The sequence below is a fragment of the Stenotrophomonas sp. YJH_SMC_105-26 genome, from assembly GCF_059368915.1.
Genome location: NZ_JCAFSD010000012.1, coordinates 1 through 115,343 on the forward strand (window position 1 = coordinate 1; position 115,343 = coordinate 115,343).

At 63.6% G+C, this 115,343-nt stretch carries 89 protein-coding genes, 1 tRNA gene, 2 pseudogenes and 1 riboswitch; of the genes and pseudogenes, 72 read left to right on the forward strand and 20 right to left on the reverse strand.

All coding sequences use genetic code 11. The annotated features are described in order from the left end of the window. Positions 1-225: 225 nt before the first annotated feature. Both AC5P7F_RS19300 and AC5P7F_RS19305 read left to right on the forward strand, forming a co-directional pair. The gene (locus AC5P7F_RS19300; RefSeq protein ID WP_014035592.1) at positions 226-744 is read left to right on the forward strand and encodes a c-type cytochrome; all 519 of its coding nucleotides are present in this window, start codon (positions 226-228) and stop codon (positions 742-744) included. Between the two features lie 208 nt (positions 745-952). Then, positions 953-2,395, forward strand: a complete 1,443-nt coding sequence (locus AC5P7F_RS19305) for an ExeM/NucH family extracellular endonuclease (RefSeq protein ID WP_032956206.1) — start codon at positions 953-955, stop codon at positions 2,393-2,395. A gap of 122 nt (positions 2,396-2,517) precedes the next feature. Here the strand turns inward: AC5P7F_RS19305 and AC5P7F_RS19310 are convergent, their stop codons facing one another. Next, the gene (locus AC5P7F_RS19310; protein WP_164077539.1) at positions 2,518-3,375 is read right to left on the reverse strand and encodes an EamA/RhaT family transporter; all 858 of its coding nucleotides are present in this window, start codon (positions 3,373-3,375) and stop codon (positions 2,518-2,520) included. Between the two features lie 43 nt (positions 3,376-3,418). Here AC5P7F_RS19310 and AC5P7F_RS19315 point away from each other — a divergent pair, with 43 nt between their 5' ends. Beyond that, positions 3,419-4,090, forward strand: a complete 672-nt coding sequence (locus tag AC5P7F_RS19315) for an alpha/beta hydrolase (protein WP_134808409.1) — start codon at positions 3,419-3,421, stop codon at positions 4,088-4,090. Further along, on the forward strand, positions 4,087-5,187 hold the full coding sequence (gene zapE / locus AC5P7F_RS19320; RefSeq protein ID WP_134808410.1) for a cell division protein ZapE: 1,101 nt from the start codon (positions 4,087-4,089) through the stop codon (positions 5,185-5,187). The genes AC5P7F_RS19315 and zapE overlap by 4 nt, the downstream gene beginning before the upstream one ends. A gap of 100 nt (positions 5,188-5,287) precedes the next feature. Here zapE and AC5P7F_RS19325 read toward each other — a convergent pair whose 3' ends face one another. Then, a complete protein-coding gene (locus tag AC5P7F_RS19325) occupies positions 5,288-6,124 on the reverse strand; it encodes a DUF2884 family protein (RefSeq protein ID WP_164077538.1) in 837 nt (278 codons plus the stop codon). A 554-nt stretch (positions 6,125-6,678) separates the two neighbouring features. Here AC5P7F_RS19325 and AC5P7F_RS19330 point away from each other — a divergent pair. Together AC5P7F_RS19330 and AC5P7F_RS19335 are read left to right on the forward strand one after the other, a co-directional pair. Beyond that, entirely contained in the window at positions 6,679-9,081 is a 2,403-nt protein-coding gene (locus AC5P7F_RS19330) for a ribonucleoside-diphosphate reductase subunit alpha (protein ID WP_014645579.1), read from the forward strand. Positions 9,082-9,225: 144 nt separating this feature from the next. After that, a complete protein-coding gene (locus AC5P7F_RS19335; RefSeq protein WP_005420683.1) occupies positions 9,226-10,245 on the forward strand; it encodes a ribonucleotide-diphosphate reductase subunit beta in 1,020 nt (339 codons plus the stop codon). Positions 10,246-10,368: 123 nt separating this feature from the next. Here the strand turns inward: AC5P7F_RS19335 and AC5P7F_RS19340 are convergent, their stop codons facing one another. Beyond that, the gene (locus tag AC5P7F_RS19340) at positions 10,369-11,004 is read right to left on the reverse strand and encodes a LysE family translocator (protein WP_032956621.1); all 636 of its coding nucleotides are present in this window, start codon (positions 11,002-11,004) and stop codon (positions 10,369-10,371) included. A gap of 152 nt (positions 11,005-11,156) precedes the next feature. Here AC5P7F_RS19340 and AC5P7F_RS19345 point away from each other — a divergent pair, with 152 nt between their 5' ends. The 3 genes from AC5P7F_RS19345 (at position 11,157) to AC5P7F_RS19355 (ending at position 13,663) form a co-directional block, all read left to right on the forward strand. Beyond that, the gene (locus AC5P7F_RS19345) at positions 11,157-11,558 is read left to right on the forward strand and encodes an acyl-CoA thioesterase (protein ID WP_004153688.1); all 402 of its coding nucleotides are present in this window, start codon (positions 11,157-11,159) and stop codon (positions 11,556-11,558) included. Between the two features lie 56 nt (positions 11,559-11,614). Next, positions 11,615-12,421, forward strand: a complete 807-nt coding sequence (locus AC5P7F_RS19350; protein ID WP_014645581.1) for an NAD-dependent protein deacetylase — start codon at positions 11,615-11,617, stop codon at positions 12,419-12,421. 141 nt (positions 12,422-12,562) lie between these two features. Further along, positions 12,563-13,663, forward strand: coding sequence for an NADH:flavin oxidoreductase/NADH oxidase (locus AC5P7F_RS19355; protein WP_014645582.1), 1,101 nt, complete (start codon positions 12,563-12,565; stop codon positions 13,661-13,663). Between the two features lie 3 nt (positions 13,664-13,666). On the opposite strand, the gene AC5P7F_RS19360 is transcribed toward AC5P7F_RS19355, so the two are convergent. Next, positions 13,667-14,578, reverse strand: coding sequence for a LysR family transcriptional regulator (locus AC5P7F_RS19360; RefSeq protein ID WP_049441881.1), 912 nt, complete (start codon positions 14,576-14,578; stop codon positions 13,667-13,669). 114 nt (positions 14,579-14,692) lie between these two features. Here AC5P7F_RS19360 and purU point away from each other — a divergent pair, with 114 nt between their 5' ends. After that, a complete protein-coding gene (purU, locus tag AC5P7F_RS19365) occupies positions 14,693-15,544 on the forward strand; it encodes a formyltetrahydrofolate deformylase (protein ID WP_005411937.1) in 852 nt (283 codons plus the stop codon). A gap of 133 nt (positions 15,545-15,677) precedes the next feature. On the opposite strand, the gene pncA is transcribed toward purU, so the two are convergent. The 4 genes from pncA to AC5P7F_RS19385 form a co-directional block, all read right to left on the reverse strand. Continuing rightward, complete coding sequence (pncA, locus tag AC5P7F_RS19370) at positions 15,678-16,304, reverse strand: bifunctional nicotinamidase/pyrazinamidase (protein ID WP_164077537.1); 627 nt, start codon at positions 16,302-16,304, stop codon at positions 15,678-15,680. Between the two features lie 55 nt (positions 16,305-16,359). Further along, positions 16,360-17,046, reverse strand: a complete 687-nt coding sequence (locus tag AC5P7F_RS19375) for an epoxyqueuosine reductase QueH (RefSeq protein ID WP_080281917.1) — start codon at positions 17,044-17,046, stop codon at positions 16,360-16,362. A 161-nt stretch (positions 17,047-17,207) separates the two neighbouring features. Then, positions 17,208-17,437: riboswitch (cobalamin riboswitch) on the reverse strand. A 133-nt stretch (positions 17,438-17,570) separates the two neighbouring features. Next, positions 17,571-18,980, reverse strand: a complete 1,410-nt coding sequence (locus AC5P7F_RS19380; protein WP_049441805.1) for a nicotinate phosphoribosyltransferase — start codon at positions 18,978-18,980, stop codon at positions 17,571-17,573. A gap of 64 nt (positions 18,981-19,044) precedes the next feature. After that, positions 19,045-20,094, reverse strand: coding sequence for a bifunctional nicotinamide-nucleotide adenylyltransferase/Nudix hydroxylase (locus tag AC5P7F_RS19385; RefSeq protein ID WP_014645588.1), 1,050 nt, complete (start codon positions 20,092-20,094; stop codon positions 19,045-19,047). Between the two features lie 193 nt (positions 20,095-20,287). Between AC5P7F_RS19385 and AC5P7F_RS19390 the strand changes: the two genes are divergently transcribed. Then, positions 20,288-22,180, forward strand: coding sequence for a patatin-like phospholipase family protein (locus AC5P7F_RS19390; RefSeq protein WP_164077536.1), 1,893 nt, complete (start codon positions 20,288-20,290; stop codon positions 22,178-22,180). 134 nt (positions 22,181-22,314) lie between these two features. Here the strand turns inward: AC5P7F_RS19390 and AC5P7F_RS19395 are convergent, their stop codons facing one another. Beyond that, complete coding sequence (locus tag AC5P7F_RS19395; RefSeq protein WP_014645590.1) at positions 22,315-23,682, reverse strand: helix-turn-helix domain-containing protein; 1,368 nt, start codon at positions 23,680-23,682, stop codon at positions 22,315-22,317. 115 nt (positions 23,683-23,797) lie between these two features. On the opposite strand from AC5P7F_RS19395, the gene AC5P7F_RS19400 reads away from it, so the two are divergent. Genes AC5P7F_RS19400 through mmsB form a run of 5 tightly spaced genes read left to right on the forward strand, consistent with a single transcriptional unit; the run spans position 23,798 to position 29,337 of the window. Continuing rightward, positions 23,798-25,303 carry a CoA-acylating methylmalonate-semialdehyde dehydrogenase gene (locus AC5P7F_RS19400; RefSeq protein ID WP_014645591.1) on the forward strand — a complete coding sequence of 502 codons (1,506 nt, stop codon included), beginning with the start codon at positions 23,798-23,800 and terminating at the stop codon, positions 25,301-25,303. A 14-nt stretch (positions 25,304-25,317) separates the two neighbouring features. After that, entirely contained in the window at positions 25,318-26,484 is a 1,167-nt protein-coding gene (locus AC5P7F_RS19405; RefSeq protein WP_164077535.1) for an acyl-CoA dehydrogenase family protein, read from the forward strand. Further along, entirely contained in the window at positions 26,481-27,278 is a 798-nt protein-coding gene (locus AC5P7F_RS19410) for an enoyl-CoA hydratase (protein ID WP_164077534.1), read from the forward strand. The genes AC5P7F_RS19405 and AC5P7F_RS19410 overlap by 4 nt, the downstream gene beginning before the upstream one ends. Beyond that, positions 27,275-28,450 (forward strand): enoyl-CoA hydratase/isomerase family protein, encoded by a 1,176-nt coding sequence (locus AC5P7F_RS19415; protein ID WP_164077533.1) that lies wholly within the window; start codon positions 27,275-27,277, stop codon positions 28,448-28,450. Before AC5P7F_RS19410 ends, AC5P7F_RS19415 begins: the two co-directional genes overlap by 4 nt. Further along, entirely contained in the window at positions 28,447-29,337 is an 891-nt protein-coding gene (gene mmsB, locus AC5P7F_RS19420) for a 3-hydroxyisobutyrate dehydrogenase (protein ID WP_164077532.1), read from the forward strand. Before AC5P7F_RS19415 ends, mmsB begins: the two co-directional genes overlap by 4 nt. A 219-nt stretch (positions 29,338-29,556) precedes the next feature. On the opposite strand, the gene AC5P7F_RS19425 is transcribed toward mmsB, so the two are convergent. Beyond that, the gene (locus AC5P7F_RS19425; protein WP_004153735.1) at positions 29,557-29,982 is read right to left on the reverse strand and encodes an organic hydroperoxide resistance protein; all 426 of its coding nucleotides are present in this window, start codon (positions 29,980-29,982) and stop codon (positions 29,557-29,559) included. A 111-nt stretch (positions 29,983-30,093) separates the two neighbouring features. Further along, positions 30,094-31,050 (reverse strand): cation diffusion facilitator family transporter, encoded by a 957-nt coding sequence (locus AC5P7F_RS19430; RefSeq protein WP_014645594.1) that lies wholly within the window; start codon positions 31,048-31,050, stop codon positions 30,094-30,096. A 378-nt stretch (positions 31,051-31,428) separates the two neighbouring features. Here AC5P7F_RS19430 and AC5P7F_RS19435 point away from each other — a divergent pair, with 378 nt between their 5' ends. The 28 genes and pseudogenes from AC5P7F_RS19435 (at position 31,429) to AC5P7F_RS19570 (ending at position 58,171) form a co-directional block, all read left to right on the forward strand. Then, positions 31,429-31,941 (forward strand): head-tail connector protein, encoded by a 513-nt coding sequence (locus AC5P7F_RS19435; RefSeq protein WP_164077531.1) that lies wholly within the window; start codon positions 31,429-31,431, stop codon positions 31,939-31,941. Then, entirely contained in the window at positions 31,938-32,288 is a 351-nt protein-coding gene (locus AC5P7F_RS19440) for a head-tail adaptor protein (protein ID WP_126411611.1), read from the forward strand. The genes AC5P7F_RS19435 and AC5P7F_RS19440 overlap by 4 nt, the downstream gene beginning before the upstream one ends. A 23-nt stretch (positions 32,289-32,311) precedes the next feature. Next, positions 32,312-32,668: a tail completion protein gp17 gene (gene gp17, locus AC5P7F_RS19445; RefSeq protein WP_014645597.1), complete on the forward strand. Its 357-nt coding sequence runs from the start codon at positions 32,312-32,314 to the stop codon at positions 32,666-32,668. 71 nt (positions 32,669-32,739) lie between these two features. Next, positions 32,740-33,399, forward strand: coding sequence for a phage tail protein (locus tag AC5P7F_RS19450; protein WP_014645598.1), 660 nt, complete (start codon positions 32,740-32,742; stop codon positions 33,397-33,399). Beyond that, complete coding sequence (locus AC5P7F_RS19455; RefSeq protein WP_014645599.1) at positions 33,399-33,707, forward strand: phage tail assembly chaperone; 309 nt, start codon at positions 33,399-33,401, stop codon at positions 33,705-33,707. Before AC5P7F_RS19450 ends, AC5P7F_RS19455 begins: the two co-directional genes overlap by 1 nt. A gap of 50 nt (positions 33,708-33,757) precedes the next feature. Then, the gene (locus AC5P7F_RS19460) at positions 33,758-34,015 is read left to right on the forward strand and encodes a DUF1799 domain-containing protein (protein ID WP_014645600.1); all 258 of its coding nucleotides are present in this window, start codon (positions 33,758-33,760) and stop codon (positions 34,013-34,015) included. 75 nt (positions 34,016-34,090) lie between these two features. Next, positions 34,091-35,455, forward strand: coding sequence for a phage tail tape measure C-terminal domain-containing protein (locus AC5P7F_RS19465; RefSeq protein WP_164077530.1), 1,365 nt, complete (start codon positions 34,091-34,093; stop codon positions 35,453-35,455). Further along, a complete protein-coding gene (locus AC5P7F_RS19470; protein WP_049441818.1) occupies positions 35,452-35,781 on the forward strand; it encodes a phage tail protein in 330 nt (109 codons plus the stop codon). Before AC5P7F_RS19465 ends, AC5P7F_RS19470 begins: the two co-directional genes overlap by 4 nt. Positions 35,782-35,783: 2 nt before the next feature. After that, positions 35,784-36,956 carry a hypothetical protein gene (locus tag AC5P7F_RS19475; RefSeq protein WP_164077529.1) on the forward strand — a complete coding sequence of 391 codons (1,173 nt, stop codon included), beginning with the start codon at positions 35,784-35,786 and terminating at the stop codon, positions 36,954-36,956. Positions 36,957-37,073: 117 nt separating this feature from the next. Beyond that, on the forward strand, positions 37,074-38,225 hold the full coding sequence (locus AC5P7F_RS19480) for a hypothetical protein (RefSeq protein ID WP_481462457.1): 1,152 nt from the start codon (positions 37,074-37,076) through the stop codon (positions 38,223-38,225). 31 nt (positions 38,226-38,256) lie between these two features. Then, positions 38,257-39,378, forward strand: coding sequence for a hypothetical protein (locus AC5P7F_RS19485; protein ID WP_146257713.1), 1,122 nt, complete (start codon positions 38,257-38,259; stop codon positions 39,376-39,378). A 1-nt stretch (position 39,379) separates the two neighbouring features. Further along, a complete protein-coding gene (locus AC5P7F_RS19490) occupies positions 39,380-39,832 on the forward strand; it encodes a hypothetical protein (protein WP_075076396.1) in 453 nt (150 codons plus the stop codon). A gap of 12 nt (positions 39,833-39,844) precedes the next feature. Beyond that, positions 39,845-40,984 (forward strand): hypothetical protein, encoded by a 1,140-nt coding sequence (locus AC5P7F_RS19495; protein WP_053494634.1) that lies wholly within the window; start codon positions 39,845-39,847, stop codon positions 40,982-40,984. Then, positions 40,938-42,161: a hypothetical protein gene (locus tag AC5P7F_RS19500; protein WP_414616462.1), complete on the forward strand. Its 1,224-nt coding sequence runs from the start codon at positions 40,938-40,940 to the stop codon at positions 42,159-42,161. Before AC5P7F_RS19495 ends, AC5P7F_RS19500 begins: the two co-directional genes overlap by 47 nt. Positions 42,162-42,313: 152 nt before the next feature. Continuing rightward, positions 42,314-43,009 carry a phage minor tail protein L gene (locus tag AC5P7F_RS19505; protein WP_014645608.1) on the forward strand — a complete coding sequence of 232 codons (696 nt, stop codon included), beginning with the start codon at positions 42,314-42,316 and terminating at the stop codon, positions 43,007-43,009. Between the two features lie 62 nt (positions 43,010-43,071). Continuing rightward, positions 43,072-43,812 (forward strand): C40 family peptidase, encoded by a 741-nt coding sequence (locus tag AC5P7F_RS19510; RefSeq protein ID WP_032956266.1) that lies wholly within the window; start codon positions 43,072-43,074, stop codon positions 43,810-43,812. Further along, positions 43,805-44,410 (forward strand): tail assembly protein, encoded by a 606-nt coding sequence (locus tag AC5P7F_RS19515; protein ID WP_481462458.1) that lies wholly within the window; start codon positions 43,805-43,807, stop codon positions 44,408-44,410. The genes AC5P7F_RS19510 and AC5P7F_RS19515 overlap by 8 nt, the downstream gene beginning before the upstream one ends. Next, complete coding sequence (locus AC5P7F_RS19520; protein WP_495204194.1) at positions 44,407-47,895, forward strand: TipJ family phage tail tip protein; 3,489 nt, start codon at positions 44,407-44,409, stop codon at positions 47,893-47,895. The genes AC5P7F_RS19515 and AC5P7F_RS19520 overlap by 4 nt, the downstream gene beginning before the upstream one ends. 38 nt (positions 47,896-47,933) lie before the next feature. Further along, positions 47,934-48,212, forward strand: a complete 279-nt coding sequence (locus tag AC5P7F_RS19525; protein WP_227863853.1) for a hypothetical protein — start codon at positions 47,934-47,936, stop codon at positions 48,210-48,212. Continuing rightward, positions 48,212-48,922, forward strand: a complete 711-nt coding sequence (locus AC5P7F_RS19530; protein ID WP_041862971.1) for a hypothetical protein — start codon at positions 48,212-48,214, stop codon at positions 48,920-48,922. The genes AC5P7F_RS19525 and AC5P7F_RS19530 overlap by 1 nt, the downstream gene beginning before the upstream one ends. Before the next feature lie 129 nt (positions 48,923-49,051). Continuing rightward, positions 49,052-49,830 (forward strand): annotated as a pseudogene (locus AC5P7F_RS19535) (SulP family inorganic anion transporter); the annotation flags it as partial. Positions 49,831-49,985: 155 nt separating this feature from the next. Then, a complete protein-coding gene (locus tag AC5P7F_RS19540) occupies positions 49,986-50,861 on the forward strand; it encodes a lysozyme inhibitor LprI family protein (RefSeq protein ID WP_014645615.1) in 876 nt (291 codons plus the stop codon). 586 nt (positions 50,862-51,447) lie between these two features. Next, the gene (locus tag AC5P7F_RS19545) at positions 51,448-51,804 is read left to right on the forward strand and encodes a lysozyme inhibitor LprI family protein (protein ID WP_065428057.1); all 357 of its coding nucleotides are present in this window, start codon (positions 51,448-51,450) and stop codon (positions 51,802-51,804) included. A 25-nt stretch (positions 51,805-51,829) separates the two neighbouring features. Further along, positions 51,830-54,250 (forward strand): VgrG-related protein, encoded by a 2,421-nt coding sequence (locus tag AC5P7F_RS19550; RefSeq protein ID WP_495204195.1) that lies wholly within the window; start codon positions 51,830-51,832, stop codon positions 54,248-54,250. Between the two features lie 94 nt (positions 54,251-54,344). Continuing rightward, positions 54,345-55,376: a tRNA dihydrouridine(20/20a) synthase DusA gene (gene dusA, locus AC5P7F_RS19555; protein WP_164077524.1), complete on the forward strand. Its 1,032-nt coding sequence runs from the start codon at positions 54,345-54,347 to the stop codon at positions 55,374-55,376. A 213-nt stretch (positions 55,377-55,589) separates the two neighbouring features. After that, positions 55,590-55,964 (forward strand): hypothetical protein, encoded by a 375-nt coding sequence (locus AC5P7F_RS19560; protein WP_014645619.1) that lies wholly within the window; start codon positions 55,590-55,592, stop codon positions 55,962-55,964. A gap of 73 nt (positions 55,965-56,037) precedes the next feature. After that, positions 56,038-56,721 (forward strand): response regulator transcription factor, encoded by a 684-nt coding sequence (locus tag AC5P7F_RS19565; RefSeq protein WP_004136763.1) that lies wholly within the window; start codon positions 56,038-56,040, stop codon positions 56,719-56,721. 25 nt (positions 56,722-56,746) lie between these two features. Beyond that, positions 56,747-58,171, forward strand: coding sequence for an ATP-binding protein (locus AC5P7F_RS19570; protein ID WP_014645620.1), 1,425 nt, complete (start codon positions 56,747-56,749; stop codon positions 58,169-58,171). An 85-nt stretch (positions 58,172-58,256) separates the two neighbouring features. Here AC5P7F_RS19570 and AC5P7F_RS19575 read toward each other — a convergent pair whose 3' ends face one another. Together AC5P7F_RS19575 and AC5P7F_RS19580 are read right to left on the reverse strand one after the other, a co-directional pair. Continuing rightward, on the reverse strand, positions 58,257-59,048 hold the full coding sequence (locus AC5P7F_RS19575) for a M90 family metallopeptidase (protein WP_481462460.1): 792 nt from the start codon (positions 59,046-59,048) through the stop codon (positions 58,257-58,259). Then, positions 59,015-59,299, reverse strand: coding sequence for a hypothetical protein (locus AC5P7F_RS19580; protein ID WP_046428091.1), 285 nt, complete (start codon positions 59,297-59,299; stop codon positions 59,015-59,017). Before AC5P7F_RS19580 ends, AC5P7F_RS19575 begins: the two co-directional genes overlap by 34 nt. A gap of 144 nt (positions 59,300-59,443) precedes the next feature. On the opposite strand from AC5P7F_RS19580, the gene birA reads away from it, so the two are divergent. From birA to AC5P7F_RS19620, 8 genes are all read left to right on the forward strand, one after another. Further along, positions 59,444-60,412: a bifunctional biotin--[acetyl-CoA-carboxylase] ligase/biotin operon repressor BirA gene (birA, locus tag AC5P7F_RS19585; protein ID WP_046428093.1), complete on the forward strand. Its 969-nt coding sequence runs from the start codon at positions 59,444-59,446 to the stop codon at positions 60,410-60,412. After that, on the forward strand, positions 60,409-61,140 hold the full coding sequence (locus AC5P7F_RS19590) for a type III pantothenate kinase (RefSeq protein WP_164077825.1): 732 nt from the start codon (positions 60,409-60,411) through the stop codon (positions 61,138-61,140). Before birA ends, AC5P7F_RS19590 begins: the two co-directional genes overlap by 4 nt. 9 nt (positions 61,141-61,149) lie before the next feature. After that, on the forward strand, positions 61,150-62,004 hold the full coding sequence (locus AC5P7F_RS19595; RefSeq protein WP_164077826.1) for an SPOR domain-containing protein: 855 nt from the start codon (positions 61,150-61,152) through the stop codon (positions 62,002-62,004). 40 nt (positions 62,005-62,044) lie between these two features. Beyond that, positions 62,045-62,120 (forward strand) — tRNA-Thr (locus AC5P7F_RS19600). 172 nt (positions 62,121-62,292) lie between these two features. Continuing rightward, positions 62,293-63,495 (forward strand): tyrosine-type recombinase/integrase, encoded by a 1,203-nt coding sequence (locus tag AC5P7F_RS19605; protein ID WP_099497404.1) that lies wholly within the window; start codon positions 62,293-62,295, stop codon positions 63,493-63,495. 283 nt (positions 63,496-63,778) lie between these two features. Beyond that, on the forward strand, positions 63,779-64,351 hold the full coding sequence (locus AC5P7F_RS19610; protein ID WP_099497403.1) for a lysozyme inhibitor LprI family protein: 573 nt from the start codon (positions 63,779-63,781) through the stop codon (positions 64,349-64,351). A 226-nt stretch (positions 64,352-64,577) separates the two neighbouring features. Further along, positions 64,578-65,006 carry a hypothetical protein gene (locus AC5P7F_RS19615; RefSeq protein WP_143568526.1) on the forward strand — a complete coding sequence of 143 codons (429 nt, stop codon included), beginning with the start codon at positions 64,578-64,580 and terminating at the stop codon, positions 65,004-65,006. Between the two features lie 234 nt (positions 65,007-65,240). Then, a protein-coding gene (locus AC5P7F_RS19620) for an IS3 family transposase (RefSeq protein ID WP_099497401.1) occupies positions 65,241-66,364 on the forward strand; the annotation gives its coding sequence in 2 pieces (ribosomal slippage) (positions 65,241-65,517 and positions 65,517-66,364; 1,125 coding nt in all). Between the two features lie 89 nt (positions 66,365-66,453). On the opposite strand, the gene AC5P7F_RS19625 is transcribed toward AC5P7F_RS19620, so the two are convergent. Further along, positions 66,454-67,608: a hypothetical protein gene (locus AC5P7F_RS19625; protein ID WP_099497400.1), complete on the reverse strand. Its 1,155-nt coding sequence runs from the start codon at positions 67,606-67,608 to the stop codon at positions 66,454-66,456. A gap of 1,254 nt (positions 67,609-68,862) precedes the next feature. On the opposite strand from AC5P7F_RS19625, the pseudogene AC5P7F_RS19630 reads away from it, so the two are divergent. From AC5P7F_RS19630 to AC5P7F_RS19720, 19 genes and pseudogenes are all read left to right on the forward strand, one after another. Then, a pseudogene (locus tag AC5P7F_RS19630) lies at positions 68,863-69,066 on the forward strand (ArsR/SmtB family transcription factor); the annotation flags it as partial. Positions 69,067-69,451: 385 nt separating this feature from the next. Continuing rightward, complete coding sequence (locus AC5P7F_RS19635; RefSeq protein WP_099475911.1) at positions 69,452-69,667, forward strand: helix-turn-helix domain-containing protein; 216 nt, start codon at positions 69,452-69,454, stop codon at positions 69,665-69,667. After that, positions 69,668-72,949: a helicase-related protein gene (locus AC5P7F_RS19640; protein WP_099497398.1), complete on the forward strand. Its 3,282-nt coding sequence runs from the start codon at positions 69,668-69,670 to the stop codon at positions 72,947-72,949. Then, positions 72,946-75,108: a DUF4391 domain-containing protein gene (locus AC5P7F_RS19645; RefSeq protein WP_099497397.1), complete on the forward strand. Its 2,163-nt coding sequence runs from the start codon at positions 72,946-72,948 to the stop codon at positions 75,106-75,108. Before AC5P7F_RS19640 ends, AC5P7F_RS19645 begins: the two co-directional genes overlap by 4 nt. A 2-nt stretch (positions 75,109-75,110) precedes the next feature. Then, positions 75,111-76,859, forward strand: coding sequence for an acetate and sugar kinases/Hsc70/actin family protein (locus AC5P7F_RS19650; protein ID WP_099497396.1), 1,749 nt, complete (start codon positions 75,111-75,113; stop codon positions 76,857-76,859). Between the two features lie 94 nt (positions 76,860-76,953). Further along, positions 76,954-78,342: an SIR2 family protein gene (locus tag AC5P7F_RS19655; RefSeq protein WP_495204196.1), complete on the forward strand. Its 1,389-nt coding sequence runs from the start codon at positions 76,954-76,956 to the stop codon at positions 78,340-78,342. Further along, positions 78,339-80,477 (forward strand): ATP-binding protein, encoded by a 2,139-nt coding sequence (locus AC5P7F_RS19660; RefSeq protein WP_099497394.1) that lies wholly within the window; start codon positions 78,339-78,341, stop codon positions 80,475-80,477. The genes AC5P7F_RS19655 and AC5P7F_RS19660 overlap by 4 nt, the downstream gene beginning before the upstream one ends. Before the next feature lie 144 nt (positions 80,478-80,621). After that, entirely contained in the window at positions 80,622-81,932 is a 1,311-nt protein-coding gene (locus AC5P7F_RS19665; protein ID WP_099497393.1) for a site-specific integrase, read from the forward strand. Continuing rightward, positions 81,929-83,497: a site-specific integrase gene (locus tag AC5P7F_RS19670; protein WP_099497392.1), complete on the forward strand. Its 1,569-nt coding sequence runs from the start codon at positions 81,929-81,931 to the stop codon at positions 83,495-83,497. Before AC5P7F_RS19665 ends, AC5P7F_RS19670 begins: the two co-directional genes overlap by 4 nt. After that, on the forward strand, positions 83,490-85,490 hold the full coding sequence (locus AC5P7F_RS19675; protein WP_241899290.1) for a hypothetical protein: 2,001 nt from the start codon (positions 83,490-83,492) through the stop codon (positions 85,488-85,490). The genes AC5P7F_RS19670 and AC5P7F_RS19675 overlap by 8 nt, the downstream gene beginning before the upstream one ends. A gap of 6 nt (positions 85,491-85,496) precedes the next feature. Further along, positions 85,497-85,955 (forward strand): hypothetical protein, encoded by a 459-nt coding sequence (locus AC5P7F_RS19680; protein ID WP_099497391.1) that lies wholly within the window; start codon positions 85,497-85,499, stop codon positions 85,953-85,955. Positions 85,956-86,048: 93 nt separating this feature from the next. After that, positions 86,049-87,071, forward strand: a complete 1,023-nt coding sequence (locus AC5P7F_RS19685) for a type I restriction-modification system subunit M N-terminal domain-containing protein (protein WP_099497390.1) — start codon at positions 86,049-86,051, stop codon at positions 87,069-87,071. Positions 87,072-87,473: 402 nt separating this feature from the next. Beyond that, a complete protein-coding gene (locus tag AC5P7F_RS19690) occupies positions 87,474-96,926 on the forward strand; it encodes an SdrD B-like domain-containing protein (RefSeq protein WP_495204197.1) in 9,453 nt (3,150 codons plus the stop codon). After that, positions 96,923-100,333: a TonB-dependent receptor gene (locus AC5P7F_RS19695; RefSeq protein ID WP_143569491.1), complete on the forward strand. Its 3,411-nt coding sequence runs from the start codon at positions 96,923-96,925 to the stop codon at positions 100,331-100,333. Before AC5P7F_RS19690 ends, AC5P7F_RS19695 begins: the two co-directional genes overlap by 4 nt. Positions 100,334-100,344: 11 nt before the next feature. Next, entirely contained in the window at positions 100,345-101,337 is a 993-nt protein-coding gene (locus AC5P7F_RS19700) for an OmpA family protein (protein WP_099497387.1), read from the forward strand. Between the two features lie 1,127 nt (positions 101,338-102,464). Beyond that, the gene (locus AC5P7F_RS19705) at positions 102,465-103,103 is read left to right on the forward strand and encodes a LuxR C-terminal-related transcriptional regulator (protein WP_099497898.1); all 639 of its coding nucleotides are present in this window, start codon (positions 102,465-102,467) and stop codon (positions 103,101-103,103) included. 126 nt (positions 103,104-103,229) lie between these two features. After that, a complete protein-coding gene (locus tag AC5P7F_RS19710; RefSeq protein WP_158230108.1) occupies positions 103,230-104,651 on the forward strand; it encodes an acyl-CoA thioesterase/bile acid-CoA:amino acid N-acyltransferase family protein in 1,422 nt (473 codons plus the stop codon). Positions 104,652-104,850: 199 nt separating this feature from the next. Next, complete coding sequence (locus tag AC5P7F_RS19715) at positions 104,851-105,381, forward strand: SRPBCC family protein (RefSeq protein ID WP_099497900.1); 531 nt, start codon at positions 104,851-104,853, stop codon at positions 105,379-105,381. Next, a complete protein-coding gene (locus AC5P7F_RS19720; RefSeq protein WP_099497901.1) occupies positions 105,371-105,973 on the forward strand; it encodes a hypothetical protein in 603 nt (200 codons plus the stop codon). The genes AC5P7F_RS19715 and AC5P7F_RS19720 overlap by 11 nt, the downstream gene beginning before the upstream one ends. A 60-nt stretch (positions 105,974-106,033) precedes the next feature. Here the strand turns inward: AC5P7F_RS19720 and AC5P7F_RS19725 are convergent, their stop codons facing one another. The 3 genes from AC5P7F_RS19725 to AC5P7F_RS19735 all read right to left on the reverse strand — a co-directional run bounded on the left by AC5P7F_RS19725 (position 106,034) and on the right by AC5P7F_RS19735 (position 107,657). Continuing rightward, complete coding sequence (locus AC5P7F_RS19725; RefSeq protein ID WP_242877927.1) at positions 106,034-106,432, reverse strand: hypothetical protein; 399 nt, start codon at positions 106,430-106,432, stop codon at positions 106,034-106,036. Further along, positions 106,429-106,860 (reverse strand): DUF4199 family protein, encoded by a 432-nt coding sequence (locus AC5P7F_RS19730; protein WP_099497903.1) that lies wholly within the window; start codon positions 106,858-106,860, stop codon positions 106,429-106,431. Before AC5P7F_RS19730 ends, AC5P7F_RS19725 begins: the two co-directional genes overlap by 4 nt. A gap of 68 nt (positions 106,861-106,928) precedes the next feature. Beyond that, entirely contained in the window at positions 106,929-107,657 is a 729-nt protein-coding gene (locus AC5P7F_RS19735) for an ankyrin repeat domain-containing protein (RefSeq protein ID WP_158230107.1), read from the reverse strand. Between the two features lie 373 nt (positions 107,658-108,030). Here AC5P7F_RS19735 and AC5P7F_RS19740 point away from each other — a divergent pair. Continuing rightward, positions 108,031-109,181, forward strand: a protein-coding gene (locus AC5P7F_RS19740) for an IS3 family transposase (protein ID WP_495204198.1) whose coding sequence is annotated in 2 segments (ribosomal slippage) — positions 108,031-108,277 and positions 108,277-109,181 — 1,152 coding nt in all. Because the reading frame shifts where the segments join, the coding sequence is not laid out codon by codon here. 470 nt (positions 109,182-109,651) lie between these two features. Here the strand turns inward: AC5P7F_RS19740 and AC5P7F_RS19745 are convergent. The 3 genes from AC5P7F_RS19745 to AC5P7F_RS19755 all read right to left on the reverse strand — a co-directional run bounded on the left by AC5P7F_RS19745 (position 109,652) and on the right by AC5P7F_RS19755 (position 115,192). After that, positions 109,652-111,727 (reverse strand): putative bifunctional diguanylate cyclase/phosphodiesterase, encoded by a 2,076-nt coding sequence (locus tag AC5P7F_RS19745; RefSeq protein WP_481528798.1) that lies wholly within the window; start codon positions 111,725-111,727, stop codon positions 109,652-109,654. Positions 111,728-111,797: 70 nt separating this feature from the next. Then, positions 111,798-113,672: a methyl-accepting chemotaxis protein gene (locus tag AC5P7F_RS19750; RefSeq protein ID WP_099497907.1), complete on the reverse strand. Its 1,875-nt coding sequence runs from the start codon at positions 113,670-113,672 to the stop codon at positions 111,798-111,800. A 1,193-nt stretch (positions 113,673-114,865) separates the two neighbouring features. After that, on the reverse strand, positions 114,866-115,192 hold the full coding sequence (locus AC5P7F_RS19755) for a helix-turn-helix domain-containing protein (RefSeq protein WP_099497909.1): 327 nt from the start codon (positions 115,190-115,192) through the stop codon (positions 114,866-114,868). Positions 115,193-115,343 lie beyond the last annotated feature (151 nt).

The window sequence follows — 115,343 nt, forward strand, 5'->3', positions numbered from 1 at the left end:
CCATCCCCGACCCCATCCCCGACCCCATCCCCGACCCCATCCCCGACCCCATCCCCGACCCCATCCCCGACCCCATCCCCGACCCCATCCCCGACCCCAGCCCCCGGCATGTTGCGCCGCACCAGCAGTGACGCCTGTTGTCGCACGCAAGGCGCGTTCTATACTCGGTCCATCACGCAGTCGCTCAGCCGTGGTCCAACGACTATCAGCCAGGGGTAACGAAGAGTGCGGAATTACGATCTGGAGTTCCTGAAACGCTTCTCCATGGTGATCGCGCTGCTGGCGACCATCACCCTCGGCCTCATCCTCCTTGCCGCCTACATCCACACCCGGATTCCGCCCGAGGTGTCGCCGACCGCGGCCAAGCGCACCGAACAGCGCATCTCGCCCACCGGCGCGGTCTATGCCGGCAGCACCGGCGCCGCCGCGCAGGCCGCGGCCAAGGCCGCCGCGCTGGCCAAGGCGGCGTCGCAGGTGGCCTACGGCGGCACCAAGGATGGCAAGGTGATCTTCGACAACCTGTGCACCGCCTGCCACACCAACGGTGTGGGCATGGCACCGACGCTGGACCATTCGCATTGGGACAAGCGCATCGCGCAGGGCAAGGACACCCTCTACAAGCACGCCATCGAGGGCTATACCGGCCCCGACGGCGGCATCATGCCGCCCAAGGGCGGCAACCCGGCGCTGACCGAAGAACAGATCCATGCCACTGTGGACTGGATGCTGGGCAACCTGAAGTAACCGCCGCAACGCGCCGCTTCCTGTAGAGCCGAGCCCGCGCTCGGCTGCTCTCCGCGCGGTGTGGCCAGGTGCAGCCGAGCATGGGCTCGGCTCTACGATCCCCCGGCTTTGCCCACCGAGGCCTGATCGCTCGTATGCCCCCGCTGCGCAGGCGGGGTTTCGCATTTCAGGGTTAGTCTGTGCGCCTCTTCCATGGAGTCGCCCGTTGATGCGCCGCCGTTCCCTCGCCCTTGCCCTGTCCCTGCTGCTGCCGGCCGGCGCCTTTGCCCAGGCCCAGCCGCAGGCCACGCCGGTCGCGCCCTCCGTCGCGCGCGGCAGCGCCACTGTGGTGCTGACCGCCGCGCCGGCCGACTGGCGCGCGCTGGATGGGCAGCGCGTGCGCATCGCCGCGCCGCTTACCCTGGCCGGTACCGATGGCCTGCAGCACTTCGGCCAGCTCACGGTGGCGTTCGATGGCCGCCTCTGGCAGCCGACCGAAGTGGCCGCGCCGGGCACTGCCGGCTATGAGCAGGTGATGGCCGACAACCGGCGCCGCCGCCTGGTGCTGGAAGATGGCAGCGATGCCCGCGACCCCGCCAGCGTGCCCTACCTGCCGGGCAACCCGGTGCTGCGCACCGGCATGCAACTGCGCAACGTGGAGGGCATCGTGCGCGTGGACGCGCAGGGCCATCCGCGCCTGCAGGTCGAAGGCGCGCTGAAGCTGCCGGAACTGAAGCGCCCGGCAGTACCCACGGTGCCGGGCAGCCTGCACGTGGCCGCCTTCAACCTGGAGAATTTCTTCAATGGTGACGGCCAGGGCGGTGGCTTCCCGACGCTGCGCGGCGCGCGCACGCTGGACGAGCACAAGGCGCAGCTCGCCAAGCTGGTCACCACGGTCAACGCGCTGGGCGCCGATGTCGCTGCGCTGATGGAACTGGAGAACGACGGCTACGGCCCGCAGTCGGCCATCGCCGAACTGGTCGATGCGCTCAACCGCGACCGCGGCGCGCAGGGCGACTGGCGCTTCGTCGACGCCGGCAACGGCCCCGGCGACAACCCGATCCGGGTCGGGATCATCTACCGAAGCACGCGCCTGCAGCCGGTCGGCAAGCCGGCCACGCTGACCGGCGGCCCGTTCGTCGAGCACAGCCGCGTACCGTTGGCGCAGGCCTTCCAGGGCAAGCAGGGGGCGCCGTTCGTGGTGGTTGCCAACCATTTCAAATCGAAGGGTTGCCGTGACGCGGCCGGTGCCGACGCCGACCGCAACGACAATCAGGGCTGCTGGAACGCCACCCGTGTGACGTCGGCGCAGCAGCTGCACGCCTGGCTGCAGACCGATCCGACCGGTACCGGTGCCAGGGACGCGGTGCTGCTGGGTGACTTCAATGCCTACGCGATGGAAGACCCGATCCGCGCCCTGCATGATCTGGGCTGGCAGGACGCGTTCAAGGTGGCCAAGGTCGAGCATCCCTACAGCTACGTCTACAACGGCTACACCGGCCGCCTCGACCACGCGCTGCTGAACCCGGGCATGGCCAGGCGCCTGCGCGGTGCCGCCGAATGGCACAGCAACGCCGACGAGCAGGACGCCAGCGGTTACCAGGGCCGCAACGTGCAGGGCCCGTGGCGCAGCTCCGACCACGACCCGCTGCTGCTGGGCTTCGACAAGTAACGCGCCAGGCCGGGGTCGGATCCCATTCCCACGGAATGGGCTCTGACCCAAGGCATCGCGGGGTCTGAGGCGTAGGGGTCAGAGCCCATTCCGTGGGAATGGGATCCGACCCCGGGTATCGCTCACCCCCAGGCGATCATCCCGATCGCCAGCACCGCCAGTGCCAGGCCGGCGCGGTTCCACTTCGTGGTGGCCTCGCCGAAGGCGAGCACACCCACCAGCGCGCCCAAGACCACCACCCCGATGTTCATGCCGGCGAACACGGTGGCCGGGCTGTCCGGCATCGCCTGGTGCGCATGTACATAGAACAGGATGTTGCCGCCATTGAGCAGGCCCAGCAGCGCGCCCGCGCCCAGGTTGCGCCAGGCCAGCCGGCTGCGGCCACTGACATGCCGCCACAGCTGCATTGCCAGCATCAGCACGAAGGCGACGCTGAAACTGGCCAGCACCGCCGCCATCGACGGCGTGCCGGACAGCGCCACCTGCTTGAGCAGCACGTCCACCACTGCGAATCCGGCCCATACGCCCAGCAGCCAGCCCCAGCCGCCGGGTGAGGACGCCACCGCCGGGCCGCGCGGGCGCAGGCTGATGGCCACCATCGCCAGCAGGCCCAGGCCCAGGCCGGCCAGTTTCCAGGGCGTTGCGGTCTGGCCGAAGCACAGGAAGGCGGCGGCCAGGGAAAGCAGCAACGACAGCCGCTGCGCCACGTCGCTGCGGACGATGCCGGCCACCGCCACCGCGCGGCCCAGTACCAGGAAGATCGAGGGCAGCACCACCGCCAGCGCCAGCAGTGACAGCCACGGCGCATGCGGCGCGCGCAGCGCATCCAGCGGTGGCTGCAGCACCACGGCGGTGAGCGTTGCCGCCACCAGATAGTTCCAGGTGACCATCTGCGCAACATCCAGCTGGCGGCGTGCGGCCACCTTCAACAACACCGAAACCAGCACACTGCAGATCACGGCCAGTGACAGATAGAGCATGGGGCGGGCACAGGGCAGGGGCGGGGGACGGTATCATGGTGCCATGCACAAGCCCTTGTTCCCCGTTGCCCCCGGCGAAACCGCCTGCCTCGAACTGGACGGCCCGGCCGGCCCGCTGGACGTGGTCGTCGACCTGCCCAAGGCCGATGTGCCGGTGCAGCCGATCGTGGCCATCGTCTGCCATCCGCTGTCCACCGAAGGTGGCACCCTGCACAACAAGGTGGTCACCATGACCGCCTCCACCCTGCGCGAGCTGGGCATCGCCACGGTGCGCTTCAACTTCCGCAGCGTGGGTGGTTCGGCTGGCACCTTCGATGGCGGCGTGGGCGAGCAGGATGACCTGAAGGCCGTCGCGGCCTGGGTGCGCAGCCAGCGCCCGGACGACCGCCTGTGGCTGGCCGGTTTCAGCTTCGGCGCGTTCGTGTCGCTGAAGGCCGCCGCCACGCTGCAGCCGGAAGCGCTGATCTCGATCGCGCCGCCGGCCGGTCGCTGGGATTTCGACGGCATCGCGCCGCCGGCGCGCTGGCTGGTGATCCAGGGCGAGCAGGACGAGATCGTCGACCCGCAGGCCGTCTACCAGTGGCTGGACACGCTGGACGCCCCGCATGAGCTGGTACGCATGCCCGAGACCAGCCACTTCTTCCACCGCAAGCTGATCGACCTGCGCGGCGCGCTGACCCACGGCGTCAAGCACTGGCTGGGCGCGGCGGCATGAGTGCACCCGAGCTGACCCCGTCGCAGCGGTATGCGGAAGGGGTTGCCCGTGGCGACTGGCAGAACGATCCGGCCCAGCATGCGGCGCTGGCCGAGCTGGACCGCATCCACCTGGGCCTGCTGGACAGTGCCGAGGATGGCTGGCTGGACCGCCTGTCTTCGTTCTGGAAGAAGCCCGAGCCGATCAAGGGCCTGTACTTCTGGGGCGGCGTCGGCCGTGGGAAGACCTTCCTGGTCGACCTGTTCTACGACGGGCTGCCGATCAAGCAGAAGTACCGCACCCATTTCCACCGCTTCATGCGCAGCGTCCATGAGCGCCTGCGCGAGCACCAGGGCCAGAGCGACCCGCTGGCGAAGATCGCCCAGGAATGGCGCAGCAACCTGCGCGTGCTGGTGCTGGACGAGTTCTTCGTCACCGACATCGGCGATGCGATGCTGCTGGCGCGGCTGCTCGAGCGCCTGTTCGCCGAGGGCGTGACCCTGGTGACCACCTCCAACACCGCGGTGGAGAACCTGTACCTCAACGGCCTGCAGCGCGAGAGCTTCCTGCCGGCCATCGGCCTGCTGCAGCGCTTCTGCGTCGAGCTGTACGCCGAAGGTACCGAGGACTACCGCATGCGCGCGCTGACCCGCTCGCCGGTGTATCGCGCACCGCTGGCGGCCGACAGCGATGAGTGGCTGGCCACGCGCTGGAACGAACTGAGCGGCGGCCAGCCGGCCAAGACCGGCAACATCGAGATCGAGGGCCGCAAGATCCCGGTCCGCGGCCGCGGCAAGAGCATTGCCTGGTTTGACTTCGCCGCGCTGTGCGAGGGCCCGCGCGGCCCGTCGGATTACATCGAGATCGCGCACGAGTTCAACACGGTGCTGCTGGGCGGCATTCCCGCCTTCGACCGCTTGAATGAGGATGCCGCGCGCCGCTTCGTCAACCTGATCGACGAGCTGTACGACCGCCACGTCAACCTGGTCTGCACCGCCAGCACCTCGCCGATCGAGCTGTACACCGGCCAGCGCCTGCAGGGCGCGTTCGAGCGCACCGCCTCGCGCCTGATCGAGATGCAGAGCGCCGAGTACCTGGGTACCCCGCACCGGGCGTGAGGGCGGTTTACTGTAGGGCCGAGCCCACGCTCGGCTGCTTCTGGATGATGTGCCGAAAGGGAGCCGAGCATGGGCTCGGCTCTACAGCAGCGCCGCGCAGCTATCGGGAAGGCGCCACCGCATTCCCACGCGGCCGCTCATCCGGCCCGGCCGACACCTGCAGGCCCGAGCCATCGCCGTGCTCCACCCGAACGCTCTCGCTGCGCTCCAGCAGCCGCAGCGGTTGGCCTTGGTAGCGCACTTCCAGCGCGTCATGGGTGTCGGCCAGCGACTGCACCAGCGGGCACAGCGACTGTGCTTGGGCCTCGATGCGTTCGGCGCGGCCTTCCAGCTGCTGTTCCATCTGCGCGTCCAGACGGTCGGCGCGTGCCTCCATCGCATCGCTGCGTCCGGTGAAGATCTGCCACAGCATGCTGCGGGCGATGGAGGCGGACAGCGACTCGGCCATGTCCTGCACCTTGGCCTCGAAGCCTGGCCCGAACACAGCCTGTTCCCAGTAGCCCTTGCCCAGCGTGCCGCCGATCCAGTCATCGGCCTGCCGGCGCAGGCGCCGGACCTTGCGGCTGTTGGCGGTACCGGTGAGGCTTTCATAGACCCCGTCGAGCACGTCGAAGCTCAGTCCGCTCACTTCATGGGCCAGCGCCGTGGCGGCCGGCATCAGCTGCCGTGCCCCGGCCTCCATCTGCCGAAGGCGGGCCGCGTCGGCCTCGCTGACCGGCACGACCGTGTCGTCCAGGCTCAGCACGCCATCGTGGAACACCACCTCATGCGGTGCCTGCGGGCCATGCCGCAGCCAGATGCCACCGCTGTCCACCAGCACGTCATAGTCGGTGTGGATACCGCACTGGTCCGCGCGCAGCTTCGGGGCGTCAGCGGCAATTGCAGGTACGGTGACCACAGCAGCCAACAGGGCCAAGGCGGGTGCTGACAGGCGCATGGTGGAATCCTTTCCGGTCATTGCAGGACCCCAGCATCCCGCGTTCGGCAGGCGCCGTCACCCGCCGAAAGTCACTGCGCGATGGCGATTCGTCCGGCCATACCGGCTTTCCCACCGGCTGCCCACCACCTATCCACAGGGTTGTCCCTAGCCAGTTTCATCACTGTCATGTGAAGCTGTCATTGTTCCGTTTTCGCGGTGCGTTGTGCCACCGCAATGACGCCTTTCGGACTTGACTGCGCAGCCCGTTCCGGCAGGTCTGAAGCGTCTGATCAGGGCGCCGATGGCACGATCCTTGCGGCGCAAGGGATTGCCGAATTTCACTACATTTGGCGTTGACGGACCCCATTACCCCCACTATCTTGTGGCCGTCGGTCGCAGCAACCCCCATTCCAGGGGTTGCCCCGGGGTACCCATCCGCGATCGTCAACGGCAGTGGCAGGCGCAGGGTCTCATCCCCTGCGACGCCGTCCTGCCATCCTGGGCTGTCATGTCCCGGGCCGCGTCACCCGATGCATCGAGCACCCCCAAATCACGCCAAGAGGACACACGCCGTGAGCACCGAATCCAGCGCCACCATCGAGAAGGAAAGCGAATTCCTGTTGACGTCGCCGCCGACGGCCAACGCGATGAGTGTGACCAAGCGCAATGGGACCACCGAACTGGTGGACCTGAACAAGATCGTGCGTGCGGTGCAGCGTTCCTCCGAAGGCCTGCACGCCGTCGACCCGATGCGCGTGGCCACCCGCACCATTTCCGGCCTGTACAACGGTGCCACCACCCGCGAGCTGGACGAACTGTCCATCCGCACCGCCGCCCTGCTGATCGGTGAAGAGCCCGAGTACGGCCGTCTCGCCGCGCGCCTGCTGGCCAACTACATCGCCAAGGAAGTCTCGGGCCAGGAAATCTACGCCTTCTCGCAGTCGGTCAGCCGTGGCCATGAAGTCGGCCTGATCAACGACCGCCTGCTGAACTTCGTGCAGACCAACGCACGCAAGCTCAACGATGCCATCGACATCTCGCTGGACCTGAACTTCGATTACTTCGGCCTGCGTACCCTGTACGACCGTTACCTGCTGCGCCACCCGCACACCCGCAAGGTGATCGAGACCCCGCAGCAGTTCTTCCTGCGCATCGCCAGCGCGCTGAGCGAGGACGTGTCCGAGACCCTGGCGCTGTACAAGCGCATGGGCAACCTGGACTACCTGCCGTCCAGCCCGACCCTGTTCAATTCCGGCACCACCCACGAGCAGCTGTCCTCGTGCTTCCTGCTGGACTCGCCGCAGGACTCGCTGGAATCGATCTATTCCAAGTACGGCGACATCGCCCAGCTGTCGAAGTTCTCCGGCGGCATCGGCGTCAGCTACACCCGCGTGCGTTCGCGTGGTTCGCTGATCAAGTCGACCAACGGCCATTCCAACGGCATCGTGCCGTGGCTGAAGACCATGGATTCGTCGGTGGCCGCAGTGAACCAGGGCGGCAAGCGCAAGGGCGCGGCCTGCGTGTACCTGGAAACCTGGCACGCCGACATCGAGGACTTCCTCGAGCTGCGCGACAACACCGGTGACGAAGCCCGTCGTGCGCACAACCTGAACCTGGCCAACTGGGTGCCGGACCTGTTCATGAAGCGCGTCGAAGCCGACCAGGAATGGTCGCTGTTCGATCCGCGCGTCGTGCCGGAGTTCACCGACCTGTTCGGCGAAGCCTTTGAGCAGGCCTACCTGCAGGCCGAAGCCCAGGGCAAGGCCAACCGCACCATCTCCGCGCGCAAGCTGTATGCCCGCATGATGCGTACGCTGGCCGAGACCGGCAACGGCTGGATGACCTTCAAGGACAAGTGCAACCGCGCCAGCAACCAGACCCTGCGCCCGGGCAACGTGATCCACCTGTCCAACCTGTGCACCGAAATCCTGGAAGTCACTTCCAACGATGAAACCGCCGTGTGCAACCTGGGTTCGATCAACCTGGGCAACCACTTCGACGAGCACAACGAGTTCGACTTCGAGAAGCTGGCCGAGACCGTTCGCCTGGCCGTGCGCCAGCTCGACCGCGTCATCGACCTGAACTTCTACCCGATCGAAACCGCCCGCCGCGCCAACCTGCGCTGGCGTCCGGTCGGCCTGGGCTGCATGGGCCTGCAGGACGTGTTCTTCCGCAAGCGCCTGCCGTTCGACAGCGCCGAAGCCCGCGCCCTGTCGAAGAAGATTGCCGAAGCGATCTACTTCCACGCGCTGGAAACCTCCTGCGAGCTGGCCCAGGAACGTGGCAAGCACCCGTCGTTCAACGACACCCGTGCCGCCGGTGGCGAACTGCAGTTCGACGCCTGGAACGTGGTGCCGGAAGACACCGCGCGCTGGGATGCCCTGCGCGCCCGCATCAAGGAACACGGCCTGCGCAACTCGCTGATGATCGCGATCGCCCCGACCGCGACCATCGCCTCGATCGCCGGCTGCTACGAGTGCGTCGAGCCGCAGGTGTCCAACCTGTTCAAGCGCGAGACCCTGTCCGGTGACTTCCTGCAGGTCAACCGTTACCTGGTCAACGAGCTGAAGAAGCTGGGCCTGTGGACCGCCGACATGCGCGATGCCATCAAGCTGGCCGAAGGCTCCATCGCCGGCGTGGCGCAGATTCCGGAAACGCTGCGCGAGGTCTACCGCACCGCGTGGGAACTGCCGATGCGTTCGCTGATCGACATGGCCGCCGAGCGTGGCGCCTTCATCGACCAGTCGGCCTCGCTCAACCTGTTCATGGAAAGCCCGAACATCGGCGCGATGTCCTCCATGTACATGTACGCCTGGAAGCAGGGCATCAAGACCACCTACTACCTGCGTTCGCGCCCGGCCACCAAGATCGCCAAGACCACGGTCAGCGCTGCGGCCCCGGCCAAGGTGTTCAGCCCGGACGAAGCCATCGCCTGCTCGCTGGAAAACCCGGAAGCCTGCGAGGCCTGCCAGTAAGACACCGCGCGGTGGGTGCCGACCGTTGGTCGGCACTCGAACACCTCGCACCTGTAGAGCCGAGCCATGCCCGGCTGCGGAAAAACACCCACGGTAGCGCCGGGCCACGCCCGGCGGCTCACCCAGGAATTCAAGGAAACACCCATGGCCGACAAGCCCAAGCAGATGCTGCTCGATCCCGGTTTTGAACTGACCCTGCGCCCGATGCGCTACCCACAGTTCTATGACATGTACCGGAATGCGATCAAGAACACCTGGACGGTGGAAGAGATCAACTTCCAGATCGACATCACCGACCTGCACAGCAAGATGTCGCCGGGTGAGCGCCACCTGATCCACCGCCTGGTCGCGTTCTTCGCCACCGGCGATTCGATCGTGTCCAACAACCTGGTGCTGAACCTGTACCAGCACTTGAATGCGCCCGAAGCGCGCATGTACCTGTCGCGCCAGCTGTATGAGGAAGCACTGCACGTGCAGTTCTACCTGACCCTGCTGGACAACTACCTGCCGGATCCGGAAGAGCGCGCCAAGGCGTTCTCGGCGGTGGAGAACATCGACTCGATCAAGAAGAAGGCCGATTTCTGCTTCAAGTGGATCGACTCGATCCAAGACCTGACCCGCATCGAGACCCGCGAACAGCGCCGCCAGTTCCTGCTCAACCAGATCTGCTTTGCCGCCTGCATCGAAGGCCTGTTCTTCTTCGCTGCGTTCGCCTACGTGTACTACTTCCGTTCGCGCGGCCTGCTGCCGGGCCTGGCCTCGGGCACCAACTGGGTGTTCCGCGACGAGAGCGCGCACATGGAGTTTGCGTTCGAGTCGGTGCGCGTGGTGCGTGAGGAAGAGCCGGACCTGTTCGACGACGAGATGAAGCAGCAGGTCTACGACATGCTGGCCGAAGCCATCGAATGCGAAGTGCAGTTCGCCGAGGACGTGCTGTCCGGCGGCGTGGCCGGCATCTCGACCCGCGACATGCGCCAGTACCTGCAGCACTGCGCCGACCAGCACTTCGCCAAGCTGGGCATGGAAAAGAAGTACAACGTGCGCAACCCGCTGCCGTTCATGGAACTGCAGGACGTGCAGGAGCTGACCAACTTCTTCGAACGCCGCGTCTCGGCCTACCAGGTCGGCGTTCAGGGCGAAGTCGCCTTCGACATGAACTTCTGATCGAACCGGCCAGGCCTGCCGCAACGAAGAACCCCGGCCAATGCCGGGGTTTCTTGTTTCCGTAGCGTCGAGCCATGCTCGACTGCTGCTCGCAAGAAAGTCGAGCATGGCTCGACTCTACAATCAGCGCCGCCCTTCCACCGCCATGCGCACCGCCAGCCCGGCCAGCACCGTGCCCATCAGCCAGCGCTGCACCATCTGCCAGGTGGGGCGCGCGGCCAGGAAGCCGGCGATGCTGCCGGCGGTCAGCGCGATCATGCCGTTCACGCTGACGCTGACCAGGATCTGGGTGGAGCCCAGCACGATCGACTGCATCAGCACGCTGCCTTCGCCGTCCGGGTGCAGGAACTGCGGCAGCAGCGACAGGTACATCACCGCCACCTTCGGGTTCAGCAGATTGGTCAGGAAGCCCATCGTGAACAGCTTGCGCGGGCTGTCCTGCGGCAGGTCACGCACCGCGAACGGCGAACGGCCGCCGGGCCTGAGCGCCTGCCAGGCCAGGTACAGCAGGTACAGCGCTCCGCCGATGCGCAGCGCGTCGTAGGCGAACGGCACGGTCATCAGCAGGGCGGTGATGCCCAGTGCCGCGCACAGCATGTAGAACACAAAGCCCAGCGCCACCCCGCCCAGCGAGATCAGGCCAGCCATCGGCCCCTGGCAGATCGAGCGCGAGATGACGTAGATCATGTTCGGCCCGGGCGTGAGCACCATGGCCAGCGAAACCAGCGCGAAGGCCAGCAGGTCGGAAGTGGCGGGCATGGGCAGTCCTGGCAGTGGGCGTGGCGCAGTGTAACGCCTGCCGCAGGCGCGGCCTGCGCAGGCACCGCTGCCGGGTGACCGTTGCACGTGCATGCCGATGGCCATCACGCCGGTCGCTTAGAATCCGCAGCACCCCACACCGAAGCACCCCCATGACCCCGATCCCCGAGACCGTGCCGCCCACCGAAGTGCGCATGGCTGAAATCGTCTTCCCCAACCACACCAACCACCTGGGCACCCTGTTCGGTGGCCAGGCATTGGCATGGATGGACAAGGCCGCGTTTCTGGCCGCCGCCCGCTATTCGCGCCGCACCGTGGTGACCGCGCGCAGCGACCAGGTCGACTTCAAGCTGCCGATCCGCATCGGCCAGATGGTGGAAACCATCGGCCGCATCGTCGAAGTCGGCCGCAGCTCGATGAAGGTCGAGGTGGAACTGGTCGCCGAAGACCTGCACAGCGGCGAGCGCAAGCTGTGCACCCGCGGCCACTTCGTGATGATCGCGCTGGACGAGGAAGGCCACCCGATCGCGGTGCCGCCGCTGCCGGCCGCCTGAGACCAGCGGCTGAACCGGTGCTTGCGGGGGCGCTGCGGCGCCCCCATCTGGCAGCCATGACCCCGCCACTGACCGACTTCATCGACCGCGCCGAGCGCCTGTTCGTGCTGACCGGCGCGGGTTGCAGCACCGCCTCGGGCATACCCGATTACCGGGACGCCGACGGCCAGTGGAAACGCACGCCGCCGGTGACCTACCAGGCCTTCATGGGCGAGGCGACCACCCGCCAGCGTTACTGGGCGCGCAGCCTGCTGGGCTGGCCGCGCTTCGGCCTGGCCCGGCCCAACGGCACCCACCAGGCCCTGGCCGCCCTGGAAAGCCGCGGCAAGCTGCAGGTGCTGTTGACCCAGAACGTGGACGGCCTGCACCAGCGCGCCGGCAGCCGCAACGTGATCGACCTGCATGGCCGCCTGGATCTGGTGCGCTGCATGGGCTGCGAGCGCCGCAGTGGCCGCGAGGATTTCCAGCAGCGGCTGCTGGACGCCAATCCCGGCTGGGACGCGCTGGAGGCCGGCATCGCCCCCGACGGTGATGCCGACCTGGAGACCGATTTCTCCACATTCGTGGTGCCCGATTGCCCGCACTGCGGCGGCGTGCTGAAGCCGGACGTGGTGTTCTTCGGCGAGAACGTGCCGCGCGAGCGGGTGGCGGCGGTGCACGATCATCTGCAGCAGGCCGATGCGGTGCTGGTGGTGGGCTCGTCACTGATGGTCTATTCCGGCTTCCGCTTCGTGCAGGCGGCGGCGAAGGCAGGATTGCCGGTGGCGGCGCTGAACCGCGGCCGCACCCGTGCCGACGACCTGCTGTTGTTCAAGGATGAGCGGGACTGCGCTGAAGCCTTGTCCGGTTGGGTGGCGGGCTGAGCCGAGAGTCGGCTCGGCTCTACAAGGGGCTGTTCGGCGCTCGGCGGCATGATCGGCTGCGAAACAGCGATCCATCCAGACGGTTGATCCAGAAGCCGCGCAGCGGTGCAATACACACCCCCTACGTCGTTCATCACCCCCTTGAGCCAGCTGTTTTCGCCGATCTCGTTCGGCCCCCTGACCCTGTCCAACCGCATCGTCATCGCGCCGATGTGCCAGTACTCCGCCGAAGACGGCCGCGCCAGCGACTGGCACGCCATGCACCTGGGCAACCTGGCGCAGTCCGGCGCCGGCCTGTTGATCCTGGAAGCCACCGCGGTCGAGCCGCGCGGCCGCATCAGCTGGGCCGACCTGGGCCTGTGGGATGACGGCACCGAGGCCGCGCTGGCACAGGTGCTGGCCAGCGTCCGCCGCTGGTCGCCGATGCCGCTGGGCATCCAGCTGGGCCATGCCGGCCGCAAGGCATCCACCGCCCGCCCGTGGGACGGGGGTGGCCAGTTGCCGGCCGGCGATGCGCGTGGCTGGGCCACCGTGGCGCCGTCGCCGCTGCCGTTCCATGCCGCCGATCCGGCACCGCAGGAACTGGACGAAGCCGGCATCGCCGAGGTCATCGCCGCCTTCGCTGCCAGTGCGGTGCGCGCCGAGCGCCTGGGCTTCGAGCTGATCGAGCTGCATGCCGCGCACGGTTACCTGCTGCACCAGTTCCTGTCGCCGCTGAGCAACCGCCGCACCGATGGTTACGGTGGGTCGCTGCCGAACCGCCTGCGCCTGCTGGTGGAAGTGTTCGACGCGGTACGCGCGGCGGTGTCCGACAAGGTCGCCGTGGGCGTGCGCATTTCCGCCAGCGACTGGGTCGAGGGTGGCTGGGACCTGGTGCAGAGCGAAGCACTGGCCCAGGTGCTGGACGCGCGCGGCTGCAATTTCCTGCATGTCTCCAGTGGCGGCCTGGACGAGCGCCAGAAGATCACCGTCGGCCCCGGTTACCAGGTGCCGTTCGCGGCGGCGATCAAGGCCAAGGTGCGCATGCCGGTGATCGCCGTGGGCATGATCACCGAACCGGAGCAGGCCGAATCGATCCTGCGCCATCGCCACGCCGATGCCGTGGCCCTGGCGCGCGGCATCCTCTACGACCCGCGCTGGCCGTGGCATGCCGCCGCCGCATTGCGCGACAGCGTGGAACCGGCGCCGCAGTACCTGCGCTGCGAGCCGCGCGATGCGCGCGGCGTGTTCAAGGCGCGCTGAGGCTCACACCCGCCAGGCCGGCGCCATGCCGGCCCGCAGGTGCTCGAACAGCGCGCGGATCTTGGCGGTGAAGTCGCGGCGATCGCTGACGCAGAAATAGACCTCCATCGGCTCCGGACGCCACGTGCTGTCGGCGCCGAACACGGCCTGCAGGCGTCCATCGCGCAGGTAGGGCTCGGCCACGAACGCAGCCAATCGCGTGATGCCGGCACCGGCCGCCGCCAGCGACGCCAGCGCATCGATGTCATCGCAGACCATGCTCGGCGGTAGCACGGCGTCCACACGCTGGCCGTCCTTCAGCAGGCCCCAGCGCAACGGCCGGCCATCGGTGGGGAAGCGGTGCAGCAGCCCGCGATGGCTGCCCAGATCCGATGGTTCCTGCGGGGTGCCATGGGCCTTCAGGTAGGCCGGCGAGGCGCAGAACACGAACGGTACGCGTGCCAGCTGCCGTGCGACCACGCCGTCTTCCAGCTGCGCGCCGATGCGGATGCTGGCATCCACCGCCTCTGGACCATGCTGCACGGCGCGGTCGGTCAGCCGCAGTTCCAGCTGCAGCTGCGGGTAGCGTTGCTGCAGTGACGGCAGCAACGGGGCCAGCACGTGGCGGCCGAACGCGCTGCTGCTGGCGATGCGCAGCGGCCCGGCCGGTTCGATATCACCGGAGGTGACCATCGCCTGCGCGCGCGCCAGGTCGGCCTCGATGTGGCGGACCTGCGCCAGGTACAGCGCGCCGGCCTCGCTGAGCGCCAGCTGGCGCGTACTCCGGTTCAGCAGTCGTACGCCCAGATGCGCTTCCAGCCGGTTGATGTTCTGGCCGACTGCGGTGGCGCTGATGCCAAGGATGCGGGCCGCGGCGGCAATGCTGCCGGTCTCTGCGGTGCGGGTGAAGCTGCGGATCAGTTGCAACAGGTTCATGACCGACCAGCTTGCCACGGTGATGGCCAAGTATCGCTTGGGACTGAACCAAGCGGTTCGGTTGCATCGGTGATCATCCGGCTGCTGGGCAGGAAGCTGCCCTACACTGTGGCGATGCGCCCCGATTCCATCCTCACCCTGTCCTGCCCCGACCGTACCGGCATCGTCTACCGCGTGTCCGGCCTGCTGTTCGACCACGGCTGCAACATCCTCGACGCCCAGCAGTTCGGCGATGAGGAAAGCGGCCGCTTCTTCCTGCGCGTGCATTTCGACCGTGACGCCGGCCTGCCGCTGGAGACCGTGCACGCCGCGATGGCCACGCTTGCCGAAGGCTTCGGCATGGACTGGCAGCTGCATGATGGCCGCCGCCGGGCACGCCTGCTGGTGCTGGTCAGCAAGCAGGGGCACTGCCTCAACGACCTGCTGTTCCGCGCCCACAGCGGCCAGCTGAAGGTCGACATTGCCGCGGTGGCCTCCAACCACGCCGACTTCGCGCCATTGGCCGCGTCCTACCAGGTACCGTTCCACCACCTGCCGGTGACCGCCGATACGCGTGCGGTGCAGGAGCAGCAGATCATCGACCTGGTCGAGCGCGAGCGCATCGACCTGGTGGTGCTGGCACGCTACATGCAGATCCTGTCACCCACGCTGTGCCGCGCGCTGGCCGGGCGTGCGATCAACATCCACCACAGCTTCCTGCCCAGCTTCAAGGGCGCGCAGCCGTACCACCAGGCGCATGCGCGCGGGGTCAAGATCATCGGCGCCACCGCGCACTACGTCACCGAGGATCTGGACGAAGGACCGATCATCGAACAGGACGTGGCCCGCGTTGACCATGCGATGGCACCGCGCGAACTGGTGCGGCTGGGCAGCGATACCGAATCGCTGGTGCTGGCACGCGCCGTGCGCCGCCATGTGGAGCACCGCATCCTGCTCAACGGGCATCGCACGGTGGTGTTCCGGTAACGTGCTGCCCCTTCCAGGTCCGCCGGGCATGGCCCGGCGCTACCCACGGGTGTGATCCGGTAGTGCCGGCCGCTGGCCGGCAACTGCAGGGATCCAGGCGTTGCCGGCCAGCGGCCGGCACTACCGTTGTGGGTCAGGCGGTCGCGATTCCCGCCTTGCCCAGCGCCTCGCGCACCATCGCGTCGTTGGCTTCGGTCACCGGCCGGGTCAGGTCCCACAGGAACTTCACCCGGAAGCCGGACTTCACCGCATCCTGCGCGCTCCACAGCACGCAGTAGTCGCGGGCCAGGCCGCACACGTGCACTTCGCGGATGCGGCGCTCGTGCAGCCAGCCGGCCAGGCCGGTGGCCGGGCGCTCGCCATCGGGGCCATGGTTCTCGCGGAAGGCGCTGTACGAATCCACCTGTTGGCGCGTGCCCTTGCGCAGGATCAGGTCGGCCACGGTCCAGTCCACGCCCGGGTGCAGCGCGGCACCGGCGCTGCCCTGCACGCAGTGGTCCGGCCACAGCGTCTGCGGCTGCGCGTGCAGCAGGATGGTCTCGAAGGGGCGTTGGCCGGGGTGCTGGCTGGCGAACGAGGCATGGTCGGCCGGGTGCCAGTCCTGGGTCGCCACCACGGTGCGGTAGCGGCGCTGCGCCAACAGATCGGCGATCGGTGCCACCAGCGCATCGCCCTGGTCGCAGGCCAAGGCGCCACCGGGCATGAAGTCCGGCTGCAGGTCGATCACCAGCAGGGCGACATCGGCGGGCAGGGCGGTCATGGCAGGTCCGCTACAACAGAAGGGGCGACCAGCGTGGCCGCCCCATGCCTGCACGTCAATCGCCCTGTGGCGTCCCAGCGTCCTGCCCGTAGTACAGCAGGCCGATCCTGATCCGCTCGCGGCCATTCTCGCGGCGATGGCGGTTGGCATCGCGAAGCGAGTACACGCAGCCGCAGTATTCCTGCTGGTAGAACTGCTCGCGCTTGCTGATCTCGATCATGCGGCTGGCGCCGCCGCCCTTGCGCCAGTTGTAGTCCCAGTACTGCAGGCCTTCATAGCGCGACGCCGCACGGATCCCGCAGTCGTTGATCTGCGCCATGTTCTTCCAGCGCGAGATGCCCAGCGACGAACTGATGGTGTCGTAACCGTGCTCGTGCGCGTACAGCGCAGTGCGCTCGAAGCGCATGTCGAAGCACATCGTGCAGCGGATGCCGCGTTCAGGCTCGTTTTCCATGCCGCGTGCACGGCTGAACCAGTTGTCGGTGTCGTAGTCGCAGTCGATGAAGGGAATGCCGTGCTGCTCGGCGAAGCGGATGTTCTCCTGCTTGCGCAGCTCGTACTCCTTCACCGGGTGGATGTTGGGGTTGTAGAAGAAGATCGCGTAGTCGATCCCGGAGGCGGTGATCGCCTCCATCACTTCGCCGGAACAGGGCGCGCAGCACGAATGCAGCAGCAGGCGCTTGCCGTCGGCGGGCAGGGTCAGGGTGGGGCGTTGGAGCTCGGTCATCGTCAGGTACCGCATGGACCGCCGGCAACGGCGGTGGCCCATGCATCAGCGCGTGGGTGAACGGGTCTGGCCGGATACCGTGAACAGGACGCGCGCGGCCACATCGCCTGCACGCGCAGGACGACGACGGCCCCGGCAACCTCCCCGCGGAGATTCCAGGTCGAGTCAGGGGACGGCCGTGTCCCCCGGCCGGGGCCGGTATTCGGGCTGATGGACACGGGCCGCAGCCCACCTACTACCCGCCGCTTCCCAGGCGCGAGCCCAGTGCTGTTGGCAGGATTCGTTTCCATTCACCGCTGCGGGGCAGCTCCGGAATGGACGCGCGAGGCGCCTTCACCGGATTCCCGTTTAAATCCCTCCCCGCGCCGCAGCGATGGGAGGGATACCTTCGGCGTGTGCAAGGTGGACCTGTTGGTGGCGCCGGTCAAGAGCGCAGGGGTCAGAACCCGCTACGCTGCAACGGGATCCGACCCCAGCGGAAGGAAGGGGTCGGATCCCGCTGCCACGCAGCGGGCTCTGACCCCGGTCGGGATGCACCTTCAATGCCCCACGGCCGCCCGCGTGCGGATGTCGTCCAGCCGCTGGTCGTGCAGCAGGCGGCCGTTCTCCCACACGGTCACCATTGCGTCCTCGAAGCCGTCCGGCAGGGTGTCGTCGCCGTTGGCCGGCAGCGGCACCGTGTGCAGGCTGCCATCGTCCAGGCGGCGCAGCAGGCGCATGCGGCCACGCTTGCTGGCCTTGCCGGCGTCGGTGACCGGATCCTTGTAGACGTCGATCCACTCACCCTCGACCCGCGCCGCCGAGCACTTCAGTGCGAACTTCTGCGTATCGCGGTCCAGCCGCTGCAGCAGCGCACCGCCCATGCCGAAGGCTACGTTGTCGGCGGCGTAGCCGTCGTCGGTGATGCGTTGCAGGATGGTGCGGATGGTATCCGGGTTGATGCCATCGCCCTGGATCACCCGCACGTGGTTGAGCACGCGGTAGCCCTTGCCGTTGAGGCTGTGGCCGAAGGCTTCATCCAGCCGGCGCAGGCTTTCGGCCACCACCTCCACCGGGTCGCCCGAGTCCGGGCGGATGACCAGGGTGGCGCCCGAGGCGATCACTTCATCGCGCAGGGTGGTACCCCAGTGCTCGCTGATGGCGCGGTAGATGTCATAGCTGTCCGATACCACCGCCACGATCGCACCGGGCGTGCCGAACTGGCGCAGCATGTTGCGGTAGGCGTCCACCTCGCGCTCGCGGCCCCAGCTGGTGATGGTGCTGTGCTCGGCGGCGGGAATCGAATAGCCGGCCATCGGCGCGTGATAGTGCGCGCGCGCCAGGCACAGCGCCGATACGGTATCGGTGCCGAGGAAGTTGACCAGGTGTGCGGCACCGCCCAGCGCGGCCGATTCCAGGCTCGATACACCGCGCGCGCCGAAGTCGTGCAGCTTGAACGGTAGCTGCCCCTGCGGGTCGTCGCTGGTCTGCTGCAGGAACGCGGCGATGGTCTGCCGTGCGTGCCAGCTGATGGTGGCCACGGTGACCGGATACCACACGCGCAGCAGCAGCGTTTCCAGGTACGACGGCACCCAGAACGCAGCCGGATCGGTCGACTCGATGGTCATCAGTGCCTGGTGGGTGGGCACCACGCTGCCCTCGGGCACGGCGCGGATGCGCACCGGCAGGTGGCCGCCAAGCCGGTCGACGATATCGCGCCAGCCGGCCTCGTTGAACGGTTCGCCATGCGCGGCGAATACCGCAGCAGCGTCGTCGATGTCGGCGTGGGTGACCGGTCGTGCCAGCGCGTCCTTGAGGATCGCCTGCAGGCCGAAGAACACCGTGCGATCGTGCAGGCCGCCACGTGATTCGACGTAGAAGAACGTGGCATCGGTACCCGGCGGGTACTGCAGCCAATGGCTGGCCTTGTAGCTGTCGGTGTTGAGGAGAAGATTATCGAGGTAGTGCATGACGGAAGCTCCTTCGCGTCGGGTGGCACCGGCGGTCTATCCGCCAGTGGGAAAGCCGGGCCGGTCAGCCGCGGCCGAGGAAGTACTCCAGGATGTGCAGGTGGTCTTCGAACAGCTGCGGGCCCATGTCCAGTGCTTCACTCACCGGTATCCAGCGTGCCTTGTCGGCATCGTCGCCACCGCGCACCGGCGGCAGCTCGCCGGCCGGAAACTCGAAGTGGAAACCGTGGGTGATGGTGCGGCCACGCTGGCTGCGGTCCGGGTGGTCGAACACCTGCTGGCCCTTCAGCGACCCCTTCAACACCGGCAACGGAATCTTCAGGCGGGTTTCCTCGCGCAGTTCGCGCAGGCAGCTGTCGAGCAGGCTCTGTTCCTGGCCGACGAAGCCGCCGGGCAATGCCCACAGCCCCTTGCCGGGTTCCGAGCGGCGACGCACCAGCAGCACGTGGCCCGAATGCACCACCACCGCATCGGTGGTGACGAAGGTGGGCGCGTAGGGCGCATCCTTCCAGGCGGCCTTGTACTGTTCGATGAAGCGGTACTCGGCCACCAGCTGGCCATACGCAGGCGCGCTTTTGCGGAACGCTTCGAGCATGTCGTACACCGGCGCCGGCACATTGCCACGCAGCATCAGCAGCGCGCCGTGGAAGTCGACGTCGCCGGCCTCGAACAGGTAGCGCCGCAGCTCGGTGGCCGACAGGGTGGCGGTGTGCTGCACGTCCACCAGCGGCCACTGCGGGAACTCGCGCAGGTAGTAGCTGGACGCATCCTTGTCCATGCCGATCAGGCCCACCCTGGCATCGGCGGCGGCACCGTCGTTGCGCAGGGCGTCAGCCACCTGGCGCTGCACGTTGGCGATCCATTGTGCTTCGTTGTACAGGTGGTCACGCAGCGGGCGGATCAGCAGACGGTCGGTGTGGCCGTCGAGGGCCGCCTGGATCATCACGGCGCGTTCGGCCACGGTCCAGGGATTGCGCAGGCTGCGGGGGGTATCGGCAGAGCCGACCAGGAAGATCAGCTTGCGGGCCCGGCTCAGGGCCAGGCGGGCAACGGCGGCGTGGCCGTTGTGGAAGGGCTCGAATCGCCCGATGAAGACGAGATAGTCGAATTCCATGAGAATCCCTCATGTCGTTGTGGCAGCCGCGGGTCTGTCCCTTGGCTTGCTGCAGATGCTACGCCGATGGCGGGGCGGGTCAAGCCTGCAGCCGTGCTTTCTGCTGAACGGCGCATTGCGTGCGCGGACTGCGCCGTTGTTCTCAGGCCCTGAGAAGCCCCTGCGCCATACTGCAACCCACGCGGCGGACGGCATGCTCGGGGGCAAGACAGTGGCGGACAAGTACTGCGATCTGGTCATGAAAGGCGGCATCACCAGCGGCATCGTGTACCCCAATGCGGTACTGGCGCTGGCCCGCGAGTATCGCTTCAAGAGCATCGGCGGCACTTCAGCCGGCGCCATTGCGGCAGCGGTGGCGGCTGCAGCGGCCTGCGGCGATCGCCGCCAGCAGGCCGGCGAGCAACTGGCTGGCGACGCCGGCTATGGCGGGCTGTCGGCGGTGTCGGCACAGCTGTCGCGGCGCGGCTTCATCTACAGCCTGTTCCAGCCGGCGCGCGGCGCGCGCGCGGCCTATCGGCTGCTGGTGGTGCTGACCGGCAATGCCCGCCTGCCGCACAAACTGCTGTGCCTGGCCGTTGCGGTATTCGAGATCGCGCCGCTGGAAGTGCTGGTGTCGCTGGCGCTGCTGCTCGGCCTGGGCTGGTGGGGCGGTGGCTGGGGCGGCGTGGCCGCCACGCTGCTGCCATCACTGCTGTGCGCCTACGGTGCGGGTGTGGCCGGTGCCGCGCTGCGGGTCGCGCGGGTGGCGCGTCGCAACCTGCTGGGCCTGTGCAGCGGCCTCAGCCGCGATCCACGCAGGCCGGCGCTGACCGAGTGGTTGCATGAATGCCTGCAGCAGCTGTCGGGCAAGCCGCTGGATGCACCGTTGACCTTCGCCGACCTGCACGATGCGCCGCGCTACGCCGGTGAGCCGGACAGCCCGCATGCGATCAGCCTGCAGATGATCACCACCTGCATCTCACACAATGAGCCGCGCACGCTGCCGCTGGGCGGTGCGCAGTTCTGGTTCCTGCGCGAGGAGTTCGAGCAGCTGTTCCCCGCCAGCGTGGTGCAGTGGCTGGTGAGCCAGGCCGGCCCGCCGCTGGAGGTGGAAGGGCGGCAGTACTACCACCTGCCACAGGGCCCGAAGCTGCCGGTGCTGGTGGCCACGCGCATGAGCCTGAGCTTCCCGCTGCTGATCAGCGCGGTGCCGCTGCATGAACCCTCACGCCGCGAACGACGCTGCGAACCGACCGCCCCCGCAGCCGACCAGGAGCACAACGTTGCCGACAGCATGGAAGGGCTGACCAGTGCCGGGCAGACCTGCGGCCCGGTGATCACCGCCTTCCGCATCTGCTGGTTCTCCGATGGCGGCATCAGCAGCAACTTCCCGATCCATCTGTTCGACGCCGCGCTGCCGCGCTGGCCGACCTTCGCCATCAACCTGGTCTATCCACAGGACGCCGAAGCGGTGAGCCAGGGCAGCGGCGGCCGCCAGGCGCTGGAACATGCGGTGTTCCTGCCCACCGAAAACCGCCACGGCTGGCAACGGCATTACCAGTCCATCGCCACGCCACTGGCCGCAGCCGAGCTGGGTCGTTTCCTGTTCGCGGTGGTGGCGACCATGCAGAACTGGCGCGACCTGCTGCAGGCGCGCGCACCGGGCTACCGCGACCGCATCGTGCACGTCAGCCTGCAGGGCGACGAGGGTGGCATGAACCTGGACATGCCGCAGGACGTGCTGACCCGCATCGCCGACAAGGGCAGCCTGGCCGGTGCGCGCTTCTGTTCGTTCTCGTTCGAGAACCACTACTGGATCCGCTGGCGCAACCTGGCCTCGGCCTACCAGCGCTACACGCTGGAAGTGGCGCGCACCGATGATCCGGCGCAGCAGGTGCTGGCCTACCGCGCGGCGTACGCGATGGTCGCCAGCGGTCAGCCGACGCCACCGTCGTACAAGCTGGGCTCGGAAGACAAACGGCTGGCCTCGCAGCAGTTGTGGGGCTTGATGGTCGAGCAGGGCCGCACCTGGGAGGACCTCGGCCCCGACCTCACCGACGGTGCACCGCGTCCGCTTCCGCAGATGAAGGTCACGCCGATCTACTGACCCGATCCTGCGTTCGAATCGGGGTCAGATCCGTTTCCGCAGGAAAACGGATCTGACCCCGCAGTGGTTGCTGCTGTTGCCGGCCAGCGGCCGGCGCTACCACGGGTGCAGGGCGCGGCCCTGCCAAACCCGCCCTATCGCCCCGGCAACTGCGCGAACGCGCGCTGCATGCAGTCCTCGCGCGGGCACACCCGGCACCCCGGGCCGATCGATACCGAATTGCCCGGGCTCTGCACATCCAGCCCCAGTGAATACACCAGGCGTTCGGCATGCTGCAGGTCGCAGCCCAGCGCCACCGCGAAGGTCTTGCGCGGTTGGCCATGGCCGACCGGGCCACTGCTGACCTGCCGCGCCAGCCAGAAATGACGGCGGCCATCGGGCATGCGCGCGGTCTGGGTGAGGATGCGCCCGGGTTGGTTGAACGCCTCGTAGACGATCCACAGCGGGCACGATCCACCCACCTGCGAGAAGTGGAAATCGGTGGCCGAATGGCGCTTTGAGACGTTGCCCGCCCGATCCACGCGGATGAAGAAGAACGGCAGGCCTGGCGCGCTGCGCCGTGCCAGCGTGCTCAGCCGGTGGCAGACCGCTTCGAAGCCGACGCCGAACTGGTGCGCCAGCAGTTCGATGTCGTAGCTGCTGGTTTCGGCTGCACGCAGGAAGCGCATGTACGGCATCACCAGCGCACCGGCGAAATAGTTGGAGAGACCGATCCGCGCCTGCGCGATGCGTGCCTCATCGGTGAACCCGGCGCGCGCCACCACCGCATCGATCTGCGGCAGGTAGCCGTGCAGGGCCAGCTCGGCCGCCATCTGGAACGCCTGCTGTCCGGGCTCCAGATAATCGGGCAGCCACAGCCGCCGCGCACCGGCATCGTAGTGCCGCTTTTCGCGCCCGGCCTGCAGTGCGGCCACTTCCACCAGCACGCCATGGCGGTCGGCCAGCAGCTGGCGCAGCCGCGGTGCCACATGCCCGGGCGACAGCCCCCATTCGGCGAACAGCTGCTCGGCCAGCTCGTCCAGCTCGGGAATGTGGTTGTGCATGCGGTTGAAGAACTCGCGCACCTGGTCACCGGCGGGCAGGGTACTGCCGGCGCCGGGCTCGCCCAGCTGGAACTCCAGTGCGGCCGCGTGCTCGCGCAGCGCCAGGTGACGACGGTGCAGGTCCAACAGCGCGCGGCTGACCTGCGGCAGGTTGCCGGCCAGGGCGCGCAGTTCGGTCGCGCTGACCTCGGCCAGGCCCAGGTCGCGCAGGGTTTCGCCCAGCGCCTCCTGCAGGGCGGCGGGCTCATCGTCATCGAACAGCGAGGAAACGTCGCCCAGCACCTCTCCCAGCTTCTTCTGCACCGCCGGTGTCAGTGGGCGCTTGTTGCGCTCGATCTGGTTCAGGTAGCTGGCCGACAGCCCCAGCGCACGCGCCAGATCGGCCTGGCTGTAGCCGCGCTGCTCGCGCAGCCGCAGCAGGCGCAGGCCGAGTTGCCGCTGGGGAGCTGAATAATTCACAGAATTAACAGGAATCGTGGGGCGTGTTGGCCAGATTAAGCGGATTCAGCCCGGAAATCGAGTCGGGTGCTGTGAATAATGCCAAGCATCTTTCGCACCCTGTGGGATTGTCGTCATGACTGTTGCAGCGCCCCGTATCCGCATGCTGATCGATGGCCAGTTCGTTGAATCGGCCACTTCCCACTGGCAGGACGTGATCAATCCGGCCACTCAGGACGTGCTGGCCCAGGTGCCGTTCGCCACCACCGGCGAAGTGGACGCCGCCGTCGCCGCCGCCAAGGAAGCCTTCAAGACCTGGCGCAAGACCCCGATCGGCACCCGCGCGCGCATCTTCCTGAAGTACCAGCAGCTGATCCGCGAAAACATGAGTGAGCTGGCCCACATCCTCACCGCCGAACAGGGCAAGACCCTGCCGGACGCCGAAGGTGATGTGTTCCGCGGCCTGGAAGTGGTCGAGCACGCCGCCGCCATCGGCAACCTGCAGCTGGGCGAGCTGGCCAACAACGTGGCCAATGGCGTGGACACCTACACGATTATGCAGCCGCTGGGCGTGTGCGCTGGCATCACCCCGTTCAATTTCCCGGCGATGATCCCGCTGTGGATGTTCCCGATGGCGATTGCAACGGGCAACACCTTCATCCTCAAGCCGTCCGAGCAGGACCCGATGGTCACCATGCGCCTGGTCGAGCTTGCCCTGGAAGCCGGCATTCCGAAGGGCGTGCTGAACGTCGTCCACGGCGGCGAGGAAGTGGTCAACGCGATCTGCGACCACCCGGACATCAAGGCCGTGTCGTTCGTCGGGTCCACCCGCGTCGGCACCCACGTCTACAACCGCGCCTCGCTGGCCGGCAAGCGCGTGCAATGCATGATGGGCGCCAAGAACCACGCCGTGGTGCTGCCGGACGCCAACAAGGAACAGACCCTCAACGCAATGGTCGGTGCCGCCTTCGGTGCCGCTGGCCAGCGCTGCATGGCGGCTTCCACGCTGGTGCTGGTCGGTGAAGCGCGCAACTGGGTGCAGGACCTGGTGGCCAAGGCCCAGACCCTGAAGGTCAGCGCCGGCACCGTGTCCGGTACCGACGTCGGTCCGGTCATCTCCTGCAGCGCCCGCGAGCGCGTGGAAGGCCTGATCGCCTCGGGCGTGGAGCAGGGCGCCAAGCTGGTGCTCGATGGCCGCAAGCCGCAGGTCGATGGCTTCGAGAAGGGCAACTTCGTTGGCCCGACCATCTTTGCCGGTGTCACCACCGACATGCGCATCTACCAGGAAGAAATCTTCGGGCCGGTGCTGGTCATCCTCGAAGCGGAAACGCTGGAAGAGGCCATCGCGATGGTCAACAGCAACCCGAACGGCAACGGCACCGCACTGTTCACCCAGTCCGGCGCTGCCGCGCGCAAGTTCCAGGAAGACATCGACGTCGGCCAGGTCGGCATCAACGTGCCGATCCCGGTGCCGGTGCCGCTGTTCTCGTTCACCGGTTCGCGCGCCTCCAAGCTGGGTGACCTGGGCCCGTATGGCAAGCAGGTGGTGCTGTTCTACACCCAGACCAAGACGGTCACCGCGCGCTGGTTCGATGACGAGACGCTGAGCCACGGCGTCAACACCACGATCAGCCTGAAGTAACGGCAGGAGCAGCCATGAGCCACTCGATGACGACGGAACTGGAAGAAGCGCAGCAGGCGTACCGCGAGGCGGCGCGCGACTTCGCACAGGCTGAACTGGCGCCGCACGCCGCGCGATGGGATGCGGAGGGCATCTTTCCGCGCGAGGCGATCGCCAAGGCCGGTGAGTTGGGCTTCTGCGGTCTGTACATGGACCCGGAAGTGGGCGGCAGCGGCCTGAGCCGACTGGACGCCGCCGTCGTCATCGAGGAGCTCGCCAACGTCGATCCGTCGACCGCGGCGTACATCAGCATCCACAACATGGCCTCGTGGATGGTGTCCAGGTGGGGCCAGCCAGCCCTGCGCGATGCGTGGGGCACCGATCTGTCCTCGGGCAACAAGCTGGCCTCGTACTGCCTGACCGAACCGGGCGCCGGTTCCGATGCGGCCTCGCTGAAGACCACCGCCGTGCGCGATGGCGACTTCTACGTGCTGAACGGCTCCAAGGCCTTCATTTCCGGCGCCGGTGCCACCGAGCTGCTGGTGGTGATGGCGCGTACCGGCGGTGCCGGTGCCGGCGGTGTCAGCGCCATTGCGGTGCCGGCGGACCTGCCGGGCATCAGCTTCGGCCGCAAGGAAGAGAAGATGGGCTGGAACAGCCAGCCCACCCGTGGCATCACCTTCGAGAACGTCCGCGTGCCGGTCAGCCACCTTCTGGGAGAGGAAGGCGGCGGCTTCAAGCTGGCGATGAAGGGGCTGGACGGCGGCCGCATCAACATCGCCGCCTGCTCGCTGGGTGCCGCACAGGGTGCACTGGATGCTGCGCGCCGCTACATGGGCGAGCGCCGCCAGTTCGGCAAGGCGCTGGCCGAGTTCCAGGCGCTGCAGTTCAAGCTGGCCGACATGGTCACCCAGCTGGTGGCTGCACGGCAGATGGTGCACACCGCCGCACGCAAGCTCGATGCCGGTGCCAGCGATGCCAACGTGTGGTGCGCGATGGCCAAGCGCTTCGCCACCGATGCCGGTTTCAACGTCTGCAATGAAGCGCTGCAGATCCACGGGGGCTACGGCTACATCCGCGAATACCCGATCGAGCGCCTGCTGCGTGACTGCCGCGTGCACCAGATCCTGGAAGGCACCAACGAGATCATGCGGGTGATTGTTGCCCGTCACCTGCTCAACACCGAAGAGGAACTGCGATGAAGGATTGGCGTACCCAGGAGCACGTGGGCCTGAAGGTGGAGGTGGATGGCCACACCGCCGTGGTCACCCTGAACAACCCGCCGGCGCATACCTGGACCGTGCACAGCCTGTCGGCGCTGCGCGACCTGGTCGGCGCGCTCAACGCAGACCGCGACATCTACGCGCTGGTGATCACCGGTGACGGCGAGAAATTTTTCTCCGCCGGTGCCGACCTCAACCAGTTCGCCTCCGGCGACAAGGCCGCTGCACGTGAGGCCGCGCGCCGCTTCGGTGAAGCCTTCGAAGCGCTGTCCGGTTTCCGTGGCGTGTCGATCGCCGCGATCAACGGCTACGCCATGGGCGGTGGCCTGGAGTGCGCGCTGGCCTGCGACCTGCGCATCATTGAAGACCATGCCCAGGTCGCGCTGCCGGAGGCCACCGTCGGCCTGCTGCCGTGTGCCGGCGGTACCCAGAACCTGCCACGCCTGGTCGGCGAGGGCTGGGCCAAGCGCATGATCCTGCTGGGTGAGCGCATCAATGCCGAGACCGCGCTGCGCATTGGCCTGGCCGAAGAAAAGGTCGGCAAGGGCGAAGCCAAGGCGCTGGCGCTGGAATGGGCGAAGAAGGCCGGCAAGCAGAGCCCGACCAGCATCGCCGCCTGCAAGACCCTGGTGCAGTCCACCCGCACCGGCACCCACGCCTCGGCGCTGGTGGCCGAGCGCGAAGCCTTCGTCGACCTGTTCGACACCGCCGACCAGGTCGAGGGCGTGACCGCCTTCCTGGAAAAGCGCCCCGCGCAGTGGAAGAACGCATGAGCACGGATACCGCTGCCGACGACGCACCGGTGCTGTTCGAAGAGCGCGTGGCCGGCAACGGCACGCGCATCGGCATCGCCACGCTCAATGCGCCGCGTACGCTCAACGGTTTCTCGCTGCCGATGGCGCACCTGCTGCTGAAGCAGCTCAACGCCTGGGCCGACGACGATGGCATCGCCATGGTGGTGCTGCAGGGCGCCGGCGAAAAGGCGTTCTGTGCTGGTGGCGACCTGCACAGCCTGTACAAGGCCATGGTCGCCTTCCGTGAGGCCGGCCACAGCGACATCCGCCAGAACGCCTATGCCGCCGAGTTCTTCGACGTCGAATACCGCGTCGATTACCTCATCCACACCTACACCAAGCCGATCCTGTGCTGGGGCCACGGCATCGTGATGGGCGGCGGCATCGGCCTGATGTCCGGCGCCAGCCACCGTGTGGTCAGCGAACGCTCCAAGCTGGCCTTCCCGGAAATCACCGTCGGCCTGTTCCCTGATGTCGGTGGCAGTTGGCTGCTGCCGCGCGTGCCGGGCAAGGGTGGCCTGTTCCTGGCCCTGACCGGCGCACTGCTCAACCCGGGCGATGCCATCTACGCCGGCCTGGCCGACGTGCACGTGGCCGAAGAACGCCGCAGCGCGGTGTTCGATGCGCTGCTGCAGGTGGCCTGGTCCAATGACACCGCACACAACCACGAACGCCTGACCCATCTGCTGCAGTCGCATGCCAGCGATGCCGCCACCGGTCCACTGCTGGCCCACGCGGCGCAGGTCGATGCGTTGTGCGAAGGCGATGACCTTGAAGCCATCGTGGCGCGCATTGCCGGCCTGCAGACCGACGACGCCTGGTTGCAGGCGGCTCAGAAGACCCTTGCTGCCGGTGCACCGGGTTCGGCACGGTTGGCGTACGAACTGCAGCGCCGCAGTGCCGGCCAGGACCTGGCCGCGATCTATCGCCTGGAGTACATCGTCGCCCTGCATTGCGCCGCCCATGGTGATTTCGCCGAAGGCATCCGCGCGCTGCTGGTCGACAAGGACCGCAATCCGCAGTGGAACCCGGCCACCCTGGCCGAGGCCACCGGCGCGTGGGCAGACACCTTCTTCGCTTCCCCCTGGGCCGACGCCGCGCATCCGCTGGCCGACCTGGGCACTCCCCTTGTTGAAAGGAGCCTTGCATGAGCCGCATTGCATTCATCGGGTTGGGCAACATGGGTGGCCCGATGGCCGCCAATCTGGTCAAGAACGGCCACAGCGTGCGCGTGTTCGATCTGGTTCCGGCCGCGGTGCAGGCCGCTGTCGACGCCGGCGCCAGCGCTGCATCGTCGGCGCGCGACACCCTGGCCGATGCCGAAGTGGTGATCTCGATGCTGCCGGCCAGCCGTCATGTCGAAGGCGTGTACCTGGGCGACGCCGGCATTCTTGCCGCGATCCCGGCCGGTGCACTGGTCATCGACTGCAGCACGATCGCCCCGGCCAGTGCCCGCAAGGTCTCGGAAGCGGCCGCCGCGCGTGGCCTGCAGATGATCGACGCGCCGGTGTCCGGCGGTACCGCCGGCGCCCAGGCCGGCACCCTGACCTTCATCGTCGGCGGCGAGGAAGACGCGCTGGAACGCGCACGCCCGGTGCTGCAGGCGATGGGCAAGAACATCTTCCACGTTGGCGCCAGCGGCGCTGGCCAGGTCGCCAAGCTGTGCAACAACATGGCGCTGGGCGTGATCATGGCGGTGACCGGTGAAGCCATCGCACTGGGCGTGGCGCACGGGCTGGACCCCAAGGTGCTGTCGCAGATGATGGCGGTCAGCACCGGCCGCAGCTGGGCCACCGAAGTGTGCAACCCGTGGCCGGGCGTGCTGGAGAATGCGCCGGCCTCGCGTGGCTACAGCGGCGGTTTCGGCAGTGATCTGATGCTGAAGGACATGGGCCTGGCGGTGGAAGCGGCGATGAGTGTCGGCGCTTCGATTCCGCTGGGCGAAGTGGCCCGCAATCTCTACTCGATGAACCACCAGGCCGGCCGCGGCAAGCTGGATTTCTCCAGCGTCGTGCAGCTCATCACGAGCGAGAAGTGACCTGGTAGTGCCGGCCGCTGGCCGGCAACCTCATGCCCCCGTGCGGGACAACGGAGGTGGGATGGGCGGATGTTCGGTTTCGACCGGCATCCGCCCATTTTTTTGGGGGTCGGATCCCTTTCGCAACGCGAAAGGGCTCTGACCCCATATAGCCGTGCGGGCCTGGGATGGGGTCAGAGCCCTTTGCCGGTGGCAAAGGGATCCGACCCCGGCGCCGCATCAGGCAACGATCAGCGTTACATCAATGTTGCCGCGGGTGGCGTTGGAGTACGGGCACACGATGTGCGCCTTCTGCACCAGTTCTTCCACCTGCTCGCGCGGCACGCCCGGCACGTTGATGGTCAGCTCGGCCTCGATGCCGAAGCCGGTCGGGATCTGGCCGATGCCGACCTTGCCGGTGACGGTGGTGTCGGCCGGCAGCGCGACCTTGGCCTGGCCGGCCACGAACTTCAGCGCGCCCAGGAAGCAGGCCGAGTAGCCAGCGGCGAACAGCTGTTCCGGATTGGTGCCCGGGCCGCCGGCGCCACCCAGCTCGCGCGGGGTCGACAGCTGGATGTCCAGCACGTTGTCGGACGAGACGGAACGGCCTTCACGGCCGCCGGTGGAGGTGGCCTGGGCGGTATACAGAACCTTTTCGATGGACATCGGGATGCTCCTGGTCAGTGGGTGGGAGTTGCGTTGGAGCCTACTTTGCCCGGTTTCCGCGTACGTTGGGTTGCAGTCCGTACGAAAAACTTGATTGATCGTCCTGCTGGTCTAGATCGTCCACTCGCGGTCGGTGGTGAACATGATGGTCAGCCAGCGGTCCGGCGAGGCCTCGCCCAGCGCATCGCCGATCTCGTCGCGCAGCTGGTCCCATTCCAGCAGGGGCCGCGGCGGATCGTCCTCGCGTACCACGAAGAACAACTCGATCTGCTCGCCACGCCCCACCTGGGCGACGTAGCTGCGATGCTCGACGAAGCCATGCTTGGCCACGATCGCGCGTGCCACCGCGTCCACGTGCGCCTGCAGTTCCGGCGGGGTGACCAGCAGGATGCCGGCCAGCGCCCGGCGCACCGTCCCGAGCGGGGCGATCATCACCAGCACGCAGACGAAGGCGAGGATGGCCGGGTCGATGTACGGCCCGACCCAGGCCAGCGAGGTGCCGCGCACCAGTACGCCGCCAAGGAAGGCCAGCAGGTAGCAGGCCGACATGCTGGCGGCGATCACCCAGTTCTTCGCGTCCAGCGCGATGAACTCCGAACCGATGCGGCGGTTGGCGCGCAGCACGAACCAGGCCAGCGCACCTTCGCCGATGATCGACAACCCGGCGAAGGCGATGGCTGGGCCGAGTGCGATGTGGCGGCCGCCGGACATCAGCGCATCCACCGCATTGACCAGCGCATACAGTGCCGCGCCGATCATCAGCGTGCCGCTCACCCCCAGCACGATGGGCTCCAGGTGCCAGAAGCCCATGGTGAAGCGCTGGTTGAGCCGCGACTGCAGCGCGTCGGTGCTGGTGGACAGTGCGATCAGACGCGCGACCAGCAGTGACAGCCAGGTCATCACCACATCGATCAGGCCGTAGATGCCATCGAAGATGATCAGCGAGGAATTGGCCAGAAGACCAAATACCACCGCAGCGGCAGCCAGCAGCAATGAGCCTGCGATGGACAGGCGCAGCACGCCTTGTTCGGTACGCGCATCGAAGAAGCGTTCGGTGTTGGCAGGCATGCGGGAATCCAGCGGGAAATAGGCTGCGGAAGCAGCGCGTTGCCATTCTATCCAGCCTGCGGCACGTCGCCATGACCACGCCCGCACAGCGCCTGGAAAAGTCACCAGACTGGTAACCGTTTGCGGATTGACGGGTGCACACCCGAAGCGTATCGTTTGTACCACGATGACATAGAAGCCTCCGGTGACCCCGGGGGCTTCTTTCGTTTGCGCCGTCGCGCGCTGCGAGGTCACCGCCACCGGCCCTGACGTCCCCGTCGCAGCCGTTCTGTTTTCCGCCCCGATCCTGCCTTTCCCGCGCCGTCCTGGTGATCGCGTGGGGCGCCGCCGTGCGCGCAGGATCGGGGCACTCCACATCCATCAACGAAGGAGGATTCGATGCCCCTGCTGACCCTTGAGCAGTGCCGCGCGCACTGCCGTATCGACGGCGATTTTGACGACGCCATCCTGGGTGACCTGCTGGCCGCAGCCAGCGACGCAGCCGCGGCCTATCTGGGCCGCGAGCTGTACGCCGACCAGGCCGCGCTGGACCAGGCGCTTGACCAGCTGCCGCAGGACATGGCGGCGGCGGTGACCGGGCATGAAGCCGCGGTTGCCGCCGCCAATGCCGAGACCAACGCGGCCAAGGCCAAGGCCATGCGTGATGTGGCCGATCGCCGCCTGGCCATGGCGACCGCGCGCAGTGCGCGCCTGCTGCAGGGCATGCCGGTCAACGACAGCATCCGTGCAGCGGTGCGCCTGTTGCTGGGCCACCTGTACGCCCATCGCGAAGCCGTGGTCGTCTCTGCGCAGACGTTCGATGCACCGGCAGGCGCCGCTGCCATCGCAATGGAGCTGCCGTTCGGCGTGGCCGCGCTGCTTGATCCGTACCGATCGGCAGCAACGCCATGAACGCCGGCCACTTCAATCGCCGCATCCGCATCGAGCGCCAGGACGGCCAGCTCGATGCGTGGGGGCAGCCGCTGGACGCCTGGCAGCCGGTGGCAGAGCTGTGGGCCGCCATCATCGCCGACCGCGCAGACAGCGTGCAGCGGCTGACGCTGGAAAGCCGCCTGCCGGCAACGATCCGGCGCCAGCGCTTCCATGTCCGATTGGCAGCCGCACGACAGGCAGGCATCCAGGCCGGCATGCGCATCGTGCATGACGGTCGTGTTTTCAACATCACCGGCGTTGCGCCCGACTTCAGCCAGCGCCAGACCACGGTGCTGTTCACCGAACAGTCTTCAGGCATCGCCTGAGCGACGCCAACCAGGACACCGCGATGAGTTACGAAGCACAGCTGCACGCGCTGCTGGCCCCGCTGCTGCAGGGCCGGCTGTATCCCGACCTTCCGCCGGAACCGGTCATCTATCCGTGTGCCGTCTACCAGCAGATGGGTGGACAGTCCGTGTGGTTCAACGAAGGTTCCATTCCCGAACAGAAGCACGCTCGCGTGCAGCTGACCGTCTGGGCAGACAGCCGCGCCCAGGCCAACACCCTGATCCGCAACATCGAGGATCAGGTATGCGCAGGATTGCCGACCGCCGAATCGTTCGGCGCTGCAATCGCCGTGCATGAGCCGATGCTGCACAAGTACGGCGCGCGGCTCGATTTCGGCCTGTGGTACGTCGACCCGTAAACCGCATCACCCGTGCAACACCCCAGCCTGGCATTCGCCGGGCTTTTTTTTATCCAACGAGGAAATACACCATGGCACTCAAGCTTCCCAAGGGCACCCAGTTCGGCTTCGCACCGGTCGTCTCCACCGCGATCGCCACCAGCGCGATCTCCAAGGCTGCGCCGGCGCTGGCCAGCGTTGCCGCCAACAGCGTCGACACCGGCGATGTGGTGGTCATTGAACTGCCGGGCTGGCCGGCCCTGAACAACCGCGCCACCCGCGCCGGTGCTGAAGCCACCGGCAGCGTTGAACTGCTGGGCATCGACACCACCGATACCGTGCTGTTCCCCGGTACCAGCGGTGCCGGTGTACTGCGCAAGGCGGGCGCCTTCGTCGACCTGGACCAGCAGGGCGACCCGACCACCGCCGGTGGCGAGCAGCAGTACTGGAGCGGCACGCTGCTCGAAGACCCGACCGGTCGCCAGGTCCAGATGCCGACCTTCAAGAACGCCAAGACCATCACCCTGCCGCTGTTCTACGATCCGAAGAAGCCGTGGTATTCGGCACTGAAGAACGCTGACGCCAAGGGCGAGCCGGTGATCCTGCGGGCCAAGCTGGTCGGTGGCGACGTGCTGTACTGGTACGGCTACCTGAGCTACAACGGCGACCCGACCATGGCCGCCAACACCCCGATGGGCACCACCGCGACCTTCACCGCGCTGGCAGACTCCATCCTGGTCGAGGGCGCCTGATGTTCCAGGTCAAGGCGCCGGAGAGCTTCAAGAGCACCCTGACCATCGTCGGTCACGGCCGCGAGCAGAAGCTCAACCTGACCTACCGGCACCTGTCGGTAGCCGACTACGCCAGCCTGCTGGAGCGTCTGGGCGATGACACGTTGAGCGTGGCCCAGGCCATCCTGGACATCGTGGTGGACTGGGATGCCGATGTGGCGCTGGACACCGCCGGCGTCGAGCTGGCGCTGCAGCAGCAGGCCGGCCTGGATGGCGCCATCATCGGTGGCTACACCCAGGCCCTGCAGGTCGCACGCAAGGGAAACTGATCGATGCGGTGGGGGCCCTGTACTGGCGGGCCCCCACCGAGTCCGAGCTGATGAAGCTTGGATTGAAGGCAAAGCACTTTCCACCGCCCCAGGTCGAGCTGTGGCCGGAGTGCGTGCTTCCCATCGAACTTTTCTCGCGGGTTGCCACCCAGTGGCGCGTCGGCGCAGGTGGCCCGATCGGGCTGGATTACAACGTGGTCTACCGGGAGCTGGAGCGCGAAGCGCTCGACGGCGACCAGCATGACGAGGTGATGGCGGCCATCCGCATCATCGAACGCGCGGCCTTGGAGCAGATGCAACAGGAATGAGCCGGCCATCGCGGCAATGCCGATGGCCGATCCCGGCTCCGCCGAAGCGGAGCCGACTCTCCCGAGGAACACTCAATGAGCACTACATCGCCTGGCAGCACACGGACCACCGTGGAGGCCAGCAACGCATTGGAAACGGCCATGCAGGCAGCAAGGCGCGGCATGACCGAGATGACCGGCACCACACAGGAGTTCCAGCGGCAGCTGGAGAAGATCAACACGGTGCAGCAGGCCTTCAATGCCGTGCTGACCACCAGCGCATCATTGGTCACCGCACTGTCCACGCAGCTGACCGCCCTGAACACGCAGCTGCAGGCGGTGGCGAAGACAGGAACAACCGCAGCGGGCGCGGACGCCGGCAAGGCTGCAAAGAAGGAAGAGAAGGCCCAACAGGACGACAAGGGCCTGGCAGGCATCCGCAAGGGCCTGGGCGGCGCGCTCGGCGACTATATCGGCAAGACCGAAAACACCGCCACGGCTGCCAAGAAAGCCTTCGACAAAGCGTTCACGGGCGCCGACGAAGCGTTGAGGAGCTTCGTGACCACCGGCAAGTCCAAGTACAAGGAACTGGCCCAGTCCATCCTGTCCGACCTCAAGATGATCGCCGCACAGCAGGCACTGGTCTGGGGGGCGAGGAAGATCGCCGGCTTGATGGGGGTCGACCTGACGCCCAAGGATGCAGCGACGGACGCGGCGGCGGTGGCTGCAGGCGTGGCGACTGCCAAGGACGCCAAGGTCGGCGATGCCAAGGCGGGCGAAACCAAGGACGCCAAGGACACCAAAGGCACCACAGGACTTTCGGGGTTCCGCAAGGGCTTCGGCAGCGCGCTCGGCGAGTACATGGAAAAGACCGAGAACTCCGCCAAGTCCACCCAGGATGCCTTTTCCAAGGCGTTCACCGGCGCAGAGGCGGCACTGCAGAGCTTCGTGAAGACGGGCAAGTCCAACTACAAGGATCTGGCCAAGTCGATCATCGCCGATCTCAAGATGATCGCCATCCAACAGGCAATCGTCTGGGGCGTCAAGAAGATCGCGGGCCTGTTCGGATATGGCACGGGGATGGAGGCCAACGCCAACGGTGGCGTCTACCAGTCGCCGAGCCTGTCGGCCTATTCCGGCGGTGTCTACAACACCCCGCAGCTGTTCGCCTTCGCCAGGGGCGCAGGCGTATTCGGCGAAGCGGGACCGGAAGCGATCATGCCGCTGCGGCGCGGGCCGGACGGCCGTCTGGGTGTGGCCGCGCACGGTGGCGGCGGTGGTGGCGGAGTGGGAGTCAGCATCCGCATCGACAACAACGGTGGCAAGGAAGTCACCACCAACGAAAGCATGCTGCAGCAGTTCGGCAACGAGATTGGCCAGTTCGTGGAACGCAAGTACCGCGAGCTGCAGAGTCGTGACCTGAAGGCAGGTGGTGTGCTCAGCAGGAGTGCCATGCAATGACCGACACCTTCACCTGGCCGGCAACCAGCCAGAGTACTGGAACCACCACCGCCGCCGTGAAGCGCGCGAAGTTCGGAGATGGCTATGCGCAGGCCGCTGCCGATGGCCTGAACGCCACTTCACGCAGTTACCAGCTGCAGTTCGTCGGCAACCGCAAAACGATCAACGAGATCGTGACCTTCCTGGATGGTCATGCCGGCCGCAGCTTCCTGTGGAAAGGGCCACTGGGGCAGGGGCTGTACATGTGTGATTCCTACACCGACAGCCATCTCGGCGGCCAGGTATCGACCATCACCGCCACCTTCGAGCAGACCTTCCACGCGTAGGCATGAGCATGGATCTTCAACGGATCGACCTGGATACCATCCAGCCCAACGGAAAGCGTGGGGAGACCCAGCGGCCCGCCTTCACCAAGATCAACCAGAACTTTCAGGATGTTGCGTTGGCGCTGGAGGGAATCCCTGGTGCCATCGCAGACTCAGTCTCGGGAAAGAACCGTTTGATCAATGGGAATTTCGAGCTCTGGCAGCGTGGGGACAACTTCACCGCCGCCGCTGCCTACTGTGCAGACAGATTCTTTGCACAGCAGGGAGGGATGGACGGAGCAGTCATATTCAAATCACCCGTTGCCCCGGGCGATTCGAACTTCCCGAGAAGCCTGTTTACGTTGGCCGCCAATTGCAACGGGAATCACAACGCCGCCGGACACCATTTCCTGTTCGAGCAGCGTGTGGAAAGTGTGCGGACCTTTGCCGCATCGGAGAGCACGCTATCGTTCCTGGTCTACAACGCAGGCACCGCAGGCAGAAAGATCGCAGTCGAGTTCCTGCAGCGCTTCGGAACGGGCGGAAGCCCCACTGTCACGGCGATCCAGCCGGAAGTTTTCACGCTCGCACAGGGCCTGAACCGGATCAGCAAGACCGTCAGTCTTCCTTCCATCTACGGTAAGACGCTTGGCAGTGGCGATGATTCGGTCATCTGTGCGGTATGGCTCTCAGCAGGCAGCGACTTCAACGCGCGCACAGGAGGGCTCGGCGCGCAGGCAGGCCAGTTGTACTTCGGTGAAATGCAATGGGAAGCCGGCGCACGGGCGACCCGCTTCGAGTGGAGATCACCGGCCCACGAGCTTGCGCTGTGCCAGCGCTACTACCAGAAGTCCTTTCCTGTTACAGAGGTTCCCAACAGCAGGAGCAGCTCCGCCGTCCATCGGAACGCCGTGGCCTTCAACAGTGGTACCTGCCGGGTTGTTGCAGAGTTCAAAGGCACGATGCGCAGCACGCCAAAGCTGCTGTTCCATGCAGGCGGAGAAGGTGGTGACATCGGATCGCCGAGCTTCTGGAGGTACTACGACGCCGCGGGCGGAACATGGCGCGCGGGAACGCTGACTAACGTAGTCATGGCAACGAGCCAGGCGTTCATGGCTGACGTAGGCGGTGCGGGCTTCCTGGTAAGCGGCTCTGTTCTACTGGCAGGCCACTACACCGCCGATGCCGAACTCTGAGTGCATTCATGCGTCTGCGGGATCGGGCGGAAAGCCGTGAGATCCGCCCATTGACGGAATGAAAGTACTCAGACCCCGAGCGGACGCCGCCGATTCACCTCGTTCAAGGAGCCAACAATGGCAAGAAAGATCATCGACCTCGATTCCGTTCAACCGAACGGAAAGCGGGGTGAAACACAGCGCCCGGCGTTTACCAAGATCAACGAGAATTTCGCCGAGGTCTACGACGCGTTGACCGAGGTCGCGAAGATCCCGGAAACCGTGGCGAATGCCATCAACGAGCGCGTTCCAGGCAGGAATCTGCTCATCAATGGCGCCCTGCAGTTCTGGCAACGCCGTACATCTGGTCGTGTCGGCACTGGGTCGGGGACGCTGGGCGCGGAAGTGTTCTTCGCCGACCGTTTCACGAACTCGGCACTGGTCTGCAACCACGACGTACAGCGCGTGGCGTACGACGGGCAAGCCGGATTTCCGGAAGACACACGGTCGATTCTGGTCTGCACCGTATCCGAGGCCATCGCCAGAAGTGGCGCCTGGATGGGGCAGAAGATCGAGGGTGTCCGCAGTGCAAGCGGAGACATCACGATCTCGGTATGGGCGAACTCTGATGCGCCCGGTCGCAGTGTGGGCGTGCGTGTCATCCAGGATTTTGGAACCGGCGGCTCACCCTCGCCGCAGGTGGTGCTGGAAGCCGGTGTGCTCACAGTGGGCACCACCGCCAAACGTCACAGCATCACGGTGACGTTGCCGAGTACCCGGGGAAAGGTGCTCGGCAGCAACGGCAACGACCACCTCTACGTAGTGTTCGACCTGTGCGGTGCTGGTCAGAAGGGCGAGCTGGTGGCACAGAACGGCTCGTTCGGCTTTACCCAGTTCCAGGTCGAATCGGGCCGCGCAGCGACATGCTTCGACTGGCGGCCGCCAGGTGTGGAACTGGCGTTGTGCCAGCGCTACTACGAGAAGAGCTACAACCTCGACATCGTACCCAACACGGCGCACAACGAAGGGCGCGAGGCATTCTCGATCAACTCACCGGGAATGGCGCATTACCAGAGCGTGCGATTCCAGACGGCAAAGCGCGCTCATCCCTACGTGATGATCATCTCGGCCGACAACATCCAGCAGGATGGACACATCGCGGAAGACAACATCTCCCGCGTGCCCTGCCTGGTCAACTACGCCTCGCCTTCCGGGTACGAAGTCAGCTGGACCAACAATCCAGGCCGCTGGGGCGGCTGGTGGCATTGGTGGGCCGACGCCGAGCTTTGATGGGGCGCCCGCAGGGAACAGGACGACAGCAATGACGAGAAAAATCATCGACCTCGATTCCGTTCAGCCGAACGGAATGCGGGGCGAAACCCAGCGCCCGGCGTTTACCAAGATCAACGACAACTTCGCCGAAGTGTATGGCGCGCTGGATTCGCTGGAAAGCGCTTTGCAGAGCGCGGCTCCAGGCAGGAACCGCCTGATCAACGGCAACTTCGATTTCTGGCAGCGGGCCAGCACTGGCACCACCCAAGGCGGCGAGATCTATGTGGCCGATCGTTGGACCGTGGCAGCGCTGAGCTGCACGCATACCGCAAATCGCGGGGCCAATCTTCCTGCCGGCGGTGCCGCGCCGGAATCGCGCCGTTTCCTCAACAGCGTTGTCTCCAAGGTCAGTGCAGGCAGCAGCGCCTATGTCGCACAGAAGGTCGAAGGGGTCGCCACACTGTCCGACGGCGAAGTGGTGGTTTCCGGCTTCGCCTATGGCCCGCCAGGAAAACGCATCGGTGTTCGTCTCATCCAGCACTTTGGCACCGGTGGTTCGCCTTCCGCCGCGGTCAGCGTAGAGCTGGGAACCGTAGCGGTCACCGCCGCGTCCTGGACCTATTTCCAGCTCAGTGCGCGATTGCCATCGGTGAAGGGGAAGACCCTGGGCAGCAATGCCGACAGCGATTTCCTGTGGCTGGTGGTGGATCTGTGCGCCGATGCCTATGGCGGTGTCATCTCCGGTCAGAGCGGAGAGTTCGGCCTTGCGATGATGCAGCTGGAGCGCGGCGACAGGGCAACGGCATTCGACCTGCGCCCGCTGGCCCACGAGCTGCAGCTGTGCCAGCGCTACTACGAGAAGAGCTACAACCTGGATGTGCCGCCTGGCACGGCCGATGGCATCGGACGCGACAACCAGTTCTACGACCGCAGTGTCGGCGTTGGCAGCACCTCGCATATCCGGTGTCGCGTGCCCAAGCGGGCCATCCCAGCCTACACGGTCTACAGCGATGTGAACGGGCAGGCAGGGCGCATATCCGGCGCAAGCGGCGGCATCGGCACGGTGACATCCATCGTATATGCCGGCCAGTCCGGCGCACAGGTCAATTACCAATCCGCCGCAGGCAACTGGGGCTCCTCCTTCCATTGGACCGCCGACGCGGAGCTATGACATGTATCAACTGACCGAAGAGATCGACACCATCAAGTGCCTGCAGACCGGCGCCTTCATTCCACGTGGCCACCGTCTGTGGAATGACTATGAAGCCTGGTGTACGGCAGGCAATGAGCCGGAGCCGGTACCGCCGCTGTTCGTACCCGGCTCGGCGCAGTTCCATCGCTTCATCCGCGGAAAGGCGTGGGAGTGGATGGCCCAGTGTGCCCGCGATCGCGGCTATGACAGCATCGAGAGTTGCTGCAGCTACGCGGGCAGTGCGGTGCCGCGCTATGCGCAGGACGCCATCGCCATGATTGCCTGGCGCGACGGGGTCAACCTCGCATTGGAGACTATTGAGTCCACCGCCGAGGAGAACGCGCCGGACTGGCGGCAGGTCCAGGCGCAACTGCCGCAGCCGGATGCATTCGGCTGGCCTGCCGAGCAGGCGCCGGAAATCATCGGCGGCTGAGGAGGACGACGCATGGCACGACGCACAATCGACCTTGATACCGTGCAGCCGAACGGAAAGCGGGGTGAGACGCAACGGCCGGCCTTCACCAAGGTCAATGAGAACTTCGCCGATCTCTACACGGATCTGGATGAACTCGAAACCACGGTGCAGGATCTCCGGCGCAGGCAGAACGGCCGGAACCGGCTGATCAACGGTGACTTCAGGTTCTGGCAACGGGGCAGCAGCCGCACTGTGGTGTCGCCTCTGGCGGTGTATGTTCCCGATCGCTTCCAGGTGGTATGCACCGGGGCGGGGCAGGTCGCGGTGTCACGCCGCAGCTTCGATGCCCCGGCATTCGGGGTCACGGGATTCATGAACTGCGATCTCACCGGATCGACGGCCGCGACCGAGGCGTTCGTCACCCAGCCGGTGGAAGGCGTGCAGACGCTGGCGGGAAGTACCGTGACGCTGAGCATGCAGGCATGGGCCGCGACGCCGGGCTGCCGCATCGGCGTTCGCTTCATCCAGACGTTTGGTACCAATGGGTCTCCGGATGTGACGGTCCGGGCAGGCGTCCAGGAGATCGGCACCGCGGCCGCGCTCAGGTACTTCACCGTCGAGTTGCCATCCATTGCTGGCAAGACCGTGGGAGCCAACAGCAAGCTGCACGTCATCGTCGACTTTGCGACACCCGGTGGTTATGGCGGACAGCTTGTCGGCCAGTCTGGGTCCTTTTCGCTGACCTGCATGCAGTTGGAGAAGGGGGCGACACCTACCGACTACGACATGCGTGATGACGCAACCGAGCTGATGCTGTGCCAGCGGTACTACGAGAAGAGCTTCCCACTGGAACAGGCACCGCAGCTTGGCATGCCGTCACCGCAGGGCGTCGCCGCCGCGTTCCAGGCAGGCCTGGCGCGCAGTGAGCAGATCTCCTTCAAGGTCGCCAAACGCACTGTGCCCGCACTCACGCTCTACTCCAACAGTGAAGTGGCGCCGGCCCTCGGCTACTGGTCGTTGTTCAACGGCAACGGGTGGTCACGCGGAATGGCTGTCCCGCTGTTCCTTCGTCCCGATGGATTCACGCTTCAGCTTGATTTCGGTTCTGGCCTGACGCCGTTCTATGCCTATCTGGTGGGCGGCAACTGGGCGGCTGACGCCGAGATCTGACCTTGGCCGTCAACACCGGCGCACGCAGCGAGGACTGCACATGACACGAAGAATCATCGACCTGGACACCGTCCAGCCCAACGGCAAACGAGGTGAGACCCAGCGGCCGGCATTCACCAAGATCAACGACAACTTCGCCGAGATCTACGCTGGTCTGGACGACGCGCAATCGGCGCTCATGCATCTGGAAGGCCGCATGGCCGGAAGGAACCCGCTCATCAACGGCGACTTCCGGTTCTGGCAGCGCGGTGCAGCGTTCCCTGCATCCACGGGCTCTCGCTACATCGCTGACCGCTGGGCGGTCAATGCCATCGGCACCAGGGTAGCTGCCTCACGCGAGGATGTGCCTCCAGGCGGCGGCCAGGGAGGGCGCCTGCTGGCTGGGTCGCGCCACCTGCTTCGGCTGGAGGTGCAGAGCGTTGCCGGTGCCGGCAACATGGCGCTGGTCCAACAGCGCATCGAGGATGTCCGGACACTGGCCGGGCGCACCGTCACGATCAGTTTCAAGGCGCGCGCCTCGGTGGACGACTTCCGCATCGGCGTGGAGTTGCAGCAGTCCTACGGAACGGGTGGGTCTACCGCGCGCGACAGCATCGGCGCCTCGGTCGTGCTCGATACGCTGTGGCGATGGCACCAGGTCACCGTGGAAGTTCCCGGTCTTGCCGGCAAGACGCTGGGCCCGGACAGCTACCTGCAACTGGGCTTCTGGCTGGACGCAGGTGCCGATTTCGGCGGCCGCGCGTTCGCCGCCGGGCAGAAGAGCGGCAGCGTGCAAGTGGCCGAAGTGCAGATCGAAGAAGGCGATACCGCCACCGACTTCGACCGCCGGTCCGAAGCACTGGAGCTGCTGTTGTGCCAGCGCTACTACGAGACGGTGGATGTAAACCGGATCATCGGCATCACCTACACCGCCAACGGCGACACGCGAGCGTGCATCCCGTTCAAGGTGCGCAAACGCTCAGCACCCAGAATCTCCTCGCCGTCCACCGCGCTGAACCTGGTGGGCTTCGGCAATGCCGGCAACCTGGTCAACTTCGACGGCGGAGCGCCCAGCTGGCAGTCCACGGTTGACGCGGCAGTCATCGCCTCGATGCCGAACAACATGCAGCTCTGGGGCGCGGTGGTGGTGTGGTCGACCACCTCGCAGGTGCTGGTCCAGGCCGATGCGGAGCTCTGAGCCATGACAACCCCCGCTCCGCAGGCGCCAAAGCACGCCTGCTTCACCACCACTGCCTCGCTGCGCCCAGGCCACCACGTCATCGTGCCGTGCGGCCAGGAACGGTACCCCGTACCACCCCCTCTTCCCAATGCCGCACAGGAGAACACCCCATGATCACCGCCGATGCCCAGCAGCTTGAGCCGGGTGGCCGCATCACCGTCTATGAACTCGACGCCAGCAGTTTCGGCGCCGACAAGCTCTTCTTCCACGCGCACCTGCAGAGTGGCCTCATCTGGTGGCAGGGCCAGGAATATGGCCCCTGGCCGATCGAGGCCAGCGGCTTCGAGCGCACCAGCGACCAGCCGCCGAACCCGCGCCTGCGCGTGAGCAACATCGATGGCCGCATCACCGCCATGTGCCTGTTGTTCGATGACCTGGTCGGTGCACGCATCATCCGCCGGCAGACGCTGGCCAAGTACCTGGATGCCGCCAACTTCGAGGAAGGCAATCCCAGCGCGGATCCTGGCGAGCACTTCCCTGATGAAGTCTGGTTCATCGAGCGCAAGATCGGTGAGGACAAGCAGATGGTCGAGTTCGAGCTGACCACCGCGATCGATCTCAATGGGCAGCAGCTGCCGGGCAGGCAGATCATCGCCGGCATGTGTGGCTGGCTGGTGCGTGGCGGCTATCGCGGCGCGTACTGCGGCTACAACGGTCCAGCGGTGGCCGACAGCGACGACGTCGCCACCGATGATCCGGCGCGTGACCAGTGCGGCGGTCGGGTACGCAGCTGCAAGCTGCGCTTCGGCCAGGACAAGCCGCTGCCCTATGGCGGCTTCCCCGCCGCGGGCCTGTTGCGCTCCTGATCGATCCCCTCCCGATTCCACTTTCCAGGCCCGCCCGCGCGGGCCTTTTTCATGGGTGAAACATGCAACCGACAACCCTGCAGGCCATCCAGGCGCACGCCGTGGCCGAGTACCCGCGCGAATGCTGCGGGCTGATCGTGGCCATTGAAGGCCACGAACGCTATCTTCCCTGCCGCAACGTGGCCGCCACGCCCAGCGAGCATTTCCGCCTGCCCGCTGAGGACTATGCCGTGGCCGAGGACAAGGGCGAGGTGCTGGCCCTGGTGCACAGCCATCCCGATGCCGCCGCAACGCCGTCCGACGCCGATAGGGTCATGTGCGAGCGCAGCGGGCTGACCTGGCACATCGTCAGCGTCGGCCAGGTAACAGGCGAGGCACCGCTGTGCGGTGATCTGCAGACCCTGCATCCCACTGGCTACATGGCACCGTTGGTCGGTCGCCAGTTCGCCCACGGTGTGCTGGACTGCTACAGCCTGGTCCGCGATTTCCACGCACGCGAACTGGGCATCCCGCTGTCCGAGTACGAACGCCAGGACGACTGGTGGAGCCACGGCCAGGACCTGTACAGCCTTGAACGGCTGCACGCCGAGGGCTTCGACCTGATCGAGGGCGAGCCGCAGCGGGGCGACATGATCCTGATGCAGATCCGCTCGCCGGTCACCAACCACGCGGGCATCTACCTCGGCGACGGGCAGATGCTGCACCACCTGCATGGCCGCCTGTCCGAGACCGTGCCGTACGGCGGCATGTGGGCCGAGCGCACCCGTTGCATCGTCCGCCATCGCGGGGTGCGACATGACTGACCGTCTTCGTACGATCCGCCTGTACGGCAAGCTGGGTACGCGCTTTGGGCGCAGGTTCCGGCTGGCGGTGAACAGCCCGGCCGAGGCGGTGCATGCGCTGTGCACCATGCTGCCAGGATTCCAGCAGTACCTGATGGGCGCAAAGGCCAAGGGCATGGAGTTTGCCGTGTTCAACGGCCGGCAGAACCTGTCGCGGGATCAGCTGCACGACCCGCCGGGACAGGATGACATCCGCATCGCGCCGGTTCTGGTGGGCAGCAAGCGAGGGGGCGTACTGCAGACGATTGTGGGCGTCGTCCTCATCGTTGTTGGCGCCGTGGCATCGGCATGGGGATATGGAGCGATCGGCCAACCGATGATGAAGCTCGGTGTTTCCATGGTGATCGGCGGCATCACCCAGATGCTCTCCCCCCAGCCAAAAGGCCTGGGTGCCAAAGACACACCCGAAAACGCGCCCAGCTACAGCATGAACGGCACCGTCAACACGCAGGCGCAAGGCAACCCCGTGCCGGTCGCCTATGGCGGCCATGACAGCAAGGGCATGTTCATCGGCTCGGCCGTGATCAGCGGCGGCATCCTGGCGGAGGACCAGTTTTGAATCAGACCACTCATCCCACGCCGCGCACGCGTGGCGCAGCCACGCCAGTGCTGGCGGGTGCCAAGAAGGGCGCGAGCAACGCCCGAACCCCGGTCGAAACCGCCGACAGCCTGCACTCGATGGCGGTGGCCCGCATCATCGACCTCGCCAGCGAGGGCGAGATCCGTGGCCTGGTCGCCGGCAAGCAGTCGATCTACCTGGACCAGGTGCCGATCGAGAATCCGGACGGCACGCTGAACTTCTCCGGCGTGGACGTGCAGACGCGCTCCGGCACCCAGGACCAGGAGCACATCAGCGGCTTCCCCTCCATCGAGAACGAAGTCGGGGTCAACGTCGAGCTGCGCAGCGATGCGCCGGTGGTGCGCACCGTATCGGGTGCCGATCTGTCAGCCGTCCGTATCCGCTTTGCGGTGCCGGCGTTGCAGAAGACCAACACCGAGAACGGCGACACTGAAGGCTACCGGATCATGTACGCGGTGGATCTGTCCACCGACGGCGGCCCGTTCAGCACGGTGCTGACCGATGCCTTCAGTGGCAAGACCACCAGCCAGTACGAGCGCAGCCGCCGCATCGATCTGCCTGCCGGCAGCCAGTGGCAGGTGCGCATCCGCCGGCTGACCGCCAACGCCAACAGCAGCACCATCGCCGATACCGTCAACGTGCTGTCGATGACCGAGATCATCGATGCCAAGCTGCGCTATCCGAACTGTGCGCTGGCGGCGGTGCAGGTTGATGCCAGCCAGTTCCAGAACATTCCCACCCGGTCCTACCAGCTGTGGGGCCGCATCGTACGCATCCCCTCCAACTACGATCCGCTCAGCCGTCTCTACAGCGGTGTGTGGGACGGTACCTTCAAGAGTGGCTGGACCAACAATCCGGCCTGGGTGTTCTTCGACATCGTCACCAACGATCGCTTCGGCCTGGGCCATCGTGTTCCGCTGGACTGGGTGGACAAGTGGCGGCTGTACCAGATCGCGCGCTACTGCGATGAACTGGTCAGCGATGGCCAGGGCGGCAAGGAGCCGCGCTTCACCTGCAGCCTGTATCTGCAGACCCGCGCCGAGGCCTACCGCGTGCTGCAGGACATTGCCACCATGTTCCGCGGCATCAGCTTCTATGCGGCGGGGCAAGTGATGGCCTCGGCCGACATGCCCAAGGACCCGGTGCTGACCTACAGCCAGGCCAACGTCATCGAAGGGCGCTTCCACTATGCCGGCAGCAGCCGCACGGCGCGGCACACGGTGGCCCTGGTGTCGTGGATCGATCCGGACGACTTCGGCCGGCAGAAGGTCGAAGTCGTACAGCACCTTCCGGGCGTGGCCCGCTACGGCATCAACCAGACCGAAGTGACGGCGGTGGGCTGCCACTCGCGTTCGCAGGCGCAGCGCGTGGGCAACCACATCCTGCATACCGAGATGCTGGAAACCGAGACGATCAGCTTCTCGGTGGGCCTGGATGCGCTGGGCTGCATGCCCGGTGATGTGATCCAGGTGGCCGACCCGAACCGCGCCGGCCGCCGCAATGCGGGCCGCATCCGTAGTGCGGGCACGCGCAGCCTGGTGCTGGACCGGATGCCGGAACAGATCGCGACCGGTGACACCCTGCGTGCCACCCTGCCCAGCGGGCAGACCGAAGCACGCACGGTGCAGTCGGTGGACGGCGAGACGGTGACCGTCAGCGCGCCGTGGTCGGCGGTACCGGTGGCGCAGTCGGTCTGGGCATTGGAATCGCCGGAGCTGGCCCTGCAGCACTATCGCGTGCTGTCGATCAGCGAAGGCGAGGACCTGACCTATCAGATCACCGCGCTCAAGCACGTGCCGGGCAAGTACGCCGCCATCGACGACGGCACGCGCCTGGATCAGCCGCCGATCAGCATCATCCCGCCCAGCGTGCAGCCGGCACCGGCCAACGTGCGGATGGCCTCGCATGTGGTGGTCGACCAGGGCATCGCTACCTCCGTGCTCACGATCGAGTGGGATGCTGCGGACAAGGCGATCGGTTATGACGTGGAATGGCGCCGTGGCGATCTCAACTGGGTCCGCGCTGGTCGCGTCGGGACGCAGAGCCTGGAAGTGCGGGGCGTCTACGCAGGCGAGTATCTGGCCCGCGTACGCGCGGTCAATGCGCTGGGCGCGGTGTCGCAGCCGACGCTCAGCATGCTCACCACCATTGAAGGCAAGACGACGCCGCCCCCCTCGCTGGCATCGTTGACCAGCACTGCCCGCCCCTTCGGCATCGCACTGTCCTGGGGCTTCCCCGCAGGTGCAACCGATACCGAACGGACCGAACTCTGGTACAGCACTGGCCCCAATCGCGAGAGCGCGATCAAGCTGGGCGACTTCGCCTACCCGCAGGCCCAGCACCAGATGAACGGCCTGGCCGCTGGCGCGCGCTTCTGGTTCTGGGGACGGCTGGTGGATCGAAGTGGCAACATCGGCCCGTGGTATCCGGCGCAAGCCGGGGTGATGGGTGAGTCCAGCAGCAACCCGGATGACTACGACGCCTACTTCGCCGGCCGCATCAACGAAAGCGCGCTGGGCCAACAGCTGAAGGGCAAGATCGAGCGCGTCACCCAAGTGCTGCCGCTGGTCTGGGATGCCGAGGCAACCTACAGCCCAGGGCAGACCGTCATCCACGACGGGCGGATCTGGAGCTGGCAGGGCACTGCCGCAGGCAATGAAACGCCGCCGGGCAGCCACTGGAAGAACATCGGCGACGCCATCGCCGAGGCGGGCGCCATCGTCGGCCGTGTCGATCAGCTGGAAATGGACGTGACCGACGTCGATGGCAAGGTGGCCGCGCAGGGGCAGAAGGTCGATGGCCTGTTCGCCCAGGTCAGCGACCACAGTGCCGGCGAGGAGGACTACAACGTCGGCGAGAACGATGTCAGCGCCGGCACCATCACCGTCTACAGCGTGATGGCCGAGAAGGACGCGGCACTGGCCAAGCGCGTGGACACGGTCGAAGCGTCCATCGAAGGTGTTCCAGGCAAGATCGAGGGCGTCAGCGCCGCGGTCCAGCAGGTCTCGCAGGCCGTGGTCAACCTGGATGGCAAGGTCAGCGCGACCTATACGGTCAAGGCGCAGATCACCAGCGCCGGGCAGATCTACATGGCCGGCATGGGTCTGGGCGTGGAGCAGCAGCCAGATGGCAGCTACCAGAGCCAGATCCTGATGCAGGCTGATCGCTTCGCGCTGATCAACACCAACAGCGGGCAGGTCAGTGCGCCCTTCGTGGTGCAGGGCGGGCAGACCTTCATCAGCCAGGCACTGATCGGCAACGGCTGGATCCAGAACGCCATGATCGGCGACGTGATCCAGTCCAATGCGGTGGGTGCCGGCGGGCAACCACGATGGAGGCTCGACAAGAACGGCACGTTGACGATGAACGGCCCCGAGAACGGCGGCCGCCTGACCATCAATGACAGTGTCATCCACGTTTACGACAGCAACGGCCGCGTCCGCGTCCGCATGGGGATCTGGTAATGGCAACAGGTATGCAGATATTCGGCCCGGATGGGCAGATGTGGTTCGACACCAATGATCGTGCCGGCAAGATCATGGGCACTCTCTCGGTCGTTGGAAGCTCGTCCAGCAGCGTGGGCCTGGCCGGCCTGGGTGAGCCATTTGCCATCCTGCCCAGCCCTGGCTCCGACAGTTGGCAGGACCAGAATGGCAATCAGTTTTCCGCGCCTGCGCTTGGGTACATGTCGTTTGTCGACGGCGGCAATACATTGCGGATGCAGTTCACGTTCTCGCCGATTGCCAACCCGACTGCTTCCATCTACTACGGAGTCTTCTGATGTCTGTTGGTCTTGAAGTCACCAATGACAGCGGCGTTCCAGTTCTTGTGAACGCACATTCCTTCGTCTTCTTTTCGATAGCCAAGGGCACGCAGTCCATTGCAAGCAATACGTCCGCCTATGGCGCGAGCGGGTTTGTAAGCCTTCCCGCACAGAGCGTGCCGTACCTGGTGTTCATCCGCTGCAATGGCGGATCCGCACAGGTGATGTCAGCGCTGAATGGCTTTTACTGGAGCATGGGGCAAGGGACCACCAGCTTCGAGTGGTGGGCATGGGGGCGGGCGGTCAACAGTGGAAGTACAGGCATGCAGGTCTACAACGCCGACGGATCCATCCAGTGGGATATGTCAAACCGTCCACTGCGCATCGCTGGTTTGGTCGATAAATCGGGTGGAAGTGTTCCAGGCTTTACCGAGATGTCCACCGACAATGTGAGGCAAGGGCCACTGTTCAACGGTCCTGGTGAGAATCTCGCCTATCTGATGTCCGACATTGGACTGTGCCATGACATCTACGCCTACTACGGAAGTGGCCCGACCATTCGCGGCAACATGCGCTATCAGCCGTACATCAATACTCCAAATGCTTCGCAGGTGCGATTGAACTACTGCAGGCGTAGAGAGAACCGTCAACGTTCGTTGAGCGGCGCGTCCTACCAGAGTTTCACGGGGCAGTTGCCGAACTTCCTGATTGCCGCACACACCTACTAGCCTGAATCAGGCCCGTGCAGGCGGCCATTTGAGCCGCCAGGGACTAGACTGCGCCCCTCCTACGCTCCTCGACGACGCACTGCAGTGATCACGCCACCCTGACCCTTGCCGCACATCGGCAGCCGGCCCGCCCGGCTCAGGATGGTCGGCCTGCTCGAATCGATGATGACCCTGCAGATCGTCGAGGACATCACCGAGACGCCAGCGAGCGCAACCGCGAATGCGTCGGCCAGGGCGTGGCGAATACGGTCACCGGTTTCCTCGGCGGCATGGCCTGCTGCGCGATGATCGGCCAGTCGGTCATCAACGTGACGTCCGGTGGCCGTGGCCGCCTGTCCTGCCTGGTGGCCGGCGTGCTGCTGCTGGTGCTGGTGGTGTACGGCAGCGACCTGGTGCGGCAGATCCCGATGGCCGCTCTGGTGGCGGTGATGATCATGGTCAGCATCGGCACCTTCAGCTGGCGCTCGCTGCGCGACCTGCGCACGCATCCGCGCAGTTCCTCGGCCGTGATGCTGCTGACCGTGGTGGTCACCGTGGCCACCCACGACCTGGCCAAGGGCGTGCTCAGTGGCGTGCTGTTGTCGGCGCTGTTCTTCGCGCGCAAGGTTGGCCGCATGCTGGATGTGCAGCGCGAGGATGTCGCAGACACGCAGGTCTACCGCGTACGCGGGCAGGTGTTCTTCGCGTCCGCCGGCCAGCTGGGCGCCGCGTTCGACTACCAGCATGTGGCGCCGAAGGTGCAGATCGACCTGCGTGATGCCCATCTGTGGGATCTGACGGCGGTGGCCGCGCTGGAACGCGCGCAGGAAAAGCTGGCCGCGCATGGGGCGGGGGTGACGGTGGTGGGCCTGAATGCGGCCAGCCAGACGTTGATCGAACAGGTAGGCGGGCGCGGAGGCGGGCATTGAGGTTCCAGCGTCCGCGTCTGAGACGACGTGCACGCATTCTGAATCCAGTCAGGCACCTGAAACCGGCGCCGTCGTAGCATTGCCCGCGTGATGGGGCCGATGGACGGCCCCTCCTTGCCGGCACCCGCTGGCGACACGCAAGGGAGAAACTGGCAATGCAGGCATTGGGCGCGCTTGGGCGCAGCGAACGGGTCGGCGTCGGCCATGGGTATTGGAAGGTGCTGGCCCTGTGCCTGGCGCTCACCGCATGCCAGGCGCCTTCTTCCCAGGCATCGACCGAAACGGCGGCCCCCGCGTCGATTGCTGCGGCATCGCCGACAGCCCCTTCCGGCCCGGCATCGGCAGATTCCCTCCACTACCCGGATGCGTCCTATACCGACGGTCGCCTGCGCCCAGCCTATGGCTGGTGTGTGGATGGGGTGGAAGATGCAGGCAAGCTCCAGGCCTGCGGCAAGGACGAACTCGCCTACCAGGAAGGGCGTCTCGAAGCGGCGGCCAGCAAGGCGCTGGCCGGACTCGACGGCGCTGCCCGGACGGCATTCCAGGCCACCCAGGCGAGCTGGCGCAGCGATACAGACCGTTATTGCCGCGATGTCCCCAACAGCAGCGTGCAGCAGCTGCAGGGCGCGCAGGAATGCCGCCTGTACCGTGTTGCCAACCGTGCCGACCAGCTGCTGGCGCAGAGCGCGCCGCCGGATACCTCGTATACCCAGGCAGCGCTGCGTCCGGAATACACCCGTTGCGTGCAGGACGCCCGCGGCATGGACGACCAGTTGGAAGCCTGCGATACGGCCGAGCTCGCCCATCACAAGGCGCTGCTGGAAGCACAGGTCGCGCGACTGATGGACGGCCCCGACGGCCCGGGCAAGGACCGCTGGATGGACGAGCAGGCCAACTGGGCTGCAGACACGGACAAACACTGCAGCCAGGCCACTGACAGCGTGGGCCCGGCGTTGGATGCACAGTCGTGCCTCATCAATCGTTACGCCAACCGTGCGGTGGAACTGCAGAAGGGCGTGTTGGCGCGATGATGAGCCTCGATGGCGGCATTGCAGGGGGCCTCGACGCCGATCCGAAAGCCCGTCTGCTGGCAGGGCAGCGGAATTGACTGCGGTCAAGCCTTCAAGATGTCCTTGAAACGGCAGTTTCGTTGAGATTCGTGAGCATTGGGCATCATGTGAGCGACCTCAACATACGAATTCGCGAACGCGATCGCGAGGACGTTGCGCCGTGCAGATTGCAGTTGGGACAAGGTGCACACATTCTGAATCCAGTCAGGCATCTGAAATCCACGCTGGCGTAGCATGCAATTCCCGATGGGGCCGATGGACGGCCCCGCGTTGACGGGCAACGTGCCTGGATGCCAAGGAGATGCAAGCAATGCAGGGAACAAACCACCTTCCAGCGGCCCCCCGCGAAACGTTCGGCAGGGCCGGGGCCATCGCGCTTGCGCTGGCCCTGGGCCTCAGCCTGGCAGCATGCCAGGCCAAGAGCCCGGAGGCGGATACGGCAGTTGCCCCCGCGGCCGCCGCGCCCGCCACCGCATCGCCGCCCGCCACTGCAGAGCCTGCACGCGCCGCACCTGCCACGACAGCGGCCGATGCCGATGATCAGGACATGCCGCCGCAGCGCCCGGATGATTCCTACAACAAAGCCACGCTGCGGCCGCAGTACGCCACGTGCGTGAACTCCAGCGGCGGCGAGACCCCCGCACTGCAGGCGTGTGGCGATGAGGAGCTTGCCTGGCAGGAGCAGCGACTCGAGCAGGCCTTCATGAAGATCGTCGACGGTCCCGATGGCAAGGACAAGGATAGGCTGATGGACGAGCAGGCCGCCTACATGTCCGATACCAATCGCTACTGCAGCTGGAACCCTGCCGAAGACGGGCAGGGGCAGATGCTGGACGCGCAGTCCTGCCGGATCAATCGCACCGCCAACCGTGCCGACGTGCTGCAGGCACTGACCTCGAAGTAATTCCCCCGCAAAGGAGTGCAGGAAAATGGATGTTGTGACCCAGGCAAAGCAGGCAATGGACAACTGGCATCGCGGCCAGACGTCGGCGCATTTCGAAACCGGAGGTCGCGGCCCCGGCCACGTTTCCACCGGCAGGGGCGACCATGGCGGCGTGTCGTATGGCAGTTACCAGTACGCCACCAACGTTGGCGGCGTGGATGAGTACGTCGCCGCCTCGCGCTATGGCAACCGCTTCAACGGCCTGCAGGCAGGAACCCCGGCCTTCACCGAACGCTGGAAGGAAGTGGCGGCCGCCGATCCGGCAGGGTTTGCCAGGGACCAGCACGACTTCATCCAGCACAAGTACTACGACGTGCAGATGGGCCGCCTGAAGGATGTGGGCATCGATCTCTCCGGCCGTGGTGCGGCCGTGCAGGATGCGCTGTGGAGCACCTCGGTGCAGTACCGCGGCATGACCCGGTCGGTGTTCCAGAAGGGCCTGCAGCAGGCCTATGGCGAAGACTTCAAGCTGACTGAGCTGAGTGACGAGCAGATCGTCCGCGCGGTGCAGGACTACAAGCACGCCAATGTGCAGGTGCACTTCCAGAGCTCGCCCACCCTGTGGGATTCGCTGCGTGATCGTGCGCTCACCGAGAAGACCGCACTGGTCGGGCTGGCGCGCTACGACCAGGTCAACCACAACCCCGAGGCTTACCGGGGCAAGGATTACCAGCAGGTGTTCGGTGAACCTGAGCCCGGCCAGCGCGGCCAGCGCGGCCAGCGTGCGGCGGCATCGGCGATGGCCGACGGCGTGCTGGCACCCGGCGAGCGTGGTACCGAGGTCCAGGCCCTGCAGGCCAAGCTGATCCAGGCCGGCCATAGCGGTCGCAACGGGCAACCGCTGACAGCCGATAGCCACTACGGTGCCAATACCGAGCATGCAGTGCGCGAGTTCCAGCAGGCGCATGGGCTGACCGTCGATGGCAAGGCCGGCCGGCAGACCCTGCAGGCCCTGGATACGGCGGTACGCGAGCACACGCCGGCGCAGCCTGTGGCACCGGCCACGCCTGCACCGGTCACTCCTGCTGCGGCACCCGCACCCGCACCCGCGACTGCGCGGGAAGCCGATGCCGCCGCCGCGCCCGGTGGCCAGCGCATCGTCGTGGTCGAACCCTTTGGCAACGGCAGCAGCAACCGCACACTGCGCCATGGCACCAGTGGCGAGGATGCCTATCGCGAACTGAAGATCCATCACCCCAACACCAATGCCGAGGCCGTGCGCACCGGCAATGCCGCCAAGGCTGACCGCCCGTCGGCCATGGTCGAGGGCGAACTGGAAACGGTACGGACCCGCGGTGATCGCAACGGCATCCCGCTGGTGCACAAGGATCTGATCCTGAGCAATGCGCGCGGCGACCGGGAGGTGATGATTCCCAATCCGGTCGCCGGGTATGTCCAGGTCAACAATGACAAGTGGAATTCGATCAGCATCTGGAGCCATCCGGCCGGGCATCCGCAGCGCGAACTGGTCGGGCAGGTGCTGCACGGTGCGCGTGGAACCACCCCTTACAAGACCGGTGATTTCGTCGAGTACGGTGCGCCGTTGATCCGCCAGTCCGATGCCGGTACCCCGGGTGCCGTGCACGCGCATATCGAGCTCGAGCCCGATCAGTACCGCAGGTTCCTGGGCGACATCCTCAACGACCGCATCACCCTGGGCGGCAAGGTCCACGCGCAGGGCCCCGAGGCCGCGCAGGCCGCACGCAGTGCACAGCAGGCGCCGATGGCCGATGGCGTGCTGAAGCAGGGCGAGCGCGGCGATGAGGTCAAGGCCCTGCAGGGCAAGCTGGCGGCGCTGGGCTACGCCGGGGCCGACGGCAAGCCGCTGCACGCCGATGGCGTGTATGGCAAGGACACCTTTGCAGCGGTCAAGCAGTTCCAGGCCAACAATGGCCTGGACGACGATGGCAAGGCCGGCCGCAGGACCCTGGCGCAGGTGGATGCGCCCAACGCGGTGAAGGCCGGTATCGCGCCGGCGGCACCGGCCCAGGCCGAACCTGCAGCGCCGGCCAGCATGCGCGACGCCGGGCATGCCGACAACGCGCGCTTCGGCCAGGCTTTGGAGAAGCTGCAGGCGCTCGAACAGCAGCGCGCCCAGGCCGGCCTGAAGCCGCTGTTCGCCAACTCGCAGGAAGCCGAACGAGCGGCTGGCCAGCTGGCCTACGAAAGCAAGGTGTCCGGCATGCGCCAGATCGACCATGTCGTGGCCCGCCCGGACGGCACCGGCCTGTTCGCGGTGCAGGGCGAGCTGGGTGACCCGGCAGCGCAGCGGACCTTCGTCGACCGCCAGCAGGCGGTGTCGCACTCGGTCGAGGCCAGCAGCCGGCAGAGCGAAGCGCTGGACAGTCAGTTCAACCAGCGTGCGCAGGAACAGCAGCAGGAACAGGTTCGCAACCGCGGGTTGTAAGCCACGCGGTGTCCCCGGGGCCGGTCGAGCGGCCAGCCCCGGAGCCACCCGCCGCCATTCAGCCGTCCGGTGTAAACTATTGATCTCACTGGCAATGCCAGTCTCCACGATCAACACCCCGATGACGTCCGCCACCGCCCGTTACGCCGATTCCCTGCGCCTGTCCGTTGCCCCCATGATGGACTGGACCGATCGCCATTGCCGCGTGTTCCATCGCGTGCTGGCACCGGGTGTGCGCCTGTACACGGAAATGGTGCACGCCAACGCGGTCATCCACGGCGATCGCGCGCGCCTGCTCGGCTTCGACCGCAGCGAACAGCCGCTGGCGCTGCAGCTGGGGGGCAGCGATCCCGCGCTGCTGGCGCAGGCTGCGCGCATCGCTGCCGACTGGGGCTACGACGAGGTCAACCTCAACTGCGGCTGCCCGTCCGACCGCGTGCAGGCCGGGCGCTTCGGCGCCTGCCTGATGCGCGAGCCGATGCTCGTGGCTGAGTGCGTGGCGGCGATGGTCGATGCCGTCGAGATCCCGGTGACGGTGAAGTGCCGCCTGGGCGTGGACGAGGACAACGACTACGACGTGTTCGCCGCCTTTGTCGACCGCCAGGTCGCCGCAGGTGCCGCGATGGTGGTGGTGCACGCGCGCAACGCGTGGCTGAAGGGCCTGTCGCCGAAGGAGAACCGCGAGGTTCCGCCGCTGAAGTACGACTGGGCCTACCGCCTGAAGCAGGAGCGCCCGGCACTGCCGGTGGTGCTCAACGGCGGCCTGGCCAGCGTCGAGGCGGTGCAGGCGCAGGCCGCGCACGTCGATGGCGTGATGCTGGGCCGCGCGGCCTACCACGATCCCTACCTGCTGCATCAGCTGGATGCGCTGCAGACCGGCGCCCCGCTGCAGGCCCGCGGCGACCTGCTGCGCGCGCTGCGTCCCTACGTGGAAGCGCGCCTGGGCGAAGGCCTGGCGCTGAAGCACATCACCCGCCACCTGCTCGGCCTGTTCCATGGCCAGCCCGGTGGCCGCGCATTCCGCCAGGTGCTGAGCGAGGGCGCACACCGCCCGGGCGCCGATTGGAGCCTGGTCGAGCAGGCGCTTGCCGCGACCGAACGCGACGCTGATCGCGCCGCAGCGTGACCGCTGTCACATTCCTGGCTTGACAAGGCGCGGTGATTCGTTCCGAATGTTCACCTAGCTGAACATCGCGGGGTCGCGGCCGGAAAAGTTCAGACCGGATTCACTGCCCCAAACCAAGAATTTGCAAAGGATTTGTAAAGCGCCGGGCCCCGAACCCGGCATCCGGATTTACGACTTTTGAACGAATCGCCGTGCTCGGCTAGGATCGCATCGATGTCTTCCGCTCCCTTCCATCGCCGCATTGCCCTGGCCACCTGCGTGGTCCTGTCGGCCGTGCCGCTGTCGTCGGCGCTGGCACAGCAGCCGCCGCGGGGTGAGCAGGGGCGTGCGGAGATGATGGAGCGGGGCGAGCGCGGCAACCGTGGCGACGAGCGTTCGCTGTCCGATGCCGTGCGCCGCGTGCAGCGCACCACGGGTGGTCACATCCTCGGTGCCGAGCGCGTGCCGTTCGATGGTCGTGATATCAACCGGGTGAAGTACATGGACGACCGGGGCCGGGTCCGCTACATGGACGACCCCGCCCCGTCGCGTTCACAGCCGCGCACGCCGCGGTCGGATATGTCATCACTACGCGGCGATAACCCCTGAACAGGGATAGTTGTCGCTATCAACCCGTACCCCACAGGCCTCCGGGCCACACCCAGGACACTAGGGAGAGTTCATGCGTATCCTTCTGGTCGAAGACGAAGCCCCGCTGCGTGAGACCCTGGCAGCCCGGCTCAAGCGCGAAGGCTTTGCCGTCGATGCTGCGCAGGACGGCGAGGAAGGCCTCTACATGGGGCGCGAAGTTCCGTTCGATGTCGGCATCATCGACCTCGGCCTGCCCAAGATGTCGGGCATGGAGCTGATCAAGGCCCTGCGTGATGAAGGCAAGAAGTTCCCGGTGCTGATCCTGACCGCGCGTTCGAGCTGGCAGGACAAGGTCGAGGGCCTGAAGCAGGGTGCCGACGATTACCTGGTCAAGCCGTTCCACGTCGAAGAGCTGCTGGCCCGCGTCAACGCGTTGCTGCGCCGCGCCGCCGGCTGGAGCAAGCCGACCCTGGAATGCGGCCCGGTCGCATTGGACCTCGCCGCCCAGACCGTCAGCGTGGCCGGCAGCAATGTCGACCTGACCAGCTACGAGTACAAGGTGCTGGAGTACCTGATGATGCATGCCGGTGAACTGGTCTCCAAGGCCGACCTCACCGAGCACATCTACCAGCAGGACTTCGACCGCGACTCGAACGTGCTGGAAGTGTTCATCGGCCGCCTGCGCAAGAAGCTGGACCCGGATGGCGAACTGAAGCCGATCGAGACCGTACGCGGTCGCGGCTACCGTTTCGCGATCCCGCGCAACGAGGGCTGAGCCGGCTCACCCTGGCGATAACACGATGTCCGGCCGTCTGTGGTTCTTCCGACGCTGGCGGCCGCGCTCACTGCAGGCGCGCCAGATGCTCGCCGCGTCCGTGGGCCTGGTGGCGTTCCTGGCCCTGGCCGGTTACGCGCTCGACGCCGCCTTCGCCGACACGGCGAAGGCGAACCTGCGCGAGCGCCTGAAGAACTACGCCACCTCCTACGCGGCCGGCATCGACTTCACCCGCGACCGCTCGCTGTACATCCGCGAGCAGCCGCCGGATTCCCGCTTCGACGTGCCCGGCAGTGGCCTGTACCTGCAGGTAGTGATGCCGCACGGCAAGGGCAATTCGATGTCCGCTGAAGGCCCGATGCTGCCCACCGTGGGCGGCGGCCTGCTGGCACCGCGCCAGGAAGTGTTCGAAGGCCCGCTGCCGATGATCCAGATCGACGGCAGCCAGGGCTCGGTGTACCGCTATGGCCTGGGCCTGGTCTGGGGCGCCGATGCCGACCCCGCCACCGAATTCCCGTACACCATCTATGTGATGGAAGACTCGCGCGCGCTGGGTGCCCAGCTGCGCGTGTTCCGTGGCCGCGTCTGGTTCTACCTGGGCGGCATCGGCCTGATCCTGCTGCTGCTGCAGACCGTCATCCTGCAGTGGAGCCTGCGCCCGTTGCGCCGGGTGATCACCGAGTTGACCAAGGTGCAGCGCGGCGAGACCGAGCGCATGAGCGAGCGCCACCCGCGCGAGCTGGAACCGCTGACCGACAGCATCAACGCCTTCATCGAAAGCGAGCGCGAGAACCTCGAGCGCCAGCGCAACACCCTGGCCGACCTGGCGCACAGCCTGAAAACGCCGATTGCCGTGTTGCGCACGCAGATGGACAGCGGTGCCGGCGACGGCGCGCTGCGCGAAGAACTGGACGTGCAGCTGCAGCGCATGAACAACCTGGTTTCGTACCAGCTGGCGCGCGCGGCCTCCTCGGGCCACAAGCTGTTCTCCGCGCCGCTGCCGATCGAGTCCAATGCCGAGGAAATCGTGCGTGGGCTGGAAAAGGTCTACGCTTCCAAGGGCGTGCTGTGCGAATTCGATATCGATCCGGCCGCACGCTTCCACGGCGAACCGGGCGACCTGCAGGAACTGCTCGGCAACCTGCTGGAGAACGCCTTCAAGTGGGCCAACCGCCGCGTGCTGCTGACCGCGCAGCCGCTGCCGGCCCCGAACGCGCGCCGCGCCGGCCTGCTGCTGGCGGTGGATGACGACGGCCCGGGCATTGCCCCGGACGACATCGGCAAGGTGCTGCAGCGTGGCGTGCGTGGCGACGAGCGCGTGCAGGGCCACGGCATCGGCCTGTCGATCGTGCAGGACCTGATCAAGGATTACCGCGGCGAACTGACCGTGGGCCGTTCGGCCGAACTGGGCGGCGCCCGCTTCGAAGTGCGCCTGCCGCCAGGGCCGTAAGCCTCGTTGATCGGTAGTGCTGGCCGCTGGCCGGCAACCAAGCAATGCCATCGAAGATCATGAGGTTGCCGGCCAGCGGCCGGCACTACCGCATTGCGATCCTGGGCGGCTCGCCGTAGAACCGTCGCAGCTGCGCCGCCACCTCCGGCAACGCCTGCTGCAGCAGATCCGGTGCCGAGAAGTGGTAATCGCTGGCCACCGCGAAGAACTCTTCCGGCGCCTCGGCCGCATACGGATCGATCAGCGTCTCTTCGCCTGCGTCCACCTGCGCACAGAACGCGTCGTAGGCGCGCTGGAACGTGGCGGCCCACTCGCGCTGCCATTCGCGCGGCAGCGACGGCGTACCGTCCATCGCACCATCGAGCGCATCCAGCTTGTGCACCATCTCGTGCACCGCCACGCAGTAGCCCTCGTGCGGCGCCGCCAGGTCGGCCTGCACATCGGCCCAGGACAGGATCAACGGACCGCTGTCCCACGACTCGCCGATCAGCTCGTCATCCCACTCGTGCAGCACGCCAGCCGCATCCATGTGGCTGCGGTGCACGCGGAAGGCATCGGGGTAGACGATCAGCTGCGACCAGCCCTCCAGCCCCACCTCACCGAACGCCAGCAGCGGCAGGCAGCACAGCGCGGCCAGCAGCACGCCGTCACCGGCCTGCAGCTGCAGCTCACCGATCGGGGTGATGGTCTTCTCGTGCAGGAAGCGCGTGGCCAGTACGCGCAGGCGCGCGCGGCGTTCGTCGTCCAGTCCGTCCAGCCAGGCCGCGCGGCGGCAGGCGTGTTCCCACAGTGCATCGTCGATCGGCCGCGGCGTAGGCCGCAGCCACTGCAGCAACGACTTGATCAGCGGAACATTCCCGGCAGGTAGCTGTGCCACTTCGGCGCACGGATGCGCTGCAGCACGTCATCGTCGCTGCCGCCGCCCCCGGTGCTGGTGGCACTGCTGGCCGCAGGGCGTACCGGTGTCGGCTTGGTGGTCGCAGCCGAGGCAGTCGCGGTCGGCGCGCGCTGCGAGGCGGCATCACCGTTGGAGGACACGCAGGCGCCGCGGCTGTCGTCCAGCGCTGCCGTCGCAGACGCCGCGAAGGGCATCATCAGCAGGATCAGGCAATGGGCATAACGGCGCATTGACGACATCCACGTTAAGGGAGGGTGAGTTCCCGATTCTAGCCCGAACCCGGCGCCCCGTTGGAAGCCCCCGCGGAACCCAGCGTGGCGGGCGTCGCTGGCGGCTTTCCCGCATAATTCCTGCCTGACTTCGTGGAAGCTGCCGTGGACGATCGCCAATTGCTGGCCAAACTCGCTGCCGGTCGCCTGTCCGGCGACGCCCTGGCCCGTGAGCTGGGCCAGACCCGTGCGGCTATTTGGAAGCGTATTCAAGGGCTTAGGGCCGCCGGTGTGGATGTCGAGGGCCGTGCCGGCGAGGGCTATGGCCTGACCCGCCCGGTTGACCTGCTGGACCCGGCGGCGATCCGTGGTGGCCTGCCGGCCGGGGTTCTGCCGCTGCTGCACGACCTGCAGGTGGCCTGGACGGTGGACTCCACCAACGCTGAATTGCTGCGGTGCAGCGCGCCCCAGCGCGGGGTCAGCGTGCTGCTGGCCGAACGCCAGACCGGTGGCCGTGGCCGTCGTGGCCGCACCTGGGCCTCGCCGCTGGCCGCGCATATCTACCTGTCGGTGCTGCGCTTGTACTCCGGTGGCCTCGGCCGCCTGGCCGGGCTGAGCCTGGTGGCCGGCATCGCCGTGGCTGAAGCGCTGCACGACCTGGGCTATGCCCAGGCACAGCTGAAGTGGCCGAACGACCTGATCGTCGATGGCAAGCGCAAGCTGGTCGGCCTGCTCGCAGAGGGCGGTGGCGAATACGCCGGCCCGGCGCGCGCGGTGATCGGCATCGGCATCAACACGCACATGCCGCCGTCGTTCGCCGAGCAGATCAGCCAGCCGTGGGTGGACCTGGACACCTTGGCCGGCAAGCCGGTGGACCGCAACGTGGTCGTTGCCGCCGTGCTGGCCCGTCTGCTGCCGGCGCTGGAGGAATTCGATCGCGAAGGCCTCGCTCCGTTCCTGCCGCGCTACGCCGCCTTCGACATGCTGGCCGGCCGCGAAGTACGCGTGGAACTGGACGGGCAGTGGCAGCACGGTACCGCGCTTGGCCTGGCCGATGACGGCGCATTGCGCGTGCGCATCGATGGCCAGGAGCGCCTGCTGCACGCCGGCGAAGTCAGCGTGAGGGCAGCATGAGCGATTGGTTGTTCGACCTCGGCAACTCGCGCTTCAAGTTCGCGCCGTTGCAGGGAGATCGTGCCGGTGACGTGCAGGCCTGGGCGCATGGCGCCGAAGGCATGGCCGGGCAGCCGCCGCACAGCCTGCCCAGCGGTACCACCGCGTTCGTGGCCAGCGTGGCCGCACCCTCGCTGACCAGCGCCATGCTGGACCAGCTGCAACGCCGCTTCGAAAACGTGCACGTGGTGCGCACCAGCGCCGAATGCGCCGGTGTGCGCATTGCCTACGCCAAGCCGGAAAAGTTCGGCGTCGACCGCTTCCTGGCCCTGCTGGCTGCCGCAAAGGCACAGCGCCCGGTGCTGGTGGTCGGCGTGGGCACCGCGCTGACGCTTGACCTGCTCGACGCCGACGGCCAGCACCATGGTGGCCGCATTTCCGCGTCGCCCACGACCATGCGCGAAGCGCTGCACGCCCGCGCCGTGCAGCTGCCGGCCACCGGCGGCTACTACAGCGAGTTCGCCAACGACACCGCCGATGCGCTGGCCTCCGGTTGCGATGGCGCTGCGGTGGCGCTGATTGAACGCAGCGCACAGCACGCGCACGCGCTGCTGGGCGTAGCGCCGTCGCTGCTGGTGCACGGCGGCGGCGCACCGGCGCTGATGCCGCTGCTGCCTGGCGCCGACTACCACCCGTCGCTGGTGCTGGATGGCCTCGCCCGCTGGGCGGTGCACCAGCCCGCAGGCTAGTATCCGCGCATGCTGACCCGTGCCCTGATCGTCGTACTGGCCGTTCTCAATCTTGGCGTCGCCTGCTGGTGGCTGCTGCGCGATGCACCGCAGCCGCCTGCGCCTGCACCGCAACCGGCTGGCGTGGCCGAGCTGCGCTGGGTGCCCGGTGGTGTGGATGCTGCTGCAGCCGCCGAAGCGACCGCCGCCGCCCCGACCGCGCCGCTGATGGAGCGCGAACCAGCCGCGAAGACCGCAGTGGCTGCGACGCCCGCACCCGCGCCGGCCGTGCCGGCCAAGCCGGAAATTCCCAAGCCGCAGACGGCTGAGGCTACGCCGGTTGCTACCGCTGCCAAGCCGGCAGCACCGCCTGTACCCGTTCCGGCACCGGAAAAGCCCGTAACCCCGCCCGCGGTCGCCGAGCCGCCGCGCTGCGTCGCGCTGGGCCCGTTCGCCGACCGCGCCGCCGCGAACAGTGCGCAAGGCAAGGCCGGCACGCTGCTCAGCCAGGTGCGCCTGCGCGAACAGCCCGCTGCCAGCGGCAGTGCCCGCTACCGGGTGATGCTGCCGGCCGCCGCCAACCGTGATGAAGCGCAGGCCACCGTGAAACGTATCGTCGCCGCCGGCCTGAGCGACTACTACATCATCAGCCAGGGCGAGGAGGCCAACGCCGTGGCGCTGGGCCAGTACCGCAACCGCGAAGGCGCCGAGCGCCGCATGGCAGCGGTGCAGGCCGCCGGCTTCCAGCCGCGCCTGGTGGCCAGCGGCGACGCCGGCCAATGGTGGCTGGAAGGACAGCTGGCGGCGGGCACGCAGCCGGCCCAGGCCCAGCAGCGCAGCGGCGCGGCACAGAGCCGGTCGCTGGACTGCACGCGGTTGCGCTAGAATCCCCAGACCGCGGCGATGCCGCCGGTGCACCACCCATGCCGCTTTAGCTCAGTTGGTAGAGCAACTGTCTTGTAAACAGTAGGTCATCCGTTCGATTCGGATAAGCGGCACCATCGCCTGGTCCCATGGCGTCCAAGTAAGTCCAGAATTCATACTAAGCCCGCAGAAATGCGGGCTTTTTTGTGCGCTTTGGTCCGAGCTTGTCCACGTACATCCAAGAGCTTTGGGGGTACAAGTGGGGGTACATTTCGAAAAACGGAGTTCAGCAAGGAGGATGTACCCCCAATGGGTGCTAAGCAATTGACAGATATGGCCGCGCGAAATGCGAAGGCTAAGGACAAGCCCTACAAGCTGGCGGCAGGGGCAGGCCTTTACCTGCACGTGATGCCCAACGGAGCCAGATACTGGCGAATGAAGTACCGCTGGGATGGCAAGGAGAAGTTGCTGTCGATCGGGGTGTATCCCGAAGTGTCATTGAAGGAGGCCGGTGAGGCCCGTGATGAGGCTAGGGCGAAGCTTCGTGCTGGACGCGATCCTTCCGAGCACAAGCAATTGAGCAAGCTCACGTCAAAGTTGTCAGTAGATACCCGCTTCCAGACGATAGCCGTGGAATGGCTTGAGTCCCGTGGGGACTTGGCGCAGTCAACGCGGGAGAAGGCAGCTTGGATGCTGGAAACCTACGCTTTCCCTTGGCTAGGTAAGCGGCAGATCCATGAGATCACTACCGCTGAGGTGTTGGCGGTCCTGCGTAGGTTGGAGGCTCAGGAGAAGATCGAGTCCACGCAGCGCCTTCGCCAAATCTGTGGGCAGGTATTTCGCTATGCCGTGGCCACTGGAAGGTTAGATCGCGACCCGACCAGTGCTCTTCGTGGTGCTTTGAAGACGGCGAAGAATAGGCACTACGCTTCAATAACCGATCCAGCGAAGGTCGGTGAGCTGATGCGGGCCATTGATGGGTACACGGGGCAACTTGTCACGCAATGTGCGCTCCGCTTTGCTCCTCTGGTTTTCACTCGTCCGGGTGAATTGCGTAAGGCGGAGTGGGGAGAGTTCGATCTTGCTGCGAAGCAATGGAACATCCCTGCGAAGAAAATGAAGATGGGCGTAGCTCACGTTGTTCCGCTGTCCAAGCAGGCAGCTGCGTTACTTGAGGAACTACGGCCGGTCACGGGGAATGGACGCTACGTGTTTCCGTCCGTTCGGAATTCGAGGGATCCAATGAGCGAGAACACCGTCAATGCAGCGCTTCGTCGCCTGGGCTACGGGACTGACGATATGACCGGGCATGGCTTCCGAAGCATGGCGTCCACCTTGCTTCATGAGATGGGATGGACATCAGATGCGATCGAAAGACAGCTTGCTCACTCTGAAAGAAATCCCATCAAGGCTGCCTACAATCGAGCGGAACACTTGCCTGAGCGCAGGAAGATGATGCAAGCGTGGGCAGACTACTTGGATAAGCTGAAGGGAAAGGTCAGCCGCACCTAAAGTTGGTGGGCTGACCCTACCCTTTTAAGTCTTAGATTGCCCTGCGCGGCTGCTGTCGCGCAGGGCGCTATCGACCCACAGCGGCCATTCGTGCCGGCGCCGATCCTACCGCTGGGTCCTTTTATACGCTGGCTTGTTAGCTGGACCCCAGCGCCCTAAGATCGAGCCGTGTTAGAGGGAAAGTCCACCAAACGGTGCATTGAGGGCAAGTCGTGTAGCCGGACCCACGGGTCCGGCTATTGGGTAGTTGGATGGCCTTGTAGACTTTAGGGGTGCGTGGCAAATGCTAGAGAAATTCCTCTATGCCGTTTTCGGAGCACTGATGGCGGCAGTTGGATTTTTCGTGCGGCGCCGCATCGAGCAGAAACCCATGTTCGAACAGATCGATAAGCAGCAAAAGCTGCTCGATCTGAAGAAGAACTTAGAGGCGTCAGGTACTACCCTTCATGATCTGAAGGTGCTTGAAGACACGATTATGGGAAAGGCCAACTCAGCGAAGACACTGGCCGCCGCCTACCAAGAGCAGGCCTTCCAGATCTACGCCACTGATCACTCGGAACACATGACTCAAGCGGACATGAATCGACATGCTGCAGCGTCGTTTCACAGAGCCGAAGAAAGGCTTGCCGCTCTGGTTGAAGATTTGCGAAAGCATCTTTCTGGTGGCCGCCTAGACTCATTCGAGAATTCTCAGCAGATGTGGCTTCGATATCGCGAGGCTAGCGCTGAGTTCCAGTCCAGCCAGTACCACGGCGGGAGCATCCAGCCTCTCATCCACGCCAGCGCGCTAGAGAGCGTTACCATCTCGCGGATCGTCGAGCTCGAGCCTCTGCTTAAGGAAATGCAGACAATATAGAGTTGAACGTACGCTCCTGGCCGCAAGGCGTCATCCGACCCAAAGCAGACCTACGCTGTCTGGAAAGAAATGGGTGATTCAAGTTGAGGGGGCAGGGGTCAATCCGGCTGCGGCTCTCCAGCTCTGGTCGCTTACTCGACACTTTCCTTCCGGTGCCGTAGTGCAGCGTCCTGCTGCAGCTGATCGCTATCATTGACGATTTCGGTAGTACTACGGGCAGGGCGTAATGAAGAGCGCATTGGTGATATTGCTGGGAATGGGGGTGGTGATGGCGGCGGCTGCGCAACTCAACGGCCCGCAGCGGTTGCGGGCTGCCCGCCAGGAAACATTCGAGCAGCTGCGGTTTCCGTCGCGCGATGGTGCTGCCTTCACCGGTGCCCAGGTACAGGTGGTGAAGCAGGTGCACGGACGGTTCGATGGTATGCAGCAACCGGGGCCGCGCTGGATGGCACAGGCCTCAGACGATGCATTCTGGTACTGCGTCGGGCCCGGGCCAAGTTGGTATCTGGCCATTCCGATTTCAAGACGCAATGGCTTCCAATGGGATGTCGACTGGGTGGTACGCCCTTTGGACGAAGGCCGCATGCGTGCCGCGCTGAGCGGCGACACCGAAGCGCTACGGTTGGCCTTTGGCGAGCAGACCGCACGGGGATGAGTGGAAACTGAGCACGATGTGTGTGCAGATTCTTGTGTAGACGGAAATTTGAAGCGCTCCGGTTTGAAGCTGGCCATCATTCGGGAGCATGTCCGTTCCTGGCCGAAAGCGGACCTGGTCGATTACAGCGAAGCATCCCGCTTACCACGACGCATGAGTCCGATCTAACGGTGCGGGCATGGCGCGACATCCCCCCAAGATTGAGTAGCACAAGGGTTTGGAGTCCAATCCTCAATGACAAGGAGATTGGACGTGAAGAAGCGCTTTACCGAAGAACAGATCATTGGCTTCCTGCGTGAGGCTGAAGCAGGCATGCCCATCAAGGATCTTTGCCGCCGGCACGGCTTCAGCGAGGCCTCGTACTACCTGTGGCGCAGCAAGTTCGGCGGTATGAGCGTGCCCGACGCCAAGCGGCTGAAGGACCTGGAAGCGGAGAACGCGCGCCTAAAGAAGCTACTGGCTGAGCAGGTATTCGAGAACGACGTGATCAAGGACGCATTGCGAAAAAAGTGGTGACTGCACCAGCGCGCAGGCTGCTGGTGCGGAGCATGGTTGAGAAGGGGTTGAGCGAACGACGAGCGCTGGCGGTAGCGCGCATGAGCGCCAGCACGTTGCGATATGTGCCCAGGCCCGACAACAACGCCGAGCTTCGTGAGCAGATCGCCGCTTTGGCGCAACGGCACAAACGCTACGGCGTGGGCATGATTCATCTGAAGCTGCGGCAAAAAGGGCTTGTTGTGAACTACAAGCGGGTGGAGCGCTTGTACCAGGAAGCCGGTCTACAAGTGCGCCGCAGGAAGCGCAAGAAGGTCGCAGTCGGCGAGCGACAGCCGCTGATACGGCCGTTCGCTGCAAATGAAGTGTGGTCGATGGACTTCGTGTTTGATCGAACTGCTGAGGGTCGGGTGATCAAGTGTTTGACCATCGTCGACGATGCGACCCATGAGGCAGTTGCCATCGAAGTGGAGCGAGCGATATCGGGCCAAGGGGTATCCAGGGTACTGGACAGGCTGGCAGCTCAGCGCGGCCTGCCGCGAGTCATCAGGACGGACAATGGCAAGGAATTTTGCGGAAAAGCGATGGTGGCTTGGGCTCACGACAAGGAAATCGCCCTGCGCCTGATCGAGCCCGGGAAACCCAATCAGAACGCATATGTTGAGTCGTTCAACGGCCGGCTACGCGATGAATGCCTCAACGAACACTGGTTCCCAACATTGCTCCATGCCCGTACCAGCATCGAAAGCTGGCGACGTGACTACAACGAAGAAAGACCCAAAAGAGCACTCGGCGGAATGACACCTGCCCAGTACGCCGCGCAGCTGGCGGCGAAGACAGATAAGATCAAAACAGGACTCTAAACCCGACCTCTACTCAGGCCGGGGGGACGTCGGGCGCAGAAAACCCGGGCGAGCCCCCTGAGCGGGAGCCCGCCCAAGACCTAGTATGATCAGGTCAGGTCGTAGCGCTCCTCGATTCCGGAGAACAGCTGAGCAGCCTCTTCTTTGGCGCGGGCGTTGTCCTCGGGCGCGAGTGGCGCCAATTCGACTCCGTCGCCCCCCCCCACATACATTGGCCCGCCGACATCATCGTCATAGAGTGTGCCGTCCTCGTTGATCGCTTCGTGTCTGTCTTGGCTCAGGTCCTGATCCAGCATACGTGATAGGTGCATCCAGACCCAAGAGCGGAACGGGGTTTCGTTCCTGTCTTCGATAAGCGCGCGCATGGCCGATACGTCGCCGTCGCGTGCAAGCACGGTCAGCCATTTGTGCGCCAGCTCGGGTCGACCATGTGCATCGGCCAGGTCAGCCATGTCGTACGGGTCCATTTCATCCGACGGTTCGAGCTCGAGCGCCGAAGGATCGCCGTAGCGCTCCGCGGTGACCAGCATTGCGCGCCTGTCCCCGCCCCGTGCAGCCGCAAGGAGGTGGTACCGGTGTTTCGCCACAACCCGAACGAACCCGCCGACCCCCGTGGTGATCTCCGCGAAGCTAACTGGCTCGGCAGACCACTGCGCGTGCCGGCGCAGCTCGCGCCCGAAGCGGCGGTCGTCCTCTTCCGGCAGGCCACCGTACGGCTCGAGCATGTACGCGGTCGCTAGGTGCGCAGCGGCAACACCACGGGCCGCGGCCGCTTCCAGTCCTTCCAGCAGCAGCGGAAGTTCCTCGAGCAGTGTCTCAAGCCCCTGATCCATTCGGCTGATCAGGGCGTTCGATACCCACTCGGCGACGGCAGGCGCCTCCGCCTCCTCAGCTTTCGACCACTCGTCCTCGTTGTCCTCGAACGCGGCAATCAGCTCCTCGAACCGCACCGGCGCGTAGCCGGACGCAGCCAGGAAGTCGGCCAGGCCTTGGGCGGCACGCGCCGCCTCTTCGGCTGACAGCCCGAACTGCAGGCACCGCTGGATGACCCGGTCCTCATCCGGCGGGAAGGCGGTAGCGCGCCATGGCACGTCGCACCACGCCGCTTGGTGCTGGAGCGCGGCATGGGTGGCAAATCCAGCGGCCGCAGCCAGCAGCTCATGGACCTGGCTGCGGGTAAGCGACGGCAGGCCCTGGGCCCGAAGGTGCGCATGGGCATTAAACGCGTATTGCTTGATGGTCATGACTCGTCCTCGATGGCCAAGCCGATCCGGGTCAGACGCACACGTTTAAGTTCCCGGCAGCTGGCCAGAAGAAGAGTTGATCAGGGGATACAGCCTGTTTTTGCTCGTGTGCAAGCAGGGCGGGCGCCGCGGCCAGTATATGCCGCCCGCTATCTAGATTCCAAGCGCGCACTGCAACTGCGTGCGTTGATGCCCTACATCACCATTCCAGCTTTGGCGGCCCGCAGGGCGGCACCGACCGGGGAGTCCGCTTCCGCCCAATGCGGACATTGATCCAGTCACGGATCTTGCTGATGGGTCCGGTTGTACGTTGGCTTGTTAGCCGGGCCAGCCGCCCTAAGGTTGAGATATACCAAGGGAAAAATTACCATTCGGTGCCTTGTGGATAAATCGTATAATCGACCTTCGGGCCCATCTATTAGGTAGTTCAGCGCCGGTGTGTAAGGTTGGCTGACCGTTCTTCCTTCGGCAGTAGCGCTCGGCAAGGGTTCCTAGGCAAGTTCCGTCCTGCGAGCAGTGGCATCATCGGCTCGCTGAGGTTTGCACAAGCAAGGCGGCGTTGGCCAGGGGTTCGGTCAGAGCCACCGCTACCTAACCAAACCCGCTGCGCGGTTCGGCATAATCCAGAGTTAGGCCTCATAGGTGGCTTGACACTTACGGAGCTTTCTCAAAGAGAAATCAAATGCGAAGTTGGGTCTTATTAGTACTAATTTTTCTGACAGGACCCGCTGAGGCCGCAAAGCGCTATACCGCGCCGTCGGACGCAGACACACGAGTTGGAGTTTCAGTCCCTTGGCTGCAGGAAAGGAGCGGGCTGGACAGTTGGTCCAACCTTACCCTATGGGACTTCACAGACAATCCTGCAGGAGAGCTGCTCGGAATAGTGAAGTTCCGGCACAAAAGCAAAGATCAGACTGTCCTGCTTCGCTCTGGCCGCAGAATCCAGCTTGTTATGCACACTCTGGAGCCAAGCTTTGGTCAAACTAAAGAATGCGGTGTGGCACTAACCTTCCACCCTGAGGAGGCTGGCCAATATATGCTTACATTTGAGTACCCGGTGCAAATCGCGCAGGACGCAGATGGATGCCGCTCAATATTGACCGATCTCGCTGCAACAGATCCCTCCAAGGCTGTTGTTGCCCAATTCACCACGCCAGCGACAACGCGGATCTATACGTTCAGAGTCAATTTCAGTCATTAATGATCGACAGGTCCCGGCCTGACAATTCATTCAAGTCGAACTCGATTTGCGGTGGCAAGTTGGCCGGCGAGATCGCCCAAGCACTGACTCTCCCCGGCGCCACCCTATCCTTCCACTTGAAGGAGCTGGCCGGCGCTGGCTTGGTCACTTCCGAGCAGCGTGGCCGCACCGTCTGCTATCGCGCCAATTTCGACGTGATGGCCAGTTTGGTCGACTACCTGCCCGAGAACTGCTGCGCGGGCGACAAACCCTGTGGCACTCCGGCGGGATACCTAGAGTTTCACGCACACATCTCGTCTTTCCGACTCGGGGAGGTCCCAAGAGCACCAACAGCTCGCCTCGGAACATCGCTTTGCATGAAGAGGCGATCCTGCGCATGACCGTTCTGTAGTTGCGGTGTTCTACATTGAGCGCTCTTAAGGCATCCAATGCCTTGGTGATCCACGTGGCGCTCACCATGCACCGGTCACCTAAGTCATTGCAGAATCGCGGTCGGCCGGCCCGAATCAGTGGCGATTCGCGTTAGTTCGATTGCGCCAAAGCGCACTGGTTGACGACGCTTGGGCTCATGGTCAAAAAATGCAGGGGTGTGGGAGAATTGGCTAATCTTGGCAAGACGCCGCCAAGCAGGGGACAACCTAGATGGGCAATACCGATTCGGACGGGGAAATCCTGACGCTGGATGAAGTCGCTGCGTTCCTGAAAGCCGGGAAGCGGACGGTGTACCGATTTGCCCAGAACGGCGATATCCCCGCCTTCAAGCTTGGCGGCACCTGGCGCTTCCGCCGCTCAGAGCTGGAACCTTGGATCGGCGAGAACTCCAACCAACGCCCCCCTACCAAGAAAGAACTTGGCTGAATGGAGATCATCAACAACATCAGCCGCTTGCTTGGCGACGACCTCAAACGCTCCCTGAAGCCGGGTGCCAAGCTCAAGGTCGCGGCCTCATGCTTCTCCATGTACGCCTACGAGGCACTGAAGGCCGAGCTGGAGCAGATCGAGGAGCTGGACTTCATATTCACCTCCCCCACTTTCCTGCCTGATGAGGTCACCGACCGGATTCGCAAGGAGCGGCGGGAGTTCCATATCCCCAAGCTGGATCGGGAGCGCAGCCTGTACGGCAGCGAGTTCGAAATCCAGCTGCGCAACAAGCTGACCCAGCGCGCCGTGGCCCGCGAGTGCGCCGATTGGTTGCGGCGCAAGGCGACGTTCAAGAGCAACCGCAGCAAGGCCCCAATGCAGCAATTCGCCTGCGTCCAAGCTGACGGGGCGGATACGGCTTATATGCCGCTGCACGGATTTACCGCGGTTGACCTGGGCTATGAGTCGGGGAATGCCGTCTCCAACCTGGTCAACAAGATGGACGAGCCCAGTTTCACCGCGACTTGGCTGAGCCTGTTCGACCAGATCTGGAAAGACCCTGAGAAGCTGGAGGACGTGACATCGCAGATCTGCGAGCACATCGCCACCGTCTATCAGGAGAACTCGCCGGAGAGCATCTACTTCCTGATGCTCTACAACATCTTCAATGAGTTTCTGGACGACATCGACGAAGACGTATTGCCGAACGATCGAACCGGCTATCAGGACACCCTGATCTGGAACAAGCTCTTCAATTACCAGAAGGACGCGGCCACCGGCATCATCAACAAGCTGGAAACCTACAGCGGCTGCATCCTGGCCGACAGCGTCGGCTTGGGCAAAACCTTCACCGCGTTGGCGGTCATCAAGTATTACGAGCTTCGCAACAAGTCCGTCCTGGTGTTGTGCCCGAAGAAGCTGGCGGACAACTGGCTCAACTACAACCGCAACCTGAAGACCAACATCCTCGCCCGCGACCGGTTCAGCTATGACGTGTTGTGCCATACCGACCTCAGCCGCACCAGCGGCGAGTCGTTCGGCACGCCGTTGAATCGCATCAACTGGGGCAACTACGATCTGGTCGTCATCGACGAATCGCACAACTTCCGGAACAACGACGCATACAAGGACAAGGAAACCCGCTACCAGAAGTTGATGAACAGGGTCATCCGCGAAGGCGTGAAGACTAAGGTACTGATGCTTTCCGCCACGCCGGTTAATAACCGGTTCAACGATCTGCGGAACCAGTTGGCCTTGGCCTACGAGGGCGATTCCGAGAACCTGAGCAAGAAGCTTCGTACCAGCAAGTCCGTGGAAGAAGTCTTCCGCAATGCGCAGAAGGCTTTCAACGTCTGGTCGAAGCTTCCCCCCGAAGAACGTACCCCTCGCGCCATCCTGGATGGTCTGGACTTCGATTTCTTCGAGCTGCTGGACAGCGTGACCATCGCCCGTTCGCGCAAGCACATCCAGACCTTCTACGACACCAAGGGCATCGGCCAGTTCCCAGAACGACGCAAGCCGCTGTCGTTCCAAAGCCCCTTGTCCGATTTGGATAGCTCGCCCAGCTTCAACGATATCTTCGACAAGCTTTCCCGGCTCAAGCTGTCGGTGTACGCCCCGGTGAGCTACATACTTCCCAGTTGCATGGCGAAGTATGCGGAGATGTACGACACCAAGGTGGGAAGCAAAGGCACCTTGCGCCAAGCGGATCGCGAGAAAAGCTTGCAGGCTCTGATGACGGTCAACCTGCTGAAACGCCTTGAAAGCTCTGTCGCGGCATTCCGGCTTACCCTGCAACTGCTGCGCAAGAACCACCTGCGCACGTTGGACAAAGTCGTCAACTTCCGCCAAGTCGGTGGCGGCTGCGTTGAAGACATGACCGAAGCGCTGGGCGAACTGGAAGCGGACGATGACGATCTGCTCGATCTGGGGCAGGACACCGATATTGGCGGCAAGGTCAAGATCAACCTGGCCGACATGGACCTGCCCCGTTGGCAGTTCGACCTGGGTCAGGATCTGGAGCACATTGAGGACTTGTTGTCCCTGATGGAGAAAATCACCCCGGAACACGACGCCAAACTCCAGCACCTCAAGGCGCATGTGCTCGCGAAAATCGCCAATCCAATCAATCCGGGCAACAGGAAGGTGTTGATCTTCACCGCCTTCGCCGATACGGCAGACTACTTGTACGCCAATCTGGCTCCTGCGCTGTCGACGGCGCACAAGCTGCACACCGCCAGGGTCACCGGCAAAGGCTCCCCCAAGTCCACCTTGGCCAAGAGTTACGACTTCCAGGAACTATTGACGCTGTTCTCTCCACGATCCAAGGACAAGAACATTGTCCTGCCCAACGAACCGGCGGAAATCGACATCCTGATCGGCACCGACTGCATTTCCGAGGGTCAGAACCTTCAGGACTGCGATTACCTGATCAACTACGACATCCACTGGAACCCGGTTCGCATCATCCAGCGTTTCGGCCGCGTGGACCGCATCGGCTCGCAGAATGCCTGCATCCAGCTAGTCAACTACTGGCCGGACATCTCGCTCGATGAGTACATCCGACTGAAGGAGCGGGTCGAGAGCAGGATGATGATTGCCGACGTCACCGCAACCGGCGATGACAACGTGCTATCAGCGCAGGCGAACGATGTCTCTTATCGCAAGGAGCAGTTGCGCCGCTTGCAGGAAGAAGTCATCGAACTGGAGGACTTGAAGACCGGCGTTTCGATCACTGACCTTGGTCTCAACGACTTCCGCATGGATCTACTGAACTATGTCAAGGCACATGGTGAGCTGGACAGATCGCCCAATGGTCTGCATGCCATCGTGCCCGCCAATGCGGAGCTGGGTCTGCAACCCGGCGTGTTCTTCACCCTGCGCAACCGTAATACGGGCGTGAACCCACCCGCCCATCTGCCGCAGCACAACCGCCTGCACCCGTATTACCTGATCTACATGGGCGAAGATGGGCAAGTCATTCACGACCACACCGAGGTCAAGCGCCTACTCGATCTGGCCCGCACTTGCTGCAAGGGCCAGGACCAACCGTTCGCAGATCTCTGCCCCGCGTTCAACAAGGCTACCGCTGACGGCCGCAATATGCGCCCTTACTCCGATCTGCTGGGTGGAGCCATCCGCTCTATGATCGAGGTCAAGGAAGAGAAGGACATCGACAGCCTGTTCTCGCCTGGAAAGACCAGCGCACTGACCCAGACGATATCCGGGTTGGACGACTTCGAACTGATCTCGTTCCTCGTGGTGCAGGAGGTAGCGTGAGCAACGCCGAGCACCATGCCCTGATTGCATGGCCCGAAAAGGCGAAAGTCAATCGCGTCGTTCCAAAATCGAAGTTCTACGAACATGGAACTGTAAATGCTCGCCTGAAAGATCTGTTCGTCAAGGAAGTCGAGCAGGTCACCTGGCTATACAAGTTGGCCCCAGAGACCATCAACCTGTCGGCCAAGGACGGCGTGTCCGAAATCCAGATTCTCGGCATCCAGCTAAGAACACCAGAACTCAGCCACGACGTGCTGCGGTGCATTGACGGAGCCATCGAGCATCCGATTATCTTCGAGTTTTACCACGCCGACCTCGTGCAGGTAATTGCCTGCTTCAAACGTCCGCGCGGTGGAGATAACGGAGGCAAGCTTCTCCTCTCCGAATACTTCGAAACTGAATGGCGATCCGCCGACAGTCCGCGCACAGATCTGCCCACGAGCCTAAACCTGCACGGCCTATACGAACGCCTGTTGCTGCGATTGATCCCGCTGCCGGCACGCCCCCGAGAACCTCTTCGTGCCCTGATAGATCGGCTTGGGAATATTCGCACTTTGGAGGGCGAGCTGGCCAAGGCCATCTCAGCGCTTGAGAAAGAAAAGCAGTTCAATCGAAAGGTTGAGCTAAATGCCACTGTACGCAAACTACGAACCCAGCTTGACCAAGCTGGCTATCTAAAGCTTATTGCCTCCGCGAACAAACCCGAGCTACGCAAGATGGCAGAACAACCAGAAATCACTCTGAGCCAAGTCGTCGATTCAACCGACCTGAAGGCTTTGAATGACCTGCTAACTCAGGTGATGAGGCAGCAGCAGCAACAAGCCTTGCTTAAAGATACAAATCTTGGGCAAGTGGTCGAAGCTGTCGTCAGTCTCGCGGCAACCGTACCCGTCGAAGAGGAGCTCTTTGCGGCGGCGATACTGGGGCGAGTAGCCGCCGTTGCCCGCGGGCGAGAAGCCGAAGTGCATTCTCGCGTGAATGAGCTTTTCACCGACGAGCCCCCCTCTATCGAGACCCTGGCAGACGGCGACGCCAAGGAGTATGCCGCCAAGATGCTGGCTTACACCGAGGCAGATTGGCTTCCTATTTACTGCGCCCGCGAATCGTTAGCGATTGACACGGCCAACAATGCCCGCAAGGAGCTGCTACGGATCCTACTCAGCAACAGCGAAGACCTGGCGAGCTTCGTCCATCGTCTGGTCGAAGCTGCGGACATCGTAAAGGGCATTGAATCTCCCGACACCCGCATCAAACGGGTTCGCCGCATCTTTGAGTCGATTACCGAGGTAATACGAAGCTACGAAGGGAATGTCGGCCTGGAGCCAGGAACCGCCTTGGCAAGCCTGACGAACACCTTCCTACGCGGCACAACCAGTGCAGATACAGACGCACTTCATGCCAGCTTGGATGCCGCCAACGGCGTACTCGTTCGTGTGATCGAACTGCGCTACTCCCACGCCTTGCACGCCGAAACTTACCAGTTATTGCAGGACGGAAAGAAGCTTCTCACACAAGGTCCATGGACACGCTACATCGAAGCCTCGGCGGTCATCCCGAAAGTGCAGATGAACCTGCTGGAGACCGCACTTGTCCTTGCTCGGCAGAACCGAACGGACAAGGAAATCCTGCGTGTGATGGAGGCCAGCTGGCCTTCCACGTCCATGATCACCAGCGCCATCAAGCTGCATTTCAAGGGAGCGGTTGATGTTGACCCGGAAGTGGCCGACTACTGGCTGAAGGTTGGCCGCGTCTCCCAAAGCGAACGTGCTGCGGAACACAAGCTCGGCAACACGGAAGACCAGCAGATCGGCGAGCTGCTGATCCAGCTCGACGCGAACCGCGACAGCATGGGCAAGTTGAACAGTGCCGTCGTACCTGTCTTGAAGACTTTCGACGCCTATCAGGCTGCCACGGTTGAACGTGCTGCCACCGGCTACGAAGGCGTTGCTCAAGTCGCCGAGCGACTGGCCCGCATGCGCAAGCTGAGCAAGACCGATCTATTGGGCAGCATCGTCGAATACAACCCCATCGAACACGATATGGAAGGCGGCCATCGTTCCGGCATTCGCCGGGTCAAAGTAGTACGTGACGGCATCCTGAAAGAGTTTGGTGGAAAAATTAAAACACTTGTAAAGCCACGCGTTGAGCCCGAGGAATAGACATGGAATTCACGAAAGCGAAAATCATCCTCGCCAATCTGCGCGAGCGCATCGAGGTAGGTAGTGATGGGAAGTTCCGTCTCGAAGGCGTCATTACCCAGCGCGAGTTAGAGGCACTGGATTTTTTCATTTCCAACCAGCCAGACAGCCTTGATTCGTCATCCACGCCAACCGGCGCCCCGCCCAGTCCCGAACCAGCGGTTGTTGTGCCGATTGTCAGCCCGACCGCTGAACCACAGATCTCTCAGCCTGAATCAGAACCAGCGACGGAAGTGCCGGTCATTCTGGACTTGTCCACGCTGTCCTTGCCTGAAACCGATGCGACCTATCGCGTCTGTCTCGACTTTGGCACAGCCATGTCCAAGGCCAGCTTCGTTTATGACAACGAATATGAGGATATGGAGGACATCCAGGTACTCAAGCTAGGCATTCCCGGCGACCAAGAGGAAATCGATGAAGTCATGCTGGTTTCCTCGGTATTCATCGACTCCGATGGGCTCCTCTGGTTCGGCCAGAATGCAGTCAAGCATGCCGTGGACGGTACCGGATCAAGGATCGACAACATAAAGCGCGCCCTGTCCGAAGGGAACTTGAACGTCCCCGTGGATGCCACTTACAACCCGACACCACACCCGCTTACTTACAAGGACATCGTTCTTGCCTATCTGACCTTCTTCACGTGGACCATCAGCTATGCGCTTGAGAACGATGTGGAATCGCCCGTGGTGGCCCGGAATTTCAAACGACGTTTCGCCATGCCGTGCTTCCCGCGGGCCAACGCACGCGTTGTCGAGGGTGAACTAAAGACCCTACTCGGTGAGGCGCAGATTCTCGCCGACACCTTCGGAGATGAAGTCCACCAAGGCCTGCCCCTGGATCGCTTCCTCTCGGCCTTGAGGCAGCTACGTGCCGAGAAGCGCGACTACACGTTCATTGAAGGTAGCGTCACCGAGCCGCTTGGCGTGGCGGGTTCCTTGCTCAGTTGGCAATCCAATCACGATTCACTGGCGTTGGTTGTGGACATCGGCGCAGGTACTAGCGACTTTAGCTTGTATCGGCTGAAGGTCACTGTGAATGACGATGGCAGCATCGACAAGACCAGAACCACGGCAGGCGAGGTGGATGGCACTGCGCGCGGCATCACCGAGGCGGGTAACCACCTCGACAAGCTGCTCAAAGGTTTCATCCTGCAAAAGGCTGGTGTCAGCGGCTCGCACGATAAGTTCCAGAACATCAGCCACGCGCTTGAGCGCGACATCCGCGACTACAAGGAGTCCCTTTTCAATTCCGGGTCCGTCTATGTCCCCCTTTACAACGGGGATGCGGTGGACGTCTCACTAACTGAGTTCCTAGCGCTGGATGAAGTCACAGCCTTCGAGAAGTCCTTGCGTAAGACGCTGGTCGAAATCCTTGAATCCGCGGACAAGGAATGGATCAACTGGGTACAAGCCAATCCGAGCCACAATCTCACCATCGTACTGACCGGCGGCGGGGCCACCTTGCCGATGGTCCGGAAATTGGCCGAAGGTACGGTGACGGCGCACGGCAAGACCATCCCCGTTGCAGCGGCAAGATCCTTCCCGGAATGGCTGCGCACCGGCTATCCAGATCTGGAAACCCCCTATCCACGCATCGCTGTCTCGCTCGGAGGCGCACGCCGGAACGTCATCCGTTCGATGGGAGTCTTGAAGAGCACCGGATTTGGCGGTGGAAGCCCCACTCTGGGTAGCTTCCAAACCAAGGGCATTTGAGGGCAACGGACTTAATTCAGTTTGAGCCCACCAACATTCGGGATTTGGCGGAGTAGCGCCACACGTCCCGATAGCGAACACCGGAGTCAGTCACGTGTCTTCCAGCAGCGAGCAAGCGAAACAATGGCCAAACATCGTTAAGGTCCGAGACGATCGGGAGCCTATTGGATTTGACAGCACTGATGGGAAATTCGTTCTCGACGATTTTGCTGATGTCACTTGGGCGGATGGTGACTCGAAGGAATTCACCCAAAAGGATTTGCGGGCCCGGATTGAGCCTTGGCTGACCTCGCTCTTCCAGTCCGAGCATTTGTCGCTTCTCGCAGGCTCCGGTTTGACCCACGCGGTCCACCAGCAAGCCACTGGGAAGCGGGCGGCTGGCATGAACGCCCTCGCCCTTAGCAATCACAGCGAAAAGATCAGTGCGTCAGCCAAGCAATCTGCTGATGCTGCGGGGCGTAAGGCTGACAACTTGGAAGATCAATTGCGGGTTGCCAATGAGCTTCTTCGTGGATTGGAAATCCTCGGAGATAAAAGTGATGCAGCCCTTCGCACTGAGATTACAGACGGAATGGGGAAGTTTGCCGAGTCCATCTTGGCGAGCGAGAGCGGGATCGTTACTTCTGACGACTCCAAACGGGAAGACGCGTTCAATACGCTCGTCACCTTCTTGATGAGCTTTGCCAGCCGCACTGGCGTACGCGACCGTCTCAATATCTTCACCACCAACTACGATCGCCTGATCGAGGCCGGTGCAGAGCTCGCGGGCCTGCATCTTCTGGATCGCTTTCTTGGCACGCTGACGCCGATCTTCCGTTCGTCGCGCCTTGATCTCGACATGCACTACAACCCTCCCGGCATTCGAGGCGAGCCCCGCTACCTGGAGGGCGTCGCACGCTTCACCAAGCTGCATGGTTCTGTGGACTGGGTACAGGTCAACAAGGACATCCGACGCATCGGCCTACCCTTTGGAGCGAACGACATCGCCCCCTTTCTGAAGGCTCCCGGCCTAAACGAAGCAACAGCCCACAAGCTGATGATCTACCCCAATTCTGCCAAGGACAGGGAGACAGCAGACTACCCATACGTTGAACTTTTCCGTGACTTCGCAGCAGCGGTCTGTCGCCCGAACAGCACTCTGGTGACCTACGGTTACAGTTTTGGCGATGAGCATATCAACCGCGTGATCCGCGACATGCTCACCATCCCATCCACGCACCTGGTAGTGATTGCTTATAGCGATCCGCTAGGCCGAATCATGCAGACCTACAAGGAAATGGGTAGGCCCTCTCAGATCAGCCTGTTGATCGGCCCCGTCCTAGCCGATCTAACCGCCTTGACCGAGCACTACATGCCCAAGGCCGCGATCGACAAGACCACCTTCCGCATGGGCGAGCTCTTGAATCAACGCTGGAAGACCCAGCAATCGTCGAAGCCGACTGGCAAGGGCTCTGGTTCGAGCGACGTGGAAGATCTGATATGACCTTGTCTCCGCTGGCGTATGCCGACTCGTTGCGGATCGGCACTATCGACTACGTCTCACCAGACGGCATCAAGGTGTTGCTGGACATCGAGGCGCCCGATGGAGTCGCGCTCAATACCGGCGTCCCTCGCCCGTTTCCGCGCGTCAATGGTTACGTATTGGCCCCCAGCGACCAAGGCTATCTTGTTGCCCAGGTGGAATGGATCACCATCGAGCGCTCCCAGTACCCGAAGCGCAAGGGCATGCAGGACTTCGGCTTGGTGGATTTGCCCTATCCACTGCGAAAAATGAGCCTCAACCCTTTGGGTTGCTTGTTCTACTCAGAGGGGAAGTACGAGTTCCGGCGGGGCGTTGAAGCCTATCCGTCAGTTGGCGACCCCGTCATCCTGCCTACTCAGGAGCAGCTGCGCGCCATCGTCGAATCAGGTGAGAAGCGGCGCATCAAGATTGGTATCAGCCCCTTGGCCGCCAACGCCGAGGTCAAGGTCGATCCCGACCGTATCTTTGGCCGTCATTTGGCAGTCTTGGGTAATACCGGTAGCGGGAAGTCGTGTTCAGTCGCTGGCTTGATCCGGTGGTCAATGGATGCGGCGCGGAAGGCGCGCAAGGGCAGCGATCCGAATGCCCGCTTCATTGTCCTCGACCCTAACGGAGAGTACGCCAGCACCTTCAAGGGTATGGGCAAGGTCCGGACATTCGCCGTGGAGGCATCCGCGGAGATTGAGCAGCTCCATGTTCCTATGTGGTCCTGGAACAGCGCGGAATGGAGCGCATTCACCCAAGCCAGCGCAAAGACTCAGCGTCCAACACTGATACAAGCGCTTCGTTCCGTCCGCGATGGCGCGATGGGTGTGTCCGTCACCCCTGGCCATGAAATGCGTCGCTTTCTACGAACGCTGGTTTCCATAATCCAGATTGAACGCAATGCCGGGAGTCCATGGGGAAAGTTCCCTCATCCCAAGAATTTCCTGGAGAAGATCAGGAAATGGCAAGAAGGACTTTCCGACGACGCCTCTTTCAGCCAGCCAGAGAATGATGCTCTGACGGCTTTCAGAGACAAGATTACCGAATTCACCAATGCCCGTAGCGGACAGTATCCGACCTACGACTTCGCGAAGCAGGAGGTCGATGATCTTTTGCATCTGGCTCAGGCCGCGCATTCCGCCTTCGGCGGATCCAACACGGATGTCCTTCCTATCGACGCCGATGTTCCTCGCCCCTTCACTGGCGACCAGCTACTGCGCAGTGTCGAAGCCAATGCTGAGCTGACGGGCGTCTCTGAATACGTAGAGACCATGCTTATGCGCATCCGAACGATTCTCTCGGATAGCCGCATGAAGAACATCATCAGCGGCCCCGTGGAAACCACGCTTCACGACTGGCTTAGCAGCTACATCGGCGACGACAGAGCCTCCAACGGGTCGGTCACGGTGATCGACCTGTCGCTGGTTCCGGCGGAAGTCGTCCACGTCATCACCGCCGTTATCGCCCGCATGACATTGGAAGCCTTGCAGCGCTACCGCAAGCTCAATCATGGCAAGACTCTTCCGACAGTCTTGGTGATGGAGGAAGCACACACCTTCATCCGACGCTACCCGGACGATGCGGAAAACCAAAGTTCCGCCGCCATCTGCTGCCAAGTCTTCGAGAAGATCGCCCGCGAAGGCCGCAAGTTCGGCCTGGGGCTGGTGCTTTCTTCGCAGCGCCCCAGTGAGCTATCGCCCACCGTGCTCTCGCAGTGCAACAGTTACTTGCTCCACCGCATCAGTAATGACCGCGACCAGGAGCTGGTACACAAACTGGTCCCTGACAACCTGCGCGGCCTACTCCGCGACCTTCCGTCCTTGCCATCCCGCCACGCCATTCTGCTTGGCTGGGCTTCCGAACTGCCTGTTCTTGTGCAAATGAACAGTCTGCCGGCTGACCAGCAACCCCGGTCGAACGACCCCGACTTCTGGTCGGTGTGGTCTGGAGAAAATCTCGAAACCGACGAAAATGGGCAGCCTGTTGAAAGATCTGTCGATTGGGCGGCTATCGCCGCCGATTGGCAGCAGATTTCGCCTGAACAACCCCCATCGCCAAATTCCTCTTCGGTGCAGTCCGCCGAAGATGACGAGGACACCATTCCGTTTTGAGATACAGATAATCTGTTTTCGGTGAGTTAGAACGAAGGAGCCCTCTGTTTCAGAGGGCTTTTTTCTTTGTCTCGTTGTCAAGAACTGTTGAAAAAAAAACTATAGTGCTACAGTTGCTAAAACAGGCGATAAAGAGAGCGAGCGATGTATCGGCTTTCTGCACATGTCTTCGGAGAGGGTGAGCGCGTTCCGCTGCTGCAAGATGCGCGTGGACTTCCGCTTTTTTATCCGACACTCTTCGCAACCGCGAAGCTTCGAAACGCGGGCATTGCGGTCAATACGATTCGCAACAAACTGGCGGACATCCTCGTTCTTCTGCGCTGGCAGGCATCCAAGAAGCCTGCGAGAGACTTGGAGGCTGAGTTCGCTAGAGGCGAGTTCCTCACACTCGCCGACGTCATGTCCATTCGTGACTTTGCATCACGTGACATGCGCGATCTGGAATCCGACAGCCAAAGTCAGTGGGCTGACGACTCAGGTGTGAAAATGCTCGAAGGCCGGATTGGGACGGTGAAACCCGGCAGGAAAGTGGCGGGTCAGCAGCACTACAACCGACTGAGCACGATCGCGGACTATCTTGAGTTCATGGCGGACGCCATTAGCGTTAAGGATCGTCAAAAGCGCGCCCAAGACATTGCACGCATGGCGAAGCTAATTCGCAAGCATCGCCCTAAAGGGGCGTCGCTGCGGCGGCAGAGTGATCCTAATGATGATTCGCCTCCTTCGGAGGTAATTGACCAATTCCTGGAAGTCATAGCGATCGACTCTCCGAAGAACCCGTTCGGCGCTCAAGCCGTACGTCTTCGCAACGCAATCATGTTCCACCTCGTTAGATACACCGGAATGCGGAGAGGGGAGCTTATGAGTCTGCGGATTGACCAAGTTGATTTTGGCGAAGAACCGTACGTCTGGGTGAGGCGCAATCAAGACGATCCGTTTGATTCTCGACGTAATCAGCCGTCATCCAAGACAAAAGAGCGTCCAATTCCAATTCCAGATGGCTTGGCGAACGATATTCATGCGTATGTCATGAAGCACCGCTCACTGATCCCCGCTGCACGCAAGCATCCCTACCTCTTTGTTACGCACAAACCCGGCAAGTGGTATGGACAGCCATTGTCACTGTCGGCGGTCGGCGAGATCGTGAGCAAAATTCGTGAGGTTGATCCAGCGTTCAACGTTATCCATCCTCATGCTTTGCGTCATCACTTCAACTACGAACTCTCGTGTGCCATCGATGCGCATAACGCTAGGGTGAAGGATGGCGAAACCGAAGGAGCCCTGATTCGAGAAGGAAAGGAGCTGGATATGAGGGCCTTCTTGAACGGCCATTGGAATAAATCATCCGGGGCCGTTTACAACCAGCGCCATGTCCGTGAAGTTAGCAATGCAGCGGTTAGAGAATTGCAGTCTGGCTTGGGGCGCGTCATTCGCGGCAGGAGAGTCGCCCAATGAGCGCATCAAAAAAGACTAAAGAGACACCTCGGCCGAAAGAGGCCGTCTCAAAGGCTGGCTATGCTTTTAATGTTCTTGATGAGTACTGGCAGCTCGATAAGGACGTTACGGTTGCACTTGGCTTGGTGGCGATGCTTCCGGATGCGGTTCAATCCGGATTTCGTCTGACCTTACAACGTTATGCCGAGGAGCTTTCGGCTCATCACACATACAACATGGCGGAGGCGTTCAAGAGATACTTGCGCGACACAGGCGCGAAGTGCGTAACGCCGAAAGACCTATTGAATTGGCGCGCATCGTTGGGTGCAGATGGGGAGTGGCGTCTGGGAGCTCTGAAAGGCTTTCTGTTGGCCTGGCATGAATTCGGGTTCAATGGCGTTTCGGAGGAGACAGCAGAACTCCTTCGCGGCTGGACAATCAAAGGAAACGAGAAGGGTGCAGCTGTGGCCACCGGCTGCCCCGAAACAGGGCCATACACGGACTTGGAGATGGCGGCCCTGCTTGACTGGGCAAATTCAGCTGTAATCAAGCGCAAGATCACGTTCAAGGATTTTGTGTACCTCTTGGCTCTCGCAATGACTGCTCGCCGTACGGTTCAGTTGGCCGCACTTCGAGGGAGAGACTTGAAGGGGAATCCGAAAGAAGTTGCGTCTCTTTATTTGAACGTACCACGAGCAAAACAACGGAATCTGAGATTTCGAGGGAAGTTTCGCTCCATTCCGATCATTGAAGATCTGTTTCTCGTGCTCGACAGTCTCCATCGCAGAGCGGTGGCAGATGTGGAGGCAACAATTGGAGCGAAATTGGATGACGACCTACGCAAAGAAGTTCCGATATTTATCAACGAGGATGCGGCTGCGAAGGTAAAGAGTGTTGCGGAGTTGAGAGACCTGCTTGCTGGCTCCAAGCCAGACGCTCTGCACGCAACGACTAGCTCTCTGGACTCAGCCCTGCTGAGGTACGCGCGTGCGAACACCGCGCGATCAGAGCGAACTGGTGAGTTTATTCGCCTGTCTGCCAGGCGCTTCAGACACACGCGTGGCACCAAGCTTCGACGTGAGGGTTTCGGTGCGTTCGTAATTGCGGAGTTGTTGGATCATTCCGACATTCAGAATGTCCGCGTATATACGGAAAACACCGCGAATGAAGTGGCCATCATTGATGAGTTCATTGGTCCAAAGCTGGCTCCTTTCGCGCAGGCCTGCCTTGGCAGGCTCGTTCGATTGGAACGAGACGCTATCCGAGGAGATGATCCGCGTAGCCGTGTGGCGAACGACAGATCAAACGGTGTCGGCACATGCGGAAACTACGGGTTCTGCGCGAGCGGGTATCGCGCTTGTTACACATGCACCCACTTCCAACCGTGGGTCCATGGACCGCATCAAGAGGTGCTAGAGGATCTGTATGCGGAAAAGTCTCGGGCGCGTGATGCGGGTTGTTCAGATGTAGTGGTGTCGGCAAACGACCTATTGATACTTGCCGTCGAACATTGCATTACCTTGTGCAGCGAATTCAAGGACAAGCTAGCCATTCCAGACTCGGATGAGGAGATGGCCTGTGTCTGATGTCATCCTATTCGTTCCGAAGGCGGGTCGAGATGCCAGGACAAATCTGGACGACTTTATCCGTCTGGCTAGAGAAGATCTGACGGCTTTTGGTGCTGATACTTGGCCAAAGGATCGTTGGCAGCAAGGAAAGACCGTTGCTGTTTTTGCGACCCAGTTGCAGGAGTTGACGCCATATCGGTACACACCTCTAGCGCAACCATTCAAGGATTTCGCAAAGGCCTACGTTCGCTATAAGTACAGTCATAGACCAGTGATCTCAGTGCAGTACTGGCTGCAAGCGCTACGCTGTATTGAAGCCGCGCTGATCGAGTCAGGCTTGAAGGCAGATGTGCTGTTGCTCAATGGGGCGGTGATGGACCTCAGTGCGCAGAAGTGCCGCGAGTTCTATGCTTCCGAGGATGTCTATCACAAAACCGGCCTCACCCTAGCTGGGGTATTTGATTTTTGCCGCGAGAAATTCGTATCGCTGGGTCTGCCTCAGTGGAGGTCGCCATTCAAGAAGCCGGCAATTCTGACCGAGGACCTAGGAGAGGCTGGGCGCGAGCATCGTGAAAGTAAGTTGCCAAGTAACGCCAGCATGCTCGCGTTGGCGGATCTCTTCGCAGGTGCCGCCGACCCACATACTCGGTTCTACTCTTCTATTGCGATTCTCTTGATGGCAACGCCAAGTCGAATCTCAGAAGTGCTTAGCCTTCCAGTGGATTGTATTGGTCGCGAGCCGGATGATTCAGGCGCAGAAAGGATGTGCCTTCGCTGGGTGGCTGCGAAGGGAAAAGGTCGTATGAAGAAGTGGGTCCTGCCGGTGATGGAGGACGTGGTCGTTGAGGCTGTGCGGAGGCTGGAGGAGATCGGCAGGCCCGCTCGATTAGCGGCGCGATTTGCCTTTGAGAATCCTGGAGTTTTCATGCGGAGTGCTGGCCTTAGCTCCGCCGATCAACTCAGCGATGGTGAGCCTCTAAGTACTAAGGAAGTGTTTGCCGCCTTGAACCTTGATGGGCGCTACGCAAAAGATGGACATGTCCCAAGAACGAAGCGCCTGAAGCAATTCGTGGGTCGGGCCGATATCACATACGGCGATCTTGCGAAGTTCGTTAAGGAGCAATACCAAGGCGGCGACTGGCCCTTCATCAATGCCAAGAAGGTCGTGAAAGTATGGGATGCGCTTTGCCTGCATCGTGAGTATGAATTTCACGCGAATTTTTCGGTCAAGGAATTTTCGTGGCGCCTGCCAACGGCCAATGACGTAAACGCTCGCCTGGACCCGGAGAGCGGGACCTATCTGCTTGCCGGTCTCAAGGAGGTAGATGGAGATCCCATCAAGTTGACTACCCACCAGCCACGTCACTGGCTAAGCACGATGTCAGAGCGCGCGGGGATGGATGACTTTACATTGGCACAATGGGCGGGCCGGGCAAAGCCCACCGATAATCGGCATTACGACCACCGCAGCCCAGAAGAACGCTTGTCGGAGGCAAGGGCCCTAATCGTAAGAGAGGCGCCTAGCTTGCTGGAGCGATTCAAGAATCGGCAGCCTGTTACCTATCAAGAGCTTGGGGTCGACCGTCTGGGCACGGCCAAGGCAACGTTATACGGCATGTGTACGCATGACTATGCAATGGCGCCTTGCATGAAGCAGCGTGAATGCATGACCTGCAAAGAGCACAGATGCATCAAGGGTGATCATGTCACGCTCGACAGGATTCGGCTGTTGGAAGCGCAAACGCAGAAGCTCCTGGAGAAGGCCCAACAAGCGCACATCGACGGCGATTTTGGCGCGGATCGCTGGGTCGATAATCACAAATGGAAACTTGCGCATACGAGGACCATGCGAATCATGCTCGAGGAGGAGGCGCTTCCGGATGGCACGGTGCTGCGTATTCCGGACGGGCATGACCCGTCTCCTGTTCAGCGTGCTCTGATGGATCTCGGGTTGATTGAGCTGCCTTCGGATACTGTCGCCGCTGCGACAATTCCACTTCGCTTGGTTTGAGTTGCCATGCCCAAGAAGATCATCACGAAGGCGACTCTTCCCAAGGTATTACGCGAGCTCGATCGTTGGGAGGGAAAGCTCACATGGCCTCTTTTTTGTGATCGCGTCGCCAAAGTCATTGGCGTGGAATCCGTCTCCAAGCACACGATGTATCTGTATCCAACGATTAAAGAGGGGTTTCAGAGGAGACAAAAGGATCTTCGACTGGCAGCGCATGCAAAGCCGAGAGACTTCACGCTACAGACTGCCACCAGACATATAGTGAACTTGGAGGCTCAAGTTGCACGGCTCGAGGCGACGAATGAATTACTTCTCGATCAGTTCCGTCGTTGGCAATACAACGCGTATGCAAACAATGTTCGGATGGACTTGCTCGCATTGGACAAGCCATTACCTGAGGTGAATCGGTCGGGCCGTCGCGAAAAGAAGGGGCGCAAGGGTAAAGCTGCCAAAGAGAACCTTTGAACGTATGAGGCTCCGTTTGACCGTGAGCCGAGATTTGGTCTCGTGTCGTGAGACGGCGTCACGTGAAAGTTATACCAAGGGGATCTGCAACACATGTCATCTGTAACACTTCACGAACTCGAATCTCATTTGTGGGAGTCCGCCAACATACTGCGCGGGCCCGTAGATGCGGCCGACTTCAAGACGTACATCTTCCCACTGTTGTTCTTCAAGCGGATCTGCGACGTCTGGGACGAGGAGTACCAAGAGATCGTCGAGGAGAGCGGTGACGCCGAACTGGCCATGTTCCCCGAATCCCACCGCTTTCAGATCCCGGATGGCTTCCACTGGGACGACGTTCGTGCCAAGGCCACCAATGTCGGCACGACCCTGCAGCGGGCCATGCGCGAGATCGAGAAGGCCAACCCGGATACTCTCTATGGGGTCTTTGGCGACGCCCAATGGTCGAACAAGGAGCGCCTGTCCGACGCCCTCCTCAAGGATTTGATCGAGCACTACTCCCGCCTTCCGCTGGGCAACAAACAGGTCCGGTCTGACGTGCTGGGCGACGCCTACGAGTATCTGATCAAGAAGTTCGCCGACGTCACCAACAAGAAGGCCGGCGAGTTCTACACCCCTCGCAGTGTGGTCCGGCTGATGATTGAGATGCTCAATTCAAAGCTCAGGGGATGCGACCTCGTCAGCTTACGACTGCGAGATGTGTCCCACGGTGGAGTGATCGCGAAGCGGGCGATCGTGCTGCAGCGAAAGATTGATCGGCCGGTGCAGTTCGAGCTAACGGACTTAACCAGAGCTTCGGTTGCCGAGTGGGCCCGGCAGGCTCAGATTATGCTTGGAGCATACTTGTTCCCTGGCCGAGCCAAGCATGTCGGACATCTATCGACCAGGCAGTACGCTCGTATCGTCTCATCGTGGGTCACTGCCATTGGCCTCGACCGACACAACTACGGCACGCACAGCATGCGTAGAACGAAGGCATCTTTGATATATCGGCGCACGAAGAACCTGCGGGCCGTCCAGATCCTTCTGGGCCACACCAAGCTCGAGAGCACTCTGCGCTACCTCGGGATCGAGGTTGAGGACGCGCTAGAGATGTCCGAACAGACGGAGGCCTAAGCAGCAAGCGGTTCCCAAGCGGCCTCCGGGCTCGGTTTCGCAGGCCGCTTCCGAAACGCGCGCACATGAGGGCGTTTAAGTACATCACATTTGTGATGGTCAACTTGACCTAATGTGATTCGAGTTATACTGAGCCTGTAGTCGGGGTATGCGGGCTGCTCTGCTGGCCGCATAAAGTTCGATCGACGCACTGACTTTTTCTGATCTAGGCATCTTAGAGGCCGGGTTGAAAAGCTGCAATCACGCACGGCGATGGGTGCGGTACAGGGGAAATTCGAAGTGATGAAGCAATCTTGCGCGGTGGAACGTGTCGCTGCGTTTGCGCGCGCGAAATTTGAATTGCTCCAGCGGGAGCATTCGCAGCGATCCACGTCGACATCCTCGCTCTGGCGGCGACTGGCGTTGCTGGCGCTGTGCTGCGTAGCACCCACGGCTTTCGCGGCCGACCTGCAGATCAGCAACCTGTCCGACACCGGGTACGACCCGACGCCAGTCGGCGGTCCCGTCGTCTACCACGTGGTAGTCGAGAACGGCGATATCGACACGGTCTCCGACGCGGTCGCCCTGTTCGACCTGCCGGCCGGTGCCACGCCGGGCACGTTGCCGGCGTTCTGCGCGAGCCTGGGCGGTTCGCCGGTTCGTATCCGCTGCGACATCCCCACGCTGACGCAGGCATCGTCCTCGGTTGCGTTCGATATCCAGATGAACACGGCGGGGATGGCCGCAGGTACCGTGCAGATCCATAGCGCCGTGGGTTTCGCCGGCATGCTGCCTGCTGCGGGCGAGGCGCTCAACACGCTGCCGCCGTCGCATCCGTTCTTCGGCAGCGACAGCGACACCGACAACAACCAGCTCAGCCAGGGCACCACGCTGCAGCAGTCGGGCGACCTGCGCCTGCAGAAGACCGCGACGCCGTCGCTGGTAATCGGTGGCGGCGAGGTCACGTATACCCTGCAGGTGTTCAACGACGGTCCGAATGCGTCGTCCGGTTTCAACGTGGTGGACACGTTGCCTGCCGGCGTCACGCTGGTGGCCGGCAGCTTCATCGGGCCCGGCTGGACCTTCAACGCCGGCACGATGACGGCGACCCACGCCGGTGCCGTCGCCAATGGCGACAGCGCGTCCTTCAGCTTCCGCGCCAAGGTCAATGTCGGCAGCGGCAACATCACCAACGCCGCCGTGGTCAACGCCGGTGCGATGCCGGATCCGAACGTGGGCAACAACACCGACGAGGTGACCACGCCGGTCACGCCCGGTGCCGACCTGATGATCAGCAAGAGCGCCAATCCTGCGCCTGCGGTCGCCGGCGAGCCGGTGACGTTCAACATCCAGGTGCGCAATCTCGGCCCGAGTGCCGCGACCAATCCGCGCTGGACCGACACGCTCCCGACCGGGTTCACCGTGACCGGCGGCAACCAGCCCGCCGGCTGGACCTGTGCGACGACGAGTGGCGACACGGTGCGTGGTTGCACCTTCGCGGGCAATCTCGCCGTCGGCGCGATCGTCAATTTCACCGTTCAGGCGGTGGTGCCGTCCAACGGCACCAACAGCAGCGGCAACGTCACCAATACGGCCACCGTGACGTCCGACACGCCGGATGCGGTATCGACCAACAACACCGGCAGCACCACGTTCAGCGTGGTGCCGGATGGTGCGGATCTCGGCCTGGCGAAGCGCAAGGCGCCGGCACTGGTCGCGATCTGGCCGGGCAGCGGTGACGACAGCGACAGCCGCATGACCTCGACCATCGAGGTGCACAACTATGGCCCGCGCGCAGCCACCGGCAACGTGCGCGTGGTGGACGTGCTGGCCGCGGGCGAGGAGTACGTGAGCGGCGGCAACGCGGGCGAGTGGTCGTGTTCCGTCGCGCCGCCGACGTGGAACGGGGGCGGACCGGCGCAGGTCGTCACCTGCGATCTCGATGCCTCGCGGTATCCGTTGGCGAGGAACGCGGATGCGCCCGACCTGCGCATCATCACGCGTGCGCGCAGCGCCGACCTGGCGCTGACCAACAACGCGTGCACCGGCGGCTCGGGCGGTTCGCTCGAGCCCATCACCGGCAGCATCGACGAAGACCGCAACCCCAACAACGACTGCGCAGGCGATGGCACGCGCACCACCAACGATCGCGTCGACCTGCAGATCGAAAAGTGGACCAACGCGCCCGGTGCCGGCGACAACACCATCGCGGTGGGCGTCAACAGCTTCACCTACACCCTGCGCGTGACCAACCTGGCGATCACCGACGCGGTGCCGGCCACCGGCATCGTGGTGAACGACACGCTGCCCGGCTTCGTGCCGGCGTCCGGTGGGCTGCCCAGCACAGGCATCACCGTCAGTGCCCCGGCCGGCTGGACCTGCCCGGTCACCGGCGCGTCGATCGTCTGCCGCTCGGGTGCCACCGCCCTCAATCCGGGTGCGTCCGCGGACATCGTCATCACTGTCGCGCGACCGCTGTTCGACAGCATGGGCCAGAGCCCCGGCAGCTGCGGCGCGGGTGCGCCGGCGACCGGTGCGTTCTGCAATACCGCGGGTGTCGCCGTGGATCCGGCGGTACCGGATTCGGTCGGTGAAATCAACGGCGCCAACAACCAGGCCAGCGACTGGGTGCGCATCGAGCGCGAAGCCAACGTGCGCACCACGGCGAAGAACATCGTCACCGGCAACGTCGGCCGCGCCGGCGTGGACAGCCAGTACGTGATGTCGTACCTCAACGAAGGCACCGCGACGGTGCCGGGCGTGGTGTTCCGCGACACCTTCACCCTGCCGGCGAACGATGCCGGTTTCGTGCTGGTTTCGGCCACGCGCACGCCGGGCACGGTGGCCTGCACGGCCACGCCTGACGGCGGCCTGACCGCCACCGCCACGGCGGGCGGTACCTCGTACGCGAACCCGACCGGCGCGCCGCTGCAGCTGGCCATCGAATGTCCGGCGCTGTCGATGTCGCATCGCCAGAGCGAGGACATGCTGGTCACCATCCGCCCGAACGTCAACACCGGCAACAATCCGGCCGGCCGCCAGTTCGACAACGTCGCCACGTTTGGCATCACCGGTGGCGCCACCGGCAGCGACGCCAACGGCGCGTTCAACTACAACAGCAACACCAGTGCGGCCGACGACCAGAAGACGGCGTCGCTGACGTTCCAGCAGGGCGTCGCCGACCTGATCGTCAACAAGACCGATCTCGGCTTCACCGGTGGCGTGGATCCGCTGGGCTACGACGCCCTCAATCCCGCCAACAACCTGATCACGTACCGCATCTCCGTGCGCAACGTCGGTCCCTCGGTCGCGACCAGCGTGCGCATCAACGACACCTACCGCGTGCCGAGTGGCCGCCAGGTGCGTTTCATGGGTATCGCGCCCGGCCCGATCGGCGGGCCGTCCACGGCCTTCAGCGCCGCCGGATGTACGGTGACCAGCGCCAATCCGTTCACCGGCACGGGCACCACGCCCACCGACGCGGGTTTGAGCATCGAGTGCGACGTGCCGGGTGCGGGCTTCGGCGGCAGCAATGCGCCCGGCGTGCTGGGCGTGAACGCGACCAGCTACGTCTACGTCCAGTACCGCTACGAGACGCCGCCCGGCGCCAGCGGCGATACGGCGCGCAACTACGTCAGCGTGGTGCATGCCGAAACGGACCCCAATACATCCGACAACGCGGTCGACGAGCAGACCTCGATCCGCACGCGCGCTGATGTCGGGGTGACCAAGCATGTGTTCACCGACCTGCCGGACAGCGACCCGGATGTTGCGCTGCCGGCATCGCCCGCCACGGCGGTGGCGTTGCGCCAGCCGTTCTACTGGGTGATCGAGGGCGTGAACAACGGTCCGGGCGCCAGCCTGTCGCGCGACCGCACCGGCACCAGCCCGTTGAACGGCACCGGTACGGTGATCACCGACACCTTGCCCGCCGGCCTGGAAATCCTGGGCGCGGCCACGTGGCAGAAGAAGGGGCCTGACCCGGGCGGCGACGAAGTGCCCGATGGCACCGGCACGTGTACCGCTGCCGGCCTGGCGCTGACCTGTCGCCTGGGCGACGTGACCGTGACCGGCAAGGTCCGCGTCATCGTTCCCGTGCGCTGGACCATCTATCCCGGTGCCGGTGCGCAGATCAACACCGCCAGCATCACCACCGAACAGGTGGATCCGAACCCCGGCAACAACACGGCCACGGAAGACATCCTAGTCACGCGTTCGTCGCTGGAAGGCCTGGTGTTCGAAGACCGCGATCGCGCGGCAGGGAACGGCGGCACGCAGCAGACCGTCACGGGCGAACCCGGCATCGCCGGCGTCACCGTCGTGCTGACCGGTACCGACCTCTACGGCAACGCGGTGAACCTCACCCTGCCTACCGCGGCGGACGGTGCGTACCGCTTCGAGAACCTGTCGCCCTCCGATGCGTCGGGCTACACCATCACCCAGACCCAGCCGGCCGGTTACGTCAACGGTCCGATCGATCCGCCCGCGGCCGGTGGCAGTGCGCCGTCGCTCGGTGGCACGTATGCGGCGGGGTCGCCCAACTCGGTGATCAGCGCGATTCCCGTCGGCGCCAACCAGGCCGGCGTGCGCTACAACTTCCCCGAGGTACGCCAGCCATCGCTGTCCGGCTTCGTCTACGTCGACGCCAACTTCAGCAACGTGCGCGATGGGGGCGACAGCGCCATCGCCGGCGCCACCGTCGAACTGCTCAATGCCGCCACCGGCACCGTCGTGGCCACCACCACGACCAATGCCAGCGGCGCTTACAGCTTCACCAACCTCGATCCGCTGACCGTCTACACGTTGCGCGAGGTACTGCCGGCCGGCAGCTACCAGAACCGTCCGACGGCGGTGAATGCCGGCCTGATCGGTGGCATGGCCTGTGCCACCGGCTGCACGCCGGGGAGCGGCGTGGGCGGCGATGCCGCCACCACCGACCGCATCAGCGCCATCGACCTGGGCGCCGGTACCGACGGCACGCTGTTCAACTTCGGCGAAGACGCGGTGTCGGGCATCAGCGGTCGCGTCTACGTGGACCGCAACGGCAACGGCGATTTCGATGCCGGCGATGCGGGCACGGTCAATTCGCGTCCGAATGGCGGCCTGCAGGGCGTCACCATCACGCTGACCGGCGCCGGTGCCGACGGCATCTTCGGCACCGGTGACGATCCGGCACCGGTCGTGCTGCAGACCGACGCCGATGGCGCGTACCAGTTCACCGGCCTGGTGGTCGGACAGAACTACCGCGTCACCGAAACGCAGCCGACCGGTTACGGCAACGGCACCGAGCACGCGACCAACGTCATCGACGTCAACGCGCTGCCGTCTGCCGGCGTGTCCGATCGCGACTTCGGCGAAACGCTGGGTTCGCTGGCGGGCGTGGTGTTCGAGGACTTCTCGACGACGGCGGCCAACAACGACAACGGCAGTTTCGACGGCGGTGAAAACCCGATCGCCAACGTCACCGTGGTGCTGACCGGCACCGACGTGCTCGGCAATCCGGTCAACGTCACCGTGCAGACCGACGCCACCGGCGCCTACGTCTTCCGCGATCTGCTGCCGCCCACCGGCAGCTACACCCTCACCGAGACGCAGCCCGCCGGCTACATCGATGGCCGGCACACGCCGGGCAACGCGGCGACGCCGGGCAGCGCGACCACTCCGAACGTCATCGACGGCATCGTCATCACCGAAGGCCAGGCGGCCACCGGCTACCTGTTCGGCGAACTCGCCAACGCCGTCATCAGCGGCACGGTCTACCTGGACCGCGACGACGACGGCAACCAGGATGCCGGTGAACCCGGCCTGCCGGGCGTGACCGTGGTGATCGAAGGCGCAGGCCCGGACGGCCTGTTCGGCACGCCCGACGATCTGCCGCCGGTCACCCTGACCACCGACGCCAATGGCGGCTACAGCTATGGCGGTGCGATCACCGGCCAGAACTACCGCATCGTCGAAACGCAGCCCACCGGGCTGGCGGACGGCCAGGAAAACCCGACCAACACCATCACCGTCACCAACCTGCCGGCGAGCGGTTCCAGCGGCAACGACTTCGGCGAACGCGCCGCGTCGCTGAGCGGCAGCGTGTGGCTGGACACCAACAACAACGGCGTGCGCGACGCCGGCGAGAACGGGATTGCCGGCGTCAGCGTATCGCTGCCGGCGGGCACCGTGGATGCACTGGGCAACGCGGTGGCGGCGGTCGTGACCGACGCCAGCGGCAACTACCGCTTCGACGATCTGCTGGCCGGCACGTACACCGTCAGCGAGCAGGCCGCGCAGCCGGTGGTGGGCGGCATCACCACCATCAACGGCACCACCGTGGCCGGAACCGTCGGCGGCAGCGCCAGCGGCACCGCCACGCCGGTCGCGACCGTGCCCAGCGCGGTGGCCGGCATCGTGCTGCCCGCTGGGGGCGCGTCGATCAACAATCACTTCGGCGAGACGCTCGGCGTGGCGTTGTCGGGTCGCGTGTTCTTCGACGCGAACAACGACGGTCTGCAGTCGGGCGCGGCCGAAACCGGCATCGACGGCGTGACCATCACGCTGACCGGTACCGACGACACCGGCGCCAGCGTGTCGCTCACCACCACGACCGACGCCAACGGCGACTACGCGTTCGACGGCCTGCGTCCCGGCACCTACACGGTGACCGAACCGACCCAGCCGACCGGCACCAGCAACGGTCAGACCGTGGCCGGCACCATCGGTGGCACGCCGTCGGGCACCGCCACGCCGATCACGACTGTGCCCAGTGCGATCGCGGCGATCGACCTGACCACGCCGGGCGCGAGCTCGATCGGCAACAATTTCGGCGAGATCCCGCTCAACAGCTCGATCGGCGGCCGCGTGTGGCGCGACAGCGACAACGACGGCGTCGTCGATCCGTCCGAGGAAGGCATCGGCAATGTCGTCGTGCGCCTGACCGGCACCGACCCGGCCGGCAATACCGTCACGCGCGAAGTGACCACGCAGCCGGACGGCACGTACGCGTTCACCGAACTGCCGCCGGGCACGTACACGATCACCGAACCCGAGCAGCCTGCGGGCACGCTCAACGGCATCACCAATGCCGGTACCGGGGGCGGTACCGCGACGCCCCCGACGTCCACGCCGTCCGTCATCACGGGCATCACGCTGGGCGTGGGCGAAGACATCACCGGCAACGACTTCGGCGAAGTCCCGGCCGGTGCGATCAGCGGCCGCGTCTACAACGATGGCAACAACAACGGCGCCATCGATGCGGGCGAGGGCGGCTACGCGAACGTGCAGGTGGTGCTGACCGGCACCGACGACCTGGGCCAGGCGGTGAACGTCACCGTCACCACCGACGCCGAAGGCCGTTACCGCTTCGACGGCCTGCGTCCGGGCACCTACACGGTGACCGAGCCGACGCAGCCGGTGGAAACGCTCAACGGCATCACCAGTGCCGGCACGATCGACGGCACCGTCGTGGGCACCGCGACGCCGGTGACGACCACGCCGTCGGCCATCAGCGGCATCGTGCTGCCGCCGGGTGGCGATTCCATCGACAACAACTTCGGCGAGATCGGCGATTCGCCCGACCTGGTGGTCAGCAAGACCGCCACGCCGGCCGTCTTCACCGTCAACAACACTGCCACCTACACGCTGCGCGTGCGCAACATCGGGCAGCAGCCGAGCGCGGGCGAGTACGTGGTCGAAGACCGCCTGCCTGCCGGCCTGACGCTGGCGGCGACGCCGGCGGGTGCCGGATGGGCCTGTACCGGTGCAGCCGGCGAAGACCGCTTCCGCTGCACCAGCAGTGCGGTGATCGCGGCGGGCGTGACTTCGGCCGACACGATTGTCGCGCCGGTGCGCGTGGCGGCATCGGCGGCGACGGGATCGCCGGTGAACAATGCCGTGATCGTCGAGGGCGGCGGCGAGAACGAGTTCCGCACGCCGACGCCGGACGAACGTGCCGATTTCGAAGGCAATCCGGGCGACCTGCCGGTGTGCGATCCGGCGATCACGCAGAACGCGTGCCGCCTGCCGACGCCGGTGCAGTTGTCGGCCTCGGTGTCGGGCACGGTGTGGTTCGACCAGGGCAGCGACTTCGGTCATATCGACAGCGGCGATCGCCGCCTGTCCGGCTGGATCGTCGAAGTCGTCAACGGCAATGGCCAGGTCGTCGGCACGACGACCACCGGCGCGGATGGCTCCTACTCGATCGCCGACCAGGTGCCGGGCATTCCGCTGAACATCCGCTTCCGCGATCCGGCGACGGGCGTGGTGTGGGGTCTTCCGGTGAGTGGCGAAACGGTGGCCGGTCCGCCGGTGCCCTGCGATGCCAGCAGCGCGATCGCCAACGGCACCGCCAGCTCGTGCCGCAGCAACGAGGGCGGCAACACGCACCTGTCGGTGGTGCTGGCGCCGGGTGCGAACCTGCCGCAGCAGAGCCTGCCGCTGAATCCCGGCGGCGTGGTCTATGACGCGACGACGCGCACCCCGGTGCCCGGTTCGCGCGTCACGCTGACGCCGATCGGTACCTGCGCGGGCTACACGCCCGAGCAGCACGTGCTGAACGCCGCGCTCGGCGGTTACACGGTGCAGGGCACGTCGGTATCGATGACGGTCGGTGCGGAAGGCTTCTACCAGTTCCTGCTGGGCCCGGATGCACCGGCCTCGTGCCGCTTCCAGCTGGCGGTGACGCCGCCGGCAGGCTACACGTTCGAGTCCGGCATGATCCCGGCGGAGACGTCGCCACTGACGCCGCCGTCCACGCCGGGCGAGGGCTACCCGGTGCAGACCAATGCGACCGCGCCGACCGGTCCGGTGGGTACCTCGACCACGTACTACCTGGAGCTGACCCTGGGCTCGGGCGTGGCGGTGCCGGTGCACAACCACATTCCGCTGGATCCGCAGATCGCGCCCGGCCTGGTCATCACCAAGACCGGCGATCGCAAGACGGTGGAAGTCGGCGACAGCCTGGTCTACACGATCACCATCCGCCAGACCGCGGGTGCATCGATGGGCACGGTCAACGTGATCGACCGCCTGCCGCACGGCTTCACCTACATCGATGGCACCGCGCGCGTCGACAACGCCGGCATCGCCAATCCGCTCGGCAAGCCGGGCCCGACGCTGGTGTTCGACGTCGGCGCGCTCGCCGTCGGCCAGCAGAAGGTGCTGACGTACCGCGTGCGCGTGGGCGTGGGCAGCCAGCAGGGCGACGGCATCAACCGCGCGCGCGCCTGGGGCTGCTCGATCGACGGCGGCTGCGTGGATCCGACCACGCTGATGCCGTATCCGAACGGGGGCGTGGTGCCGTCCAACCCGGCCGAGTACCGCGTGATCGTCAGCGGCGGCGTGTTCGCCGACGAAGGCTGCGTGCTGGGCAAGATCTTCGTGGACTGCAACGTCAACCACGTGCAGGACAAGGAAGAGCTCGGCATCCCCGGCGTGCGCATGTACTTCGAGGATGGCACCTGGATGGTGAGCGACTCGGAAGGCAAGTACAGCTACTGCGGCTTGCCGCCGAAGAGCCACACGCTGAAGGTCGATCCGTCGACCCTGCCCGTGGGCTCGCGCCTGACCACCAGCAGCAACCGCAACCTGGGCGATGCGGACAGCCTGTTCATCGATCTGAAGAACGGCGAGTTGCACCGCGCCGACTTCATCGAGGGCAGCTGCTCCAACCCGGTGATCGAGCAGGTCAAGGCGCGCCGTACGCAGGGCGAGATCCGTGCGCCGGAAACCGAGCGCAACCAGCAGCCGCTGCGGTTCGAGAGCAAGCCGGCGCGTGCCCCGCAGCAGGGCACCGACTCGGCCAACCAGCGGCCGATCGTCGAACCCAGGCCTACGACGAGCGCGCCGACCGGCACGGATGACGCGCGCAACGGGGAGGTGCAGCCATGAGCCGCTCCGCCCCGCGTCCGTCGACCTTCATGGAATCCCGTGCCATGCGCGCATCGCGTCCTTCGTTCCACCCCCTCGCGCTGGCGCTGGCCCTGGCGGTGACGCCGACGCTCGTGCAGGCGCAGGCCGTGTCCGGCGACCAGCGTTTCACGCCGGTCCTCGGCCAGGCCACGCCGCTCTATCCGCAGTCGCCCGAATCGCAGGACCGCGCGCCACAACCGTTGTACGCACAGCCCGGCAACGTCGACTACAGCGTCAACGTGGGCGTGGACCGCGTGCTGGTCGAGGTCGATCGCGATGGCGTGCCCGCCGACGGGCAGTCGCCGGTGAAGGTCGTCGTGCAGCTGTACGGTGCCGATGGCAAGCCGATGGCCGGCGACGCCTTCGCCACCATCGAGCACAGTGGCGGTCGCATCAAGCTGGCCGATGGCCGCACGGATGAATTCGGTCCGGGTCGGCTGGACGCCGACGAGGTCACCCCCGGTATCCAGCTGGCCGTGCACAACGGTCGCGCGGAGTTCGAACTGCTGGCCCCGCACGATCCGCAGGACGTGTTGCTGCGCGTGACCTCGGGCGGCCACAGTGCCGAGGGCGTGATCGGCTTCGTGCCGGAGATGCGCGAGCTGATCGCCACCGGCCTGATCGAGGGTGTCATCAACTTCCGCCGCAAGGGCGACAGCCTGATCAACGGCACCCAGCAGGGCGATGGCTTCGAGCGCGAGATCCGGCGCTGGGAGAAGCAGTTCAACAACGGCAAGGCCAACGGTGCCGCGCGTGCCGCGTTCTTCGTCAAGGGCACGATCAAGGGTGAGTACCTGCTGACCGCGGCCTACGACTCCGACAAGGACGTGCGGGCGCGCCTGCTGCGCGACATCCAACCGGAGGAGTTCTACCCGGTGTACGGCGATGCGTCGTTGCGCGGCTTCGATGCGCGCTCGGCCGAGCGCCTGTACGTGCGCGTGGACAAGGACCGCAGCTACCTGCTGTACGGCGACTTCCAGACCGGCGACAACATCGCCACGCAGACCGGTGTCGACTTCGGCACGCAGGCGGGCCAGCGCGTGCTGGGCACCTACAACCGCACCGCGACCGGCCTGGGCTGGCATTTCGAAAATGCGCGCGTGCGCGGCAACGTCTTCGCCATTGAGGACTCGCTGCGCCAGGTGATCGAGGAACTGCCGGCCGCCGGCAGCGGTCCCTACGGCCTGCGCAACAACGCGGTGCTGGAAGGCAGCGAGCGGGTGGAAGTGGTGGTGCGCGACCGCAACCAGCCCTCGCGCATCGTCTCGGTGCGTCCGCTGGGCCGCCTGGTGGACTACAGCTTCGAGCCGTTCTCCGGCCGCATCCTGCTCAACAGCTTCCTGCCCTCCTTCGACAGCGACCTCAATCCGGTGTCGCTGCGCATCACCTACGAACTGGACCAGGGCACCGAGAAGTTCCTCGTGCTGGGCGCGGACGCGCAACTGCGCGTGGGCGAACGCGGCGAGATCGGCGGTTCCTACGTCGACGACCGCAATCCCTTCGCGGCGTTCGAAATGGGCAGCGCCAATATCGGCTACAAGCTGGGCGCCAACACCTGGCTGGTGGCCGAAGCCGCGCGTACGCGCAGCGAGGTGAACACCAACAGCGTCAACCAGTACGGCACGCCGGGCCTGCAGGGCCTGAGCGGGCTGGTGGAAGGCGATGCGTGGCGCGTCGAGCTGGGCCATGCGGGCGAAGCGCTGAGCCTGAAGCTGTTCGCCGGCCAGTCCGATCCTGCGTTCAACAACCCGGCTTCGTCGCTGTACGGCGGCCGCGGCGAGTACAGCCTGACCACGCGCTGGCGCCTCAACGAGCGCTTCGAGCTGTACGCCGAAGGCCTGCGCAGCGAGGACCGCAACCCCGATGGCGGCGAACGCGATGCCGCCAGTGCGGGCACGCGCGTGAAGCTCACCGACCGGCTGACGCTGGATGTCGGCTACCGCGCCATCCGCGAGACGGTCGGCGCGTACTACACGTGGGCCACCAGCAGCGGCTACGGCAACATCGGCGGCCTCACGGGCGGTTACGCCACCGGTTCCGGCGGCGGTGCGCTCGGCTACGGCCAGCAACCGCTGGATCCGCTGACCGGCCTGCCGATCATCAGCAGCGGCAATCCCAACGACGTGGCCAGCGGCCTGCCGGTGGGCACCGAACTGTCGTCGGACATGCTGCGCATCGGCCTCGGCTACCGCGCCAGCGACCGCTTCAGCCTCGGCGGCGAAGTGGAGCAGGACATCCACGGCGAGGACCGCAATCGCGTGGCGCTGGGCATGGATTACCAGTTGCGCGAACGCAGCCGTATCTACGGCCGCTACGAGAAGCAGACCGGCATCAGCGGCGTGAACGGCCTGACCCAGGACGGGCGCGAGGCGGACACGGTGGCACTGGGCGTGGACACCAGCTTCATCAAGGACACGCAGCTGTTCTCCGAGTACCGCTTGCGCGATGCCATCGCGGGCCGCGACATCCAGGCCGCCTCGGGCATGCGCAACCGCTGGGACCTGCGCGAGGGCCTGCGCCTGGATACGACGCTGGAGCACACCAACGTCATCTCGGGGAATATCGGTGACTCCACCGGCATCGGTTTCGCGCTGGACTACAGCGCCAACCCGCTGTGGCGCGGCAACGTGCGCCTGGAGCATCGCATCTCCGACGACGTCGCCGGCACGCCGACCAACGAGGGCTACAACACGACGCTGCTGCAGTTCCTGGCCGCGCGCAAGTTGAGCCGCGATTGGACGCTGTTGGCACGCAACTACCTGTTGCGCACCGAGTACGACGCGCGCGGCGACGTGCTGCAGGACCGCTTCCAGATCGGCGCGGCGTATCGCGACACCGATACCAACCGCGTCAACGCGCTGGCCCGCTACGAGTACAAGCTGGAGAAGGACGAGAGCGGCATGGACGGCTCCGGCTTCGGCTCAGACACCGGCCAGGACATCCGTAGTAGCGCGCACATCATCTCGGCGCACGCGGACTGGCACCCGTCGCGTCCGTGGTGGCTGACCGGCCGGGTGGCGGCGAAGTGGCAGCAGGACAGCTTCTTCTACGCCGACACCGGTCGCGTCGACGACGATTTCAACGCCGTGCTGCTGTCCGGCCGCATCGTCTACGACATCACAGAGAACTGGGACATCGGCGTGCTGGGCTCGACGTTCCGCGGCCAGGACGGCGCCAACCAGTACGCGTTCGGCATGGAAGTGGGTCGCTTGTTGCGGCAGAACCTGTGGCTGTCGGTGGGCTACAACGCCACCGGCTTCCGCGGCGACAACGACCTGACCGGCTACGAGTACACGCAGCAGGGCGCGTTCATCCGCCTGCGCTTCAAGTTCGACGAAGACCTCTTCCGCAGGGAAGACGCCCGCTACCGCGATCCGGTGCGCTGAGGATTACCGACATGACCACTACCAAAACCTCCCTCCTGTGCGCGGCCGTGCTGGCCTGCATCGCCTTCACCGCCGGTGCGCAGCAGACGCAGCTGACGCCGGCGCGCGATCGGATCACCGACGAGACGATCCACGCCGACCTGACCGGCTACGAGCACACCCAGGGCCGTATCCAGGCGCTGAACGACGGCGGCCGCCCGATCCGCGACTACCATCTGTCGAAGGCGCAATGCTGGCTGGACGTGTCCTTCCACGAGTATTCGCGCAACGACCGCAGCGCCTTCCCGCAGGAAGCGCTGACCGAGTCGGAGAAGCTGATCGTGGGCATGGAGCAGGGCGTCACGCCGCTGCCGACCGATACGCCGCTGGTCAATGGTGCCGCCCGCGTGCGCGAAGACCTGTGGAAGCGCCTGGGCGCGATCCATGGCACGCCGGGCTTTGCGTGTGCGCAGCAGGCCGTGGCCTGCGGCGAGGTTGAACTGGTCCATGCGGGCAACGAGTTCAACCAGCAGCAGTGGCGGCATGCCAAGCCGTACATCCAGATCGCCGAAGACTGGGTGAGCGATGCCGAAGCCTCCACGCGCCAATGCGGCGCGGCGCCGGCGGTGCTGCCGGTGGACACGGTGCTGACGGCGAACGTGCTGTTCGAGTTCGACCGCTCCGGTCGCAGCGACATCCGCGCCTATTCGCTGCAGAGCCTGGACCGCGAACTGGCCCGCCTGCGCGAGGAAGGCCTCACCCTGGCCAAGGTCGAACTGGTCGGCCATGCCGACCGTCTGCAGGGTCGCGGCCACGACTACAACCAAGCGCTGTCCGAGCGTCGCGCGCAGACCGTGCGTGCGCTGCTGTTGGAGCGTGGCATTGATGCCGCCAACGTCACTTACAGCTTCAAGGGGGATGGTGATCAGGTGCAGCAGTGCGACGGCGTGAAGCCTCAGGCCGCGCTGCGCGAGTGCCTGATCCCGAACCGCCGCGTTGAAGTACGCCTACACGTCACCCGATGAAAGCGACACTGGTCGATTCGAGAGACGCCACTCGAGCGATAACCGACGGACAGTTCGCTGTCACCGCTTGCTTCAGATACAGGCAAGCTAATTTTGACTCTCGAGAGAGCTGAACTCGCTCCCAGAGGTGGGTGTCCACTTGTAGCCGCAAGTAGATAAACGAGTATGCAACTGCGTGTCGAAAGTACTACGGCTAAGGCCGACCTTCAGGCCGACATTAGCGACGGGTTTCCAACCCGTTGGGGCACAGCTTGTAACCCGCTTTCGATCGAAGCTGGGGAGAGGTGCTCCATGAGGCATGTTTTTCAAAGTATTGACAGGCGTGGGCTATCCTGCGACGGATGAACGAGCCAGAGAAAAACATCCTGAGGGCCAGCGCCACATCCGTTGCGTGGAGCGTGGACGTCATATCCTTCCTGCGAGGGGCGACTAGTGATAGCGAGTTGGACATTCACGATGCGGCTGACGCACTGCGTATGACGCTAAGCGTCTGGATCGCAGGATCTGCCTCCAATGATTCGCTCCTGACCCCCCGGCACCTCCGCTGAGCATAACTTCGGTTCGAAGCCACTCGGCGTGGAGCGGGTAGTAGCGGTTGAGTGCCGTTTACACCGAGGCCTCGATCACCGCGCTGAACTCCCTCCTGCATTTGCCGGACAGCGATGCCCTGGTGGCGTCTACGGCCGTACTGCGCATGCAGGAAAGGAGGTTAAGGATGTTTATCGGGGAGGCCGATGGCATGGCAGCTTCCGACCCAAAGCAGACCTTCGTCCACTGCCTCGGACTCTTAGACTCCTTGCCATTCAAAGCCGGGGGAGCGTCGGACTAACATGCCACGGGCGAGCAATTGGCTGATCAAGGGGGCGCAGATATGCTGACGCGCTGATTCGCCTGCAGCATGGCATTGGCGCCAAAGCGATTCGTGCACCTGCCTCGACGCCGGCGATTGCCTCCACTTGCGCGCCGAGATTTCGCCCGACCGATACTGGAAAGAACCGTAGTGTGTTCTCGAGATCCAGAGTGGCAACCGATGGACGTCCGTCTCGCAGCGACGTTCACTGCCATCAATGGGGAATCCCGATACTCGGGTAGGGTAATTCGGTTGTTTGATTCCTAGGCTGAATTCAATGACGCACTCCCGAGGCCGCCCGCCGTTTCCCGACCTACTCACGCCTGCGGAGTGGCGTGTAGTTGAGGCAGTTCGTCATGGACTCAGCAATCCTGACATTGCGCGCCGACAGGGGGTCAGCGTGGATGCCGTTAAGTACCACGTCGCCAACGCACTTCAGAAGCTGGGACTCAGCAACCGAAAGGCGCTGATGCAGTGGTCTGGTGTGGCCAGATCTAGCGCGCTGCCACAAAGCGAGATGTCGCGATCTATGAACATTCAACTCGGCCCAGTCGGGCAAATTTCGCGCAGCGTGTCCAACATCGAGGACGCCAAGCGCTGGTACGGCGAGGTGCTTGGCCTGCCGTTCCTATACGCCTTCGGAAACATCGCCTTTTTCGACTGTGGTGGACTGCGCCTTTTCCTAGCGGAAGGCGATGGCGATGCCAATTCCATCGTGTACTTCCGCGTGACGGACATCCACGCTGTGGTGAAGTCGCTTCAGGCGCGAGGAATCGAGTTCGTCAACGCACCGCACATGATTCACAAGCATGCCGACGGGACGGAGGAATGGATGGCGTTTCTGAAGGATAACGAAGGCCGGCCCTTGGGCCTTATGTCCAGCGTCGGGCCCTCCACTGCAGAAGGCAAGTCTTGAGGGTTCGCCCACCGGCCCATGCGATGGGTCTCTGCAGGCAGAGCCTTCCACGGCCGGCAAGCAAGATCATCTCCTTCGAGCCAGAGTTTCGCTGAAGCATGCTCGGCCGTTCACCAAGGAAAATCCATGCGACTAGCCCTAGCTGTCATCCTAGTCATGGCCTGCCGCACGGCGGGCGCTGCGGGCATCGAATTTCGGACGCCGCCAATCGAACCAGGATCGCCGCCGATCGTGCAGGTCACGGGTCTTGCGGACGGCCAAGTTGTTCGTCTTTGGACCGTAAGGAGTTTCACCAAGTGGCAGGAGGTGGAAGGGCGGTGGGTGGAAGTTCCCGTGACGCTCTACGCCTGGGCAGACTTTGTGGCCGTGAAAGGGCGTGTCGATAGCACGGCCATGCCCAGCCTTCAGGGCACTTATCGCGGACGAGATCCCTACGGTCTGATGTGGTCGGGAAGGACTAGTGATGATCCGGTCGTTGCCAACGCCGGAATGCCCGCAGCAAGCGATTCGAGTCCCGGAAAAACGTTCGTTGTCGCCCAATCCGGGACAACGGAGCTAGCTCGCGGAACGCTGAGTAGCGGCGAACCGGAAGGGCTTCGCGTGGTGGGAATGAACGAGGGGGGCATTGCCGGTGTATATGCAGCACCCACTGACGGCAAGGTCCATCCGGTCGTGTTGTTACTGCATGGCAGCGAAGGTGGGAGCAGGGACGGTGCCCGAGAGCTTGCCGTCAGATATGCAGCACAAGGATACGCGGCATTTGCGGTCATCTACTTCGCATACGACCTTGCCGGGATCAGCGGGGTGTCGCATCAACACGTGAATACGCCCATCGAGTGGCTGGACACGGCCAGGCACTGGGTGGCCGATCAGCCTGAAGCTGATGCGTCCCGCATCGGCGTTTACGGCCACTCAAAAGGCGCGGAGTTCGCCGCCGTCGCTGCAGTTCGGTATCCGTGGATCGACGCGGTTGTCGCCTGCGTCCCGACCGATGTTGTGTGGGAGGGCTACGGGTTTGACGATGAGCGAAATCGGCCTGAGAACAGATCGGCCGCGCCTGAGTTCGTTTCTTCCTGGAGCTGGAGGGGCGCACCACTGCCATACATCAAGCTCCGGCCCTTTCATTGGCGTCAACCTCAGGAGTACTTCAATAACACCGAGCGGTATGAGCTTTCTCGGAAGGATGACCCTAAGCGAGCAGAAAGCGCGGCCATACCGATCGAGCAAAGCGAGGCCAAGTTCCTTCTCTTGGGGGGCGAGAAGGACGAAGTGTGGGCATCGGGTGCCATGGCGCTGGCACTGGCTCGCCGATTCAATGGGCTGCCGGCAGAGCGTCAGCCGCTCGTGCACGTTTTTCAAGGGGCGGGGCACAGCATCTGTGGCGACGGAACCTACCCGCCAAGGGTCTACGGGACAACCAATGCGGATCCGCGATCGCGTGACTTGGACAGTGAGGGTGCAGCCGCGGCTCGCGCGTGGGAACTGACAAAGGACTTCTTTGCTCGTGAGCTAAGCCCTGGGCGAAACCACCGAGCAAACGACAACTGACCGGTTCGGTGACTATCGGATCGGCTGGTTCCGCTCCCGGGCAGGATCATCTGGTCTCGGGAACGGGGTCTCCGACCCATGCTCGAAAGACGAGATTTTTCCTCAGCCGTATCGCAACTTAGGAGCGTCGGGCAGCGGCGGCGACATTGAAGCCCTGCGCGTTGACGCACCGGTGCAATCAATGTCAAGAGGGTCTTGCATGAATTCGTGGTCGATCGTCTTTGGAGTTACGGGCGTCTTGGTCCTCGCAGGCGCATGCGTCTACGTCGCCGGCTTTGCGTTGCCAGAAGAGCACATTGCCGAGCGCTCGCGAAAAGTGCGCGCCACTGTCGAGCATGTAACTGAGCGGGTGCGAAGCGTGCAGGCGCAGCCGCATTGGCGACGCGATGTGACGCGTATCGAAGTCCAGATGTCTGAGCCAGGAAGGGCTCGCTACGTCGAATACACGGGTGGCGATACGATCGCTTTCGAGATGCGAGACTTAGAAGGTGACTGGCGCTTCGAAAGCCGTATCGTTTCGCCTGACTTGCCGTTTGGCGGACGCTGGCTGATTCGACTTGATGCGATTGATGAGAGCGCAACCCGTGTAACAATTCGCGAGGAAGGCGTTGTGCGATCGCCAGTGTTTCGCGCGCTCAGCCACTACGTGTTTGGTCACGCCGGGACGATGGACGCGTATCTCGACGACTTGGAGCAGTCATTCGAGGAGGAGGAGGGCGGTGGGTCGTGAAGCGCTGTGCAATGGCCAGCTGGGCCGAGAATCAGGCGGGGTTCTGGCGCAACTCGAAAGCCATGAACTTCGGATTCGCGGCGACTTCAATGCAACGCTGAGCTTTTCTGACCTCCGGTTCGCCAGGGTAGAAGGTGAAATACTGGAGGCCGAAACACCACAAGGCCACGTGCGCCTGTCCCTTGGCCTGACGGAAGCGCGCAAGTGGCTAGACCGCATTTCGAATCCGCCGTCGCTTGCGAAGAAGCTGGGAGTTCTCCGCGGCATTCCTGTTCATGTCGTGGGAACACCGCCTGAGATAACGGCACAGCTTGTGGAGATGGGCGCGGATAGGGTCGAACAAGCGGAGGCTAAACTGGCCTACATAGCCATTTTGACGCATGAAGATCTTAAGCTGCTCGACGGGCTGGTACGGTATCTTCCTGAGGGCGCGCAGATCTGGGTCCTTAGGACAAAGGGTTCGCGCGCCATGGTCAAGGAGAGCGAGATAATGGCGCTCCTTCGCTCGCGTCGATTCGCTCCGAGTAAGACTGCGGCTTGGTCGGAACTTTACTCTGCAGATCGATACTCGCGCTCTGGCATCCCTCGATAGCCAGCGGCCAAAATGTCGCCGGCGAGGCGGCGAATGAAGTGCCTTGACTCTGCGCGGCGGCTATAGCTTGCCGGCTACTTTGTAGCGCTTCACACCTTGGGCAACGAGGGTTTCCAGCTCAGAGAAGAGCGGCGGATCGAGCGCCTCGAAGTTGAAGCAAGATTTACCCTGCATTCGCTTCCGCAGCGCAGGGCTGATGTTATCAAGCAGTTCCGGGAACTCGTACACGGGCATAAAGTGGAAAAGGTGCTTTCGGTTCGACACCTTCACTGCGCCAAAGAACGGGTGTTTGCCCTTTGCGTCGGGCAGGCCGCAATTTGCGAAGAAGTGCGATGGCTCGTCATGCACAACCTGAAGTCCGGTCGTGCACGAGCCAAGTAGATCGCGAAGTGCAGCGAAAAGTGACTTTGGAGCATGGTTGCCTGGCGTAGCTCCTGGCTGCGAGCGGCGCGTTGTCATGGCGTCCCCCCCTGGCTAGGCCGAGTGCGCAAAAAAGCCAGAACGATCATGCCAACAACAAGCCCGCCGACAAATGCCGCCACCGTGCCTTGAGTGACGAATCCAGCGGCGGTCATGTCAGCTTTGCTAAGCCACTCCGGATTGAGCCAGAGGATATAAATTGCGCTGATCAGCGATGTCGTCGTTGCCGCGCCAGCGCAAACGGCGATGACGTCCGGTGTTCCAGAACGATAGGTCAGGTGGCCAATACGGGTGCGAGACCGTCGCAGCGCAACCACAAGTCCGGCGATCGGAAAGATGATCGAAAAAAAGCCAGTGAACCGACCAATGTCGGTGCTCTCGGAGTGAAGCCCGAGCGCGAATTCGGTCCACATCCAAAGCCCCGTGGCAAGGCCAACCAGAAGGCCGATCAACAGGCTCGTGCGCATGATTCTCTTATTCCCTAGTGGTCGTAGTGGAGGGTTTTATTGGTGCTAGTTGGAGTTTCCAAAAGCATCTACGGTTTCGGGAGACTCGCGATCAATGCGAGGCGATCACCAAGTGCCTGATGCCCGGCTTGGTATGCAAAGTCGCTCGCGAGCTTGCCTTCCTCATTACGTGCCTTTGCATCTGCACCATAGAGCAACAACATCGCCACAACAGGTAGATTTCCCGCAGCAGCGGCTTCATGGATCGGGCGCATTAGTCGCTGCTGCGTCACATTTGGATCGGCACCAGACTCGAGGAGCAACTGCAAAGTACCGTAGTCTGATCTCGCTACCGCAGCGTGGATCGGCGCGACCTGCAATGTGTTGCTCGCCTTCGCGTCAACATTCGCGCCGGCGTCGATGAGGAGCTTGGCCACGGCGGGCTGACGAAAGAAAATTGCAAGTCCAAGTGGCGTGAAGCCATCGGTGGCGTACTGGTTGACGTCCGTTCCGCGTGCAATGAAGCGACGGACGGCGGCTAGATCGCCAACGACGCACGCTTCGAAGAAGCTAAGTTCGCTCGTGCGTTCCCGAAGTATGGAAACCATCTCTTGACGCTCGTTGTAGGCGGCGAACAGGAGCGGCGAGACGCCTTGATCCGAGCGTTCAGCAATCGAAGTGGGGTCCTTCTGCGTCAACGCAAGCAACGCGGGGACGTCGTTAGACCGTATCGGAGCAAAGAGAGCAGGCTCAGCGGCATGTGTGCTCCCGCACGTCGCGAGAAGCAGCAAGAGAAATATCGGTGACTTGCGTTTCATATCTTTCTCCTTGATTGAGGTTGTGATGCGAGCGGGCGTAAATGCAGCCCAGGCTTTCAAGTCCGCATGTCGGGGCGCGAGACTGCTGGTCGGTACGAGGCGCCCCAATTGGAGATTAGACTCGATTGGCCCGCACCTTCCCGGGACCCGACTTTGGTGAGGTTTCGTATGCGACGCTTCTGCAGTCGGCCGGGAAGTGATGTTCGACGGTGCGAGTGGTGTGGTCTTTGCGTCGGGCGACTTCTCGCATGAACGGCAGACGATGTGCGCACCGCCTGTTGTGCGCCTCCACGTGTGCTGAAGGACTTTCTGGACCGGCCAGCCTTTCGTAGACATCCGGTTGCCATAATTCATGGCAATGACCGAGGTGTTTATGGGCAACAGCAAGCAGTACACGGATGAGTTCCGTGCCGAAGCGGTGAAGCAGGTGATCGAGCGTGGCTTCACGGTCGTGGATGTCGCCTCCCGGATCGGGATTCCCAAGCACACGTTGTATGGCTGGGTGCAGGCGGCCAAGAAGACGGTACCGGCCCCTGGAGCCACGGTTGCGCCGAGCGACTCGGCCGAGATCCGACGGCTCAAGGCTGAGCTGCGGCGGGTGACCGAGGAGCGCGACATCCTAAAAAAAGCCGCCGCGTACTTTGCCAAGGGGTAAGGGCGAAGTACGCGTTCATGCGCGCGCACGCCCGGGAGTTCCGCTTGGTGGCGATGTGCCGGGTGCTTGGCGTGCAGCGCAGCGGCTACTACGCCTGGCTGCGCCATGGCGCCAGCGCTCGTGAGCGCGAAGATCAGCGTCTGCTGGGGCTGATCAAGCACAACTGGCTGGCCAGCGGCACGGTGTATGGCTATCGCAAGATCACCCTGGACCTGCGCGAGGCCGGCGAGCAATGCAGTCGGCACCGCGTCTTGCGGTTGATGAGGGCAGAAGGTCTGCGTGCCAAAGTCGGCTATGGCCGCAAGCCGCGTCATCGCGGCGGCCCGGCGGGCGTGGTGGCCAACGTGCTCAACCGGGACTTCGGGCCACAGGCACCGAACAAGGTCTGGGTCACCGACATCACCTACATCCGGACCTACGAGGGCTGGCTGTTCCTGGCGGCGGTGATGGACCTGTATTCGCGCCAGATCGTGGGTTGGGCAACCGCTTCGACGATGACCAGCGATCTGGTGCTGCAGGCACTGGTGGCGGCGGCGTGGCGGCGCAAGCCCGGTCCTGGCGTGATGGTGCACTCCGACCAGGGCTGTCAGTTCACCAGCAGCGATTGGCAGTCGTTCCTGAAAGCGTACCGGATGGTGCCGAGCATGAGCCGACGCGGGAACTGCCACGACAACGCCGTGGCCGAGAGTTTCTTCAGCGTCTTGAAGAAGGAGCGGATCAAGCGGCGGATCTACCCGACACGCGCCATGGCGGCATCGGACGTGTTTGACTACATCGAGATGTTCTACAACCCGATCCGCCGGCATGGTTCCGCTGGCGGACTGTCACCGGTAGAGTTTGAAAGGCGCTACGCGCAGAGCGGCGACTGAGTGTCTACAGAACTCTGGCCGGTCCACCTTCTCAATGGTGGCTGTATGCAAGGCGTACTCTCCTGTACGGATCCTGTTGAGCAGGAACCATGCCAAGTAGTGGGTTGTGATAAATGGCACTGCTAGCGGCGCAATCAGTGATACGCGGCGCGCGAGAATGACGCTGTGCGTCACAAATGTTAGTGAAATTCACATTTCACGACAACCACCGTCACATTCATAAATGGTGGAGCGCCTTCCCGTAGGACCAACCAAAGCGGTTGCCAAGCCTCACAAACCATAGCGGAGGCCGAGAGAATTGGAGGGGGTGGGCGCTCTTTACTAGCGAGCGTCTAGTTCTGGACTGGCCATCTTGGCCACATACGCCAATTGGTACCAAATTGGCATCTACCGCTAGAGGTCAGTCAGCGAAGAGGTCAGAGCCGGCAGCTATGAACCTCTCACTGAAGTGCTAAGGGCACTGATACCACTCAGCCCTTTGAGCGAACGTTTGCAAACAGATGCGTTAGTTGATTCGGCTCTAGGGGGCGCGACAATAAGTAACCTTGATACACATCGCAGCCCAGCTGTTTGAGATGTTCGCGCTGCCCTTGGGTTTCTACACCCTCTGCAACAACACGTAGATTCAGCGCTCGCCCCAACGCAACTATTGAGGCAACGATGGCAGCATCTTCAGAGTTCGATTCCAGATCGGTGATGAAGGCGCGATCGATTTTTAGCTCTGTTGCAGGCAATCGCTTCAGATACAGGAGGCTTGAATAGCCGGTACCGAAATCATCGATAGCAATCTGTACACCCATTGCCGTAAGTTCGTCCAAGACCCTCAAAGTTGCGCCGGCATCGCGCATGGCCGTCGTCTCTGTAATCTCGAGCGTAAGCAAACCAGGGCCAAGATTATTGCTTTCTAATGCCATCCTTACCGTATCGATAAGGGCGGCTGAAGAGAACTGAAGCGGCGATAGATTGATCGCCACACTCGGAACCTGGTATCCATCGTTCTTCCATTCCCTTGTTTGCCGACAAGCCTCATTCAGAACCCAGTCGCCCAGTGCCAGAATCAACCCGCTGCGCTCCGCGACTGGAATAAATTCACTTGGCTGCAAGAGACCATGCTCTGGATGACACCAACGGACAAGTGCTTCCAAGCCAACCAACGAGCAATCTGGGCCGGCGAATTTTGGCTGGTAATGTAGAACAAGTTCTTTACGATCTATGGCCCTTCGTAGGTCGCTCAAAAGCTCAAGCTGTTGATGAGCGCTGACGTTCATGGAAGGCGAATAGAACGTATATCCGTTCCTGCCATTGTTCTTAGTGTGGTACATCGCTGCGTCGGCATGTGCCACTAGCTCTCGCTCAGTGGCTCCGTCGGAAGGATACATAGCCACGCCAATGCTAGCTGTGACATGCACTTCAGCAGACTCGATACTAATAGAGAGGGCTACTGTGTCGATTATCCTCTGAGCTACAACAGCAGCATCCTGAGAATCACTGGTGGGCACGATCAAGACGAACTCATCGCCGCCCATGCGCGAAAAAGTGTCTTGGCTTCGAAGCAATTCGCGGATCCGTTCAGCGACGCTCAGGAGAAGGGCATCGCCGGCTTGGTGACCATAGGCGTCGTTTATGCTCTTGAATCCGTCCAAATCAAGAAACATGACAGCAAACTGTTCGCGTTTTCGCTGTGCCTTCTCAATAGACTGTTCAAGTCGATCCTGAAGGAGAACGCGATTGGGAAGCCTTGTCAGCGGATCATGTAGAGCGGCCTGCACGAGTTGATCGTGTGCACGCGCCAACGACCTGGAAAGATGGCGCGTTCTTAGATGCATTTGGCGATCCAGCACCGATACGATCAATGCAACTCCCATAATCGCGACCGTAGTGACAACTACCAAGACTGCCAGCCAATGTGCTGGCACACCACCATCACGCGCTGCACCGCACCAGCTGCCCGGCAAGAACCGCGCAGCAGCCATGCCAGTGTAGTGCATGCCTACGATCGCAAGCCCCATGATCACGGCCGCAACAAAGCGCCAACGGTATTGTCCGCGCGCACCTGCTCTAAGACGAAAGGCAATCCATAGCGCGGTGCCTGACGCTGCGATTGCGATCAAAATGGACAAGACGAACCAAGTGGGGTCGTACTCTATTCCGGGCTGCATCTGAAGCGCAGCCATGCCCAGGTAGTGCATCATCGCGATGCCGAGCCCCGTAAGGGTCGCGCCAAGCATCAGCCTGCTAACCGGGAGCTTGGGCCTGGAGACCAGCCAGAGCGCGAAAACCGACGCGCCGATCGCGGCAATCATCGAATAAAGTGTAATGGCAAGGTCGTAACCGAGCGGTATCGGTAAGTCGAACGCCAACATCCCGACGAAATGCATCGACCAAATGCCTAGGCCCATCGCAAGGGAGCCGCCGATCAACCACCAGCGCGACGCGACGCCCTTAGTTGCAGCCACCCGGCCTGCCATGTCCAATGCAGTGTAGGAAGCGAGAATTGCTACAAGAAGCGAAAGTAGAACCAGAATATCATTGTAAGTTCCAGACATAGCGTATCCATACAGTCCAGCGGCATTAGTTCTTAGCGAAGATCAGCGATCTAACTCAGTTACTAAATTTCTAGGCAGCAGAAGAAGCGATGTTAGAAGAGTCACTGTTCGATGCCCCTCCACTGCTCGCGACCATACTGAAAAGCGCCTCAGCCTGCGCCTCTAATGCCCGGGCAGAGCAAGAAATCCCATCGATCAGACGCGTGTCCTGTTGAACGCGCTTGTTGATTGCTTGCAATGCTTGGTTGGCGCTCTGAACGCCTTCACTCTGCTGCTGACTCGCGCCCGCAATCTGTTCGACGGTTGCCGTTACTTTGAGAACAGCGCCGAGAACTTCTTGCATGACATTGCCGGCTTGCATGGTCAAGCGCGTTCCATCAGTCACTTGATCTCTAGCGCTTCCAATCAGGTCGCGTATTTCCTTAGCAGAAACGCTGCAGCGTTGCGCCAGGCTTCTGACTTCCTGCGCCACCACGGCAAATCCTCGCCCTTGCTCTCCTGCGCGCGCCGCTTCCACGGCTGCATTTAACGCAAGAATATTGGTTTGGAACGAGATGCCGTCAATGACTCCGATTATTTGCGCCATGCGCTCGTTGGCTGCCCTAATCTCTTCTGAAGTCGTAACGACTTCCGAGATCACTGCGACTCCACGCTTAGCGGCATCCGCAGAGTTCTTGGCTACCTGGCGGGCATCGTCAGCATGTTGGGAGTTGGCGCGCACATTGTGGGCTAATCCTTCAATCGACTCTGAAGTCTGGCGGACAAACTCAGATTGAGACATAGAGCGTCCTGCCAGATCATGGTTGCTAGCAGCGATGCCACGAGCAGCGGTACGCACGTTCTGTGCGATATCCGTGGCTTGAATCACCAGTTGACGCATTTCGTGGGCGGAGCGGACTTGCTCTGTCACGTCCGTTGCATACTTAACTACCTTAAATGGATGTCCGGAAGCGTCAAAAATCGGATTGTAGGAAGCTTGGATCCATATTTCCTGACCGAGCTTTCCGAGGCGCCTGTACCGACCAACATCGTATTCACCACGCCCTAGCTTTCCCCAGAAAGTTCGATATTCTTCCGAGCGCCCATAGTCTGCATCCACAAAAATGCTGTGATGCTTTCCGCGAACCTCGTCTAGCCGATAGCCCATCGCAGCCAAGAAGTTCTCGTTGGCATCGAGTATCAGTCCGCTCATCGAGAATTCGATGACTGACATGACTTTTCCGATTGCCTTTATGCGCCCCTCTGCATCCGCAGAGATCGTCACCTGTTCTGTAATGTCGGTAGCGTACTTAATCACCTTGTACGGCAAGCCTGAAGAATCTAGTACAGGATTGTACGAAGCCTGTATCCAGACATCCCGATTCCCTTTTGCCACTCGTTTGTAGCGACCGGCATCAAACCTTCCTTGACTGAGTTTCCGCCAGAATTCAGCGTACCCCTCAGAATTCTTGGTGTTGAGATCGACAAAGATGCTGTGATGCCTGCCCTGGATCTCATCCAATCGATAACCCATCGTATTTAGAAAATTCTGATTGGCGCTCAGGATAGTCCCCTCCAGTGAGAACTCAATTGAAGCCATAACTTTGTCGATAGCATCAATGCGCCCTTCGTACTCACTCGTTCGATGCATCTGATCGGTGATGTCAGTCGCGTACTTGACGACTTTGTATGGCTTTCCAGCTTTGTCCAGAAGCGGGTTATATGAAGCGTTTAACCACACTTCTCGTCCGCCTTTTCCAACGCGGCGAAAACGACGAGCTTCGAAGTTCCCGGCTCGGAGACTGTCCCAGAATGTCCGGTAGTCGCCATCGCTACGTTCTGATGGCGGCACAAACATGCTGTGATGCTGTCCTTTGAGCTCATCAAGACTGTAGCCCATGATGTTCAAGAAGTTCTGGTTGGCGTGCAGGACTCTGCCCTCCAGATCAAACTCGATGACGGCCATCACGCGATTGACGGCAGTAATTTGAGAACGCTCATCCTGGCACCCGACAAGAAAACGGCTTCGGGCCCGTGCCTGCTTTAAGAATGAGCGCATCTCGCAATCCTGTAGAATTTTTATCGATATTCCTCCCCTTAGCGGCCCCGCTTGGCTGAACTTTAAGGGTCCGATCCGACAGCAAGTGACCGAAAGTTATCGCGAGGGCCTTTTCTGCCCAACGGGCGCAGCTGCGGATGGACCCAAGCCGTCGTAGAGAGGGTCGGCCTCGGCAATGAACTGCCATCGCCCACTACTGGTATCGCCGCTCTCTAGTGCAAAGATTGGCTTGCCGCGCATCGGCAAGAGACAGTCAGCAATGGCATTAGTTTGGTCTGGTTAGCGAAGAGAGCACGCTCGCGACTGATTCACCCAAGCAGAAACGCTCGAATAGGTTAAGCAGATCGAGTCCGGATTCTCGTTGTTCCATTTCGTTAGCCACCATGAGAACTCGGATCATGCTGAGGTAGGCAACTAGGCGCTCCCTCAATGCCTCGCTAAGAGTTGGGTCCGATAGGTTGGCAAGCAACTCATGCTCCAAGTCATCGAGGCGACTCTTGCCCGATTCTCGTGACATCGCAGCCATCGTCGATTGTTCCTCTTCACTTGCCACCATTAGCATACGAGCTATGTTGACAAACGCGAGTAGGCGAACTCTGGACACATCGCTTAGACCACCCTGCGACAGCTTGAGAATCAAGCTGCTTTTCAATTGTCGAAAGCCGTAGCCAACCAGGGGCCTCTCCATATAGCTCCTTTCCTTGGACCGTCCCAGAAACGGCCTGATCATAGGCCCGCCAGGATCGGGGCAACAAGCAAACTTGCAGCTGCAACCAAAACGTGGTCGCCGATCGTTTTGGCTGGGGCAGGCCGAATTTGAGTGATCCTTAAACGCGCGAAGAATTGATAGCTCGCATGAATTGCTTCGATGTCGAGATGCGTGGCTCGTTCTGCCCGGGCATTCTCAGCCCCGCCCTTTCACTTGACTGAGCGAGGCTGATATCTAAGTCTTGAGCTAATCTTCGTTCCGCCAGATACCTCTCATCAGTTGACGGCCCATTGCTTCTACCGATCGCATCGGTGATGGGCCTCCACTGCTGTCCCTGCGTTGTAAGCCGTGCACGGCCATACCGGAGCGCAACCTATCCAGACTTAGGACGTCACTTCTCGGGTGCGGGCTCGATCATCCGCAGCACATCGCGCTTCTGCTGCCGGGTCAGCCCGTTCCATCGCAGCAGGACCTTGGCGAGCAGTTCATCGCTGGTGTACAGGAAGGCCGGGGGTACGCCTAAAGCCTCGGCCAGTCGCTCGCTGGTCTCGAGCTTGGGCTCATACTTGCCACGCTCGTATTGGTTTACGCGGGGGCTGGCCACATAGGGATCCATACCGGCCCGGATGCCCACTTCCTTCTGCGGCAGACCCGCACGCAGGCGGGCCTGTTTCAGGCGACGGGCAAAGGTCGGCAGTGAGTCGGCGGACGATGGCACACGCGCACCCTATGGCAATACCGTAAGGATGGCGCATGTACCCTATGTTGCATACTAAGATATTCTTAGTTTTCAAGCAACCATCCTGCCTTCCGCAGTTGTCATGTCCCGCCCAAGCGCACCAACCGCCGGTTCCGATCCCGGGGCCTCC

Coding starts and splice junctions, on each gene's coding strand:
- AC5P7F_RS19305 (WP_032956206.1), top strand. CDS start 953: ATGCGCCGCCGTTCCCTCGCCCTTGCCCTGTCCCTGCTGCTGCCGGCC.
- AC5P7F_RS19310 (WP_164077539.1), bottom strand. CDS start 3,375: ATGCTCTATCTGTCACTGGCCGTGATCTGCAGTGTGCTGGTTTCGGTG.
- AC5P7F_RS19315 (WP_134808409.1), top strand. CDS start 3,419: ATGCACAAGCCCTTGTTCCCCGTTGCCCCCGGCGAAACCGCCTGCCTC.
- zapE (WP_134808410.1), top strand. CDS start 4,087: ATGAGTGCACCCGAGCTGACCCCGTCGCAGCGGTATGCGGAAGGGGTT.
- AC5P7F_RS19325 (WP_164077538.1), bottom strand. CDS start 6,124: ATGCGCCTGTCAGCACCCGCCTTGGCCCTGTTGGCTGCTGTGGTCACC.
- AC5P7F_RS19335 (WP_005420683.1), top strand. CDS start 9,226: ATGGCCGACAAGCCCAAGCAGATGCTGCTCGATCCCGGTTTTGAACTG.
- AC5P7F_RS19340 (WP_032956621.1), bottom strand. CDS start 11,004: ATGCCCGCCACTTCCGACCTGCTGGCCTTCGCGCTGGTTTCGCTGGCC.
- AC5P7F_RS19345 (WP_004153688.1), top strand. CDS start 11,157: ATGACCCCGATCCCCGAGACCGTGCCGCCCACCGAAGTGCGCATGGCT.
- AC5P7F_RS19350 (WP_014645581.1), top strand. CDS start 11,615: ATGACCCCGCCACTGACCGACTTCATCGACCGCGCCGAGCGCCTGTTC.
- AC5P7F_RS19360 (WP_049441881.1), bottom strand. CDS start 14,578: ATGAACCTGTTGCAACTGATCCGCAGCTTCACCCGCACCGCAGAGACC.
- purU (WP_005411937.1), top strand. CDS start 14,693: ATGCGCCCCGATTCCATCCTCACCCTGTCCTGCCCCGACCGTACCGGC.
- pncA (WP_164077537.1), bottom strand. CDS start 16,304: ATGACCGCCCTGCCCGCCGATGTCGCCCTGCTGGTGATCGACCTGCAG.
- AC5P7F_RS19375 (WP_080281917.1), bottom strand. CDS start 17,046: ATGCGGTACCTGACGATGACCGAGCTCCAACGCCCCACCCTGACCCTG.
- AC5P7F_RS19380 (WP_049441805.1), bottom strand. CDS start 18,980: ATGCACTACCTCGATAATCTTCTCCTCAACACCGACAGCTACAAGGCC.
- AC5P7F_RS19385 (WP_014645588.1), bottom strand. CDS start 20,094: ATGGAATTCGACTATCTCGTCTTCATCGGGCGATTCGAGCCCTTCCAC.
- AC5P7F_RS19390 (WP_164077536.1), top strand. CDS start 20,288: ATGCTCGGGGGCAAGACAGTGGCGGACAAGTACTGCGATCTGGTCATG.
- AC5P7F_RS19400 (WP_014645591.1), top strand. CDS start 23,798: ATGACTGTTGCAGCGCCCCGTATCCGCATGCTGATCGATGGCCAGTTC.
- AC5P7F_RS19405 (WP_164077535.1), top strand. CDS start 25,318: ATGAGCCACTCGATGACGACGGAACTGGAAGAAGCGCAGCAGGCGTAC.
- AC5P7F_RS19410 (WP_164077534.1), top strand. CDS start 26,481: ATGAAGGATTGGCGTACCCAGGAGCACGTGGGCCTGAAGGTGGAGGTG.
- AC5P7F_RS19415 (WP_164077533.1), top strand. CDS start 27,275: ATGAGCACGGATACCGCTGCCGACGACGCACCGGTGCTGTTCGAAGAG.
- mmsB (WP_164077532.1), top strand. CDS start 28,447: ATGAGCCGCATTGCATTCATCGGGTTGGGCAACATGGGTGGCCCGATG.
- AC5P7F_RS19425 (WP_004153735.1), bottom strand. CDS start 29,982: ATGTCCATCGAAAAGGTTCTGTATACCGCCCAGGCCACCTCCACCGGC.
- AC5P7F_RS19430 (WP_014645594.1), bottom strand. CDS start 31,050: ATGCCTGCCAACACCGAACGCTTCTTCGATGCGCGTACCGAACAAGGC.
- AC5P7F_RS19435 (WP_164077531.1), top strand. CDS start 31,429: ATGCCCCTGCTGACCCTTGAGCAGTGCCGCGCGCACTGCCGTATCGAC.
- AC5P7F_RS19440 (WP_126411611.1), top strand. CDS start 31,938: ATGAACGCCGGCCACTTCAATCGCCGCATCCGCATCGAGCGCCAGGAC.
- gp17 (WP_014645597.1), top strand. CDS start 32,312: ATGAGTTACGAAGCACAGCTGCACGCGCTGCTGGCCCCGCTGCTGCAG.
- AC5P7F_RS19450 (WP_014645598.1), top strand. CDS start 32,740: ATGGCACTCAAGCTTCCCAAGGGCACCCAGTTCGGCTTCGCACCGGTC.
- AC5P7F_RS19455 (WP_014645599.1), top strand. CDS start 33,399: ATGTTCCAGGTCAAGGCGCCGGAGAGCTTCAAGAGCACCCTGACCATC.
- AC5P7F_RS19460 (WP_014645600.1), top strand. CDS start 33,758: ATGAAGCTTGGATTGAAGGCAAAGCACTTTCCACCGCCCCAGGTCGAG.
- AC5P7F_RS19465 (WP_164077530.1), top strand. CDS start 34,091: ATGAGCACTACATCGCCTGGCAGCACACGGACCACCGTGGAGGCCAGC.
- AC5P7F_RS19470 (WP_049441818.1), top strand. CDS start 35,452: ATGACCGACACCTTCACCTGGCCGGCAACCAGCCAGAGTACTGGAACC.
- AC5P7F_RS19475 (WP_164077529.1), top strand. CDS start 35,784: ATGAGCATGGATCTTCAACGGATCGACCTGGATACCATCCAGCCCAAC.
- AC5P7F_RS19480 (WP_481462457.1), top strand. CDS start 37,074: ATGGCAAGAAAGATCATCGACCTCGATTCCGTTCAACCGAACGGAAAG.
- AC5P7F_RS19485 (WP_146257713.1), top strand. CDS start 38,257: ATGACGAGAAAAATCATCGACCTCGATTCCGTTCAGCCGAACGGAATG.
- AC5P7F_RS19490 (WP_075076396.1), top strand. CDS start 39,380: ATGTATCAACTGACCGAAGAGATCGACACCATCAAGTGCCTGCAGACC.
- AC5P7F_RS19495 (WP_053494634.1), top strand. CDS start 39,845: ATGGCACGACGCACAATCGACCTTGATACCGTGCAGCCGAACGGAAAG.
- AC5P7F_RS19500 (WP_414616462.1), top strand. CDS start 40,938: ATGCCTATCTGGTGGGCGGCAACTGGGCGGCTGACGCCGAGATCTGAC.
- AC5P7F_RS19505 (WP_014645608.1), top strand. CDS start 42,314: ATGATCACCGCCGATGCCCAGCAGCTTGAGCCGGGTGGCCGCATCACC.
- AC5P7F_RS19510 (WP_032956266.1), top strand. CDS start 43,072: ATGCAACCGACAACCCTGCAGGCCATCCAGGCGCACGCCGTGGCCGAG.
- AC5P7F_RS19515 (WP_481462458.1), top strand. CDS start 43,805: ATGACTGACCGTCTTCGTACGATCCGCCTGTACGGCAAGCTGGGTACG.
- AC5P7F_RS19525 (WP_227863853.1), top strand. CDS start 47,934: ATGTGGTTCGACACCAATGATCGTGCCGGCAAGATCATGGGCACTCTC.
- AC5P7F_RS19530 (WP_041862971.1), top strand. CDS start 48,212: ATGTCTGTTGGTCTTGAAGTCACCAATGACAGCGGCGTTCCAGTTCTT.
- AC5P7F_RS19540 (WP_014645615.1), top strand. CDS start 49,986: ATGCAGGCATTGGGCGCGCTTGGGCGCAGCGAACGGGTCGGCGTCGGC.
- AC5P7F_RS19545 (WP_065428057.1), top strand. CDS start 51,448: ATGCCGCCGCAGCGCCCGGATGATTCCTACAACAAAGCCACGCTGCGG.
- AC5P7F_RS19550 (WP_495204195.1), top strand. CDS start 51,830: ATGGATGTTGTGACCCAGGCAAAGCAGGCAATGGACAACTGGCATCGC.
- dusA (WP_164077524.1), top strand. CDS start 54,345: ATGCCAGTCTCCACGATCAACACCCCGATGACGTCCGCCACCGCCCGT.
- AC5P7F_RS19560 (WP_014645619.1), top strand. CDS start 55,590: ATGTCTTCCGCTCCCTTCCATCGCCGCATTGCCCTGGCCACCTGCGTG.
- AC5P7F_RS19565 (WP_004136763.1), top strand. CDS start 56,038: ATGCGTATCCTTCTGGTCGAAGACGAAGCCCCGCTGCGTGAGACCCTG.
- AC5P7F_RS19570 (WP_014645620.1), top strand. CDS start 56,747: ATGTCCGGCCGTCTGTGGTTCTTCCGACGCTGGCGGCCGCGCTCACTG.
- AC5P7F_RS19580 (WP_046428091.1), bottom strand. CDS start 59,299: ATGCGCCGTTATGCCCATTGCCTGATCCTGCTGATGATGCCCTTCGCG.
- AC5P7F_RS19590 (WP_164077825.1), top strand. CDS start 60,409: ATGAGCGATTGGTTGTTCGACCTCGGCAACTCGCGCTTCAAGTTCGCG.
- AC5P7F_RS19595 (WP_164077826.1), top strand. CDS start 61,150: ATGCTGACCCGTGCCCTGATCGTCGTACTGGCCGTTCTCAATCTTGGC.
- AC5P7F_RS19605 (WP_099497404.1), top strand. CDS start 62,293: ATGGGTGCTAAGCAATTGACAGATATGGCCGCGCGAAATGCGAAGGCT.
- AC5P7F_RS19610 (WP_099497403.1), top strand. CDS start 63,779: ATGCTAGAGAAATTCCTCTATGCCGTTTTCGGAGCACTGATGGCGGCA.
- AC5P7F_RS19615 (WP_143568526.1), top strand. CDS start 64,578: ATGAAGAGCGCATTGGTGATATTGCTGGGAATGGGGGTGGTGATGGCG.
- AC5P7F_RS19625 (WP_099497400.1), bottom strand. CDS start 67,608: ATGACCATCAAGCAATACGCGTTTAATGCCCATGCGCACCTTCGGGCC.
- AC5P7F_RS19635 (WP_099475911.1), top strand. CDS start 69,452: ATGGGCAATACCGATTCGGACGGGGAAATCCTGACGCTGGATGAAGTC.
- AC5P7F_RS19640 (WP_099497398.1), top strand. CDS start 69,668: ATGGAGATCATCAACAACATCAGCCGCTTGCTTGGCGACGACCTCAAA.
- AC5P7F_RS19650 (WP_099497396.1), top strand. CDS start 75,111: ATGGAATTCACGAAAGCGAAAATCATCCTCGCCAATCTGCGCGAGCGC.
- AC5P7F_RS19660 (WP_099497394.1), top strand. CDS start 78,339: ATGACCTTGTCTCCGCTGGCGTATGCCGACTCGTTGCGGATCGGCACT.
- AC5P7F_RS19665 (WP_099497393.1), top strand. CDS start 80,622: ATGTATCGGCTTTCTGCACATGTCTTCGGAGAGGGTGAGCGCGTTCCG.
- AC5P7F_RS19670 (WP_099497392.1), top strand. CDS start 81,929: ATGAGCGCATCAAAAAAGACTAAAGAGACACCTCGGCCGAAAGAGGCC.
- AC5P7F_RS19680 (WP_099497391.1), top strand. CDS start 85,497: ATGCCCAAGAAGATCATCACGAAGGCGACTCTTCCCAAGGTATTACGC.
- AC5P7F_RS19685 (WP_099497390.1), top strand. CDS start 86,049: ATGTCATCTGTAACACTTCACGAACTCGAATCTCATTTGTGGGAGTCC.
- AC5P7F_RS19695 (WP_143569491.1), top strand. CDS start 96,923: ATGAGCCGCTCCGCCCCGCGTCCGTCGACCTTCATGGAATCCCGTGCC.
- AC5P7F_RS19700 (WP_099497387.1), top strand. CDS start 100,345: ATGACCACTACCAAAACCTCCCTCCTGTGCGCGGCCGTGCTGGCCTGC.
- AC5P7F_RS19705 (WP_099497898.1), top strand. CDS start 102,465: ATGACGCACTCCCGAGGCCGCCCGCCGTTTCCCGACCTACTCACGCCT.
- AC5P7F_RS19710 (WP_158230108.1), top strand. CDS start 103,230: ATGCGACTAGCCCTAGCTGTCATCCTAGTCATGGCCTGCCGCACGGCG.
- AC5P7F_RS19715 (WP_099497900.1), top strand. CDS start 104,851: ATGAATTCGTGGTCGATCGTCTTTGGAGTTACGGGCGTCTTGGTCCTC.
- AC5P7F_RS19725 (WP_242877927.1), bottom strand. CDS start 106,432: ATGACAACGCGCCGCTCGCAGCCAGGAGCTACGCCAGGCAACCATGCT.
- AC5P7F_RS19730 (WP_099497903.1), bottom strand. CDS start 106,860: ATGCGCACGAGCCTGTTGATCGGCCTTCTGGTTGGCCTTGCCACGGGG.
- AC5P7F_RS19735 (WP_158230107.1), bottom strand. CDS start 107,657: ATGAAACGCAAGTCACCGATATTTCTCTTGCTGCTTCTCGCGACGTGC.
- AC5P7F_RS19745 (WP_481528798.1), bottom strand. CDS start 111,727: ATGTCTGGAACTTACAATGATATTCTGGTTCTACTTTCGCTTCTTGTA.
- AC5P7F_RS19750 (WP_099497907.1), bottom strand. CDS start 113,672: ATGGCCGTCATCGAGTTTGATCTGGAGGGCAGAGTCCTGCACGCCAAC.